116 protein-coding genes and 3 tRNA genes (2 of these 119 running past the window's edge) are annotated in these 115,343 nt (G+C 44.9%); 38 read left to right on the top strand and 81 right to left on the bottom strand.

Annotated features, from left to right (window positions below):
• From gyrA to ssb, 3 genes are all read right to left on the bottom strand, one after another.
• A protein-coding gene (gene gyrA / locus F551_RS0106780; protein ID WP_018996740.1) for a DNA gyrase subunit A crosses the window boundary here: on the bottom strand, nucleotides 1-1,789 show its 5' portion. 1,142 nt of this gene lie to the left of the window's left edge; 1,789 of the gene's 2,931 nt are visible here — the first part of the coding sequence; the start codon lies at nucleotides 1,787-1,789; the stop codon falls past the left edge of the window.
• Between the two features lie 146 nt (nucleotides 1,790-1,935).
• Entirely contained in the window at nucleotides 1,936-2,829 is an 894-nt protein-coding gene (locus F551_RS16380; RefSeq protein ID WP_018996739.1) for a penicillin-binding transpeptidase domain-containing protein, read from the bottom strand.
• Nucleotides 2,830-2,861: 32 nt separating this feature from the next.
• A complete protein-coding gene (ssb, locus tag F551_RS0106770; protein WP_018996738.1) occupies nucleotides 2,862-3,335 on the bottom strand; it encodes a single-stranded DNA-binding protein in 474 nt (157 codons plus the stop codon).
• Nucleotides 3,336-3,656: 321 nt separating this feature from the next.
• Between ssb and uvrA the strand changes: the two genes are divergently transcribed.
• Nucleotides 3,657-6,722, top strand: a complete 3,066-nt coding sequence (uvrA, locus tag F551_RS0106765) for an excinuclease ABC subunit UvrA (protein ID WP_018996737.1) — start codon at nucleotides 3,657-3,659, stop codon at nucleotides 6,720-6,722.
• Nucleotides 6,723-6,758: 36 nt separating this feature from the next.
• Here the strand turns inward: uvrA and F551_RS0106760 are convergent, their stop codons facing one another.
• The 3 genes from F551_RS0106760 to F551_RS0106750 form a co-directional block, all read right to left on the bottom strand.
• Nucleotides 6,759-7,676: a hypothetical protein gene (locus F551_RS0106760; protein WP_018996736.1), complete on the bottom strand. Its 918-nt coding sequence runs from the start codon at nucleotides 7,674-7,676 to the stop codon at nucleotides 6,759-6,761.
• 59 nt (nucleotides 7,677-7,735) lie between these two features.
• Nucleotides 7,736-8,728, bottom strand: coding sequence for a DUF3667 domain-containing protein (locus F551_RS0106755; RefSeq protein ID WP_018996735.1), 993 nt, complete (start codon nucleotides 8,726-8,728; stop codon nucleotides 7,736-7,738).
• Between the two features lie 76 nt (nucleotides 8,729-8,804).
• Complete coding sequence (locus F551_RS0106750; protein WP_018996734.1) at nucleotides 8,805-10,013, bottom strand: energy transducer TonB; 1,209 nt, start codon at nucleotides 10,011-10,013, stop codon at nucleotides 8,805-8,807.
• Nucleotides 10,014-10,049: 36 nt separating this feature from the next.
• Between F551_RS0106750 and trmFO the strand changes: the two genes are divergently transcribed.
• The gene (trmFO, locus tag F551_RS0106745; RefSeq protein ID WP_018996733.1) at nucleotides 10,050-11,477 is read left to right on the top strand and encodes a methylenetetrahydrofolate--tRNA-(uracil(54)-C(5))-methyltransferase (FADH(2)-oxidizing) TrmFO; all 1,428 of its coding nucleotides are present in this window, start codon (nucleotides 10,050-10,052) and stop codon (nucleotides 11,475-11,477) included.
• Here trmFO and F551_RS0106740 read toward each other — a convergent pair.
• Both F551_RS0106740 and F551_RS17115 read right to left on the bottom strand, forming a co-directional pair.
• Nucleotides 11,474-12,058: a class I SAM-dependent methyltransferase gene (locus F551_RS0106740; protein WP_018996732.1), complete on the bottom strand. Its 585-nt coding sequence runs from the start codon at nucleotides 12,056-12,058 to the stop codon at nucleotides 11,474-11,476. The two genes, trmFO and F551_RS0106740, sit on opposite strands and share 4 nt — an antisense overlap.
• Entirely contained in the window at nucleotides 12,055-12,747 is a 693-nt protein-coding gene (locus F551_RS17115) for a squalene/phytoene synthase family protein (RefSeq protein WP_051089147.1), read from the bottom strand. Before F551_RS17115 ends, F551_RS0106740 begins: the two co-directional genes overlap by 4 nt.
• A gap of 65 nt (nucleotides 12,748-12,812) precedes the next feature.
• Between F551_RS17115 and F551_RS0106730 the strand changes: the two genes are divergently transcribed.
• On the top strand, nucleotides 12,813-13,403 hold the full coding sequence (locus F551_RS0106730; protein WP_018996730.1) for a superoxide dismutase: 591 nt from the start codon (nucleotides 12,813-12,815) through the stop codon (nucleotides 13,401-13,403).
• A gap of 129 nt (nucleotides 13,404-13,532) precedes the next feature.
• On the opposite strand, the gene F551_RS0106725 is transcribed toward F551_RS0106730, so the two are convergent.
• The 10 genes from F551_RS0106725 to serS form a co-directional block, all read right to left on the bottom strand.
• Nucleotides 13,533-15,572: a methyl-accepting chemotaxis protein gene (locus F551_RS0106725; protein WP_018996729.1), complete on the bottom strand. Its 2,040-nt coding sequence runs from the start codon at nucleotides 15,570-15,572 to the stop codon at nucleotides 13,533-13,535.
• 90 nt (nucleotides 15,573-15,662) lie between these two features.
• The gene (locus tag F551_RS0106720; protein ID WP_018996728.1) at nucleotides 15,663-15,986 is read right to left on the bottom strand and encodes an energy transducer TonB; all 324 of its coding nucleotides are present in this window, start codon (nucleotides 15,984-15,986) and stop codon (nucleotides 15,663-15,665) included.
• A gap of 443 nt (nucleotides 15,987-16,429) precedes the next feature.
• Nucleotides 16,430-17,413 carry a protein translocase subunit SecF gene (secF, locus tag F551_RS0106715; RefSeq protein WP_018996727.1) on the bottom strand — a complete coding sequence of 328 codons (984 nt, stop codon included), beginning with the start codon at nucleotides 17,411-17,413 and terminating at the stop codon, nucleotides 16,430-16,432.
• A gap of 12 nt (nucleotides 17,414-17,425) precedes the next feature.
• On the bottom strand, nucleotides 17,426-19,018 hold the full coding sequence (gene secD / locus F551_RS0106710; protein WP_018996726.1) for a protein translocase subunit SecD: 1,593 nt from the start codon (nucleotides 19,016-19,018) through the stop codon (nucleotides 17,426-17,428).
• A gap of 12 nt (nucleotides 19,019-19,030) precedes the next feature.
• Complete coding sequence (gene yajC / locus F551_RS0106705) at nucleotides 19,031-19,390, bottom strand: preprotein translocase subunit YajC (RefSeq protein ID WP_018996725.1); 360 nt, start codon at nucleotides 19,388-19,390, stop codon at nucleotides 19,031-19,033.
• 161 nt (nucleotides 19,391-19,551) lie between these two features.
• Complete coding sequence (locus F551_RS17110) at nucleotides 19,552-21,777, bottom strand: LysM peptidoglycan-binding domain-containing M23 family metallopeptidase (protein WP_018996724.1); 2,226 nt, start codon at nucleotides 21,775-21,777, stop codon at nucleotides 19,552-19,554.
• A gap of 43 nt (nucleotides 21,778-21,820) precedes the next feature.
• Entirely contained in the window at nucleotides 21,821-22,468 is a 648-nt protein-coding gene (locus F551_RS0106695; RefSeq protein WP_026296696.1) for a protein-L-isoaspartate(D-aspartate) O-methyltransferase, read from the bottom strand.
• 24 nt (nucleotides 22,469-22,492) lie between these two features.
• Nucleotides 22,493-23,260, bottom strand: a complete 768-nt coding sequence (surE, locus tag F551_RS0106690) for a 5'/3'-nucleotidase SurE (protein WP_018996722.1) — start codon at nucleotides 23,258-23,260, stop codon at nucleotides 22,493-22,495.
• Between the two features lie 31 nt (nucleotides 23,261-23,291).
• A complete protein-coding gene (locus F551_RS0106685) occupies nucleotides 23,292-23,624 on the bottom strand; it encodes a hypothetical protein (RefSeq protein ID WP_155825823.1) in 333 nt (110 codons plus the stop codon).
• A gap of 30 nt (nucleotides 23,625-23,654) precedes the next feature.
• A complete protein-coding gene (gene serS, locus F551_RS0106680; protein ID WP_026296695.1) occupies nucleotides 23,655-24,968 on the bottom strand; it encodes a serine--tRNA ligase in 1,314 nt (437 codons plus the stop codon).
• A 202-nt stretch (nucleotides 24,969-25,170) separates the two neighbouring features.
• On the opposite strand from serS, the gene F551_RS0106670 reads away from it, so the two are divergent.
• A complete protein-coding gene (locus F551_RS0106670; RefSeq protein WP_018996718.1) occupies nucleotides 25,171-25,647 on the top strand; it encodes a hypothetical protein in 477 nt (158 codons plus the stop codon).
• Between the two features lie 23 nt (nucleotides 25,648-25,670).
• Here F551_RS0106670 and tatC read toward each other — a convergent pair whose 3' ends face one another.
• The 8 genes from tatC to F551_RS0106630 form a co-directional block, all read right to left on the bottom strand.
• A complete protein-coding gene (gene tatC, locus F551_RS0106665) occupies nucleotides 25,671-26,480 on the bottom strand; it encodes a twin-arginine translocase subunit TatC (protein WP_018996717.1) in 810 nt (269 codons plus the stop codon).
• On the bottom strand, nucleotides 26,477-26,884 hold the full coding sequence (tatB, locus tag F551_RS16365) for a Sec-independent protein translocase protein TatB (RefSeq protein WP_018996716.1): 408 nt from the start codon (nucleotides 26,882-26,884) through the stop codon (nucleotides 26,477-26,479). The genes tatC and tatB overlap by 4 nt, the downstream gene beginning before the upstream one ends.
• 69 nt (nucleotides 26,885-26,953) lie before the next feature.
• The gene (locus F551_RS0106655; protein WP_018996715.1) at nucleotides 26,954-27,196 is read right to left on the bottom strand and encodes a Sec-independent protein translocase family protein; all 243 of its coding nucleotides are present in this window, start codon (nucleotides 27,194-27,196) and stop codon (nucleotides 26,954-26,956) included.
• A gap of 97 nt (nucleotides 27,197-27,293) precedes the next feature.
• Entirely contained in the window at nucleotides 27,294-28,163 is an 870-nt protein-coding gene (scpB, locus tag F551_RS0106650; protein ID WP_018996714.1) for an SMC-Scp complex subunit ScpB, read from the bottom strand.
• A gap of 2 nt (nucleotides 28,164-28,165) precedes the next feature.
• Nucleotides 28,166-28,996 (bottom strand): segregation and condensation protein A, encoded by an 831-nt coding sequence (locus tag F551_RS0106645; protein ID WP_018996713.1) that lies wholly within the window; start codon nucleotides 28,994-28,996, stop codon nucleotides 28,166-28,168.
• Nucleotides 28,996-30,072 (bottom strand): beta-N-acetylhexosaminidase, encoded by a 1,077-nt coding sequence (gene nagZ / locus F551_RS0106640; protein WP_018996712.1) that lies wholly within the window; start codon nucleotides 30,070-30,072, stop codon nucleotides 28,996-28,998. Before nagZ ends, F551_RS0106645 begins: the two co-directional genes overlap by 1 nt.
• Entirely contained in the window at nucleotides 30,069-30,989 is a 921-nt protein-coding gene (locus F551_RS0106635) for an SPOR domain-containing protein (protein ID WP_018996711.1), read from the bottom strand. The genes nagZ and F551_RS0106635 overlap by 4 nt, the downstream gene beginning before the upstream one ends.
• A 144-nt stretch (nucleotides 30,990-31,133) precedes the next feature.
• Nucleotides 31,134-32,324, bottom strand: coding sequence for a deoxyguanosinetriphosphate triphosphohydrolase (locus tag F551_RS0106630; protein WP_018996710.1), 1,191 nt, complete (start codon nucleotides 32,322-32,324; stop codon nucleotides 31,134-31,136).
• A gap of 120 nt (nucleotides 32,325-32,444) precedes the next feature.
• Here F551_RS0106630 and erpA point away from each other — a divergent pair, with 120 nt between their 5' ends.
• Nucleotides 32,445-32,774: an iron-sulfur cluster insertion protein ErpA gene (gene erpA, locus F551_RS0106625; RefSeq protein WP_018996709.1), complete on the top strand. Its 330-nt coding sequence runs from the start codon at nucleotides 32,445-32,447 to the stop codon at nucleotides 32,772-32,774.
• Nucleotides 32,775-32,803: 29 nt separating this feature from the next.
• On the opposite strand, the gene F551_RS0106620 is transcribed toward erpA, so the two are convergent.
• The 8 genes from F551_RS0106620 to F551_RS0106585 form a co-directional block, all read right to left on the bottom strand.
• The gene (locus F551_RS0106620) at nucleotides 32,804-33,427 is read right to left on the bottom strand and encodes a VTT domain-containing protein (protein ID WP_018996708.1); all 624 of its coding nucleotides are present in this window, start codon (nucleotides 33,425-33,427) and stop codon (nucleotides 32,804-32,806) included.
• Nucleotides 33,428-33,555: 128 nt separating this feature from the next.
• Nucleotides 33,556-34,182: a hypothetical protein gene (locus F551_RS0106615; RefSeq protein ID WP_018996707.1), complete on the bottom strand. Its 627-nt coding sequence runs from the start codon at nucleotides 34,180-34,182 to the stop codon at nucleotides 33,556-33,558.
• Nucleotides 34,183-34,374: 192 nt separating this feature from the next.
• Nucleotides 34,375-34,452, bottom strand: a tRNA-Pro gene (locus tag F551_RS0106610).
• 140 nt (nucleotides 34,453-34,592) lie between these two features.
• Nucleotides 34,593-35,174 (bottom strand): MerR family transcriptional regulator, encoded by a 582-nt coding sequence (locus F551_RS16360; RefSeq protein WP_018996706.1) that lies wholly within the window; start codon nucleotides 35,172-35,174, stop codon nucleotides 34,593-34,595.
• A 3-nt stretch (nucleotides 35,175-35,177) separates the two neighbouring features.
• Nucleotides 35,178-35,486: an integration host factor subunit alpha gene (locus F551_RS0106600; protein WP_026296693.1), complete on the bottom strand. Its 309-nt coding sequence runs from the start codon at nucleotides 35,484-35,486 to the stop codon at nucleotides 35,178-35,180.
• A 104-nt stretch (nucleotides 35,487-35,590) separates the two neighbouring features.
• Complete coding sequence (locus F551_RS0106595; protein WP_026296692.1) at nucleotides 35,591-36,577, bottom strand: beta-ketoacyl-ACP synthase III; 987 nt, start codon at nucleotides 36,575-36,577, stop codon at nucleotides 35,591-35,593.
• A 3-nt stretch (nucleotides 36,578-36,580) separates the two neighbouring features.
• Complete coding sequence (gene plsX, locus F551_RS0106590; RefSeq protein ID WP_018996703.1) at nucleotides 36,581-37,648, bottom strand: phosphate acyltransferase PlsX; 1,068 nt, start codon at nucleotides 37,646-37,648, stop codon at nucleotides 36,581-36,583.
• A 59-nt stretch (nucleotides 37,649-37,707) separates the two neighbouring features.
• Complete coding sequence (locus F551_RS0106585; RefSeq protein WP_018996702.1) at nucleotides 37,708-38,265, bottom strand: ubiquinol-cytochrome C chaperone family protein; 558 nt, start codon at nucleotides 38,263-38,265, stop codon at nucleotides 37,708-37,710.
• A 70-nt stretch (nucleotides 38,266-38,335) separates the two neighbouring features.
• Here F551_RS0106585 and F551_RS0106580 point away from each other — a divergent pair, with 70 nt between their 5' ends.
• Complete coding sequence (locus tag F551_RS0106580) at nucleotides 38,336-38,803, top strand: outer membrane protein assembly factor BamE (protein WP_018996701.1); 468 nt, start codon at nucleotides 38,336-38,338, stop codon at nucleotides 38,801-38,803.
• A gap of 49 nt (nucleotides 38,804-38,852) precedes the next feature.
• Here F551_RS0106580 and F551_RS0106575 read toward each other — a convergent pair whose 3' ends face one another.
• The 9 genes from F551_RS0106575 to glyA all read right to left on the bottom strand — a co-directional run bounded on the left by F551_RS0106575 (nucleotide 38,853) and on the right by glyA (nucleotide 45,687).
• Nucleotides 38,853-39,287 carry a hypothetical protein gene (locus F551_RS0106575; RefSeq protein WP_018996700.1) on the bottom strand — a complete coding sequence of 145 codons (435 nt, stop codon included), beginning with the start codon at nucleotides 39,285-39,287 and terminating at the stop codon, nucleotides 38,853-38,855.
• A 106-nt stretch (nucleotides 39,288-39,393) separates the two neighbouring features.
• Nucleotides 39,394-40,365: a thiamine-phosphate kinase gene (thiL, locus tag F551_RS0106570; protein ID WP_018996699.1), complete on the bottom strand. Its 972-nt coding sequence runs from the start codon at nucleotides 40,363-40,365 to the stop codon at nucleotides 39,394-39,396.
• Nucleotides 40,366-40,395: 30 nt separating this feature from the next.
• Nucleotides 40,396-40,884: a transcription antitermination factor NusB gene (gene nusB / locus F551_RS0106565; RefSeq protein ID WP_018996698.1), complete on the bottom strand. Its 489-nt coding sequence runs from the start codon at nucleotides 40,882-40,884 to the stop codon at nucleotides 40,396-40,398.
• Nucleotides 40,885-41,328 carry a 6,7-dimethyl-8-ribityllumazine synthase gene (gene ribH, locus F551_RS0106560; protein WP_018996697.1) on the bottom strand — a complete coding sequence of 148 codons (444 nt, stop codon included), beginning with the start codon at nucleotides 41,326-41,328 and terminating at the stop codon, nucleotides 40,885-40,887. It abuts the gene before it with no gap.
• Between the two features lie 3 nt (nucleotides 41,329-41,331).
• Nucleotides 41,332-42,456 (bottom strand): 3,4-dihydroxy-2-butanone-4-phosphate synthase, encoded by a 1,125-nt coding sequence (gene ribB, locus F551_RS0106555; RefSeq protein ID WP_018996696.1) that lies wholly within the window; start codon nucleotides 42,454-42,456, stop codon nucleotides 41,332-41,334.
• Between the two features lie 7 nt (nucleotides 42,457-42,463).
• Nucleotides 42,464-43,078 (bottom strand): riboflavin synthase, encoded by a 615-nt coding sequence (locus tag F551_RS0106550; RefSeq protein WP_018996695.1) that lies wholly within the window; start codon nucleotides 43,076-43,078, stop codon nucleotides 42,464-42,466.
• 91 nt (nucleotides 43,079-43,169) lie between these two features.
• Complete coding sequence (locus F551_RS0106545; RefSeq protein WP_018996694.1) at nucleotides 43,170-43,847, bottom strand: RibD family protein; 678 nt, start codon at nucleotides 43,845-43,847, stop codon at nucleotides 43,170-43,172.
• Entirely contained in the window at nucleotides 43,844-44,317 is a 474-nt protein-coding gene (gene nrdR / locus F551_RS0106540) for a transcriptional regulator NrdR (protein ID WP_018996693.1), read from the bottom strand. The genes F551_RS0106545 and nrdR overlap by 4 nt, the downstream gene beginning before the upstream one ends.
• Nucleotides 44,318-44,391: 74 nt before the next feature.
• Entirely contained in the window at nucleotides 44,392-45,687 is a 1,296-nt protein-coding gene (gene glyA / locus F551_RS0106535) for a serine hydroxymethyltransferase (protein WP_018996692.1), read from the bottom strand.
• A gap of 223 nt (nucleotides 45,688-45,910) precedes the next feature.
• On the opposite strand from glyA, the gene F551_RS0106530 reads away from it, so the two are divergent.
• On the top strand, nucleotides 45,911-46,339 hold the full coding sequence (locus F551_RS0106530) for a MucR family transcriptional regulator (protein ID WP_018996691.1): 429 nt from the start codon (nucleotides 45,911-45,913) through the stop codon (nucleotides 46,337-46,339).
• 51 nt (nucleotides 46,340-46,390) lie between these two features.
• Here F551_RS0106530 and F551_RS0106525 read toward each other — a convergent pair whose 3' ends face one another.
• The 5 genes from F551_RS0106525 to F551_RS0106505 all read right to left on the bottom strand — a co-directional run bounded on the left by F551_RS0106525 (nucleotide 46,391) and on the right by F551_RS0106505 (nucleotide 50,436).
• The gene (locus F551_RS0106525) at nucleotides 46,391-46,645 is read right to left on the bottom strand and encodes a DUF6898 family protein (RefSeq protein ID WP_018996690.1); all 255 of its coding nucleotides are present in this window, start codon (nucleotides 46,643-46,645) and stop codon (nucleotides 46,391-46,393) included.
• 30 nt (nucleotides 46,646-46,675) lie between these two features.
• Complete coding sequence (locus F551_RS0106520; RefSeq protein ID WP_018996689.1) at nucleotides 46,676-47,086, bottom strand: hypothetical protein; 411 nt, start codon at nucleotides 47,084-47,086, stop codon at nucleotides 46,676-46,678.
• Between the two features lie 63 nt (nucleotides 47,087-47,149).
• Nucleotides 47,150-48,370: a 5-aminolevulinate synthase gene (gene hemA / locus F551_RS0106515; protein WP_018996688.1), complete on the bottom strand. Its 1,221-nt coding sequence runs from the start codon at nucleotides 48,368-48,370 to the stop codon at nucleotides 47,150-47,152.
• A gap of 342 nt (nucleotides 48,371-48,712) precedes the next feature.
• Nucleotides 48,713-49,213 (bottom strand): MarR family winged helix-turn-helix transcriptional regulator, encoded by a 501-nt coding sequence (locus F551_RS0106510; RefSeq protein ID WP_233355220.1) that lies wholly within the window; start codon nucleotides 49,211-49,213, stop codon nucleotides 48,713-48,715.
• A 188-nt stretch (nucleotides 49,214-49,401) separates the two neighbouring features.
• Entirely contained in the window at nucleotides 49,402-50,436 is a 1,035-nt protein-coding gene (locus tag F551_RS0106505) for an enoyl-CoA hydratase/isomerase family protein (RefSeq protein ID WP_018996686.1), read from the bottom strand.
• Nucleotides 50,437-50,717: 281 nt separating this feature from the next.
• On the opposite strand from F551_RS0106505, the gene F551_RS0106500 reads away from it, so the two are divergent.
• The 9 genes from F551_RS0106500 to F551_RS0106460 all read left to right on the top strand — a co-directional run bounded on the left by F551_RS0106500 (nucleotide 50,718) and on the right by F551_RS0106460 (nucleotide 59,695).
• Nucleotides 50,718-51,281 (top strand): GNAT family N-acetyltransferase, encoded by a 564-nt coding sequence (locus F551_RS0106500; protein ID WP_018996685.1) that lies wholly within the window; start codon nucleotides 50,718-50,720, stop codon nucleotides 51,279-51,281.
• Between the two features lie 37 nt (nucleotides 51,282-51,318).
• A complete protein-coding gene (gene hemB / locus F551_RS0106495) occupies nucleotides 51,319-52,302 on the top strand; it encodes a porphobilinogen synthase (protein WP_018996684.1) in 984 nt (327 codons plus the stop codon).
• A 287-nt stretch (nucleotides 52,303-52,589) separates the two neighbouring features.
• Nucleotides 52,590-53,273, top strand: coding sequence for a glutathione S-transferase (locus tag F551_RS0106490; protein WP_018996683.1), 684 nt, complete (start codon nucleotides 52,590-52,592; stop codon nucleotides 53,271-53,273).
• 20 nt (nucleotides 53,274-53,293) lie between these two features.
• Nucleotides 53,294-54,433, top strand: coding sequence for a zinc-binding dehydrogenase (locus F551_RS0106485; protein ID WP_018996682.1), 1,140 nt, complete (start codon nucleotides 53,294-53,296; stop codon nucleotides 54,431-54,433).
• Nucleotides 54,434-54,639: 206 nt separating this feature from the next.
• Complete coding sequence (locus tag F551_RS0106480) at nucleotides 54,640-56,811, top strand: TonB-dependent receptor (RefSeq protein WP_018996681.1); 2,172 nt, start codon at nucleotides 54,640-54,642, stop codon at nucleotides 56,809-56,811.
• Between the two features lie 170 nt (nucleotides 56,812-56,981).
• A complete protein-coding gene (locus F551_RS0106475) occupies nucleotides 56,982-57,803 on the top strand; it encodes a DUF547 domain-containing protein (protein ID WP_018996680.1) in 822 nt (273 codons plus the stop codon).
• 103 nt (nucleotides 57,804-57,906) lie between these two features.
• Entirely contained in the window at nucleotides 57,907-58,473 is a 567-nt protein-coding gene (locus F551_RS16355) for an SRPBCC family protein (protein ID WP_018996679.1), read from the top strand.
• 8 nt (nucleotides 58,474-58,481) lie between these two features.
• Nucleotides 58,482-59,162: a TIGR04283 family arsenosugar biosynthesis glycosyltransferase gene (locus F551_RS0106465; RefSeq protein ID WP_033404695.1), complete on the top strand. Its 681-nt coding sequence runs from the start codon at nucleotides 58,482-58,484 to the stop codon at nucleotides 59,160-59,162.
• 146 nt (nucleotides 59,163-59,308) lie between these two features.
• Nucleotides 59,309-59,695 carry a MerC domain-containing protein gene (locus tag F551_RS0106460; protein WP_033404760.1) on the top strand — a complete coding sequence of 129 codons (387 nt, stop codon included), beginning with the start codon at nucleotides 59,309-59,311 and terminating at the stop codon, nucleotides 59,693-59,695.
• A gap of 7 nt (nucleotides 59,696-59,702) precedes the next feature.
• On the opposite strand, the gene F551_RS0106455 is transcribed toward F551_RS0106460, so the two are convergent.
• The 5 genes from F551_RS0106455 to F551_RS0106425 form a co-directional block, all read right to left on the bottom strand.
• Nucleotides 59,703-61,268 carry a SpoVR family protein gene (locus tag F551_RS0106455; RefSeq protein WP_018996676.1) on the bottom strand — a complete coding sequence of 522 codons (1,566 nt, stop codon included), beginning with the start codon at nucleotides 61,266-61,268 and terminating at the stop codon, nucleotides 59,703-59,705.
• Nucleotides 61,269-61,298: 30 nt separating this feature from the next.
• Nucleotides 61,299-62,603 carry a YeaH/YhbH family protein gene (locus tag F551_RS0106450; protein WP_018996675.1) on the bottom strand — a complete coding sequence of 435 codons (1,305 nt, stop codon included), beginning with the start codon at nucleotides 62,601-62,603 and terminating at the stop codon, nucleotides 61,299-61,301.
• Between the two features lie 6 nt (nucleotides 62,604-62,609).
• Complete coding sequence (locus tag F551_RS0106445; protein ID WP_018996674.1) at nucleotides 62,610-64,547, bottom strand: PrkA family serine protein kinase; 1,938 nt, start codon at nucleotides 64,545-64,547, stop codon at nucleotides 62,610-62,612.
• A gap of 450 nt (nucleotides 64,548-64,997) precedes the next feature.
• Nucleotides 64,998-65,687, bottom strand: coding sequence for a 6-phosphogluconolactonase (pgl, locus tag F551_RS16350; protein ID WP_018996671.1), 690 nt, complete (start codon nucleotides 65,685-65,687; stop codon nucleotides 64,998-65,000).
• A gap of 2 nt (nucleotides 65,688-65,689) precedes the next feature.
• The gene (locus F551_RS0106425) at nucleotides 65,690-66,568 is read right to left on the bottom strand and encodes an NAD(P)-dependent oxidoreductase (protein ID WP_018996670.1); all 879 of its coding nucleotides are present in this window, start codon (nucleotides 66,566-66,568) and stop codon (nucleotides 65,690-65,692) included.
• Nucleotides 66,569-66,769: 201 nt separating this feature from the next.
• Here F551_RS0106425 and F551_RS0106420 point away from each other — a divergent pair, with 201 nt between their 5' ends.
• The 7 genes from F551_RS0106420 (at nucleotide 66,770) to F551_RS0106390 (ending at nucleotide 74,345) form a co-directional block, all read left to right on the top strand.
• Nucleotides 66,770-67,681, top strand: coding sequence for a flagellar motor protein MotB (locus tag F551_RS0106420; RefSeq protein ID WP_018996669.1), 912 nt, complete (start codon nucleotides 66,770-66,772; stop codon nucleotides 67,679-67,681).
• Between the two features lie 89 nt (nucleotides 67,682-67,770).
• Nucleotides 67,771-69,627, top strand: coding sequence for an SLC13 family permease (locus F551_RS0106415; RefSeq protein WP_026296690.1), 1,857 nt, complete (start codon nucleotides 67,771-67,773; stop codon nucleotides 69,625-69,627).
• Nucleotides 69,628-69,636: 9 nt separating this feature from the next.
• Nucleotides 69,637-70,413 (top strand): arginyltransferase, encoded by a 777-nt coding sequence (locus F551_RS0106410; protein WP_018996667.1) that lies wholly within the window; start codon nucleotides 69,637-69,639, stop codon nucleotides 70,411-70,413.
• Between the two features lie 46 nt (nucleotides 70,414-70,459).
• Nucleotides 70,460-71,644, top strand: a complete 1,185-nt coding sequence (locus F551_RS0106405; protein WP_018996666.1) for a TRAP transporter substrate-binding protein — start codon at nucleotides 70,460-70,462, stop codon at nucleotides 71,642-71,644.
• A 21-nt stretch (nucleotides 71,645-71,665) separates the two neighbouring features.
• Nucleotides 71,666-72,322, top strand: coding sequence for a TRAP transporter small permease subunit (locus F551_RS0106400; protein WP_018996665.1), 657 nt, complete (start codon nucleotides 71,666-71,668; stop codon nucleotides 72,320-72,322).
• Nucleotides 72,322-73,923, top strand: a complete 1,602-nt coding sequence (locus F551_RS0106395) for a TRAP transporter large permease (RefSeq protein WP_018996664.1) — start codon at nucleotides 72,322-72,324, stop codon at nucleotides 73,921-73,923. Before F551_RS0106400 ends, F551_RS0106395 begins: the two co-directional genes overlap by 1 nt.
• 53 nt (nucleotides 73,924-73,976) lie before the next feature.
• Nucleotides 73,977-74,345, top strand: a complete 369-nt coding sequence (locus tag F551_RS0106390; RefSeq protein ID WP_018996663.1) for a thiol-disulfide oxidoreductase DCC family protein — start codon at nucleotides 73,977-73,979, stop codon at nucleotides 74,343-74,345.
• On the opposite strand, the gene F551_RS0106385 is transcribed toward F551_RS0106390, so the two are convergent.
• The 3 genes from F551_RS0106385 to parC form a co-directional block, all read right to left on the bottom strand.
• On the bottom strand, nucleotides 74,342-74,743 hold the full coding sequence (locus F551_RS0106385) for a DUF423 domain-containing protein (RefSeq protein WP_018996662.1): 402 nt from the start codon (nucleotides 74,741-74,743) through the stop codon (nucleotides 74,342-74,344). The genes F551_RS0106390 and F551_RS0106385 overlap by 4 nt on opposite strands.
• Before the next feature lie 5 nt (nucleotides 74,744-74,748).
• Nucleotides 74,749-75,312, bottom strand: a complete 564-nt coding sequence (locus F551_RS0106380) for a LemA family protein (RefSeq protein ID WP_018996661.1) — start codon at nucleotides 75,310-75,312, stop codon at nucleotides 74,749-74,751.
• Between the two features lie 76 nt (nucleotides 75,313-75,388).
• Nucleotides 75,389-77,644 carry a DNA topoisomerase IV subunit A gene (gene parC, locus F551_RS0106375; protein ID WP_018996660.1) on the bottom strand — a complete coding sequence of 752 codons (2,256 nt, stop codon included), beginning with the start codon at nucleotides 77,642-77,644 and terminating at the stop codon, nucleotides 75,389-75,391.
• 222 nt (nucleotides 77,645-77,866) lie between these two features.
• Here parC and F551_RS0106370 point away from each other — a divergent pair, with 222 nt between their 5' ends.
• Nucleotides 77,867-79,117 carry a hypothetical protein gene (locus tag F551_RS0106370; protein WP_018996659.1) on the top strand — a complete coding sequence of 417 codons (1,251 nt, stop codon included), beginning with the start codon at nucleotides 77,867-77,869 and terminating at the stop codon, nucleotides 79,115-79,117.
• Between the two features lie 47 nt (nucleotides 79,118-79,164).
• Here F551_RS0106370 and recO read toward each other — a convergent pair whose 3' ends face one another.
• The 3 genes from recO to F551_RS0106355 all read right to left on the bottom strand — a co-directional run bounded on the left by recO (nucleotide 79,165) and on the right by F551_RS0106355 (nucleotide 81,335).
• Nucleotides 79,165-80,043, bottom strand: coding sequence for a DNA repair protein RecO (gene recO, locus F551_RS16345; RefSeq protein WP_018996658.1), 879 nt, complete (start codon nucleotides 80,041-80,043; stop codon nucleotides 79,165-79,167).
• 70 nt (nucleotides 80,044-80,113) lie between these two features.
• Nucleotides 80,114-80,836: a CPBP family intramembrane glutamic endopeptidase gene (locus F551_RS17105; RefSeq protein ID WP_018996657.1), complete on the bottom strand. Its 723-nt coding sequence runs from the start codon at nucleotides 80,834-80,836 to the stop codon at nucleotides 80,114-80,116.
• 31 nt (nucleotides 80,837-80,867) lie between these two features.
• Nucleotides 80,868-81,335, bottom strand: a complete 468-nt coding sequence (locus F551_RS0106355; RefSeq protein ID WP_018996656.1) for a MarR family winged helix-turn-helix transcriptional regulator — start codon at nucleotides 81,333-81,335, stop codon at nucleotides 80,868-80,870.
• Between the two features lie 232 nt (nucleotides 81,336-81,567).
• Between F551_RS0106355 and F551_RS0106350 the strand changes: the two genes are divergently transcribed.
• From F551_RS0106350 to metC, 3 genes are read left to right on the top strand one after another with little or no spacing between them, the layout of a single operon-like run.
• Nucleotides 81,568-82,566, top strand: coding sequence for a cysteine synthase A (locus F551_RS0106350; RefSeq protein WP_018996655.1), 999 nt, complete (start codon nucleotides 81,568-81,570; stop codon nucleotides 82,564-82,566).
• Between the two features lie 24 nt (nucleotides 82,567-82,590).
• Nucleotides 82,591-83,469, top strand: coding sequence for a sulfurtransferase (locus F551_RS0106345; protein WP_018996654.1), 879 nt, complete (start codon nucleotides 82,591-82,593; stop codon nucleotides 83,467-83,469).
• A gap of 6 nt (nucleotides 83,470-83,475) precedes the next feature.
• Nucleotides 83,476-84,645: a cystathionine beta-lyase gene (gene metC / locus F551_RS0106340; RefSeq protein WP_018996653.1), complete on the top strand. Its 1,170-nt coding sequence runs from the start codon at nucleotides 83,476-83,478 to the stop codon at nucleotides 84,643-84,645.
• A 17-nt stretch (nucleotides 84,646-84,662) separates the two neighbouring features.
• Here the strand turns inward: metC and F551_RS0106335 are convergent, their stop codons facing one another.
• Both F551_RS0106335 and F551_RS0106330 read right to left on the bottom strand, forming a co-directional pair.
• The gene (locus F551_RS0106335) at nucleotides 84,663-85,619 is read right to left on the bottom strand and encodes a LysR family transcriptional regulator (RefSeq protein WP_018996652.1); all 957 of its coding nucleotides are present in this window, start codon (nucleotides 85,617-85,619) and stop codon (nucleotides 84,663-84,665) included.
• A 126-nt stretch (nucleotides 85,620-85,745) separates the two neighbouring features.
• Nucleotides 85,746-86,630 (bottom strand): metallophosphoesterase family protein, encoded by an 885-nt coding sequence (locus F551_RS0106330; protein WP_018996651.1) that lies wholly within the window; start codon nucleotides 86,628-86,630, stop codon nucleotides 85,746-85,748.
• A 444-nt stretch (nucleotides 86,631-87,074) separates the two neighbouring features.
• On the opposite strand from F551_RS0106330, the gene F551_RS0106325 reads away from it, so the two are divergent.
• From F551_RS0106325 to F551_RS0106310, 4 genes are all read left to right on the top strand, one after another.
• Nucleotides 87,075-89,435, top strand: a complete 2,361-nt coding sequence (locus tag F551_RS0106325; RefSeq protein WP_018996650.1) for an AsmA family protein — start codon at nucleotides 87,075-87,077, stop codon at nucleotides 89,433-89,435.
• 50 nt (nucleotides 89,436-89,485) lie between these two features.
• Nucleotides 89,486-90,265 carry an exodeoxyribonuclease III gene (gene xth, locus F551_RS0106320; protein WP_026296688.1) on the top strand — a complete coding sequence of 260 codons (780 nt, stop codon included), beginning with the start codon at nucleotides 89,486-89,488 and terminating at the stop codon, nucleotides 90,263-90,265.
• Nucleotides 90,262-90,651 (top strand): DUF983 domain-containing protein, encoded by a 390-nt coding sequence (locus F551_RS0106315; protein WP_018996648.1) that lies wholly within the window; start codon nucleotides 90,262-90,264, stop codon nucleotides 90,649-90,651. Before xth ends, F551_RS0106315 begins: the two co-directional genes overlap by 4 nt.
• Before the next feature lie 110 nt (nucleotides 90,652-90,761).
• Nucleotides 90,762-91,610, top strand: a complete 849-nt coding sequence (locus F551_RS0106310) for a hypothetical protein (RefSeq protein ID WP_018996647.1) — start codon at nucleotides 90,762-90,764, stop codon at nucleotides 91,608-91,610.
• 66 nt (nucleotides 91,611-91,676) lie between these two features.
• On the opposite strand, the gene F551_RS0106305 is transcribed toward F551_RS0106310, so the two are convergent.
• The 7 genes from F551_RS0106305 to F551_RS0106270 all read right to left on the bottom strand — a co-directional run bounded on the left by F551_RS0106305 (nucleotide 91,677) and on the right by F551_RS0106270 (nucleotide 100,492).
• Nucleotides 91,677-92,084 (bottom strand): hypothetical protein, encoded by a 408-nt coding sequence (locus F551_RS0106305; protein ID WP_018996646.1) that lies wholly within the window; start codon nucleotides 92,082-92,084, stop codon nucleotides 91,677-91,679.
• A 173-nt stretch (nucleotides 92,085-92,257) separates the two neighbouring features.
• On the bottom strand, nucleotides 92,258-93,289 hold the full coding sequence (locus tag F551_RS16335) for a DUF3137 domain-containing protein (protein ID WP_018996645.1): 1,032 nt from the start codon (nucleotides 93,287-93,289) through the stop codon (nucleotides 92,258-92,260).
• Nucleotides 93,290-93,351: 62 nt separating this feature from the next.
• Nucleotides 93,352-94,404 (bottom strand): isoaspartyl peptidase/L-asparaginase family protein, encoded by a 1,053-nt coding sequence (locus tag F551_RS0106290; RefSeq protein ID WP_018996644.1) that lies wholly within the window; start codon nucleotides 94,402-94,404, stop codon nucleotides 93,352-93,354.
• Between the two features lie 10 nt (nucleotides 94,405-94,414).
• Complete coding sequence (locus F551_RS0106285) at nucleotides 94,415-97,447, bottom strand: valine--tRNA ligase (RefSeq protein ID WP_018996643.1); 3,033 nt, start codon at nucleotides 97,445-97,447, stop codon at nucleotides 94,415-94,417.
• Between the two features lie 97 nt (nucleotides 97,448-97,544).
• Nucleotides 97,545-98,213: a DUF2497 domain-containing protein gene (locus F551_RS0106280; RefSeq protein ID WP_018996642.1), complete on the bottom strand. Its 669-nt coding sequence runs from the start codon at nucleotides 98,211-98,213 to the stop codon at nucleotides 97,545-97,547.
• 135 nt (nucleotides 98,214-98,348) lie between these two features.
• Nucleotides 98,349-99,722 (bottom strand): TolC family outer membrane protein, encoded by a 1,374-nt coding sequence (locus tag F551_RS0106275; RefSeq protein WP_155825821.1) that lies wholly within the window; start codon nucleotides 99,720-99,722, stop codon nucleotides 98,349-98,351.
• A gap of 119 nt (nucleotides 99,723-99,841) precedes the next feature.
• Nucleotides 99,842-100,492 (bottom strand): protein-L-isoaspartate O-methyltransferase family protein, encoded by a 651-nt coding sequence (locus tag F551_RS0106270; protein WP_018996640.1) that lies wholly within the window; start codon nucleotides 100,490-100,492, stop codon nucleotides 99,842-99,844.
• Nucleotides 100,493-100,780: 288 nt separating this feature from the next.
• Here F551_RS0106270 and F551_RS0106265 point away from each other — a divergent pair.
• From F551_RS0106265 to F551_RS0106250, 3 genes are all read left to right on the top strand, one after another.
• Nucleotides 100,781-100,854, top strand: a tRNA-Cys gene (locus tag F551_RS0106265).
• A 345-nt stretch (nucleotides 100,855-101,199) separates the two neighbouring features.
• Nucleotides 101,200-101,275: transfer RNA gene (locus tag F551_RS0106255), tRNA-Asn, on the top strand.
• Between the two features lie 300 nt (nucleotides 101,276-101,575).
• Nucleotides 101,576-102,853, top strand: a complete 1,278-nt coding sequence (locus F551_RS0106250) for a dipeptidase (RefSeq protein ID WP_155825819.1) — start codon at nucleotides 101,576-101,578, stop codon at nucleotides 102,851-102,853.
• Between the two features lie 61 nt (nucleotides 102,854-102,914).
• Here the strand turns inward: F551_RS0106250 and F551_RS0106245 are convergent, their stop codons facing one another.
• Nucleotides 102,915-104,471 carry an HAL/PAL/TAL family ammonia-lyase gene (locus F551_RS0106245; protein WP_018996637.1) on the bottom strand — a complete coding sequence of 519 codons (1,557 nt, stop codon included), beginning with the start codon at nucleotides 104,469-104,471 and terminating at the stop codon, nucleotides 102,915-102,917.
• Between the two features lie 263 nt (nucleotides 104,472-104,734).
• On the opposite strand from F551_RS0106245, the gene F551_RS16330 reads away from it, so the two are divergent.
• A complete protein-coding gene (locus F551_RS16330) occupies nucleotides 104,735-105,148 on the top strand; it encodes a rhodanese-like domain-containing protein (protein WP_018996636.1) in 414 nt (137 codons plus the stop codon).
• Here the strand turns inward: F551_RS16330 and F551_RS0106235 are convergent, their stop codons facing one another.
• From F551_RS0106235 to F551_RS0106210, 6 genes are read right to left on the bottom strand one after another with little or no spacing between them, the layout of a single operon-like run.
• A complete protein-coding gene (locus tag F551_RS0106235; protein WP_018996635.1) occupies nucleotides 105,149-106,816 on the bottom strand; it encodes an AMP-binding protein in 1,668 nt (555 codons plus the stop codon).
• Between the two features lie 11 nt (nucleotides 106,817-106,827).
• A complete protein-coding gene (locus F551_RS0106230; RefSeq protein WP_018996634.1) occupies nucleotides 106,828-107,385 on the bottom strand; it encodes a COG4648 family protein in 558 nt (185 codons plus the stop codon).
• A gap of 5 nt (nucleotides 107,386-107,390) precedes the next feature.
• Nucleotides 107,391-107,636 (bottom strand): acyl carrier protein, encoded by a 246-nt coding sequence (locus tag F551_RS0106225; RefSeq protein WP_018996633.1) that lies wholly within the window; start codon nucleotides 107,634-107,636, stop codon nucleotides 107,391-107,393.
• 10 nt (nucleotides 107,637-107,646) lie between these two features.
• Nucleotides 107,647-107,904: a phosphopantetheine-binding protein gene (locus F551_RS0106220; protein ID WP_018996632.1), complete on the bottom strand. Its 258-nt coding sequence runs from the start codon at nucleotides 107,902-107,904 to the stop codon at nucleotides 107,647-107,649.
• Nucleotides 107,901-108,704, bottom strand: coding sequence for a lysophospholipid acyltransferase family protein (locus F551_RS0106215; protein ID WP_018996631.1), 804 nt, complete (start codon nucleotides 108,702-108,704; stop codon nucleotides 107,901-107,903). Before F551_RS0106215 ends, F551_RS0106220 begins: the two co-directional genes overlap by 4 nt.
• Nucleotides 108,692-109,357, bottom strand: a complete 666-nt coding sequence (locus F551_RS0106210; protein WP_233355219.1) for a beta-ketoacyl synthase chain length factor — start codon at nucleotides 109,355-109,357, stop codon at nucleotides 108,692-108,694. The genes F551_RS0106215 and F551_RS0106210 overlap by 13 nt, the downstream gene beginning before the upstream one ends.
• A gap of 34 nt (nucleotides 109,358-109,391) precedes the next feature.
• Between F551_RS0106210 and F551_RS0106205 the strand changes: the two genes are divergently transcribed.
• Nucleotides 109,392-110,012, top strand: a complete 621-nt coding sequence (locus F551_RS0106205; RefSeq protein ID WP_018996629.1) for a 4'-phosphopantetheinyl transferase family protein — start codon at nucleotides 109,392-109,394, stop codon at nucleotides 110,010-110,012.
• On the opposite strand, the gene F551_RS0106200 is transcribed toward F551_RS0106205, so the two are convergent.
• On the bottom strand, nucleotides 110,005-110,772 hold the full coding sequence (locus tag F551_RS0106200) for a glycosyltransferase family 2 protein (protein ID WP_018996628.1): 768 nt from the start codon (nucleotides 110,770-110,772) through the stop codon (nucleotides 110,005-110,007). The two genes, F551_RS0106205 and F551_RS0106200, sit on opposite strands and share 8 nt — an antisense overlap.
• Nucleotides 110,773-110,905: 133 nt before the next feature.
• Between F551_RS0106200 and F551_RS0106195 the strand changes: the two genes are divergently transcribed.
• Together F551_RS0106195 and F551_RS0106190 are read left to right on the top strand one after the other, a co-directional pair.
• On the top strand, nucleotides 110,906-111,355 hold the full coding sequence (locus F551_RS0106195; RefSeq protein ID WP_018996627.1) for a hypothetical protein: 450 nt from the start codon (nucleotides 110,906-110,908) through the stop codon (nucleotides 111,353-111,355).
• Between the two features lie 133 nt (nucleotides 111,356-111,488).
• Complete coding sequence (locus F551_RS0106190) at nucleotides 111,489-111,917, top strand: hypothetical protein (protein ID WP_018996626.1); 429 nt, start codon at nucleotides 111,489-111,491, stop codon at nucleotides 111,915-111,917.
• 60 nt (nucleotides 111,918-111,977) lie between these two features.
• On the opposite strand, the gene F551_RS0106185 is transcribed toward F551_RS0106190, so the two are convergent.
• The 5 genes in view from F551_RS0106185 to F551_RS0106165 are tightly spaced (at most 31 nt apart) and all read right to left on the bottom strand, a layout consistent with a single transcriptional unit that may run on beyond the window.
• The gene (locus F551_RS0106185; protein ID WP_018996625.1) at nucleotides 111,978-112,871 is read right to left on the bottom strand and encodes a MipA/OmpV family protein; all 894 of its coding nucleotides are present in this window, start codon (nucleotides 112,869-112,871) and stop codon (nucleotides 111,978-111,980) included.
• A gap of 31 nt (nucleotides 112,872-112,902) precedes the next feature.
• A complete protein-coding gene (locus tag F551_RS0106180; protein ID WP_018996624.1) occupies nucleotides 112,903-114,129 on the bottom strand; it encodes a beta-ketoacyl-ACP synthase in 1,227 nt (408 codons plus the stop codon).
• On the bottom strand, nucleotides 114,129-114,872 hold the full coding sequence (gene fabG, locus F551_RS0106175) for a 3-oxoacyl-ACP reductase FabG (protein WP_018996623.1): 744 nt from the start codon (nucleotides 114,870-114,872) through the stop codon (nucleotides 114,129-114,131). Before fabG ends, F551_RS0106180 begins: the two co-directional genes overlap by 1 nt.
• Nucleotides 114,869-115,336, bottom strand: coding sequence for an ApeP family dehydratase (locus F551_RS0106170; protein ID WP_018996622.1), 468 nt, complete (start codon nucleotides 115,334-115,336; stop codon nucleotides 114,869-114,871). The genes fabG and F551_RS0106170 overlap by 4 nt, the downstream gene beginning before the upstream one ends.
• Nucleotides 115,333-115,343: the final stretch of a beta-ketoacyl-ACP synthase gene (locus F551_RS0106165; protein WP_018996621.1), read on the bottom strand. Its footprint extends 1,156 nt past the window's final position; the window shows 11 of its 1,167 coding nt (coding positions 1,157-1,167); its start codon lies beyond the right edge, outside the window — the gene reads right to left on this strand; the stop codon is at nucleotides 115,333-115,335. Before F551_RS0106165 ends, F551_RS0106170 begins: the two co-directional genes overlap by 4 nt.

Here is a 115,343-nt window from a genome sequence, read left to right as displayed (position 1 = left end):
CATCTTTAGTGCCCATTCCCGAACGGCCACGTCCACCACGATGCTGTGTGCGATAAGTCGATAAAGCCGTACGCTTAGCATATCCACCATGCGTAAACATGACGACCATGTCTTCTTTTTCGATGAATGCTTCATCATCCATATCCAACTCAGCATCAATGAACTGAGAACGACGAGGTACAGCAAACTCTTCACGCACAACGCGTAGTTCATCTTTGATAATGTCCATGACGCGAGGACGTGAAGACAAGATATCCAGATAATCTGCAATCCGTTCAGCTAGACCTTTAGCTTCATCACCAATCTCATCGCGTCCTAGAGCTGTAAGTCGTTGCAGGCGAAGCTCAAGTATACCGCGCGCCTGTTCCTCAGACAGCTTAATCTCTCCGGCTTCATTTGCTTGTGTCCGACGGTCGGCAATCAAATTGATCAAAGGAAGCATATCCATCGCAGGCCACGCTTTTTCCATCAATTGTGCACGTGCAGTCGCAGGATCGGGAGAATGACGGATAATTCTGATGACTTCATCAATATTGGCAACTGCGAGCGCCAAACCAACCAAATTGTGAGCACGAGTCCGAGCTTTGTTCAATTCAAATTTAGTCCGCCGAGCAACAACTTCTTCACGGAATATAATAAATGCTTGCAGAATGGCTTTAAGAGATAGCAATTCTGGACGCCCGCTATTAAGCGCCAACATGTTCATACCAAAAGAAGTTTGGAGTTGCGTATAACGGAACAATTGATTGAGAACGACTTCCGGAGAGGCATCGCGTTTAACTTCTACGACAACACGCACGCCATCACGGTCACTTTCATCGCGCATATCCGCAATGCCTTCGATGCGTTTATCACGCACCAGCTCCGCGATTTTCTCAATCATGGATGCTTTGTTTACCTGATAAGGAATTTCAGTAAATACAAGAGCTTCACGACCATTCTTTAATTCTTCAATTGAACTTTTTGCCCGCATAATCACGGAACCGCGTCCGGTCATCAAACCAGAACGTGAACCAGAACGTCCAATGATCAGCGCACCAGTCGGGAAATCAGGCCCAGGCACTATCTCGAGTAGTGCTTCATCATCAATATTTGGCTCATCAATCATAGCCAAAGTTGCATCAATAACCTCACCCAAATTGTGAGGCGGGATGTTGGTGGCCATGCCAACAGCGATACCACCACCACCATTTACAAGGAGGTTTGGAAAACGTGCGGGCAGAACTTGAGGCTCACTCTCAGTGCCATCATAGTTTTCTTGAAAATTGACTGTGTCTTTATCAATGTCTGTCAGGAGGTGATTAGCAACTTTTTCAAGTTTCACCTCTGTATAACGCATAGCCGCCGCAGGGTCGCCATCCATGGACCCAAAGTTTCCTTGTCCATCAAGCAATGGAAGACGCATTGAAAAGTCTTGCGCCATGCGTACCAAAGCATCGTAAACGGATTGGTCACCATGAGGGTGATACTTACCAATCACGTCACCAACGACACGTGCAGATTTGCGGTATTGTTTGTCTGATGTATAGCCATTCTCATTCATCGAGAACAAAATACGGCGGTGAACCGGCTTCAAACCGTCCCTTACATCCGGCAAAGCACGTGAAACAATCACGCTCATCGCATAGTCCAGATAAGACTTTTTCATCTCATCTGAAATGTTTATAGGCGAAACGCCTTCCTCATTCGGATCGAAACGAACAGGCAGCTGAGGTTCGTCTGGGCCACCAGCTTCCGCACTACCAGTTTCTGGGTTTTCGTTCTCTGGATTTTCGTTTTCGTCAGACACGCGTAATACCTACCTATTCGAACGAGCGCAAACATTGCCCTCAATATTTATAGATTCGGTTTTTAGTTTACGATGTTTTGCACCATTACAGCAAACGCGGAACGCCTATATTCTTCGTTTTAAGCGGGTATTTACAGCTGTTTTGACTAATTTACATCACTTGGCAGTGCACCAGCACGTTTTAACGCTGTACGAACAATTGATTTGCGCTTGCGAAGGTCCGCATTCGGATTATGCATATCCATATTGAAAGCGAAAATAAATCTTTCAATCTTGTCGTTGTTTGTCTTTTCAACCCAACCAACATACCACCCAATATCTGCTGAATCAGATAAGTTAGCTCCCCATCCTGTCTTACCAAACAAAGTCCAGCTGCTGCCAACTTCATTCTCTAGCATCCCTTTTGGAATGCCAGTTTCTTCCAACATGACTTTCTTGGACAATTGGTAGGCGCTCTCTTTTACAGGTAATTCTTCTTCGACAAGGTCTATTAGAAAATCTATCTGTTCCCGCGCAGAAATAGCCAGCGGTCCCTCAAGCCAATATTTGCTTTGTTGAGCCTCATCACCAATTTCAGCGTTGCCGTAATTGAAAGCCTGTAAATAGGAAACCAACTCATCGCGAGGGGCTTCACCTATGACTTTTTGAAAGATCCACACGGTAGAATTCTGAAAAGCTGCTGCAAAGCTTTGGTTTTTATTCCAGTTTTTGGAAAAGCGCTTCACACCATCCCACTGAAAAACCTGTTCTGGACCAGTGACCCATCCCGCGTCGATTGCAATGAGCGTATGAGGAATTTTAGATGTTGATGCAGGTATAAATCTTTTCTCTATTCGATCACCGCCGGCCTGCCATTCTTGCCGATCTTCCAAACGTACAATTAATAGAGCAGCATCTTCTATTTCCGCATCTTGAACCAGACCGGAAACATCAATTGGTTTCTTGTTGTGAATTTGCTCAAACTGATCTGTTTTACAAGACGATGTAAAAAGAAACGCGAGCACACAAAAACTCCAGAGAGAGAAACTTGTTGTTTGCATCAATCTTCCCCCTCTGGATGTATTCCTGATTTCTAGAATGGAATCTCGTCATTCAAGTCGGCGGAAAAGTCTTCACGTGGGCCGTCCATTTGACGTGGCTCACCGCCAAACCCGCCGCCGTCTTCGCTAACTCCACGACCGCCGCTTGGACCATCACGCCCATCAAGCATTGTTAGTGTGGAGCCAAAGTTACGCAGAACTACCTCAGTAGTGTATTTTTCCTGCCCTGTATTGTCCGTCCACTTACGTGTTTCCAATTGGCCTTCAATATAAACTTTCGAACCTTTTTTAATGTAGCGTTCGACTATCTTCACAAGACCTTCTGAAAAAACAGCCACACGGTGCCATTCAGTTTTTTCTTTACGTTCGCCAGTATTGCGATCTTTCCAGCTCTCGGATGTCGCAACCGTAAAACTTGCAACAGATCCCCCATTCGGGAATTGACGGATTTCCGGGTCACGTCCCAAATTCCCAACGAGGATAACTTTATTTACTGATCCGGCCATGTAATCGACTTTCTAAACAGTTATGTGATTCAATCGGCAGACGGTATACGTCTTAAAAACAATCTTCCAACACTCTATCATGGCTTGGAACGATTTGTTAACAACATTTTTGATTAATGTTCACTTATTGTTCTTGTCATTGCCGCGCTAATTGTAAAGTCACCCAAATTACTGCTGACAGTTTCTTGTCAATCTCATCCGCAAATAGTTGTCCCAACCCGAAAAGTTAAAAATCAAGAGTTTCCCTTTTCGTTCTCATCATCTATGTCTGATTGAGTTGCAAAGACGCAAACAAATAATGACAGCAGCAGAGATCCATTTATGTCTACTGAATTGAAGTCCATCCGCGTACGCGGTGCTAAAGAACACAATCTCAAAAATGTAGACATCGACATTCCTCGCAACGAATTGGTTGTAATGACTGGTCTATCGGGTTCGGGAAAATCTTCTCTGGCCTTTGATACCATATATGCTGAAGGCCAACGTCGCTATGTCGAGAGCTTATCTGCCTATGCACGTCAATTCCTTGAACTCATGCAGAAGCCCGACGTTGAATCAATCGAGGGCCTATCACCCGCAATTTCCATTGAGCAAAAAACAACATCAAGGAATCCTCGCTCCACCGTAGCGACGGTAACAGAAATATACGACTATATGCGTCTATTATGGGCCCGCGTTGGTATTCCCTACTCTCCTGCCACTGGCCTTCCTATTCAAAGCCAAACCGTTACCCAAATGGTGGACAGAACACTAGCTTTAGAAGAAGGCACACGGCTTTACCTTTTGGCCCCCATCGTACGTGGTCGGAAAGGAGAATACAGAAAAGAGTTCGCCGACCTTCTAAAACGCGGTTTTGCACGGGTTAAAGTTGACGGTGAATTTTATGATCTAGAAGAACCACCAACACTCGATAAAAAGTTCAAACACGATATCGATGTTGTTGTTGACCGCATTGTTGTTCGCGAAAACATGAAACAACGTTTAGCAGAAAGCTTTGAAACAGCGTTAGAATTAGCTGAAGGCCTTGCAGTCGCTGAGTTTGCCAAAGCCGAAGAAGGCGAAGACACACCTCGCCGCATTATTTATTCGTCTAAATTTTCATGCCCAGAATCTGGCTTCACTCTTCCTGAAGTCGAACCAAGACTATTCTCATTCAACAACCCTTTTGGAGCTTGTCCGTCTTGTGATGGTCTTGGTGAACAATTAAAAATGTCACCGGATCTAATTGTTCCAGATCATGAAAAAACATTGGATGAAGGTGCAATTGCGCCTTGGGCAAAATCTTCGTCCCCTTATCAAACTCAGACGCTGAGCGCGATCGCCCAAAAATATAAATTCAAACTCGATGCCCCATGGAAAAAACTCTCAAAAAAGATCCAAGATGTCATTCTATATGGAACTGGCACCGACGAAGTTGACTTTGTCTATGATGACGGAACACGCCGTTATGAAGTGACCAAAACTTTTGAAGGCGTCATTCCAAACCTAGAACGCCGATGGCGCGAAACAGATTCAACTTGGGTTCGTGAAGATATCGCAAAGTATCAAGGGTCTGCTCCTTGTCGCGCATGTGATGGGTATCGCCTGAAACCTGAAGCACTTTGTGTTAAGATCGGCGATGAACACATCGGTCACATTACACAACTATCTATCAAAGATGCTAAAGTTTGGTTTGATGAGGTGGAAAGCAAACTTAGTCAGCAACAGATAGAGATTGCTTCTCGCATTTTAAAAGAAATTCGTGATCGCTTAAAATTCCTAAATGATGTCGGACTTGATTATTTAGGTCTATCACGTTCATCCGGAACTCTTTCAGGTGGAGAGAGCCAACGCATACGTCTCGCTAGCCAAATAGGTTCGGGTCTTACTGGAGTTCTCTATGTACTTGATGAACCATCAATCGGCCTTCATCAGCGTGATAATGAACGCCTACTAGATACACTCCGCCACCTTCGAGATTTGGGAAATTCTGTGCTTGTTGTGGAGCATGATGAAGATGCTATTCTGACCGCTGACTTTGTCGTCGACATGGGACCACGCGCAGGTGTGCATGGCGGTGAAGTGGTTGCTTCAGGAACGCCTGAAGATATTCAGGCCAATGAAAACAGTTTGACTGGTAAATACCTCAACGGTGAAGAAGAAATCGCCATTCCAGATCGTCGCCGCTGGGGAACAAGAACCAAGAAAGTTTCTCTAAAAGGTGCAACAGGAAATAATCTAAAAAAGGTGGATGTTGATATTCCGCTAGGGACTTTCACATGTGTGTCGGGAGTATCTGGTGGAGGAAAATCCACTTTGATAATCGAAACATTATACAAAGCTCTCGCACGGAAACTACAAAATACGTCAGCTGCTCCCGCTCCTTTTGATAAACTCGAGGGTATTGAACATCTCGACAAAATTATAGACATCGACCAATCACCAATTGGACGCACACCTCGCTCCAATCCCGCCACTTATACAGGTGCATTCGGGCCGATCCGCGATTGGTTTACAGGCTTACCTGAAGCAAAAGCACGCGGATACAAAGCAGGCCGTTTCTCGTTCAATGTAAAAGGTGGACGCTGTGAAGCATGTCAGGGTGATGGGGTCATTAAAATTGAGATGCACTTCCTTCCTGATGTTTATGTGACGTGTGAAGAATGTGACGGAAAGCGCTATAATCGCGAAACACTGGAAATTCTCTACAAAGGCAAGTCCATAGCTGACGTTTTGGACATGACCGTCGAAGAGGCCAAAGACTTCTTTGCAGCTGTGCCAAGTATTCGAAACAAGATGGAAACACTTTATCGGGTCGGACTTGGTTATGTAAAAGTTGGCCAGCAAGCAAACACGTTATCAGGTGGTGAAGCACAGCGTGTTAAGCTCGCAAAGGAACTCTCTCGCCGTGCGACAGGCCGAACTATGTATATCCTTGATGAACCAACAACGGGATTACACTTTGACGATGTAAAAAAACTGCTAGAGGTACTTCAAGAACTAGTCGATAATGGCAATACGGTTGTCGTCATTGAACATAATCTTGATGTCATCAAAACAGCCGACTGGGTTATAGACCTAGGCCCCAATGGAGGTGATGGCGGCGGGCAAATTGTTGCCGAAGGCACGCCAGAAGACATCATTAAAATTGAAGCGTCTCATACCGGGCATTTCTTGAAAGAAACCCTAGAAAGACAAGCTGAACGCAGTGCGCGTCAAAAAGAAAAGTTGAAAACTCTAGCTCGAGCGGAAATCTCAAAATCAGAGGTGAAAGATCATGAAGCCGCGGACAAGCCGATACGTAAACCGCGCGCTCCCGCTAAGACTAAAGCTCAATTAGCAGCAAAAACTGCCAAATCAAAAGCGACAAAAAAGACGACGCGCAAAAAGAAAGCCCCAGCCAAATAAGCTGGGGCTACCGGATAAATTGATCAGATAAAGTGACTAAGATTCATTAGCTTTTTCGCGCATTTTTTCCAATTCTTCATCGGATGGACGCAAGCCTTTGTATAAATAAGCCATCAAAGCGATGCTAGCGATCGAGATGATTGCATTTACGAACCCCTCAATAGTCGAAACTATGAATAGCTGTTGAAGTGAAGCATTTACACGAGCATCACTTTCCGCACTGCCGAGTATTACAATATCTGAAACAGCTATGATTATTCCACCAATAATCGCCAATGGTAGAACGGTCAGTAATATAGCGCCAATAATTCTCCAAAAGTTTCCTTTTGCAAAACTCCAAGTCTGGAAAACCATCATTCGTTCTTCAGACACCGTCGCAGCCGTCACGAATGCCAAACGAACACCAACAAACATCATCGCAGCTACAAGGATTAATCCAAGAACAATTAGAAACGGACCATTGCCAGTCCCCAATGCTTCAGAGAATTGCTGTAAAAACAATTCAGGATTTGTTTGAGCTAATTCTGGGTCAAGACCGCTGCTGGCGACAAGTATCGAAGCAGCAAGAACAAACAGAATGAATAAGAAACCAAAGCCAATGAAAAACACTAACAATAATGAAAGCGTCACACCTAGTACTCGGATCTCATCAATTCCAAACCCGATACCAATTGGCGGCGTAAACTCACCCCTGATCACGTGTCTATAAATTCCAACACTGACAATAATACTGGTCAAAAGAAAAATACAAAACACCCCAAATGCAATGAGTCCTGAGTTCACCCCATTGGCTGCATCAACAGCAGTACGAACGGTCTGCATCTGATACCAACCTGATGCCAATGCGAGTATCGCGCATGCGGGAAGCCATTTCTGCCAATGCTCTCCCAAATAGGAGAAAGCAACTTTTACACTCTCCATGATGGGTACTTTGCCCGCAGGAATATCAGCCATTTTAAAACCTCATAAACGATTGAACTATTGTCTAACCATATCCATCTCGTGGCGACAACTTATGCAGCTATTGTAACTGTCGCGACTGTGATCATCGCAAGGAATAAGACAACAAGAAAACTCCCACCCCACAAAATCAATGATCGTAAAAATGACAACACTCTTCCACCGTCAAACACGACACGTAATGATTTGTACATGTAGAAAAATGGGTAAAGCATCAAAACCCAAACATACCAACCTGCAACAGAAGATGGCAGAATAAATGTCGTCGTCCATAGCAAAAACAACATTGTAAGATAATGCAATGAAAGCACAACATGATCATAAACATAAACGTTGCGTTTAAATGGAAATAGAACGGCAAGTCCAATTACTAAAAACGGTAGTAATAAAAAGGCGATACGCGGTGCCCAACTCTGTACCAATAGCCAAAAACGTTGTGGTTCCTTGAGAAGCATATCACCGTTTTCTTGAATACGCTTCGAAAGCTCTTCGCGCCCTTCACCAAGATTGATTTGTCCGATCGTTCGTTCTTCGAGCGCATTCTCTTTGGCTTGCTGACACATCTCTTCGATTTTTGCTAATGCATCAGGATCATTTTGCGCGGCTTCACGCCCTTTTTCACATGCTTCCTGTGCACTCGGCGTTGCCCCAAACAATGTTTCTACATCGTCTCCAGAAGGTCCAAATAAGAAAAAGGTGGAAAAGAAAATCAAACTAGCGATCAGGTACAATCTGAATGGAGGTACTTGTGATGCTCGTTTGCCATCTATGTATTGGCGCGTGACGTGCCCGGGCCTAAACAATAATTGAGGTAGCGTTTTCCATAGTCGACCGTCCAAGGATAATAAATCAGTGAACCCTTCTCTTACTAAGCTCCAAATTGGCCTGTGAAAATCGTCCGCTAGTTGACCACATGCGTGACAATACGGACCGGTCAATTCTGTTCCGCAATTTTGACAATGCTCAAACGCTGGTTTCGACTTCTTTCCTGCTCGAAAAGATCTAGCTAGCCCCCAGAGACCACCCGCCTCTACTTCATCGCTCATCGAACACCCCTAAGATTCTAATGGGTCTAGAATTTCACTGGATGTACAAAAACGTCAATCTCAAATTTCCTCTTTATCAATTCAACACGAATTGAAATGGTAAAATCATGTCTGTTGTAGCCATTGTACATTTAGACAAATCTTGACCTTTTTCTGGCTTCCAATACCACTTTTTCATATTAGCCAATGCCTTATCGTCAAACGTCAATTGAGATGGAAATACTGCCAACAATTCTGTGTCGATTAGCTTTCCTTTTTCGTCCAACTCAACTCGAAACATTGATGACCCAACAAAAACTTTAAAACCTTTTCGTGCTGCCTTTGGGTATCTCATTTTTGGTTTTTGAAGCAACTTTCCTTTGCAAAAAGGAAGTGTGCTTTTGTCTGATTCCAGATCAACATTCGCATCATCAGGAAGATGCTCATGACTGCTATTGGTGGATCTGTAACGCGGGACCCGCTCACCAGAAGATTTCCAATAAGCCTCCATAGTCATCATTAACACATCACCTTGAGCCCTCAGTTTAATTTGTCGATCATGACCATCATCAAAAATATGTGGATCATTTGTCCGGTGTGGCTTTAGATTTGATTCACTATATTTTAGATATTTTTCTTCAGCCTGAGCAATGTCATAAAATGCGTTTTTATTCTGATAATTCGCAAAATGAATATAATTGGCCACAATTTTTGCGGAGTACCAACGGTCTATAAATTCGTCCCCCTGCTTCTCCCAAATTAGGGCGATAGATTGATACGAGTCATGGGCGATTTGGGCTTGCCCTTGTTTAGTTGCTTGCAATGCGAGAAGATCAGCTACTTTCAACTCAATCATAGGATATTGAGAATTAGAACTTTTAACATGGGCGACTAATTTATTTATTACCTCTTTGGGTATTTTTTGCTTGTCAGAAACTTTAAATGCAACATACTCATCCAACAGAGTAAGCAAGCTTTCATTTTGAAAAACAAGCCCCCCGTCAGCGCGACTTTGAAACAAATCTGAAATTATTAAATTCATGAATTCAAAATCGGACGCATTCAACGCAGTATTCAAGAATTCTAAAGCTTGAATTTCTGAGGAAGAATGGGATTTGTCCCACCTCTTCCAAATCGCTCGAGCCGCGACCATCGCTTCTGAGTAATTCTTTTCCTGGATCGCCTTTACATAATGGGACGCATAATCTTCAGCTCTTGCCTCCTCTACCAAAAACATAAAAAACATCAACAAGGCAAAAAAAGCTACCACAAATCTATTACCTGTGGTTCTTACACAAATCTCCATTGTGCCCCCCAAAAAAACTCGGAACTTATCGAACTGATGACACAACTAGAACGTGATGATCAAAAAAAATCAAGCCCTGATCCCATCCACATTATTGGCGGAGGCATGGCTGGTAGTGAGGCTGCTTGGCAGGCAGCTAATCTTGGAGTTCCTGTTGTTCTGCATGAAATGCGTCCAGTCAGAAAAACAGAAGCCCACCAAACAGATGGATTTGCGGAACTAGTTTGTTCTAACTCATTTAGATCTGATGACTATGAGAATAACGCTGTTGGTTTGCTTCACGAAGAAATGCGCCGCGCAAATGGATTAATCATTTCCACGGCACATGACCATCAGGTACCAGCCGGTTCCGCTTTGGCTGTTGACCGCGATGCATTTTCTCAAGATGTCACGGCAAAGCTCGAAGCACATCCGCTCATCACTATCGAACGTGAAGAAGTTCCGGGTATTCCACCTGAAGAATGGGACAATGTCATCATTGCAACAGGGCCCCTCACATCTCCCTCTATGGGAGAAGCGATCAAGGAACTGACAGGCGAAGACGAATTGTCATTCTTCGATGCCATTGCGCCTATCGTTTACTATGACAGCATCGACATGAGCAAAGCATGGCGCCAGTCTCGCTATGATAAACCCGGCCCCTCAGGCGAAACAGATGCATATGTCAATTGCCCTATGAGTGAAGAGCAATACCTTGCATTCCTAAAGGCAATGAATGAAGCACCCAAAACTCAATTCAAAGAATGGGAAAAAGACACCCCATATTTTGAAGGCTGTCTGCCGGTTGAAGTCATGGCTTCTCGCGGTCCAGATACTTTGCGCTACGGCCCCCTCAAACCCGTAGGCTTAACGAACGCTCACCAGCCGGATGTCAAAGCCCATGCTATCGTACAATTAAGACAAGACAATAAACTCGGCACGCTCTGGAATATCGTGGGATTTCAAACAAAAATGACCTATGGCGCGCAAAAAGAAGTCTTGCGCATGATACCTGGTCTTGAAAACGCCGAGTTTGCGCGATTAGGCGGTATTCATCGCAATACTTTCATTAACAGCCCCAAAGTATTGAACGACAAGCTTCAACTCAAATCACAGCCACGCATCCGATTTGCTGGCCAAGTTTCGGGTGTTGAAGGTTATGTCGAAAGTGCCGCAATGGGATTGCTGGCTGGTCGCTTTGCAGCTTTTGAGCGCTTAGGCCATGAAGTGCCGCCTCCACCAGAAACAACCGCATTAGGCTCACTTATCTCTCACGTAACAGGCGGCCACCTTGAAGGCAAAGCCACTTTCCAACCAATGAACGTCAATTTCGGACTATTCCCTGAGATCACTGAATTTGAAAAAGTTGACCCAAAAACAGGCAAACGTTATCGCGGAAAAGAAAAAGGACGCGCCAAAAAACGAGCAATGTCAGTTCGGGCACTTAAGGATATTGATGGTTGGTTAGACCTACAACAGCACTAGATAACATCAACAACATAAACCGCTTGCAGAAAATACCCCGCAACGCGGTAAATGGTTTTGTATTTTAGAACTAATCCCAAACGATCAAAAGTCGCACACCATTCTTCATCTGACCGATTGGTGTGCGGATGTCCGATAAATTCTAGGTTGGTTATGCTATCTGCGACTTTAGTCAACTCACGCTGAATTGGACCGTTATAGACATCCTCAACAATGATGAGGCATTTTGAAACACGCTTAGCCTCAATCAATATATCATCCGGCTTGGGGGTATGGTGAAGCATTGTCAGCAACAAACTCACATTAAACTGCCTATCTTCAAAAGGCATTTTTTCACCATCATATAATCTAGGCGCTAATTCTTGTGCAAAACTCGAATCTGAAACATCGATACCCTCGATTGAATATCCAGCATCTCTAAAAACTGACAATACACTGCCCGGCCCAGAACCTATTTCTAGAATGGTATCAGTTTTAGATATCCAATCCTTTGTCCAATTTAGTTTTCTGCTCGCATCTAACCTCCAAGCATTGAAGATCAATTTCCCAAGCAGAGGCGTCCTCCATAAAAGGCGGCTCACACCAGAGCTCCGATACGACCTGAACACACCGCTTTAAAGATGAGCCAACGTTTCTTTATCCCACTTAAACGAGTTGATTTCACATAAGCAGGGACAAGCGAAACATGATTTACAACACCTCCAAACTCGATTGGAATGATTTTGAAATCCCGTCTCGCAAGGTCATATAATAACGTAGTGTTTTCGGCATTTAGCCGGCTAGCAATGTATGCCCGGCCACAATTTTCGACGATTTTCAAATGTTCATCGTTTTTCAAACGAACAATTTTAAACGCCGTAGCGGACACCTGAGCCCCCGCCTCAATGCGAGATTTATGGTCAGATACCCCCTTTTCCAACACGTCGTCATAAGCTTCAAAAAGATCAAGAAAATCACTTAGAAGATGCTCTAGAGAGCCCAGCTCTTCCTTCAACGCTAGCGCCAAGTCGTGTGACCGAACTGTTTGACCGGAATAAACCTGCTCAACAACTTCGCGCCACCACTGAACACGAATATGCCCCAGCATTGGTTCAGACATTGTCAAAGTTCGATCCAATTCGTGAACGAGACAATAAAAAGCAACCAGACGTGATCGAATTGGCTTGGGCGAATACCTAGTAGCCAACCACCGATCTTCATCCACAGTTTTTAACTTTAAATCCAGCTCTTTTGCTGTTGCGCGTATTTGGGGGCTAGTAGTTTGGCTCATGAAATCATATATGGTCAGATAGTGAAATTAATCTAGATTCCATAATTAAATAAAGAGGCTCTCCAATGGCTTTTGAATTACCAGCGCTTCCTTACGCAACTGACGCTCTTGAACCACACATGTCAGCGAACACTTTTAGCTTTCACCACGCAAAGCACCACAATGCTTACGTAGTGAACCTGAACAAAATGATCGAAGGTACAGACTTTGAAAGCAAGTCTCTAGAAGACATCATCAAATCTTCTGATGGCGGTGTATTCAACAACGCTGCTCAAGTTTGGAACCACACATTCTTCTGGCACTCAATGAAACCACAAGGCGGCGGCGAACCTACAGGTGCTATCGCTGACAAAATCAATGAAGACTTCGGTTCATACGCAGCATTCAAAGAAGCTTTTGCAACTGCTGGCGCAACTCAATTTGGTTCTGGTTGGGCTTGGTTGGTTCTTGCAAACGGTAAACTTGAAGTTCGCAAGACACCAAATGCTGAAACACCACTAACTGAAGATGGCGTTACACCACTTCTAACAATGGATGTTTGGGAACACGCTTATTACCTAGACTTCCAAAACGCTCGCCCTGCTTACATCGAAACGTTCTTAAACGAATTGGTGAACTGGGACTTCGTGAACCAAAACCTTTCTGACGCTAGCTAAGTCTATACAAAACATCGATTTATGACACCAAAAGCCGCTTCATTTGAGAGCGGCTTTTTTTTAATGGCATTTGACACAAAAAAAGCCCACCAATTGGCGGGCTTAATCTTTTTGATTTATAACTATGGATTATGCAGAGCGAACTTTCTGCAAAAAGTCCACAACTGATGTTTGCAATTGATCGGCCTCTCCAGCCAACCCAGTTGAAGCACTTTCAACCTGTTGAGCACACTGCCCTGTTTCGGATGTTGTAGCGCTTAGTGATTGCACTGAGTCATTTACAGATTGCGCGCCACTCGCGGCTTCTTGTGCGGAGCGAGAGATTTCCATGATTGCCGCGCGTTGCTGATCCATCGCAGATGCAATCGATGAAGAAATTGTATCTATATCGCTAATTAGCGTCGAAATCTTATTCATCACCGACACAGCACCACCTGAAGCAGCCTGGATGCTTGAGATCTGGCTGGCAATTTGCTCAGTTGCTTTACTTGTTTGACTTGATAGTTGTTTAACTTCGTTTGCCACAACAGCGAAACCTTTACCTGCTTCACCAGCACGCGCAGCTTCAATTGTAGCGTTTAGAGCAAGTAGGTTAGTTTGACCCGCTATATTGTTAATGAGGTCAACTACTTCACCAATAGCCTCTGCTTCGCGATCTAGGCCTTTCACGCTTTCACTAGAAACCTGCATTTCATCCACTGCTTCTTTAGCGATGGAAGTTGAGTGAACAATTTGGTTTGCGATTTCAGAAATAGACGCTGACATTTCTTCAGCCGCACTAGCCACCGTATTTACATTGTTAGATGCCTGATCCGCAGCACCGGCAGCAGAGCCAGTTTCATTCGTAGCGTTTTCTGCTGAACCGCGCATTACTGACGCAGTATTTTGTAATTCAGAAGTAGCACGAGACATAATCTCGAACGTGTCCTTCATCTTACCATCGAAGTCTTCAATGAAGCTATCGATCTGTTGCGTACGTCTCTCACGCTCTGCAGCTTCTCTCTGTGCGCTTTCTTCAAGACGAATTCTCTCGAGACCATTTTCTTCAAATACGCGCAATGTTTGAGACATTTGGCCAATTTCATCTTTTCCATCGACACCTTCCATGTCAACATCAAAGTCACCATCAGCCATGCGAGCCATAGCATTGTTCAGTTTTGTAAGACGCTTTGAAATTCTACGTTCAACATAGAAATATCCAACTAAACCTGCTCCTAACAATGATGCTAAAGTCATCAAAATCAATAATGTAGAAGCTGTTGTGTTTGTACCAAGCGCTGATTTAGCAGTTGACTCTGCATCTGCACGAATAGACTGCGCCAATGCAATAGTAGCAGCCTCAAGAGTTTCAGCAGCTGCATTTGCTTGACCAGCGATTGATTGTGCTTCTAGCTCAGCTTTTAGCACACTACTCTTCATGGAAGCTATTGTGTTGTCGCCGTCAGCATACTCAACAAGACTACTTGATGCGTTTTTCAAATCCGCACTGGCAACATCGCCTAAGATCGCAACATTTACCGTAATCTCATCTACTTGATCGAAAAGTTTATCTTCGACAGCTGCTATGTTTCCAACTTCAGTAGAAAGCTCAATTTCGCCGAACAATGAGTTCATTGTGTTAGCAGAAAGACTAATTCTCAGAAGAGTTTCAATATCACCCTCATCAGCTTCATCAAGCTGAGCTTCTACAGCATTAACAACCGCGCTTCTAATGTTGCGCATATCGGCCATAGCGGAGTGCAATCTGTTTTCAACGGAAATTCTGTCTGATACCACGCTGTTTAGTGAATTTACAGCATTTTGCATTTCATCAACCGCAGACCCGACTTGAGATAAACTCCCTACATCGTCTGCAGCTTTTAATTCAGCAATATTTTTGTCGATATCGGCAAGAAAGTTTACGAGCTCGCCCATCGAAGCGGTGCGGTCAGTTTCGTTTGAAACCCCTGCAAACCCTTTTGTTGCGGTTTTAAGTACTGATGAGGAAGCGCCCATTCCATCGGCAGCTTTCATCAGAGGAAGTTTTTCGTTTACAACATCTTTTAAACCATCACTTGATGTATCTAGAGCCGAAATTGAAATACCCGACGCGCCAGCTATGGTAAAGCCTGCGGCTGCGAATGCTGCTGGTAGTCGTACTCTAATCAAGTTGTGATTTAACTTAGACATATTTTCCTCGCCCCACAAAAAAATTATGGTTAATTTTTATCCCCCAAAAAAACGGACTACTTTGGCAGTCCGTTTTGATTCGCTTATATCTTAAAGCTGAAAGTTAATCGTAACGTTAACGCCGGCATCTGGTGAGCCAGGCTCAAACTTCCACTTGCTTAACGCTTTGATTGCAGCTTTGTCGAAAACGCCAGGCATTGTTGCATCAGTCACTGTGACATTCTCAACTTTACCTGCATCATTCACATCAAATTGTAGAGATACAGCACCTTCAAGTTCGCGACGCTCAGCTCCACGTGGATATTCAGGAGCAACTTGTTTAACAACTTTTGCTTCTGCCAATGCCGGAGCAGTCGTTCCAAAGACTGTTGCTACTGAAAGCACAGCAGCCGACAATGCTAATTTCATCTTCATGGTATCACCCTTAAAACATATCAGTGGTACGGATTATCAAGTGCCCACAACAGAATATTCCGGCCACATTTCCGCTTTCACAGCGTGATACTGCCTCAGCAGGTGCAAATGTTAGGTTAATTTAACCATCAAAATTAGTAAGAATGCTAAGCACAATTGGACAATTTGAATTTTGAGTCGGTGCTATTTGTTGCAAACATCTGAACAATAAAGCTTTTTTTCTCCTTAAAAAATTTTGAAAAAAATATATCCTTACATTCTCAACAAAATAGTAATCACTCATCGCCTCAACTTAAAGGCGATATATCTGCTTTTACAACATTATTAATTAACACCCTTAGCACCTTCTATTAACGAACAAGATATAAAAAGAGCGCCCAATCATATAATCGGGCGCTCTCGTTAAGAATTAGAGATTGAGTTTTAAAACGGTACTATTCTACCTATACTTGGGCCCCTTGAGGATCTGGCTCGGCCTCGCCCCCAGCAATCGTGCTACGGCGCATCCCTGTGTGCAGCAGAATTGCCGATGCAATAAAGATCGATGAGTAAGTTCCTATAACGACACCCCAAATCATTGCGAAAGAGAAACCTCTAAGAACCTCCCCTCCCAGCAAGAAGATTGATATCAACGCCAGTAAAGTTGTACCAGAAGTTAGCAATGTTCTAGAAAGCGTTCTATTTACTGACATGTCTATCACATCAATTTGCGACATTTTCTTGTATCGACGCAATTCTTCACGCACACGGTCATATACTACAACAGTATCGTTCATTGAATAACCAACAATTGTGAGAAGTGCTGCAATTGTTGAAAGATTGAACTCAAACTGAGTCACCGCAAACATTCCGATAGTCAAAATAACATCATGAACGAGGGCCAAAACGGCACCTACTGAGAACTGCCACTGGAAACGGAACCAGATATAAACAAGCATCAAGCTCAAAGCGACGACAAGCGCCATAATACCGTCTTGCATCAACTCGCCAGAGACTTTTGGTCCAACAGCCTCTTTACGGCGTTCTTCAATGTCACCAAATTCGGACTTCAGCGCAGTTAAGATCCCGGCAGCAGTTGCTTGCACAGCCGCTTCAACTTCGTCCCCCGTCGCTTCAGGAGCTTTAGTTTTGATCAAAGCTATCGTTGTATCTGTTTCTTCAGCAACGAGATTGTCCTTGATCTCTGTCACTTCGACACCAGCAAGATCCAGAGAAGATAATGCGCTACGGATTTCACCGATATCTACTTTTGTTGGTGTTTCAACTTCAACAACGACACCACCGACAAAATCGATCCCGAAATTGAGGCCACGCGTAACTACCATTGCAATAGAACCGACAATCAAAATCAATGACAGAGCAAATGCTGCCATTCTGAATTTCATAAATTTGAATTTTGGTTCCGTAGGAAGGTATTTAAGTAACATAATCCATCCCTCCTATACTGGCAGCTTTTTAGGGCGCAAAGTACGCACCCAATCAGACATAAACATCCGCGTTAAAACAAATGCCGTGAACACAGATGTGAAAATACCAATCCCAAGTGTTACAGCAAACCCTTTAACCGGCCCTGATCCTAACCAAAACAACACAGCCGCAGCGATCAATGTTGTCAGGTTTGCATCGAGAATAGTTGACCCAGCTTGTTTATAACCGATCTCGATCGAATTGATTGGCGATCTACCATTTCGATTTTCTTCTCGGATTCTTTCAAATACAAGAACGTTAGCATCCACAGCCATACCGATAGTTAGAATAATCCCTGCAATCCCCGGAAGAGTTAGCGTGGCTCCCAGACCGGAAAGCGCTCCGACCAACAGCATAATGTTGGCAGCAAGCGATACGACTGCAAAGACGCCCCATAAGCCATATGCAAGAATCATAAACACCGCGACCAAAGCCAGACCAATGGCAGATGCCATAGTTCCTGCACGGATGGAGTCTTCACCCAAGCCAGCTCCAACCACACGTTGTTCCACCACCTGTAGCTTAGCCGGCAACTCACCTGCTCTCAAAACGATTGCAATTGCGTTTGCTTCCTGAATAGTGAACTGGCCTGTGATGCGGCCAGAACCACTCAAGATCGGCGTTCTAACATTTGCTGCCGAGACAACTTTACCATCCAAAACAATAGCAAACCGATTTCCAACATTTTCTGTTGTAAATTCACCAAATGCTTTTGCACCACGTGAATTCAGAGTAAAATTAATTTGTGGGCTATTGTTTTCATCAAACCCTTGAGAAGCAGATGTAAAATCAGATCCAGTCAAAATAGGGTCTTCAAAAACAACATATTCCTCTGGTGTATAGGCATCCAAGCGTTTTACTTTACCTAGACGAGGCTCATCAACGCGATATTGAGTTGCATCAGCTGCATCATCCACCAAATTCACAGTCATTACACCTGCGCGCTGAATCAATTCGATCAGCTCTGTTGGATCATCTAATCCGGGCACTTCGAGTACAATTCTGTTGGAACCTTGACGCTGAATATTTGGATCAGTCGTTCCTGAACCATCCACACGACGACGAACAACTTCAATTGAGTCTTCCAGCGCCTCAACTTCAAGTTCTTCAAGACGCGCATTAGAAAACTTTACAGTCATCACACCGTTCTGTTCACTAATGTCCAAACTTTGCGCACCACCAATACCACCGACTGGAGAAGAAAGTTCCCGCACCCGACGTTTAGCTTCATCAACCTGACTTGGCTCTACAACACGAAAACGAACCCCACCGTCGATAACTTCTCGACCTCGGAATTTCACATTGTTCGGTTTTTTGATGAGCGACCGTTGAATATCGCGCGAAAGCTCTAGCAACTTATTTTGTTGCAATTCCTCTGGATCAACCTCCAGCAAGAGATAGGAACCACCTTTAAGGTCGAGCCCTAATTTTACGGTCTCAGACGGCACGAAACCCGGCAAACCTGCGCGCTGACCTGCATTTAACAGGTTCGGCAAGCATAACCACGCTCCGAGCATCACAACGCCCAGTACGAGCAGACGTTTCCACAGTGGAAATTGCAACATAATTAAATGACTCTAGCTTTTTGAAGTATCGTTGGCCGGTTGTGGTGTGTTCTTGCCACGAACATCTGCAATCATGCCACGCAGTACGCGAAGCTTTACACCCTCGCCCGCATCCATAACGACTTCAGTGTCCTCTACGCGCGTAACTTTACCGATCAATCCACCTGTCGTGATAATTGTATCACCTTTCACAACGGCATTGATCATTGCCTGGTGTTCTTTTTGCTTCTTCTGTTGTGGGCGGATCATGAAAAAGTACATGACCGCAAAAATCCCGATAAAGGGAAGAATCTGAATTAGAAATGATGGTTGAGCTGCAGCTCCTGGTGCAGCTGCTCCAGCAGCTTGAAAAATTAGTGGTGCGATACTCATAAACGCCTCTTAAATTATCCCTCTTCTGCTCTCTTATGAAAGCAGTTGCGAGCTAGCGAGCAATCTAAGGCTCAACTAACAACGCATTCCAGCCGCGGACTATATCGATAGGCCCACGTAATGCAATGTGTGCACGCACTTTGGATATTCAAGATTTGCAATTAAATTGGCTGTTTTCCAGTTAAATGCCCGGTTGGATCAATTGGAGACTTCCCTTTGCGCAATTGAAAGTGCAATTGAGGGCTATCTACAGAGCCAGTCTCACCGACTCGTGCAATTTCCTGTCCTTGAAGAATCGCCTGTCCTTCTTCTACTAAAAGCTCTTTGGCATGGGCATATGCACTCACCCAACCTCCACCATGATTGATCAAGATCAAATGACCAAAACCGGGAAGTTCACTTCCTGCATACACAACATAACCATCCGATATCGCTTTGATGGGCGCTCCAGAACGCGCAGCAATGTTGAGCCCATCACTCTTTTTTCCGTCTGGTAACAGTCCAAATTTTCGAATTAAGTTGCCTTGCAAAGGCCACACAAACCCTTTTGCCTTTCCGGGCAAATCTACATTTTTGACAATTTTTGTTGCCTTAGTTGGTGCCGCCTCATCAAAACGCCCAAGGCTTGTATTTCGCTTTGCAAGCTTGGCAGCATCAACAGCCAACTCAGTTGGCACCTTATTCACCGCCACCATTTGAGATGATGGAGACGCTACAGTTGCTACATGCCCAACCATTGGAGCTGCAATCCCAGTTGATTTTGCGAATGCAATTTCTTGAGCCTTTGCGGATGCAATGGCAGTTGCCTCAGACGCCATGACATCTCTTGCCAAACTCGGAAGTAAAATCTCATTCCCAGGATATATTGTCCAAGGCTTTGGCAACGCATTCATGTTTGCCAACGAACGCGTGTCGACATTATACCGCCGCGAGATTGCATATAAGGTCTCACCAGCTTCAACGACATGAATATTTGGAGGCGGCAACTGAATAAAACTACCTACTTCTAGCGCAAAAGGAGGCTGTAGATTGTTTGTTTCAACCAATGCCCGCAGCGCAACGCGATACCGTTCAGACAAGCTAAACAATGTGTCACCGGGAAGCACTTGCACACCATACCCCATAGGCGCTTGTTTAATGAGCGGTTGCTGGGCAATTGAAATCGGCTGTTGCGTGAGTGGACGTTGAGCCGCTGCTCTGTGTTCGATGCCAGCTTGATTGGTTATTGCTTGCCTAAACTGTTGCGGGGGCTGATTTTGCGGACGTTGAGACGGTTGAAACTCTGGTTGTGCATTTTCATAGTCCAAACTTTTATAACCCGCGTGCTCTCGCATGGACATAAGGTCTTCATTAGAAAAGTCGGTCCTTTGCGAACTTCTGTCTTTTTTGCCTTTTAGAGCTGAGAAACCTTTCCCCAAGAGAGAACCTGCAACTCCAATTGCTGTACCAGCAGCCGCAGGAGCCGCCGAATTCATTGTTTGTACCGTCGCAGCAGTCGCGCTGATTTGAGCCGCACTCTTCACAACTGAACCTGTATTTGACGCAGCTTGTGACGCGTATTTTGTAAGATCAGAATTAGACGCAACCTTTGAAACTGCGTTACCAAACTCCACAGGAACTGAGCCAGGAATATTCGTTGCGGGTATCGTGGCAGCTGGAACATTCATCGCCGGGATATTTGTGGATGGCATATTCATAGCCATTTCAGGGGTCGACATTGGAGGGATATTCCCCCCCTGATATCCCATTTGTGGAACATTTATTTGTGTCTGAGGTATTTGCACCTGCGGCGTTTGGAAATTAGGTGTCTGCCCGGCAGGATACTGGTTTATCGCTGCTTGAATATTCTGAGACGGAGCTTCATACAAAGTTTGCGGTACCGTTTTAGGAACACCCTGCCCGTATGGCGGTGACGCATACCCATTGCGAGATTGAGCGACACCTTGCTGAAATACTTGCGGGTTTTGTTGTGACGCCACAGATTGCGCCTGACCAGACATTTGCTGTTGGGCTTGTTGTGTCGCCTGTTGTTGAGCTTGATAGCTTGTTCTTTGCTGAACCTGCTGCTGTGTTTGCTGCTGCGCCTGCTTTGAAGCTCTCTCAGCTGCTTGTCGCTTTAATTCGGTCTGCTCGCGTGTTTTCGCAACTTTCTCGTAATACTCAACATTGGGTTTTTCCAATGGGCTTCCCTGCGATACAGGCGCGTATTCATTGGGTGTTGGCACCCTATATTGTGAATGCTGGGCAGCAGAACGAAATTCAACAGGGGCAGTTTCGCGGCCAGATTGAGCATGAGCTGGCGCACATAAAAACCCAGACATCGCACCAAATGATACGACACTTACAGTTAATACTGATCTTATTGAAATCAGTTTTGAATCACTCATTCTTTAACTGTCGGATACTCAAAAACACCCGACCTCCTGCAAATTAAAGCTCTCTTGCAGTGCCAATAATGAGGGGTAAAAACTTAGAAGGCCCTAACGAAGTTAGTTTTTCGACCTGATTTTCTACTCTTTTATACACATTTATGTGTTGTGAACCGTCTTTTTCTACTGGGGCGATCAATATTCCGTCAGGTTTTAATTGTTGAGCCAAAGTATAGGGAGGACGCGAAATAGAACCTGTGAGAATGATACGGTCAAATGGAGCTCGTTCTTGAAGACCCAATAATCCATCACCGTGGAACAATCTAACATTATCCAGTTCAAGCGAAAGCAAGGTTTCAGCTGCTTTCTCATGCAAGGTCCGAAAACGCTCTATTGTGTATACGCGTTTCGCTAACAGAGACAAAACAGCAGCTTGATAACCAACACCAGTTCCAACTTCTAAAACTGAGTGATCTTCCTTCACATCAAGAGCCTGAAGCATTCGTCCAACGACGACCGGCAAAGATAATTCTTGTCCACAAGCAATTGGCACCTGCAGGTTATCATAAGCCATGTCGCGATAATCAGGCGGGACAAAAACCGCGCGCGGGGTTTTCTCCACCGCACTCATAACGCGATTGTCCATCACGCCCGCTTGCCGCAGCTGCAAGACTAGCCGCGCAGCTCTATAAGGATCTACTATACTCAACGGTCAAAGACCTTTTTAAAACTCTTATAAATCGCCAAAAGACTCGGCGAGAATATCACGATACGCATAATGCGTTAAATCAACGTGCAGCGGCGATATACTAATCTTGTCTTCGTAGATACAACGAAGATCAGTTCCAGCAGGTGGATCTGATTTTGGACCACCGTGAGACAACCAATAATAATCGCGTTTACGGGGATCTGTGCGCTTTTCAGAATTGATAATAGGGAAATCACGCATGCCTTGCGAAGTGATCTCTACGCCCTGAACATCTTCTATTTCACAGTCAGGAAAATTGACGTTCATAACAACGTCTTCTGGCCAGCCAGTTTCCAACAAACGCTTTAGAACTTTAGGTCCAAAATGACGTGCTGTATCCCACGCTACCCCCTGCCCTTTGCGAAAGCCTTTTGTCTGAGAAAAAGCAATGCCCGGCACACCAAGTATCATCCCTTGAATACATGCTCCAACAGTACCCGATTGAGATGTGTCTTCCCCAACATTTTGACCTGCATTTACACCAGACAAAATAAGATCGGGCTTCTTGTCTCCTAGGATGTGTTCAATACCAAGCACAACACAGTCCGTTGGCGTGCCTTCGATACGGAAACGTTTTTCCGCGCGTTGATCAACGCGCACCGCTTCAGACACTGTGATAGCTCGCCCCTGTCCGGATTGCTCTTGTAAAGGAGCTACCATCCACACATCGTCAGAGATAGAACGCGCAATTTCCTCCATGACCTTAAGGCCTGGAGCGTCCATTCCATCATCATTAGTGACGAGTACGCGCATTTCTTTTCCTTTGCATATTACTTACAATCAATCACAGATTATATAGTTCAAAATTTTTTACTGAACTTGGCCAACTTTGATCACCATAAGTATATCCTTCGATTGCTCGCGGAATACCCTTATCAATAAATATTAGAAAACCTACCTCTATTCCAAAGTTCAAAGTTGCTCCAACTTTACCCCACACTGAACTCTGCCCGCCATACAACAAAGGAAAATTTTGAGGTGTTCTTATCTCTGTAAAAAAACCCACTCCAGTATAAGTTCGGTCGATCAATTCTAATTTAGACTCAGAAAAAGACAATCTGACCTCTTCAAACAAAAACTTTGAGAAAACATCTTTTTCAATTTTATTCAGCACCAAGTTAAACCTCTAACTGAACTATTTTAGCAATTATCCAATCACCTCAACGCCGCCCATGTATGACACAAGCGCGCTTGGCACTTTGATCGAGCCATCTTCTTGTTGATAGTTTTCAAGCACAGCAACAAGTGTACGCCCAACAGCTAAACCAGACCCGTTCAACGTGTGCACAAATTGTGTTTTAGGCTTTTTGTTTTCTTCTGTCGGCGCAGGTTTAAAGCGTGCATTCATGCGGCGCGCTTGGAAGTCACCACACGTTGAGCATGAAGAGATTTCACGATATGTATCTTGTGATGGCAACCATACTTCAATGTCGAAGGTACGCTTAGCACCAAACCCAATATCTCCAGTACACAGTTTCACCACGCGATAAGGCAATTCCAGTTTTTGTAAAATGGCCTCTGCACATTGTGTCATGCGCTCTAGCTCAGCTTCACTGTCCTCTGGCTTAGTGATCGATACCATTTCAACTTTTGTAAATTGGTGCAGACGGATCATTCCTTTAGTATCACGTCCTGCTGATCCTGCTTCAGACCTGAAACAAGGCGTTGCCGCTGTCATGCGGATAGGTAATTGATCTTCAGATAATATCTGCTCGCGCACCAAGTTCGTGACTGGCACTTCTGCTGTTGGAATTGTGTAATAATCATTTGTTGTTTTGAAGAGATCTTCCTCAAACTTAGGAAGCTGACCGGTACCTTGAAGTGCATCCCCGCGCACCAAAAATGGCGGCGATACTTCTTGATAGTCATGCTCTTCAGTTTGCACATCCAGCATGAATTGCGTCAAAGCACGCTCAAGTTTGGCCATTTTCCCACGTAGTGCCACAAAACGTGCACCTGAAATCTTAGCGGCTGTTTCAAAGTCCATCAGGGCAAAGCCCTTCTCGTCTTTTAGTTTTTCACCCAGATCAGCGTGCTCTTGGGCAGCAAATGCCAATTTAGTCGGCTCACCCCAGCCACGCACTTCTTCATTGTCATCTTCATCTTCACCATCTGGAACATCATCATGAACAATATTTGGAAGACCAAGCAGGATGTCGTCTAATTTGGTACGAATTCCTGCTTCTTTCTCGCCAATTTTTTCCATCGTTGCTTTTGCATCAGCAACTGCGGTCATTAAGCGCTTGGCTTCATCTTCATCGCCTGTTGCTTTAGCTTTACCGATCAGTTTTGAAGATTTGTTGCGAACTTGCTCGGCTTCTTGAATTTCATGCACCGCCGCACGTAATTGCTCGTCTAATTCCAAAATTTCGGACACAACATCACCCAATCCCGACTTACGGCGGTTCCATCCATTACGGAAAGCTTCTGGGTTTTCGCGAAGTGCGCGGATATCGTGCATTTTTACAGCTCCTGAAATCAGGTAATTGGTCATAGTTATTCAGTGAAATTGGCAATAGCACTGTTTGAAGAAAATAACAGCCATATTGGCAATTTGCTTCACATAACATTTGCCACACATCATGTTCACTTGAAATTGTGTAGGCGTTATCGCCCCTTTTGAGCTATCCTTGCCCCACAATAGTAAAGCAAGGGGATGAAGAATGCTGTACATCAAAAAATATGGCCACTGGGTCATCTCAATTTTCATCGCGATCATCTTTCTTGATTCGCTGAGATTTAAATTTACCAACGCCCCCGAAACTCAAACAATATTTGGCAAACTAGATGCTTGGGCAGAGACACTCGGCGCTGGAGGCGTTTTCTCTCAAACAGGGTTGTTCAGCCAATATGTGATTGGTGGCGCAGAACTGGTTGCATCGCTTCTCATTCTAACAGGTCTTTTCCTTGGCTATAAAACCTTGCAAGGTCTTGGCGCACTCATCGGTGTGGCCATCATGACCGGTGCGATTAGTTTTCACCTCTTCACGCCATTAGGTATTGACCCGAACAATGATGGCGGCGGCCTTTTTTATGCTGCGTGTGTTGTTTGGATAGGCTCTATCGTGCTGGCAATTCTAAGACGCAATGAATTGCTCAAGTTGGGTTGTAATCTCGTAAACTCACTTCTCAGCAAATAAAAGAGCTTCAATGAATGAGCGCCCTAAACGTTGAGGCGCTCTTCTTCATCTTCTTTCGTTTCACGCTTACGCTCTACAAGCGATGCAGCGAGAATTCCCAATTCGTAGAGAAGATAAACAGGCAAAGCCAAAGCTGTTTGCGAGAATGGATCTGGAGGCGTCATCAACATTGCAACGGCAAAAATCACCACGACAGCGTATTTACGTCCACCCCGCAATTGCTTGGCAGAGACCACACCAGCACGAGCCAACAATGACATTACCACCGGTGTCTGAAAAGCGATTCCAAATGCTGTAATCAAGGAGAGAGACAAGTCTACATACGGCTTGGCTTTAGGCAGAAACGTTACACCATCAAATTCCTGCATAAACGCAAAACGCATTACAAACGGCAGGATAACGAAATAAACGAGCGCTGCACCAAGCACAAACAAGAAAGGTGTGATTGTGATATATGGCACCATTGCTTGACGTTCGGATTGATACAACCCCGGCGCAATAAACCCATATACCTGCCAAGCAACAAATGGAAATGCGACCGCGAGTCCTGCAAGCAGTGACAATCTCAATTTAATAAACAAGATCTCGAAAGCATCTGTGAAGATCACACCATCAATGGCATTTGAAGCGCCAAATTCTGCCTTGGCCCGATCGAAAGGAAGCATGAGATAATCAAACATGTATTGTGAAAAAACAAACGCAACCACAGCACACACACCAACTGCAATGAGCACTTTCACCAATCTGGATCGTAATTCGATCAAATGATCCATCATAGGTGCACGGCTGGCTTCAACATCCTCATGCCCTGCAGGCAGCATCTCTTGGCTCATGATGCAGCCTCATCTTTTTTCGGCACTTTAGAATCTAATTTTGTTTTTTCGACTTCTAGCTTTTCTTCAGCCTCAGAATTGGACTTTTCAAAATCAGCCTTCATCTGGCTTGAAACTTCTTTGGCATCTTTCGCGATATCTGCTTCGGTCGATGCTAAGTCAGATTGCAATTCGTCCAGACCACTCTCTTTTTTAAGAGCTTCGACCTCTTTTTTTAACTCTTCAAGCTCTGCTTGACGCCCTAATTCATCAAAACTCTGCCGGAACTCAAATGCCATCATACGCATTTTCCCTGTGATACGCCCAAACTTACGCATCATTAACGGCAGGTCTTTTGGTCCCAGCACGACGAGCGCAAGAATGCCTAACACCAGTATTTCAATGAATCCGATCTGAGGGATCATGTACCCGAGTACTCCAGCGGCAGGATTTCAAAACAAACCCTGAATGGCTTTCATCAAGCCAAAGCCTTACTAAACTTCAGTTTTATCTTTGTTTGGTGTGATGTTGATTGTGTCACCATCATCAATAGATTTAGGTTCTGCAGACTTCGTTTCGTCTGGCTCATCACCTTCTTTCAAGCCCTTACGAAAGCTTGTGACACCTTTTGCCAAATCGCCCATAATTGCAGAAATTTTGCCGCGCCCACCAAAGAACAGAAGAGCCAAAACTAGCACGATCAACAATTGCAAAGGGTGAATTCCACCAAAACCCATAACGATTTACTCTCCTGCTATATTTAGCATTTTCCAGTGTTCAGCTGGCAATCTAGTTTAAATGATCACGCTTCGCAAATATAAACGCAAGATATTCTTACTCTTCCTGATTAAAATCAGTGTGAAATTCTGAAGGATCCGACAAATCATCATCAATCGCATCGATAATCTCTAATAAATCATCGTCTGCTTCTGAATCAGAGGGTCTTGGCATATCAAAATCATCAGGGATATTTGCTGATAACAATCCAGCCGCTTTCATCTCATCCCGACCCGGCAATGAATCCAGATTATCTATTCCAAAATGTTCTAAAAAGGCATTGGTAGTTCCATACACAACAGGCCTTCCTGGAGTTTTACGACGTCCCCTTAGCTTGATCCAATCCATCTCCAACAATACATCAAGCGTTCCCTTGGACACAGCAACACCGCGCACATCCTCAATTTCTGCACGCGTGCAAGGTTGGCAATAAGCTATGATAGACAGCGTCTCCATCGCAGCTTTCGAAAGCTTTTTTTCCTCTTCGCGTGTTTCTTCAAAAAGGAATGCCAAATCTGGCGCGGTTTGAAACCGCCACCCCCCTGCAATTTCCATTAATTGAATACCGCGATCTGAGTATGTCTTCTGCAATTGCATCAAAATGTTCGCCACATCCGCTCCCGGTGGCAACATTTCAACAAGTTCACCAGCTTCAATTGGTTTAGTGGTTGCAAACAAAATGGCCTCTGCGCGACGCAAAGCATCAATTTCTATTTCAGCAGAGTCTTTTGGTGTTACATCCTCAGGCTCTTCATCCATGAGTTTATGAATGTCATTTCCCAAAATTGCGTGAGCCACTTCCATTGGCACTTCATCGCCTTCAGCATCTGAGGTTGGCTCGAGACTATCTCTTGCTTTACGTTTTTCTTTGCGCGAAAGCTCCGCAACGACTTTGCGGATCGCTTCAGGATCTGAATTATCACTCATATCTATTCCGCAGCCCGACGTGTTTCGCGGCTAGTATTTGCTCGCCTCACATAAACATCAGATAGCGCAGCGTCCTGCCTCAAATCAACCGCACGATCGCGGGTTAATTCTAAAGCTGCTGCAAAATAGCTAGCAGTGACCGATTTCCTAGGAGTTTCATCGGGTTCATCTTTGGGAGGTTCAAACCCTTGAATAGCCGCCCAATCATCAAGTTTGGGAGCGATTTTTTTCAATGATTTTCTGGCACTCTCTAAAGCGAGAACGGGTTGGCGTCTTACCACATGTGATCTGATTTTTGATTTACGAGACTGAATATTCCCAAAGGCTTTCATCAAATCATAAATCGAGGCTTTGTAAGTTGTTTTTTTGTTGATCTGAATTTGCTCGGTCATCCCTCGCAAAAAAACATCTCGCCCAGTTATATCAAGATGGCTCATTTCATCCGAAGCATTCCGCATGGCTTCAAGACGAGCTAGTCGAAATGCTAAACGTCTTGCCATCCCCTCAGCCTCGGGCTCAACATCCTCATTATTATCAAGTTTGGGCAATAATAGTTTGGATTTTAGATAAGCAAGCCATGACGCCATCAAAAGATAATCAGCTGCCAAATCAATGCGATTTGTTTTAGCCTCCAAAATGAAGTCTAAAAACTGCTCTGCCAATTGTAAGATAGAAACTTGAAGCAGATCTACTTTCTGTTTCCTAGCAAGCTCCAGTAACATATGTAATGGGCCTTCAAAGCCATGAATATCAACAAAGAATAACTCATCAGCCCCAGCCTCTTCAGCCTTAAGCGACATATCTCGCAAAGACTGATCCTGCGTATTTCGCATTACACAGAGACTCGACTGGTAGGATCTCGTCCAATTTCATCTGCGCCCACTTTTGCCAACAATTCCTCAAACCTGAAACGTCCAGCTTCTATATCAAAGGGTTTGCGATGAAGTGTTGCATCCTCGGCAAATTTTGCGCGTTCTGCTGCACGCCCCGAAAGACGCGGACTTGCCCCCGCGACTTGACGCATTTCAGAAAGGATAATCTCTGGGTCTTTTTGAAACCCAGAACAGTTCAGCGCAATGTCACATCCAGCTTCAAAAGAAGCTCGAGCTCGACTTTCAAGCGTTCCACCCAAAGCCTTCATTCCCAGATCATCGCCCATCAACAATCCATCAAAACCAATTCGATTGCGGATCACATCACGAATGATCTTGCGAGACACCGTCGCAGCATTTTCTGCATCATAGGCTTGATATGCAATATGTGCTGTCATCGCCATTGGCGCATCACTCAACGCAGAAAACGGAGAAAAGTCTTGTTCCAATTCTTGTGCACTTGCATCAACAACTGGAAGAGCTTCATGACTATCTTGCTTGGCGCGCCCATGTCCGGGAATGTGTTTAATGACACTCGCCACACCACCATCCATTAATCCTTTAATAGCCGCAGCCCCTAACGCTGACACCTGCCTAGCTGTATCGCCAAATGCTCTATCCCCCACAATGTCATGTGCACCGGGATGCGAAAGGTCCAAATTAGGCGCGCAATCAGCATAGATTCCCAAAGGCTGCAATTCAGCCGCCATCAACCGATGTCCTAACCAAGCAGCCTCCTCACCAAGTTCTGGAGATTTTTTATATAGGTCGGAGTAAACCTTTGCAGCTGGAAAGTCAGGCCATTCAGGGGGCCTCAAACGTCGCACGCGTCCACCTTCTTGGTCTACAAAGATCAAACATGGCCGACCGAGTGCAGACCAAATTGAGTCAACTAAAGCGCGCACTTGATTTTTAGTTTTGATGGAACGGCCCATCAGAATAATACCCCAGGGATTATTCTGCGCTAGGAAAACCGCCTCTTCATCTCGAAGTTCAGGTCCTGATACACTAAGAATGCAAGCTTTTGGTGCGTTCATTTTTTCTCTGCAACGATACAATCTCCCCCGCTCGCTTTGTACGCTTTACAGAAAACATTCGCATCTGCGCGCGAATCAAAGCTGCCGGCTTGAATACGATGCCACACGCCCTTGGGCCCTAGGTCAACGGTTTGCACGTGTCTCTTTGCATTTTGGAACAGATTTGGTGCCTTTTTCCCTGCATTTTTCCAAACAGAGTCGACTGCATCTGTCGTTTTTACGGCAGCAAGCTGTACAACAAACCGTCCAGCGCTGGAAAATTTAGGTGTATTTTCACTAGATTTAGGCGTGACAGAGCGTGGCTTAGGCTTCTGGATTGGCGTCACATTTAACTCAGCAGATTGCACCGGTGGTTTCTTAATCACAGGGCGAGGTTTAATTTCTTGAGTAACAACCGACGAGCTGGCAGGCTTTGCTCCAGGCCGTAAATCAACTGGTTTACCATTTTCACCCAGTTTCCGATTTTGAACCTGGCGTTTCACTGCGGGTTGAACTGATTTAGACGCCAATCCTCCAGATTGATTGGCTTCAATTGCCACTTTCTCAAGAACAGGAACAGGCTCTTCACGTACATTGATGTCGGTTGCTTCAAATTCAGTTCGGGATGTACCTCCCACTTGATCTAGCACGCGAATATTTGTGTTTTCATCTGCGCGCCCACCAGGATCTACCGGTCGTACCTTGAAAGCCCCTTCCGAAGCAATTTGCGGAAGTGCCGAGCTATCGGAATGACGCACTCCTTGCTTATAAGCATTCCAAACCACGACACCAAACACAGCTATGACACCCAACGCCATGGCGAGCACTAGAGGACCGCGATTGTTGTCATCGGGTATCTCATATCCACCATTTTCATCTGGCAATACAGCGTATGCCATCTGTTTTTTTTCGGCCTGATTGGTTTTACGATCTGTCATTTCATTTGCCTAAAAGCACAGAATTGAGCTTAAATTCACTTACATTCCGTCCACATACTAAGTTTTCCACGGTTAATTTAAGTGGATTTGGTTTATGCAGCCTAAACTGATTGATAAAAATTTAAGTAAATTTATTTTTGATTCTTAGATCATGGAATCAAGATTAAACAATCGGCGATGCTCTTCAATAGCGTAATTGTCAGTCATCCCTGCTATGTAATCACACACAATGCGCGCACGTCTCTCACCAGATGTTTGCTCCGCATCCTGACGCCAAGGTGGCGGTAATGTGTTAGGTTCATTGTTAAACAACTCAAACAATTCATGTAGAATTCGGCGAGCTTGTGATCGCATGCGATTGACTTTAAAATGCTTATACATACGTTCATATAAAAATGCCCGAAGCACTTTTTGTTTGTCGTTCAACCGTTTTGAAAACGCGACAACAGGCTCATCAAGACCTCTAATATCTTCTGGACTTTGTGGATTATGCTTCTTTAATCGACGACGCGTTTCTTTGACTAAGTCATCAATCCAAATCCCAATCAATCGACGCACGGCCTCCGCAACAATTAATTTAGGTTCCAAAAACGCATATTCTTTACGGACTGCTTTAAAAACATCTCCAACCAAAGGAACTTCGCAGATTTCTTCAACAGTGAATAATCCTGCCGCAATCCCATCATCGATATCATGATTATTATAGGCGATATCATCTGCTAAAGCGGCAACTTGAGCCTCAGGCCCTGCAAAAGTATGTAATTCCAAATTTTCTAATTGAGGATAATCGCGAAATGCTTGTGGAAGTGAATCTATAGATTGACCATCCGTCAGAAGTGGCCCGTTATGCTTTACCAGCCCTTCTAAAGTTTCCCAGCTCAGGTTTAATCCATCAAAATGTGGGTATCGTTTTTCCAAACGTGTCACAACTCTCAGTGTTTGGGCATTGTGATCAAATCCATTAAATTCTTCCATGCATTCATCAAGCTCGTCTTCACCAGCATGACCAAACGGCGGATGTCCCATATCATGCGACAACGCTAATGCCTCCGCCAGATCCTCATCTAAACCAAGTGTACGCGCTACTGATCTAGCAATCTGAGCCACTTCCAGTGAATGTGTGAGTCTAGTCCGGTAAAAATCACCTTCATGCGCGACAAATACCTGCGTTTTCTGTTTCAATCTTCTGAACGCTGATGAATGTATGATTCTATCTCTATCGCGCTGAAAACACGTCCGCGTCGCTGACGGTCCCTCTTCATATGCTCGACCACGAGTTTTAAGTGGATCTGTGGCATAAATTGCACGAGGTGGCGGGATAAATGTTTCAACCATCAAAGATGAATCCAAAAAAGCTTTTAATTTCGGCGCGCTATTACTACATTATGCCTTATAGGACCAATTATAATCTTAGATTAATATTGGCACATCTTTTAAACGAGTATGGTTACGAATATGCAAGACAAAGTCGTCATCACTGAATCAGCAGCTGACCGCATCAAAATTATCCTTGAAGACCAAGGCAATGCATCCATGTTGCGCATTGGTGTACTTGGCGGTGGTTGTTCAGGTTTTTCATACACGTTCGACTTTGCCAATGACACAAATGAAGACGATCTTGTGTTCGAACGAGATGGAGCCAAGGTCGTTGTAGATGAAACAAGCCTGCCTTTTCTTGAGGGTTGCGAGATTGATTTTGTCAACGAATTGATCGGTTCATCTTTTAAAATCAACAATCCAAATGCTACCGCGTCTTGTGGATGCGGGACAAGCTTTTCTGTTTAAGGTTGCATGCAAAACTAGTTATATGAGCATTAATTTGTCGTTTTGCTAACCTGCTCATCCTCATGGACGTGTCCAATTTCCTCTTCCAATGGCGAAGTGGGACGCAATTTTATACGTAAGTACTGCCCACCAACAACCAAGACGACCAAGCCTAATGCAATGAACGGCAAATACTTGTGAGCTTGCTCACCAAACACTTCGCCAAAGACGTAAAACAAAGCAAAAGCCAGAAGAATATAGACCAAGCCGGAGAACACGACAAAGAACGAAAACTTGTCAAACGGCGCTTTGAAAAAGCCTGAAGCGACATAAAACGGTATGCGTGTACCAGGCACAAATCTTACAACCATCAAGCTTTTTGCCAAATGGTTCACAACATTATCTCTTGCTTTTTTTACACTCGGCTTATCGGCGTATTTCTTAGCCCATTTGTGTTCTAACGCTGCGCGGCCCGCCCAATACTTCCACAAATCACTAAGTGAGAGGCCGAGAAGAATTGCGACACCTAGGAGTATAGGCTCACCAAGCCCTGCAACAGCTGCCGCTGCAGAGCCCAATACTGCCGCATCTTCCTGAATAAACGGAAGAATTACAAAGCAGGCGTATATGCCCCAAGGGTATACTTCAAAAAAAGAGAGTAAGGACTCTAACATCGTGCCACCCGTAAACAATGCCCAAAGCAATTGGCACTTCTGGACAGTGTTCGCAAGTAATTTCACCTTGAATGCGTCAATAAATCATATCTTTTGATTGACCTTAAATTCTCTTTCGAATTTATAGATTACCCCAAAGCTGGAGAAAAAGTTATAAGAACGGTGTCGGTAAATACATATGGATTTCCTGCCTGCATGCTTGAATTCTCAATAACCGATTTATAACTTCTGCGGTCTGCATGATGCTCGGAAGCATGTAGAAACACAAAAAAACCAAATTGATATTCATCCGATGCACACCCATTTTCTCCCAAGGTTTGCCCAGCAGTTGAATACCTCATTTGCGCTCCATCGATTACGTAGTTATCCCCACTGACTTTGCCCTCAGTGTTAGGCGCAAAGGTTAGATCAAACGAAGGTCCTATTTCATACGTCACAAAATCATCTAATTCGGCGTTTTGCAGCGTCGGAAAAATACCATTTGCAGCATTTTGGGTCTCAAACCTCATGTCGAATTCTTCGGTACTTACTTTTAAACAGGCAGAAGGCGTCGCATCCATCCCTGCAGCCCCTTCGACTGTATAAAAATCCCCCCCATCATAGTGGAACATGACATCAGAAAACTTGCTCACAGAAATTGTTTCAGGTTCAGTTTGTACAGTTAATCCAACTGAAATTGATTGCACACTTTCTTGCGCGAAAGATTCTCCAACCAAGGCCAACAAAGCTACACCAGACAAAATACCGAATTTCATTTCTTTTTCTCTCAACTTGCTCAGCAATCTGAAAAGATAATTAAGCTCGTTCGGTGACGTCTTCATCATTCAAACTAGGTATGCACGCGAGTAAAAGAACAAAGCGATGCACAATAATTGAAACTTTAGGAGAAATAGGAGTCCGGCAAAGATGAGAAACATACATTCCTCAGTAACCCTGCATGCTGAAAATGGTCGGAACGGCAGGATTTGAACCTGCGACCCCTCGCCCCCCAGGCGAGTGCGCTAACCGGGCTGCGCCACGCTCCGACAAATCAAGTCAGCTCTTATAAGCTAGCCCTTGGAGACTTGCAATCAAAACTCGTCTAATTTTCGATACTTCACACATAAAAAAGCTCTGCATTCCAATACGAAAATACAGAGCCATTCTTTAAATTCAGATCCGCGCTTTAGGATACCTTACGAACTTCATCCAATCGTGATTTTAAACCTGTAAGGTCTTGCAACAAACGATCCAAACGCTCTCTTGGCACATCTGCTTCACCATCGGTTTCTGCTACCGCCTTGAAAGCACCACCTTCAACAGCGTTTCTAACTACATCTTGTAGGTCACGAACAGATTTTCCAGCAGCAACAACAGGCATTGTCATTCTCTCTTCATTTAGCAACTCAGCAACCGGCGTTGTTTCCAAATACCGTTGAGCACCTTTGATCGTCATTCCACGCTCATGAAGTAGAATCTGAATTGCCCGAACCGTCAACATATCTTCCGGGCGATAAAAACGCCTACCATCGGGTCTTTTCATTGGTGATATCTGCGAAAACTTTGTTTCCCAAAAGCGCAACACGTGCGTTTTAAGACCCAACTCCTTCGCTGCCTCACCTATTGTACGAAAAGCTTCTGCTGATTTACGTTTTAGCGCACGAGCTTTTGAGACTTTTCTGCTCTCATCACGGCTAGAAACAACATCTGAAGTTTGATTTATCTCAGCCAAATCATCATGGATGATCTTCGCAGCGATTGAACTCATTCTTTATTCCTTTGAAGCGAGCGCGGATTCCACACGACGACGCATCAAAGGAGATGGTTTAAACGTGACAACGCGGCGCGCGGTTATAGGGGCTTCTTTTCCTGTTTTAGGATTACGCCCGACCCGCGCATTTTTGCGCCGAACTACAAAATTTCCGAAACGTGCTAGCTTTACAGAGTTATCAGAGACCAGTTCTTCACAAACCATCTCAAGGACTCTCTCTAGATAATCACTAGAGTCTTGCCTGGTGAGGCCTACTTCCTGCACCAATGCATCAACGATATCTGCTCGAGTAATTGTCTTTTCAGTCACGCCAGCCGCTCCAAGTTTATGATTCAACATAACCCGAGATGCTGACTTTGTTAAGTGTGTTTACATCAAATAATGAACGATTACATCTATTTACCATTCATTAATTAAAGTCGAAACAGCGCAGCACCCCAAGATAACCCGCCACCAATCGCCTCGATTAGTACCGAATCACCCTTTTTCAGTTTGCCAGATTTGTTCAGCTCATTTAGCGCGAGAGGAACAGATGCGGCAGAAGTATTTCCGTGGGTAGCTACTGTAGATACGATTCGATTTTCTTCAACACCTAGATTTCTTGCAACGGCGGAAAGAATTCGTTGGTTTGCCTGATGAGGAACAATCCAATCAATAGCTCCCAACTCTAACCCAGCTTCACCTGCTACCACTCGCACTGATTCAGAAATCTTATTTACAGCGTGTTTAAACACTTGATTTCCAACCATGCGTAAATGGCCGACTGTTTGAGTTGAAGATGGCCCACCATCAACGTGTAACAGATCAACATAGCGCCCATCAGTGCGAAGGTGAGCACCTAACACTCCGCTTTCACCTGCCTGCTCTGCGTCTTGTCGTTCTAGAACCACGGCTCCTCCGCCATCACCGAACAGCACACACGTGCCGCGGTCTGACCAATCTATAATACGAGAAAAAGTTTCCGCACCGATCACCAGCGCGCGCTTAAACTGCCCACGCGCTAGGTAATTATCAGCTGTCGCCATAGCAAACACAAATCCAGAGCAAACAGCTTGGATATCAAACGCAGCCCCTTGTTGAATGCCTAATTTAGCTTGAATGATTGCAGCTGTCGCCGGAAATGTTTTATCCGGTGTAGCTGTAGCACATACGATTAGATCAATATCATCTGCAGAGACGCCAGCATCTTCCATCGCTTTTAATGCTGCTTTTACCCCCATATCAGAGGTCAACTCACCATCAGCCGCAATATGTCTTGATTTGATCCCAGTACGTTCAGTGATCCATTTATCATCGGTATCGACCATTTTCGACAAATCTTCATTCGTCAAAACCCGTTCTGGAAGATATCCCCCAATACCCGTGACTACGGAGCGAAACTCTGTTTGATTGGTACTCAATTTTTACTCAGCCGCCTCAGTATCAGTCTGATTTTTCTTCTCGTTTTCTTCCACAACTTCTTTAAGCTGAGCAAGACGTGGCTCTATGAATTCAGCAAAGTGGCAGCTTCCCATATCAGCCGCAACGCGAATTGCCTTTTCATAACCGTATGCGTCGATACCGCCGTGACTTTTAACGACAATACCTTTCAGACCAAGGAAAACTGCCCCATTTGATTCCCTAGGGTCAATTTTACTCTTTAGACGCTTTAATGCAGGTGCCGCAAGGGCAGCCCCTATCATTCCCATTAAATTCGATTTGAAAGCGTCCCTCATAAACTCGGCTATAAGCTTCACCGCACCTTCTGCAGTTTTTAAAGCAACGTTTCCAGTAAACCCATCTGTTACTACAACATCGGCTTTTCCAAAGGAAATATCATTCCCCTCAACAAAACCGGTGTAATTGATAGTCACTTTGGGGTCATTGAGAAGTGAGGCCGCGTAACGCAGAGCATCATTCCCCTTCATATCTTCAGACCCGATGTTAAGTAGACCAACACTTGGGTTTTCTTTATGATGCACGGCTTTCGCAAATGCCTCACCCATGATCGCAAACTCGGCGAGTTGCTCTCCATCGGCAGTAATATCTGCTCCTAAATCCAGCACAGCACTCATACCGTTTTTAGTCGGCCAACTCGCACACAAAGCTGGACGATGGATACCTTCCATAGTTCGCAATATTAGCTTGGCCATAGCCATCAATGCGCCTGTATTTCCAGCAGAAACAACAGCAGATGCTTCTCCTTTTTTTACAGCTTCGATAGCGCCCCACATCGAGGTGCCCTTGCCCTGCCGCACAGCTTGAGCAGGTTTTGCATCCATGGACACACTTTTTTCGGTGTGACGAACTTCAGAGTTGTTTTTTGCAAATTGTGTTGCATCCAAAAGCGGCTTTAGAATCGCCTCATCACCAAATACAAGAAAACGCACATCCTGATTTGATTTTGCAAACAGATCCAGTCCCGCGACGACCATTTGCGCGCCGTCATCGCCGCCCATGCCATCAATGGAAATGACTTGAGTTTCAGTCATTAAATTTGCCCATACTTAACTATTGTTTCCTGCCCTATTAACACGTCTAACTAAGTTAGCTAGTGCTTGGGTGCCCAAAGTGAAACTTCTTCTGAGGATGCCCATTGAATTTTGCCACTCAACAGATCTTCCTCTGATTGCCTTGTAAAATTAGACACGGCCTCTTTTGCATATTTCGCCAATACAGCAGAAAACTCTTCATTGAGCTCCATATTGCGCACAATTGCATCTTTCAACGCATCTTCCTCATCGGAGGCAAGCGCATCGTCATAAGCTTTAGCGCGCCCATAAAAGGATTCACCTATCACACGGACTTTCTTTCCAACTTTAAGATCTCCTGTGCCGATCTCACGCAGAGCATCATCAAAGCCAGAAAACAATTCATTGAATGTATCCTGAGCAAGGTCGTTTCCGGCATCTCCACACTCTCTTAGCCGACGAAATAACAAAGCTGCATGAATGGACACAATCTCAAACCGTCCGGCAAAAGAGTCGCCAACTTTACCATCTCCAAAGAAAGCTGGCTGAAGCGATTGCTCCATTATTGAAATGTGAAGCCCCTCTGGAATGGCTTTTAATGCTTTTTTTCCCAGAAAAATACTTTTCAGCAGTCCCATTTGCTATACTCCGCTTGCCAAACAACACCTCAACCCGTTACCACAGTATCGACGAGTTGGAGTTCCTCATATGGTGAAGTTTAAGATTTTAACAGCCTGCGCAGCAATTCTTGCGTTAAATGCCTGTCAGGCTTCTCGCAATTTTCATGGCTATCTGCCTGATCAGGTTTTACCTGCAGACATCGAACCATCAGTTGATACGCGCTCAACTGTTATTGCGCGTTTAGGGTCGCCGTCAACAACAAGTGTCTTTGATGATAGCCTTTGGGTTTATATGTCAGCCACGCGTGAGCAGTTGACTTACCACCGTCCGAAGGTCGTCAGACGCAATATTGTGGCAATTCAATTTGATGAAGAAGATCAAGTTACCGATGTACTCACATACGATATGGATGCGGGTGAAGTCATAAACTATGTATCTCGGGAAACGCCTACACGTGGTCGCGAGCTGGGCATTCTTGAGCAATTGTTTGGAACAATAGGAGCAGGTCTACCATCTGGCCTAGGTGACGATGAACGCAACGGACCAGGTTCGTAAGAGAACGTACAAAATTAAAGTCTAAATAATCTGATAAATGACTACAATGCTAGCCAAGCTCTTGGCTAGCAACTTGAAGAAATGTGATTGAAGTGAAAGCTTTTTCACCCAATTCTTTGTTCACTGAATCAACAAATAGTTTTTCAGCTTTTTCTTCATCGATGCGTGAGTAATTGCCTTTTAAGTGCACACTCTTCCGGTGTGCCGCCCGAAGAACAACATCGCGCACAATGTGTGCCTTCTCACGGTAATCCCAAACACCTTTGCCATCGGCAACCAACATACGTGCATTTACATAGAGATAGTTGATAATTTCACGATCTTTATCAAACACGGGGAAGACCATCGCATTGAGTTCAACAGAACGATTGATCTCTTTTTCTTCTTTCTTGTTTGCATCGCCAGCTGCATATGCAGATTGCCCGCTAGCTGAAACGGCAAGCCCAAGGGCACAAATTGCAAGAAATTTTGAAAAGCCGCGCATTAAAGTCTCCTGATAGCTCTCCATAGGCTAAACAAGAGAAGTTTAAACTCCGTTATTGGAATGAGTTATTTTGAAGGCAGTTTAATTTCCAACTATTGATGATCAATCACAGATGAGACCAGCCGGTTTTTGCGGGCTTCACTCGCTGCCCATCACTCATCTGTACAAAAACACCCTGCCCAGCTTCAATATGCCCGATACAGGCAAGAGCTATTCCTGCCCCCTTCGCTGCATTCAATATCTCAATTCTTTTTTCAGGAGATGCAGTGAATAGACATTGATAATCATCACCGCCTGTATAGAGGTCAAGCTTGCTGAATTTTCCCAATTTCAAACACGCCTGCGCGGCTTCACTAAGTGGCACATCATCGCCATTCACTACAGCAGACACGTTGGACGTTTCTGTAATATTGCCAAGGTCAGCAAGCAAACCATCAGATATATCTGCACTGCCCATCGCATATAGAGAAATAATTCTCGCAATCTCGCCATCAGGCAGTTCAGGCACCCGATACTTCCAAGCCAACAGCGCTTTATCTTCTTCGCAAACATCTTCCAAAGAAGATTTAGCCGCCCTCAGCCCAAGCGCGCCATCGCCTATTGTGCCCGTCACCCATATTTCATCACCAATTTGAGCGCCCGACCTAAGAATTGGACCTCGTTCAGAACAATGACCTAAAAGGGTCAATCCCACAGTCATCGGCCCCGGAGTTGATGTTGTATCTCCGCCCAATAACGAAATATCCCAAAGTCTAAGATCAGCTTTCAAGCCATCCGCGAACTGCTGAACCTGTGATGTCTTTCGTTCTTTGTTCCAACTAAGTGTTAAAACGGCCGACCAAGGTACTCCGCCTTTAGCCAGAACATCAGAGACGTTTACCCGTACCAATTTTTGAGCAACAGATTCGAGTGGGTCATCCGGTAAAAAATGGACACCCTCCACAAGAGTGTCCGTCGTAATGATCAATTTTCGGCCTTCTGGAGGCTCTACAGACGCAACATCATCTTTCAACGCATAAGCATTTGGCGACGTCACAAGCGGTGCGAAACAAGATTTGATAACATCAAACTCATTCATAATACCGCCTCCTGATCAAATGGATTTCAACTACTCACTTCCACGCACGTCTTCACGTACATTTTCCAGCAATCCATTAATAAAACGTGGTTCAGCATCGTCAAAAAATGCGTGGGCAATCCCAACATATTCATCCAGAATAATTTGAGCTGGCAAATCATCACGTTTCATCAATTCGAAAACACCAGCTCGCAATATAGCGCGCGATGTTGCATCAAGACGTTCAATCTTCCAGCCATCAGCCAAACGTTTTACGATTGCAGTATTGATATCATCCAACGCGCCAATAACGCCCTCGACGGTATCGCGAAAGATTTCCGGATCGGCAGCTTCGATTGGCTGACCTTCATCATCAAGACCGATTCCGTCTTCACAATAATCATCAATCACAGAGCGCCCAGAGCGTCCTGTTTGTTCAATCTGATACAACGCCTGCACAGCAGCTAGTCTTGCCCCTGAACGGCTAACTTTACGAAGTTTTCTTGCAGCGTCTTTATCCAAGGCTGGTTTACTCGTCATCTACACATCCACATCAGAGAAGTGACGCGATAAATTCACCATTGCGGTTACTGCATCGACAATCTCTTGACCTTTATTTTTTTGTTTTCGGTCGGCCCGCACCCAAGCTTGATCCTGGTTCTCTACAGTCAGAATTCCAAAACCAATTGGCGTGCCTTGGAGCGAAATATCCATCATTGCACGCGCGCTTTCTCCACATACGTAATCATAATGAGATGTTTCGCCACGCACGACACACCCTAGCCCGACATAGCCATCAAATTCGGCCGCTTCCATTGCCATTCGAATGGCGGCCGGGATTTCGAAAGCTCCCGGCACTTCAATCGTTTCGTAGGTTGCACCTGCACGATCCAATGCTTCTTCAACACCGGCTTCCAACTCAAGCACAATTTTCTCGTAATAACGTGAAGTCACGATCAAGATGTGTGGGGAAATATCGCTCATAATCTATTCGTCTCCAGAAAACGCACGCCATCCCTCTACCGACAGACCGTATCCGTCAAGTCCAGGAAGTGAAGAAGGTTCATGGTTGCTCATCACGATCATACGGCGAACACCGAGATCTTTTAGAATCTGAGCCCCTATCCCATATTCACGCAATGGAGCGGATGGGTCAGGTTTCCCATCATCGACACCGCCTAATTGCGTCGCTAGGTCGGCCTTGGAGCCCATGCGCACAAAAACAGCAACACCATTTTCGTCAGACTCACTTAAAGTTTTTATCGCTTTTTGTACGGCGTCTTCACGCCCACCAGCTTGTCCTAGTACATCGGTTAGGAAGTCAACGCGGTGAACACGTACGAGCGTCTGCTCATCTCCAGAAATACGCCCTTTCACAAGAGCAACATGTTCTGTGTCATCGATTGTGTTCTTAAAGACGATCAAGCGAAATTCGCCGCCATGAGCGGATTTAAAATCAGATTCTATGCGGCGTTCAAGGAAACGGTCTTCACGGCGACGATACGCAATCAAATCTGCGATAGTACCAACCTTCAGGCCGTGCAATTGAGCGAAGGAAACAAGTTCTGGCAATCGAGCCATCGAACCATCATCATTCATAATTTCACAAATCACACCAGCTGGATAAAGTCCTGCCAAACGCGAAATATCGACCGCAGCTTCAGTGTGCCCTGCACGTACAAGAACACCACCATCTCTAGCAACTAGTGGAAATACGTGTCCTGGAGATACAATATCATCCGGACCTTTAGTCGGATCAATCGCAACTGCAACAGTGTGAGAACGATCGTGCGCTGAAATACCAGTCGTTACACCTTCTTTTGCTTCGATCGAAACTGTAAAGGCCGTCTGCATGCTCTCACGGTTTTCACGCGCCATCATATCTAGATCCAGACCACGTGCACGATCTCTGTTCATCGCCAAACAAATCAACCCACGACCATATTTGGCCATGAAATTCACCTGATCCGGTGTCGCAAACTGCGCAGGAATAATTAAATCCCCCTCATTCTCGCGGTCTTCTGCATCCACAAGAATATACATTTTGCCATTACGAGCATCTTCAATGATTTCTTCAATCGGGGAGATTGCTGTTGAAAAATCTTCAGCCATTTAATTCTTATTCCTTACCAAGCATACGCGCGACGTACCGTGCGAGCATATCTGCTTCCAGATTCACTTTGCGACCGGGTGACATCTCACCAATTGTAGTAACTTCCCAAGTGTGAGGGATAACCGCAACTTCGAACCAGTCTATACCATTTTCTTCGCCGACGGCAGCCACCGTTAGGGAAACCCCATCAATTGCGATCGAACCTTTTTCTGCAACATATTTAGACAACGTCTTTGGTAAAGCGAACCGGATGCGTCTTGAGCCACCTTCAGGGGTGACAGAGATAACCTCACCAACGCCATCAACATGACCAAAAACAAAATGTCCACCAAGCTTATCGCCTAAAGCCAAGCTTTGCTCGAGGTTAACTTTCGTGCCCCCGATCCAACTGCCTAATACAGTCTTGTCTAATGTTTCTTGCACCGCTTCAACATCAAACCAACAACCATCTGCATTCTGATCAAATGCCACGACTGTTAGGCATACGCCTGAATGCATGATGGAAGCACCCATCTCAATGTCACTCACATCATATGAGCTTTCAACACGAAAACGACGCACGCCATTTTCATCTTTAACATCTTCAATACGGCCTAGATCAGTGACGAGCCCTGTAAACATTCCGATGCTTTCTTTGAAACTAAAAAATATGCCTTACAAAGGCTTCTACATTCATTTAGGTGCAGTGCAATAGTTTGTCCAATTGCTAGGCCTAAAGTTTTTTAGAAAAGCTTTCCCAAACATCTTTTCCGCAAACCTCTAATCGGGTTCTTTCCCAGTCAGCGACCTCATTCAATTGCTCTATTCCAAGAGATGCAAGACAGGGTATTCCATCACCTCCAATAATCATGGGTGCGCGAAACCATTCAACTTTGTCGACATGTCCACCCTTCAAGAATGATGCAGCCAACTTGCCTCCACCTTCCAGAAAAATCGAAGAAATCCCCTCTTCAGCACATCGCGTCAGCAGAGCACGAATAGACACACCTCCACCTGGCGCAATAGCCAGGCTCCAAACATCGACACTTTTTGCAACAAAAGGAAGCTCATCGTCTTCTTCAACATGAAGGCCTGAGACTAAAATCGTTCGATATTGTTTTGCTGTCTCGACAATCTTATGAGTCAGAGGCGTTCGCAGACTGCTATCAACAACCATACGCGTTGGCTGCACCTTTGGTTCAGGGTCAATTCGGGCAGTCAACATGGGGTCATCGGCTAATGCAGTGCCTGAGCCGACAAGCACGACATCATGCTCCGCACGCAATTGATGCACTATTTGGCGTGCTTCAGTTCCCGTGATCCATTGGCTCTCACCTGTAGACGTCGCAATACGTCCATCAAGTGAAGTTGCTAATTTTAGCGTAACTTTTGGAAAGTCTACTTCACTCATTCTTTATCCGCATCACCAAGTTTTGCAGTGTGCTTTTCAATGAAACGGGCAAAATCTGATGGATTTTTAAAATCACGATAAACAGATGCGTAACGCACATATCCAACAGGATCCAAAGCAGATAGAGCTTCCATCACAAGCTCACCAACTTCAACCGAAGTCACCTCTTCCTCGGTTGAACTTTCAAGACGCCTAACGATACCAGAAATCATCTGATCAATTTGTTCTTCGTCTACCGGACGTTTTTGAAGTGCAATCTTAATCGATCGAGCTAATTTTTCACGATCAAAAAGAGCTTTTTTTCCATCTCTTTTGGAGACCATTAAGTCTCGCAATTGAACGCGCTCAAACGTCGTAAATCGTCCACCGCAAGTCTGGCATGCGCGACGACGACGAACTGCCGTATCCTCTTCAGCAGATCGACTATCACGTACAACTGTATCGCTCGACTGACAAAAAGGACAACGCATGCCTGCAACTCCTATTCTTATGCCGCTTCAATGATCCCACTGAAACGGCCAAACTACTATTTTCGGTCTTAAGCTTATTTACCTGCGATTGGACCGTCATAAATTGGGAAACGCGCCGTCATTTCGATAACTTCACCTTTCACTCTTTCCTCAATAGCGCTTGAGTCTTCTCCAGATGCAACAGCATCTACAATTTCTACAATCCAACGACCTACCTGCGTGAACTCTTCAACCCCGAATCCGCGTGAAGTTGCAGCCGGTGACCCAACACGTATTCCAGATGTTACCATTGGAGGCGCTGGATCAAAAGGTACACCGTTTTTGTTACAAGTAATGAAAGCACGCTCCAGCGCTTCCTCAGTATCTTTTCCGGTTACGCCTTTGGGACGAAGATCTACAAGAACCACGTGAGTATCGGTGCCCCCGGAGACGATGTCCAACCCACCTTCTTTTAATGCTGATGCCATCGCTTGTGCGTTATCGATGACTTGCTTGGCATACACCTTAAAGTCAGGAGACAATGCTTCACCGAATGCAACAGCTTTACCTGCGATTGCGTGCATCAATGGACCACCCTGAATACCTGGGAAGATAGCAGAGTTAACTTTCTTTGCTATGTCAGCGTTATTTGTGAGGATCATTCCACCACGAGGACCACGCAATGTTTTGTGTGTTGTCGTTGTGGCTACATCTGCAAATTCAAGTGGGTTTGGGTGCTCACCTGCAGCAACAAGCCCAGCAAAGTGCGCCATATCCACCATGAAAAAGGCGCCAACTTTATCTGCAATTTCACGAAATTTAGCAAAATCAATTTGGCGCGGATAAGCAGATCCACCAGCAATAATCAATTGCGGTTTGTGCTCAAGAGCTAATTTTTCAACTTCTTCAAAATCAATTAAGTGGTTGTCTTCACGTACACCATATTGAACCGCGTTAAACCATTTTCCAGATTGGTTTGGTTTCGCGCCGTGAGTTAAGTGACCACCTGCGGCAAGGCTCATCCCCAAAATCGTGTCACCCGGCTTGATCAAAGCTTGAAACACACCTTGGTTTGCTTGCGAACCTGATGATGGCTGTACGTTTGCAAATTCACAATTGAACAATTTCTTGGCGCGGTCACGTGCAAAATTTTCTGTGACGTCGACAAATTCACAACCACCGTAATAACGACGGCCCGGATACCCTTCTGCGTATTTATTTGTCAGAACAGTACCCTGCGCTTCTAAAACAGCGCGAGATGTGATGTTCTCAGAAGCAATCAATTCAATCTGTTGAGATTGACGCCCAAATTCATCCTGAATGGATGCAAATACTTCAGGATCAGACTCTTTAATTGATTTTGTGAACAAGCCTTTTGCAGACGATGTCATATGATTCTCCAAACTCGCATGATTTCTTTTCAGACCACGTAAGGCTTCATACTGAAATTGGCAAGATTTCAAGCAAAACTATGCAGAATTGCTCATTACAGAAAATAAATTTCATTTACTTCGAAGTAATGGGTTATATTCTAAACTAATACTTGAATTTTATTAACTTATTTGGCAGTGAACTTTTAAAATGCTTATAAAAGCGCGTATATTGGTAGAATAAATGACAGACGAAATAGAAAATAAAGTCCTATCTCAAAACGAAATCATGCGAATGACGTCAACAATCGTATCTTCATTCGTTTCGAACAATCCAGTTCCTACTGATAACTTGCCTGATGTAATCAAGTCAGTTCATGCGACAGTTTCAAATCTAGCCAGTCCAGTTGAGACAAAAGCAGATGAGCGCCCAAAACCTGCAGTTCCAATAAGCAAGTCTGTAACTGAAGAGTACATTATTTGTCTTGAAGATGGCAAAAAGCTAAAAATGTTGAAGCGTTACTTACGCTCACGCTACGATATGTCACCTGACGACTACCGCAGACGTTGGGGGCTTTCTGCAGATTATCCTATGGTTGCTCCTAGCTACACAGCAAGAAGATCGGAATTTGCAAAGAAAATAGGCCTGGGAAAAGGTGGCCGTAAAGGCTAAATTTCTTCAATTAAAAAAGCCAACCTTCGGGTTGGCTTTTTTGTATGCGAACTAGATAACAATTCCTCGTCGAGAATCTCGGCTTTTTTTACCAGCATTCTTTTCATCACTGCTTGACGCTGTACCGCTTAATTTTCGCCGAACATAGGCAAGCTTGCGGCGCGCAATCAAAGTGATTTCTGCTTCGGGAGTGTTTACAGGTGCGATAAACGATACTTCCAATCCGTCCCCCGCATCCACAGCGCGCACTTCCATCGCCTTTCCTACTTGATTAAACTCAAGATACATTTGTGAAGAACCAGACATTCTCTACAATCACCTAATCTAAGACAAAACCTAATCCGCTGCTTCCATCGCACGCTGCTCGTCAATCCACTTTGAATCTATATCAATTTTCTTTGCAATTTTGTGCTGCCCATCGATCAATCGCCAAAATGGGCTGACCTCGGAGGCTAACATCCCCTCTTTGAGACCTTCTATCGCTGCGTCGGCCACCATTCGTACAAATATAGCTGTTGAAAGTGGGCAAGTCGCATCACACTCTTCTTTTACAGCCATTTCAGCTTTCATATCATCGATAGATTTTGTGTGTCCGTATGGAATATTCTTGATGTAATCATCAACAATTTGAGGTGTCAGAACGACTAGGCTTTCACCCGGCTGCATTCCCCATACAGCCTTTTCCATGACGACCTTCTTTTTCTCTTTCTTGACAGCTAATTTTTCGCGCGCACTTTTCTTAGCCATAAAGCCACCTCAAAATAGAAGACTCATCTATTTTGAGGATACAGGAAGACGTAAATTCTTCAACTAAGCGACGCGTTCGAGTCCAAGTTGCGCCCAAATTGCCAATAACGCGGACACCAATTCATCCATCATTTCTTCCGTGTGGTTTGGAGAAGGTGTGAAGCGTAGGCGTTCCGTTCCCTTTGGAACCGTAGGATAATTAATTGGCTGAACATAAATTCCAAAATCATGAAGTAGAGTGTCAGACAACGCCTTACAACGCTCTGGGTCTGCAACAAGCAATGGAACGATGTGAGTTTCAGATTCCATCAGAGGCAACTTTGCGTCTCTGAACTTCTGTTTCAACATTGCAGCAGCTTCTTGATGGCGTCGACGCAATTCACGTCCCTCGTCCGAGCGAAGCTTGCGAATAGAAGTTAGAGCACCGGCAGCAAGAACCGGACAAGTAGACGTTGTAAAGATAAATCCAGGAGCCATTGAACGGATTGCATCGATCACAGCCGAACGACCAGTGATATAGCCGCCCATGACCCCAAAACCTTTGGCCAATGTACCTTCAATAATATCAATACGATCAGCCAGACCATCTCTTTGCGTGACGCCGGCTCCCTCTTCACCATACAACCCAACAGCGTGCACTTCATCAATGTAAGTCAACGCTTCAAATTCGTCTGCCAGATCGCAAATCTCTTCGATTGGCGCAACATCACCATCCATCGAATAAACACTCTCAAAGGCAATTAGCTTTGGCACATCCTCAGGATCATTTTCCATAAGGGCCCGCAAGTGCTCGACATCATTGTGCCTAAATACACGACGAGCACAATTTGAACGACGAATGCCTTCAATCATTGAGGCGTGGTTCAACGCATCAGAATATATAATTACATCAGGTAAAATTTTGGCGATTGTTGAAAGCGTTGCTTCGTTTGAAACATAACCAGATGTGAATAAGAGAGCTCCTTCTTTACCGTGAAGGTCGGCTAACTCTTTTTCTAGATCCACGTGATAGCGTGTTGTTCCAGAAATGTTTCTAGTTCCACCGGACCCAGCACCAAACGTATCAATCGCTTCATGCATACCATCCAGTACATCTGAATCTTGCCCCATTCCCAAATAATCGTTTGAACACCAGACAATTACATCTTGTTCACGGCCGTCTTCATAGCGAGCCGACGCGCGTGGAAACTCACCGCGATGCCGTTTTAGATCAATAAAAACGCGATAACGTCCCTCTGATCTAATGGAACTCAAAGCTTCCTCAAACGCGTGTAGATGTCTCATATTCTCTGCGCTCCTAGTTTGGTGCAGCATACCCGGGACGCACTTTCATCCGACTCAAGACTAAACCAGGTGCGTTTCTAATGTTATGACTAATTCTTTTTTTCCAAAAAGAAAACTGCATAAACGTCGCACTAGGTCTTTAAAGTTCATACTAGACAAGCACGGATCTCCCAATTTTGCCTAATCAGTACTCGAATATAGGACAAAAATTCCGCAATAAAACTCGAAACAAGAAAAAAGGCGCAATACCCTCACAGTATTGCGCCTTTTTTGCAGGTGCCCCTCAAAATCAGTTCGGGGAAACTGATTAAACGCCCGCTTAAACTTGAATGCCTCTATAAATTAGAGACGGTAGCGAATTTGGTCAGACCAGAAACGCTCAAGACGAGAAATTGTCTTGTTCATGTGCTGCAAATCATCATTACGTACAGACGCTGTTGGCTCTAGAGCCTGCGCTTGACGGTCAAACAATTGTGCAACTTTGCTCCGCACGTCCAAACCGCTCTCAGTCAACTTAAGTAAGACTGTACGACGGTCATCATCCGAACGTGTTTGCACAAGGTAACCACCTTCTTGCAACTTCTTCACATTGTACGACATTGACGTACCAGCAAACGCTCCACGAGCACGAAGAGTGCTAGCAGGTGTTTCTGATTCACCAATTTCATAAAGAAGAAGAGCTTGAACACCTGTAAGGTAACGCTCACCAGAACGTTCAAGATTGTCTTTTACAACATCGTGCAAACGACGGTGCGCTTGCTCGAGTAGAGACAAAGAACTTAGAAAAGAATATTCAATAGTATCGTCCACATCCATTTTAGATGCGTTAGCTTCAATCATCATCACCATCACCACTATACATTTTGTTTTTATTGGCTGATGACGAAACTACCCAAATGATTCTAACAAAATGCTAATGCTAAATAACGAATCGCAACTTTCTAGCAATTTTTGTCAATTTTTTTCTGAGAAAATCGCAGAATATTTTATATAAACCTGCGATTTCTTAGAAACCATAATGTGTTTATCCCCTAAACAAAGCTCAACTCACCCTCTTCTAGTGGGCTAAACATTTTCTCCAAATCAGCTTCATCTATTTCTTCCAATGATGCAGGAGACCATTTGGGTTTATTGTCTTTATCAATGACAACAGCACGAACACCTTCAGCAAAATCTGCGCGGCGCACAGAGCGATTAGCTAATCGAAACTCCATAGCCATAACATCTCTGAAGCTCTCTAGCTTTCCGCCTTCATTCAATTGGCGCAGAGTAACTTTCATTGAAAACGGGCATTTGCTCTTCATAATAGACAATTGCTTTAGTGCCCATTCGCTGCAGTCTTCCTCCAGCGCTGAGAATATTTCCTCCACGCTTGTCTTATCGAAGCACTTATTGATGGTATTTAGATGCTTTTTAAAGGATCCATACTCATCCCACTCCATAGCTTCCAATAAATCTAGTTCGCCACCCATGACAGACTCTTTGATGGCTGCCAGCACACTTTCTTCCACATAATGAGTCGCAATTCCAGCGGCAGCTACGTCAGCCCCTTTCAGTCTAGCACCCGTCAATCCAAGCCATTCTCCAAGTCCAGCCCCCAAACGTGGTAGGAACCATCCTCCGCCGACATCTGGAAATAATCCAATTCCAGTCTCTGGCATTGCAAACACAGTATTTTCAGTCGCAATTGTGTGGCTGCCATGCGCGCTCAAGCCAACACCGCCGCCCATTGTTATTCCGTCGATAAAGGACACAACTGGTTTGGGGAATTCAAATAGCTGAACATTCATACGGTATTCTGTTTCGAAGAATTTCCTAACTTCGACACCGTCTCCCCGCCCTGATACGGCCATTGGTTTAATATCGCCCCCAGCACAAAACCCTCTCGTACCCTCAGCATGATCGATAACTACGAGCTTGATGTCAGAATTATCTTTCCATTCCGCCAGCGTCGCAGAAATCTCAGCACACATGGCAGTGTTCAGTGCATGAAGTGCCTTGGGGCGGTTAAGTGTAATATGTCCAACGACGCCAGATTGACGTGTCACTACTTCTGAATTGCTCATTTTATCTCACTGTATTTTGATTAGAGCTAACCCTAATCGTCCCGTTTTATATTTTCACGGGTTCTATATTCCCCCTTCAAAAGAAACAAGACAGCAGGATCAGATGCCCCCAACGAAACAACATCACTGCACCGAGCCTTATTTCCTACTCATTCCCGAATTATAGATTTGAACTCTTGTTTAATTTGCCGCCAGACCGACGTGTGTAAAATAAACCAGCTAAACGACCAAAAGCAGTCATATTTATATCTTGATAAGAAATTTAAAGCTTACATTCTCTCATGAGTAATCTTGCCTATAAATACGAGACAATATTTCGACTGCGCCCTGCCAGATCGGATGAAGTTGAGACGCTTCAACTTATTGATATTAAATCTTGCGAAATTTTTCGCGATACTGGTCTGATTGATTTGGGGCCTACTTCTGCTCAATTACAACCTATTCCCGAAGAGAAACTGCGCCAGGGTTTAGGCGATGGGTTATTATGGATCTCTGCAGATGAGAGAGATAATCCTATCGGTTTCGCTTTGTGTTCTCACAAGCAAGAATGCCTGTATTTGGATCAAGTCTCGGTGCTACCTGAACATGGACAGCGCGGTTTAGGACGCCAACTTGTATTCGAGGCGATTTCAGCGGCACGTGACCATGATTACAAACACATAACACTTTCAACATTCCGCGATGTGCCTTGGAATGGAAAATTTTATAGAAGCATGGGATTTAAAGAAATTCCACGCAGACGCCTTGCCGCATGGCAATTGGAACTAGAACAGTTACAAAAAAGCACAATGGACGTTTCAAAACGTTGCTTCATGCAAAAGTCTGTGAAACGACTGTTTTTCTAAATCTTGTATCAAAGACCACATTAAAGAGAGTATCATCATGGCCTTTCCTGCAAACCGTCCACGCAGAACTCGCCAAGCAGACTGGGTGCGCCGATTAACACGTGAAACACGGCCTACAGCTGACGATCTAATCTGGTCAATTATCGTTCATGATGGAGAACAACCTCGCATCCCCGTCCAAGCGATGCCAGGTGTGGATCGGTTGAACATCGAGGAAGCTGTTAAAACAGCAAAAACAGCGCTGGATCTTGGAATCCCCGCCATAGCGATGTTCCCCAACATAGATCCATCAAAAAAAGACGAAACGGGCACCGAAGCTCTCAACCCTAACGGTCTCGTGCCTGAAGCCATTCGCGCTATGAAAGCAGCCGCTCCGGAAGTTGGCATCATATGCGATGTTGCGTTAGATCCATTCACCTCTCATGGCCATGACGGTCTTATCGATAACGATGGATATGTTCTCAATGATGAGACGACGGAGTTGCTGGTCAAGCAAGCTCTTGTTCAAGCACAAGCCGGAGCAGATGTCGTCGCACCTTCCGATATGATGGATGGACGTATTGGCGCAATTCGTTCTGGCCTAGAACACGCCGGATATACGAATACGCTTATCCTTTCTTATGCTGCGAAATATGTATCTGCCTTTTATGGCCCCTACCGCGAAGCAGTTGGGTCCGCTACTGCTCTTAAAGGTGACAAAAAGACTTACCAAATGGATTTTGGAAACTCAGAAGAAGCAATTCGAGAAACTGCACTAGACATCGAAGAAGGTGCCGACATGGTGATGGTCAAACCAGGCCTACCTTATTTGGATATTGTTCAACGAATTTCTAACGAGCTAAAAGTCCCTACTTTTGTTTTTCACGTTTCTGGCGAATACGCTGCAATCCAAGCATCAGCTGAACGTGGATGGATAGACGAAGAGCTCGCGATTGTTGAAATCACATCTGCTTTCAAACGCGCTGGAGCCTCTGGAATAGTCACTTACAACGCAGATAAGCTCGCAAAATTGCTCAGATAATGCCGTTCCAAACAATTATTTTGTACGTTTGTTCAAATTTTTTGTAGCAAAATTGAACCATTTTTTGATATCGCACAGCACTGAAAACAGAATGTAATTATTCTTTTTAATTACAGTCGCTTAGAAAGGTTACTCCTAAAAAAACGAGGTGTATTTATAATCATTTTCACTTCATTTTGCGTATTAAAACGCGCCCAAACTCACCTAAGGTAACGCTAAAATACGCTTGCAGCATCACGTCATCGTGCATAATTTTGAATCAACAAACAAAATAATGAGGGCTGCCTGTGTTTACTATTCATCACCTAAACAACTCGCGATCGCAACGTGTATTGTGGTTGTTAGAAGAATTAGGTTTTGCTTATCAAATCAAATCCTACCAGCGTGACCCAGTCACAATGTTAGCTCCACAAGAGCTTAAAAATGTTCACCCATTGGGAAAATCACCCGTCCTCGAACATGAAGGCAAAGTTATCGCTGAAACTGGGGCAATCTTTGACTACATTCTCAACATCTATGGCAACGGGCCTCTAAACCCAGACTTTTCCACTAATGAAGGTTTGGCCATGAACCATTGGATTCATTATGCAGAAGGCTCTGCAATGCCCCCGCTTTTGATGAAACTAGTTTTTGATCGCCTTCCCGAAAAAGCCGGCGGCCTTATCCGTCCGATCGTTCGCAAAGTCCGTGATAAAGCAATCCAGACTTTCATTGGTCCACAAATCGCCAGCCACGTAAAATATTGGTCGGATGCACTTTCCAAAAATGAATGGTTTGCGGGATCAGAATTTACAGCTGCCGACATAATGATGAGTTTTCCATTGGAAGCACTCACGATGCGATCTCCAGACACCATTCCCCCTGTCATCCAAGACTTCGTGAAGAAAATACACGCCCGCCCTGCTTATCAAGCTGCATTGAAAAAAGGCGGTGAATACGCCTACGCCAAACTACAAGAAAAAGAACAATAACTTATTTTAGGGAGCCAACCATGTCATTGCCTGCAAATTATCTTCAAATGCGCTCAACAGTTTCATCCGAAGGTCAACTTCGTATGGAATTGGTTGAAAAACAAATGCCAACACCAACTGAAAATCAAGTTGTTGTCCGCATTGAAGCAACGCCAATCAACCCTTCTGATCTAGCGGTAATGCTTGGTCTATCTGACTCATCACAAGCTACAACATCAGGTGATGGGTCAAAGGCAGTCCTTAGTGCTCCGATCGCACCGCAAATCATGCCAGCTCTAAAAGCCCGCTACGACCAAGCTCTCCCAATCGGAAATGAAGGCGCGGGTGTTGTTGTGGCAGCCGGATCTGGCGAATACGCTCAAAGCCTACTTGGCAAGACGGTGGCTGCGATGGGCGGCGGAATGTACGCTCAATACCAAGTTGTAGATGCAATGAATTGTCTTCCGCTTCTTGAAGGCAATACTGCCAAAGAAGGTGCATCTAGTTTTGTGAACCCTCTTACAGCGCTTTGTATGATTGAAACAATGCGCATGGACGGCCACACAGCTCTTGTGCACACAGCCGCTGCATCGAATTTAGGACAAATGCTAAACCGAATTTGTCAAGCTGATGGTGTGGACCTCGTCAATGTCGTTCGTAAAGATGAGCAAGAGAAAGTGCTGCGTGATATGGGCGCAAAATATGTTGTTAACAGCAGCAAAGAAACATTCATGAAGGATCTTATTAATGCGATCCACGAAACCGGTGCTACTCTAGCTTTTGACGCAACAGGTGGCGGACACTTGGCATCTAATATCCTGTCAGCAATGGAAGCAGCGGCCGCACGTACACCTGGCGCTTACAGCATTTACGGTTCCGTCAAACACAAACAAGTATATCTGTATGGTGGCCTAGACACAGCTCCGACGACACTATCACGCGGCTATGGTATGGCTTGGGGTGTTGGAGGCTGGCTATTGCCAAACTTCCTTGCAAAAGCTGGCATGGAAGTCGCTGTAAGATTGCGGACACGTGTCGCTAAAGAACTAACAACGACTTTTGCAAGCAACTACACAGAAGAACTCTCTCTAACAGATATGTTGGATGCAGATACTGTTCGTCGTTATGACGCCAAGAAAACTGGTGAGAAATTCTTAGTTTGCCCTCAAATGCCGATCTAATTGAGACTCAACATACTTTTAACTGGGGCCGTTGCATCAATTGCAACGGCCTTTTGTTTTCATGCCATTAGGTAGTGTGATAAAATGACAACATAATTGAGAGTAATTCTCATTCAAAGCAAAGTGTGTCACTTTTACAGTTGATTTTCATTCTCAACTGAAGCTATTGCGTTCTTAATAATTATTCGCAATTAGGTCAGAGTATAATGAAAAAAGCCGCCCTCTACGCAAGTGCAGCCCTAGCAGCCAGCGCAATCTCAACTGGCGTCAGCCACGCAGACGATGTAGCTCCACTGAAACAAGAAACTACAGTTGTTACGAGCCAATACTTGTATGCTGACCAAGTTAACTCCCTAAAAGCCCCCACCCCAATTATCGACGTGCCACAAAGCCTATCAATCGTTGATGCTGAACAGATTAACCTACGTGGTTTCAACAGTGTAGAAGACATCATTAATTACACACCTGGGGTAAATTCATCTCAAGGTGAAGGCCACCGTGACGCTGTTGTTTTCCGCGGCGTTCGCTCCACGGCTGATTTCTATCTCGATGGTGTGCGTGATGATGTTCAGTACTACCGCCCACTTTACAATCTAGAACAAGTTGAAATCCTGCGTGGTCCCAACGCGTTACTATTTGGCCGTGGCGGAACAGGTGGTGTCCTTAATCGTGTAACTAAAAAAGCCAAAGTTGGCGAAGAATTCACAGGATACAAAGCCGGCATTGATTCATTTGGTGGATATGAAGGCTCAATCGACAGCAATTTCATTATCAATGATCAAGCAGCATTCCGCGTAAACGCTTATTATGAGCACCTTAAAAACGACCGCGACTTCTTTGATGGTGACAATTTCGGCATAAACCCAACGGCGCGCATTAATATTGGCGACAGCACGGTTTGGGACTTATCGGCGGAATACCTAAACCATGAACGTTTCATCGACCGTGGTATTCCAACAGGCGCTGATGGTGAGCCGATTGAACGCCTAAAAGACATCGTTTTCGGTGACCCTGAACTAAACACAACTACACTGGACGCTTACATTTTGCGTACCAGCCTACAACACACATTCTCTGATAATCTCAAAGGTAACTTCACGGTTTCCTACGGTGATTATGATAAGCTTTACCGCAATTTCTATGCGGCCAACTACACAGCAAGTGATGACGATTTTGGTGGCGCAGAAACAGTTGATCTAGATGGTTACGTAGACACTACCCAACGCACAAATTTTGTGGTTGCAGGTAACCTTGTAAGCGAATTTACAACAGGAAGCATCGGACACACTATCATTGGTGGTGTTGAATACATTCAATCTGAAAACAACAACGATAGATATAACCCTGTTTTCGACACCACTGGAAATGACCGTGAAACATTCTTCATCGCTGCCCCTTTAAACTTCAGCAATGGTGTCGGCGTGAATGCCTCCAATGAAGCAACTTCTATGGCATTCACAAACCTGAACGACAAAACTGAGGCTGATGTTGAAGTATTCTCCCTCTACATCCAAGACCAGATTGAGATCAATCAATACATTGATGTTGTTCTGGGCGCACGTTTTGACAGTTTCGACTTCTCAGCTGATGAAGTTAACAAAAGTCTATACAACGACACAAATGGTACCACCGTCGAAACCACGCCAAGAAGCCGTAAAGATGAAGAATTCTCTCCTCGAGCAGGTATTGTTGTAAAGCCAATCGAAAATCTCTCTCTTTACGCCAGCTATAGCGAAAGCTTCTTACCTCGTTCAGGTGGACAATTTGCGAACATTAGCGATCTTTCTGCAACTCTTGATCCTGATTACTTCGAACAGGCCGAAATTGGTGTTAAATGGGATTTCATTGAAGGCATTAGCTTTACTGCTGCATACTTCCAAAATGAACAAACGCGCGCAGACAGAGACGACATTAACAGTGAACAACTTGAAATTAGAGGTCTTGAAGTTGAAGGTGTAGAACTTCAAATTCAGGGGAACATCACAGAACAATTCTTCATTACAGCTGGCTACAGCTATCTTGAAGGAGAAACCGACCAAGGACGCGAAATTCCTCGTGAATTACCTGAAAACACATTCTCTGTTTGGGGTGCCTACGACATCAACGAGAAATTCGGTCTTGGTCTAGGTGCTACATATCAGGATGAATCTTTTATCTCTGACTTAGATATTGGAACTGACGCCTCTGGTCACCCAACTTTGCCAGCGTACACTCGTGTGGATGCAATGGCTTATTACGACATCTCAGAACAGTTCCGTCTTCAGTTAAACATCGAAAACCTGACTGATGAAACATACTTCCCGAACGCACACAGCACGCACCAAGCTACTGTTGGCGCACCGCTAAATGCACGCTTCACAATTAGTGGACGCTTCTAAACTCCAAACTAGGTTTAGGAAACGCAAATAGAAAAAGGCCGCAACATGTCATGTGTTGCGGCCTTTGTATTTTTTACTCTTTTATTCGCTCACCCATTTGTGAATTGTGTGTGTACCCGCTCTATTGCACCTTTGATGACAACGAAATTCTCAAGTACCAAAGGTTTTCTATGAAGGCTCTCATCTCAACACTTACTTTATTGCTCACCCTGATGACCGCCCCTTTTGCCGCAAATGCGCAAAGCAAGCTAAGCGACTTCAATTCATATGATGACGCCAGCTCTCAAATCATTGACCAATCCCTTTGGGCAGACTTTTTGGAAAAATTCACAACAGTAACAGAAGACAATCAAGTTCAATTTGATTACGCAGCGGTGACCACTGAAGCACATGCTTTATTGAAGTCTTACATCAAATCTTTGGAAATGATTGACCCCACAACACTCAACAAAGAAGAAGCCTTTGTCTATTGGGTAAACATGTACAATGCCGTTACAGTAGATGAAATCCTGAACAAATATCCAGTCAGTTCAATTCTCAAAATACGATCGGGTCTCCTACCCGGCCCATGGAAGAAAAAGCTTATTACAGTAAATGGCACAAAGCTTTCTTTGGACAATGTAGAACATGGCATTCTTCGTAAATTCTGGAACGAACCACGTGTTCACTATGCCGTAAATTGCGCATCAATCGGGTGCCCAAACCTTTCAACCACGCCCTTTATTGTGGAAGGATTGGACGAAAAGCTAACGCAAGCAGCAATCAGTTATGTGAACCACCCTCGCGGTGTTACCTTCGCCAAAAATAGGCTCCAAGTTTCATCTATCTATAAATGGTTTAAAGAAGATTTTGGGACTACAGATGAAAATGTCATTGCGCATATTCAACAATACGCATCACCCGCTCTCAAAGAAAAATTGGCCAACATTTCCACTATCCATAAATACAAATACAGTTGGAAGTTAAACTCGCCCAACACTAATTCCGAGTGATGTACATTGATACAAGAAGGCAAAAAAAGTGCTTAGAAGGCTATTCTCGATAACAATATTAGTTTGGCTATTAGTCCCCTTTCAAACAATAGCCGAACCGGTATTGTCTGACGAGGATATCGCTACTCTGGAGAGTGGCGATGTCTTCGTTGAGAGCCAATCCAAAAAATCCAAAGACGGCATCAATTCTGGCAGCGTGAAAGCAGCCATTGATATCAATGCCCCTCCTGAAGTCGTTTGGAAAATTATGGTGGATTGCGCCAACGCGCCCAATATCGTTCCCAAACTCAAAAAATGTGAAGTGTTGGAATCTTCAACCAACGAAAATGGCCAAGTCATTTCCGATACGCGACTTCACGTTTTTTCCCTAAGTCGCCTCTGGCCAAAAACAAAAAACGAATTTTCATCAGATTATATCTACCCACAAAGTATTGTATTCAAACGCGTTGGGGGAGATTTAAAAGTCATGGAGGGTCGTTGGATTTTCATAGGAATAGACGAAGGTAGAAAGACACGCCTTTTTTATGAGTCCAAACTAGCCACCAACATTCCAGTCCCACGCTTTATGATCAATCGCGCTTTGTTTAAGGACACGCCCAAAATATTGAAAAACGTCAGAAAAGCCTCTGAGCAAGCGGCCGCTATTCAATCGATTAGTCTCACCGAGTAGGCGAATTCATGACACATCCCCCCACAATTAGTGTCATTATCCCCCTCCTCAATAACATCAAATCTGTTTTGCCTTTGGTTGAACAACTTTCAGAACTGAATTTTCATCAAATAATTATCGCGGATGGGGGAAGCACAGACGGCGGTATAGAGGCGCTCCTTACTGACAGTAGAGTAGAATTTCTAAATAGCCCTCGAGGCCGCGGCATTCAGATATGCGGAGGCACCGCAATAGCCACGGGAGACATTTTCTGGATCCTTCATGCAGATTCCGTAATTACTGAAAATGTAAAACAGCAAATAATCACCACAATGAAAAACCCGAAAGTTTCCCTTGGTTGCTTTCATCTAAAGTTCTCTACTGATCACCCTATTTTGAAGTTGTATGAATTTTTTAGCCGGTTTGATTGTCAGCTCACAACATTTGGTGATCAGGGATATTTCTTTAGACAACGCGACTATCAGAAAATAGGCGGATGCTCTCAAGAGCCACTTTTTGAAGATGTTGATTTGCGTCGAAAACTGAAAAAGCTGGGTATTGTGCAAAAATCGAATACCTGCATCACGACATCTGCAGAAAGATTTATGTCAAAGGGGCTCATAAAGACGCAGTTGCTGAATGTTGTATTTCTCACTGCATATTCAATTGGTGTATCCCCGAAATATCTCGCCAAAATATATTATTCTTAAACGTTATCCCCTGCTTTGATGCATTAATACGCAACTAGCTTATTGATATTTCGCTTCGTTACACTATTACAATATGGAAGATTGATGTTGAGCTCTTTCTCAGATCTCTAATCTCATACAATTCAAGACCCTTATTGGAGAGCAAATTGAAAGTACAGACAACTCCCCCCGCTTCAGGCTGGGCAGACATCACTGCTGTTGCTTTGTCATTTTTGTGCCTAGCTCACTGTTTGCTTCTTCCCTTTCTAGTGTCTGCGCTTCCACTTCTTGGACCGTTTTCAGAGAATGAGATGGTGCACAAATTATTGGTGCTCATTGCGATCCCAGTCTCTGCATCTGTATTCTTCACATCTCAGAATGCAAAACGACTGACGCCTGCTATTGTCGCTCTCATACTAACCGGTGGCACCCTGCTTATTTTGGGAGCGTTTGTTGAAATGTTTGAAGCCTACGAAACAAACCTCACGATTAGTGGTGTAATCTTGCTTTCTGCAGCTCACATTAGTCGTATGGTAGCCCGTCACAAAGCTTAACCTCTATCTAAGCATCTTCTGGATCCAACACGTATTTTTCAACAACTTTGCCGTTTGGATCCACTTCCCGAAGAGCAACGGGATAGCCCCATAAATTGCATAGATGGCGCATAACCCGCCACGTGTCGTCTGCATCCAACAACACGCCTTCAGAAATATAGTGCGTGAGGTTTAAGCAACGGTCTCCCGCGAGGTCCACATCCGATACCTGAATATTTGGATCCGCTCGTGACACATCATAATCTCGAGAAAGCGCACGGCGTACCTTTAGGTAACCTCGTTCGTCATGGATAGCAGCAACTTCAATTTCATCTTCCTCGCTATCATCCACGATATGGAACAAGCCGAGCTTACGGATCAAATGCGGTGAAAGATACTGCAGTACAAAACTCTCATCTCGAAAGTTTGCCCAAATATCCTTTAGCACTTCCATATGATTGCCGCGCCCCGCAATGTCAGGAAACCATTCTAAATCTTCATGAGTTGGTTCATTGCATATGCGTTCTATATCCTCACACATTGCAAAACCCAATGCATAAGGATTGATGCCGCTAAAGCGCTGATCATCAAACTCTGGCTGCATAACGACACCGGAATGAGAATGAAGAAATTCCAAGTAACTTCCGTCTGAAATTTGCCCTTTTTCATGCAAACGCGTCATGATCCGGTGATGCGTGTATGTGGCACATCCCTCATTCATCATTTTGGTCTGTCGTTGCGGATAAAAATACTGTGCAATTAATCGCACAATCCGCAATATTTCTCGCTTCCAAGGCTCAAGGCGTGGTGCTGTTTTTTCCAAAAAATAGAGAATATTTTCCTCGGGCAATCCAAGTATTTCGCGTTGACGCGCTAATATAGCCTCATCTTCAGTAACTTGTTTTTTCTCTTTATCAGGAACCGTTCTCCACAAATCATTGAACAATGCTTCTCCATGCTCGCGGCGCAATCGTTCTCTGTCTGCCTCCTCGGCTAAACTAGCCTGACGTTTCTTGGGATAGCGATGAATACCATGAGACTGAAGCGCATGGGCTGAGTCGAGTACTTTCTCTACTTCATCCGGCCCATATTTATCTTCACACTTCGCGATAAATGATTTCGCAAAAGCGAGATAATCGATAATCCCGCTGGCATCTGTCCATTGCTTGAAGACGTAATTATTTCGGAAGAAATGCGAATGCCCAAAGGCGGCATGCGCAATCACAAGTGTCTGCATAGTTGCAGAGTTTTCTTCCATTATGTAACAAACACATGGATCTGAATTGATTACAATCTCATAGGCTAGCCCCTGATACCCTTTGCGATACATGGCTTCATTGTAGGCAAATTGTTTTCCGAAGCTCCAGTGATTGTAAAACAACGGCATTCCGGTCGAAGCATATGCATCAAGCATCTGCTCGGATGTAATCACTTCGATTTGACTGGGGTACGGTTCCAGTTTCATCTCACCAATCGCAATTTCATCAATCGCATTGTAGACTTTATCAATCAACGCGGCATCCCAGTCGGCCTCTTCAAACAAGAGATTGTTTTGGGATGTTTCGTCGGTTTTTACTTTTTCCTGTGCGGTCATGTGATCTCACACTTTCTTCAAATAAATTAATTAGGCAGACGCAGCCTCGCTCGCGGTTTCGCGTTTTTTGAACAAGTCTGCAAAGACAGGGAAAATCTCGCGGCGATGTTTTACTTTTCGCATGGCGACATCACCGCCGGATGCAACAAGGTGATGATAAGCACGCCATAACCCGGTCTCTTCATCACCGGACATTCGGAATCGTTGCTGCTCGTCATTTCCAACTTCAAGATAAGCGTAATATTGACAGAGCGGCAGGATCACATCTTGAAGCATGCTCACAGTTTTAAGGTTATCTGACGGCAGATTATCTCCATCTGATGCTTGAGCAGCATATATATTCCACTGGTCGGCAGGAAAACGATCTCTCACAACCTCCAACATTTCCTCAAGTGCGGTCGACACAATCGTTCCGCCGCTTTCACGGCTATAGAAGAATGTTTGCTCGTCGACTTCTTTAGCCTCATGCGTATGCCGGATGAACACCACCTCCACGCGTGAATAGCGTGTCTGAAGGAACAAATAGAGCAAGCTATAAAATCGCTTTGCCAAATCTTTCATATGTTTGTCCATAGACCCTGAAACATCCATCAGACAAAACATAACTGCCCGCGCAACAGGCTGTGGCACACCTTCGAAACGGCGATACTTCACATCAATTGGATCAATAAACGGAATGAACTTCTTTCGCCGTTTCAGAGTATCAATCTTATCCTGCGCTGTTTTAATTTTGGCAGAAGGTGCGTCATCAACTTTAAGCTTGGCGAGGGCTTTTTCAGCTATTTCAATTTCACCCTCACGCGGGCGTTTTAGCGCGATCCGCCGAGACATGGAATTTCTCATAGTTCGGCCGATAGCAATTGATGTGGGCGGTCCAGACGATTGAAAGCCTGCACGTTCAGGAATAACATCCTCAACACCCATGACTTGACGTTTTGCAAGATCAGGTAACTCTAAGTCTTCAAGGAAAAGTTCCATAAACTCTTCACTGGAGAGGTTAAATGTAAAGTCATCCTGTCCCTCGCCACCGTCAGAAGCTTTACTTCCACCACCTTCGCCATCCTCAGGGCGCTCAATGCGATCTCCTTCCAGATACTCCTTGTTACCGGGAAGGACACGTTCACGGCGACCACCAAAACGGCCTTTACGTAATGACGGTTCGTGAACACCGTCTGCGGGGATAACAACATCCCCGCCCTTGCCCGTGTCTTTGATTGAACGCCCGGAGGCTGCCTCTTTCACCGCTTTTTTAACCAGTTTTTTAGACCGCTTTAAAAATCGCTGTCGGTTAGTAAGGCTTTTACCTCCTTCGCGTCGTCGGTCGATAATATGCATGTATCATCACCCCGCTTGTCTCACGCGCATATACCACTCAACGAGGCGTCTTACCTGCCTGTCGGTATAACCACGCTCTACCATGCGCTGAACAAACTCATTGTGCTTCTTCTCGCTGTCGGAGTCCTTTTTAGAACCAAATGAGATAACCGGCAGCAATTCTTCCACTTGAGCAAACATACGGCGCTCAATTACTTCTCGGATTTTCTCATAGGATGTCCAACTTGGGTTCTCACCCTTATTGTTGGCACGTGTCCGTAAAGTGAATTTCACCACTTCGTTTCTGAAGTCTTTTGGGTTTGCTATGCCAGCTGGTTTTTCAATTTTCGAAAGCTCTTGGTTCAAAGACTCGCGGTTTAATAGCTGACCAGTATCTGGATCTTTAAAGTCCTGATCTTCAATCCAAGCGTCAGCATAATCAACATATCGGTCAAACAGGTTTTGCCCGTAATCATGGTAACTTTCCAAATATGCTTTCTGGATTTCATGGCCGATAAACTCCGCATAACGCGGTGCCAATTCACCTTTTATGTAGCCGAGATACGCGTTTTCGACCTCCTCAGGGAATTGCTCACGCTTAATTGCTTGCTCCATCACATACATGAGATGCACGGGGTCAGCCGCAACTTCCTCTGTATCATGATTGAACGTTGCCGAGAGCGCTTTGAAAGCAAAACGTGTGGAGATTCCATTCATCCCCTCATCGACACCTGCTACGTCCTTATACTCTTGCATTGTGCGTGCTTTGGGGTCGACATCTTTTAGGCTGTCACCATCGTAAACGCGCATCTTCGCATAAGGTGTAGAGTTTTCATGCTCTTTCAGACGAGAAAGCACTGAACATTGCGCCAACATTTCCAATGTGCCTGGTGCACAAGGCGCTTCTGAAAGCTCCGATGATCCAACGAGTTTTTCGTAGATTTTCACTTCCTCTTCAACACGCAAACAATATGGAACTTTGATCACATAAATACGGTCGATAAACGCTTCATTGGTTTTGTTGTTCTTAAAGGATTTCCACTCACTTTCATTGGAGTGGGCCATGATAATTCCCGTGTAAGGAATTGCACCGATATTCTCAGAGCCAACATAGTTTCCTTCTTGTGTCGCTGTCAGCAATGGGTGCAACATCTTGATCGGAGCTTTAAACATCTCCACAAATTCAAGTACACCTTGATTAGCGCGGTTTAGACCACCAGAATAAGAATATGCATCCGGATCATCTTGAGAATGGAATTCAAGCTGGCGAATATCCACCTTCCCAACGAGTGAGGACACATCCTGATTGTTTTCATCGCCGGGCTCGGTTTTAGCAATAGCTGTCTGCCGCAAACGAGAAGGCATTAACTTGGCGACTTTGAACTTGGTGATATCACCACCAAATTCATCTAGTCTTTTAAGTGCCCATGGGCTCATTAACCCCGTCAGACGACGTTTTGGGATATTGAACTCAGAGGAGAGTTGCTCACCATAAATTTCAGGATCAAACAGTCCCAATGGACTTTCAAAAATCGGTGATAAATCGTCACCTGCCTTGAGTACATAGACCGGCTGCTCTTCCATGAGTGACTTCACGCGTTCTGCGAGGGAAGACTTACCGCCACCTACTGGGCCTAATAGATAAAGTATTTGTTTGCGTTCTTCTAAACCTTGCGCACCTTGGCGAAAAAACGCCACGATACGTTCTATTGTTTCTTCCATGCCGAAAAATTCTTTAAAGGCTGGATAAACGCGGATTGTTCTATTCATAAAGATTCGACCCAAACGCGGGTCTTTGGAAGTATCCACCATTTCCGGTTCACCAATGGCGGCCAGCAATCTTTCGTGTGGTCCTGCATACATTAGTGAGTCGCTTTTGCAGCCCTCCAGATAATCCTGAAGGCTCATCACTGTTTCGCGACGGGCTTCAAAGGCGCGTGTATAAGAGTCAAAGAGTTCGCTCATTCTAGTCGCTCCGTCCTAAAGTTAGAGAAATTAATTTTGAAATTGGGTTGAATTGTAACGAGACCGTCGCCCTCCAAGGCGGGTAGTGTTTCGACTAGGCACAAAGGCCCAGAAGTTCCAACCTGAAGCATTCTAGGCATGACACCTCCTGTTCAGACAAAACTCGTTACAGGTGAATCATGCCCTGCATTTCCAAATACGCAAAGAGAAAAAATGCATATGTTACAAGGATGTGATAATTATTTCAGTGATTGTGAATTCAATTTAGACGAGAAACAGCGCCCTGACTTTGAAGTCGGTTTTTCAGGCAAAACTTGCCACCAAACGCTCAAACAGCATGAGAGCATTTTCTTAATTATGGAATAATTTAATGCAGTTTTAGTGCCAAATTTGCGGCAAATGCGTGATATATGACACGCATTTGCACAGCTTTTGATCGCTATAGGTCAATCAAGCATATAAAATGATGAGACGATCACCGGCAGCCTTTTCCACAAGACGAACAGGATAATCAGTACTCTTGTCTTCGAAGACTTTTAACTTGTCTTCACCTGTAATCATCAAGATTACATTCTTAGCATTCGCCACAGCTTTATAAGTTAGAGTCATACGTTCCAATTCATCACCCGTCACCTCAGATCGGTTCGCCATAACCGCGGCAATTAGTTTGTCATTAGATGGATCAGTCGCTTCTATCAGCCCGTCAGCTTCTGGAAACCAAGATAAAGAATGTCCATCAGGCCCCATCCCCAAAATCACAACATCTAGTGGCAATTTTATTTCAGCAAACTCAGCGGCCCGTTGCTCCACTGCCTCAGCAGCAGACTTGCCCTCAACAAACATCGGATAAAACTTGGCTGCTGCGCCATTGTTTTTCAACAGAGTATTGTTGAGGAGTTTTTGGTTTGAACGGTCATGGTCGGGAGATACCCAACGGTCATCGACTAAGCCAACTTTAATTTTTGACCAATCAAGGTCAGTCGCAGATAACTGCTCATAAAGTGGTCCAGGCGTCGAACCACCCGAACACATCAAGCTGGCAGCGCCATTTTGCGCAAGCCCAACATCCAGCACTTCAAACACGATCTCATATGCGCGTTCAACTAAATCAGCCTTGTTCCCAAAACGTTCAAACTTCATAATCAGCCCTTTTTGATATCGCTATCAGTGTTAAGGCGAGTCAATAAACTAGAGGTGTCCCAACGTCCACCACCCTTTTTCTGAACATCTGCATAGAATTGATCAATCATGGCCGTTACAGGCAGACTAGCCCCAGATTGGCGCGCGGCATCAAGCGCAATGCGTAGGTCTTTTCTGAGCCAATCAACGGCAAAACCAAACTCATATTCGCCTTCCACCATGGTTTTACCACGGTTTTCCATCTGCCATGATTGAGCAGATCCGCCAGAGACGGCTTTGAGAACCTGATCTGTATCCAAATCATGCTTCATGGCAAAATGAAGCCCCTCGGACAGTCCTTGCAAGACACCAGCAATACAAATCTGATTGACAGACTTCGCTAATTGCCCCGTTCCAATTTCTCCAATGCGCGTAATAGTGGCTGCATAGGCCTCCATTACCGGAACTGCTTTTTCAAACACATCCTGATCCGCGCCAGCCATGACGGTCAATTTTCCATTCACTGCACCAGCTTCACCTCCTGAAACCGGTCCATCAATAAAATGAGCTGCATTTGACGAACATTTCTTGGCAATTCGTTTCGCGAGATCAGCTGATGTTGTGGTGTGATCGATAACAATCATCCCAGGCTTCAGGCCAGCTTCTATTTGTTCAAAAACGGCATCCACATCAGGGTCATCGCCTAAGCACATCATTATGAAATCGGCATCTGCTATAGCTTCAAGTGGTGATCCGCAGGCAATGCCATTGTATTTGTTCGCCCATGCTTCAGCTTTTACGTGTGTTCTATTCCAAACTTTTACGGAATGTCCTTTTGTGGCCAGCCAACCTGCCATAGGACCGCCCATTACTCCCAAACCAAGAAATGCACAATTAGCCATCACAAAATCTCCTCAACCGAAGTAAATCTAACTATCCAGCAAATGAATAGCAGTATTTTCTGCTACAGCCAGAGTCTTTCGTCACAATAGAAATACTATCCATTTTTTTGTTTGATTGGCTAATTCGTGCACTCCCCCTTAACCATCAGCAACTAATTTCATTCAAATATTCGAATTTTGACTAGTTGAGATTGTATACGCATGTCGAATGAACAACCTGTCGTCATTAAAAAGGTCAAAAAAGTCGTTGGTGGTGGTCACCACGGTGGAGCATGGAAAGTTGCTTACGCTGACTTCGTGACCGCTATGATGGCTTTCTTCCTTCTAATGTGGTTGATCAACACAACATCTCCGGATCAGAAGCGCGGTATTGCAGACTATTTTGCGCCTGCAAGTGTTTCCAAGTCCAAACAAGGTTCTGACGGAATGCTTGGCGGTACAAGCTTCCAAGACGATGGTGCTCGCTCCGGCGGTACAAACCGCCCTATGCCTGAAAGCAAGCAGACAGCTTCAAAACGCAGGACATCGACGAAAAACCCCGGAAGCACAAAAGACGAAAAAGCCAAAAGCAAAGAAGTTTCCAAAAGCGCACTGAGCAAAGCTATTGCAATGCGCGAACAGGCCCAATTTGAACGCGCTGAACAATCTCTAAGACAAGCCATGCAAGATATGCCAGACCTTGCAGCTCTCTCTAAACACGTGGTTATTGACCAAACCCCTGAAGGTTTGCGCATCCAAATAGTCGATCAAGAAGGCCGCGCAATGTTTGCGGCTGCATCAAATAAACCTCTTCCGCGTGCCGAAAAAATACTCTCTGCAGTTTCAAAAGTTGTAATGCAGCTTCCTAACCGCATCTCGATTTCGGGTCATACTGGTGACCTGCCTACAGGTATTGAGAATTATTCAAACTGGGAGTTATCGTCTGACCGTGCAAACGCCGCTCGTCAAATCCTTCAAAATTCAGGACTTGATGCAGAACGGGTTTTCCAAGTGTCAGGTAAGGCGGGATCAGAACCACTTTACCCTGATGACCCAGATTTACCGGGGAACAGACGAATTTCGATTGTTCTTCTAAGAGAATCCCCTGTGCTTCCTAGTGACCATTCATTATAAGCGTTAGAAAATCTGACTAGACATTCAATTTACGGGGGTTTTAGTGTCTTTGTAAGCAAACAGCCTGCTCAAAAGCCACTGGACGAAATATGCTCTTAACTCAAATAACATCTGCTCTAACGATGTGGATCAGTCTAGGGGTCGTGGTCCTAGCAATCATTCTGTATATGTATGAGCGCATTTCGATGGAGCTGGTTTCAGTTGGCATCGTGACCGGATTGCTATTGATTTTCGCTCTTCCATTTGCTGTGGGTGCAAATGGGGAACCAATTCCTCCAGAAACAATATTAAGTGGATTTGGTAATGCGGCTCTCGTTACAATCATGGCCCTGCTCGTCATAGGACAAGGCATGTTCCAAACCGGAGCGCTTGATGGCCCCTCGCAGAGATTGCTGAAATCCTATGAAGTTGCTCCCCGAATGACACTCGTTGCGGCTTTTTTTGCAGTCTTCGTAACCTCTGCCTTCGTCAACAATACGCCAGTTGTAGTGATGTTTCTCCCTATCATGACAGCAATTGCGACACGCACTGGCGCAGCGCCATCTAAACTATTGATTCCACTTAGTTTTGTATCAGTTTTGGCAGGGATGACTACTCTTATAGGTTCATCCACTAACCTTCTGGCTGCTGAAACACTACTGCGTATAGAAGGTCGCGAATTAGGCTTTTTTGAATTATCACCAATTGGCCTCATGCTCGCAGCAGTAGGTCTTACCTACATCGCCATATTCGCGCCTATCCTTTTGCCCAACAGAGAAGCCGAAGGTGAAGCTGCAGCGAAAGGCACAGGAAAGCAGTTCATCGCGCAAATTGAGGTGACACCAGATCACCCTATGGAAGGTAAACAATCAGTCGCTGGCATGTTCCCAGACCTTCCCAATATGACAGTAAGAATGGTTCAACGCGGAAATGAGACTGTCCTCCCGCCATTTGAAGATCTCACTCTTCGCCCGGGTGATCTCATCATCGTTGCGGCTACTCGTAAATCACTGACAGAGGTTCTGTCTCGCCGCCCCAAACTATTGCGTTCAATTTGGCGCTCTGGCTTCGAAAATTACGATGAAGCGTCAGGCAATCCTCCTCCACTTTCCCTTTCGGAAGCAGTGGTTTCGCCCGGTTCGAGGTTAATTGCACGCACTATCGACCAAATGGGATATGCCAGCCGCAATGACGCTGTTGTTATGGGAGTGCAACGCCGATCGAGAATGATCAGAGCACGCTTGGGTGAAATTCGACTAGAATCGGGTGATACACTCTTATTATGCGGAACGCGGCAAGCCTTTGATGAGATGCGAACAGACCGCGACCTTCTTTTATTGGACTGGTCACGAACAGATCTGCCTGATGTCACCAAAGCTATTTATGCCAGACTAATTGCTCTATCAGTTGTCATCATGGCAGCCACAGGAATTCTAAATATTCTGCACGCTTCCTTGTTGGGCGCGGTCGCCATGATTGGATTTGGCTGTCTTAACATTCGTCAAGCGGCGCGCGCATTGGATTTACGCATATTTTTATTAATCGCCGCCGCACTTGCAATGGGAGCTTCTCTTGAAGCGACAGGCGCTGCTGATTTTGTTGCGCAGAAAGCGGTCGACATAGCTGCACCTTATGGTCCGCTTGCCATCATATCGATTCTATTCATCACAGTTGCACTGGTCACCAACCTGTTATCTAATTCCGCAACTGCGATTATTTTCACCCCAATAGCCATTGCTACAGCACATCAACTCAATATAGATCCAACACCATTTGTGTTAACTGTGATCTACGCATCCAATTGTGCATTTGCGACGCCAATCGCCTATCAGACGAATTTGCTCGTTATGGGACCGGGACATTATCGTTTTGGAGACTATGTCAAGTTCGGAACGCCATTAGTTTTGCTAATTTGGGTGATATTTACACTCATTGCGGGCTGGCAATTTGACTTAGGCACGGCATAATAGTGCTGAATGAAAGAAAATAAAAACACATTCTCAATTCCACCTGAAGTGGCGCGAAGTGTGAGGTTTCATATAACGACCTCACAACCATGCCCCTATCTTCCCGACCGGAAAGAAAGAAAAGTCTTCGCAAATCTATCAACTCACAATGCGGTTGAATTGAATGATGTGCTAACCAGAGTTGGTTTTAGACGATCCCAGACAATTGCATATTCACCAGCTTGTATTTCTTGTCAGGAATGCAAATCAGTCCGAATAGATGTGAAAAACTTCAAATGGACTCAACGGTGGAGACGTGTGCTTAAAAAGAATAGCGATTTAACGAGAACTCCCTGCCCCAAAACTGCTAGCAATGAACAATTCAGATTGTTGAAAAAATATCTTGATAGCAGACATGATAATGGCGGCATGAATGATATGACGATGCGAGACTATATAAATATGGTCGATGCAAGCCCGGTTCGTTCTGTCGTATTTGAATATAGACAGCCAAAACAATTTTCATCCGATGAAGGAATACTCACATCAACCGCCTTAACTGATGTGCTCAAAGATGGGCTTTCCATGGTCTATTCCTTCTTTTCACCCAATGAAACAACACGCGGTCTTGGCACTTATATGGTTCTAGACCACATTAGACTGGCCGAAGAATTAGGTCTTCCATACGTTTATCTTGGATATTGGGTCAAAGGCTCAGACAAGATGGGATATAAAGCGAATTTCAGACCGCTAGAGGTTTGTGAAGGAGATGATTGGCGTCCCCTTCTTGACGAAGACAATTCCTAACCAGTATTCACGTTAAGACATATAAAAATATACGGGGAGAAGCGGCGTGACAGAATCATCAAACACTCCGAAAAAGAAAAACGGAATAAATAAAGAGACAGCTTTGGATTCAACACGGCGCGGCTTATTAGGCGGTGTTGGTTTTGGATTAGCCGCAACCGCCCTCGCAGCATGTGGTGGTGGCAATGATGCGACTGCTGCTGATGATAAACAATCTCCCAAAGTGGTCCGTAAAAAGCGTAAGCTCACAATGGTCACAACTTGGCCCAAAGGACTGCCCGGCCTCTACACTGCTGCTGAGAGAATCGCGGCGCGTGTCAAAGAGCTGACAGATGGCGAAATAGAAATCAAAGTCTATGGAGCTGGTGAACTCTCCCCAGCACTTCAAGCATTTGACGATGTGGCATCTGGCGCAGCTGATATGTATCACGGTGCGGAATATTATTGGCAATCCAAATCACCAGCATTCAACTTTTTTACGGCTGTACCCATGGGAATGACAGCCAGTGAAATTATGGGTTGGATCGATTTCGGTGGTGGCCAAGAATTATGGGAAGAATTATCCGGCCAATACGGAGTCATCGCATTCCAAGGCGCAAATACAGGCCAACAAATGGGCGGCTGGTTTCGCAAAGAAGTCAACTCATTAGACGATTTTAAAGGCCTCAAAATGCGTATTCCTGGCCTTGGTGGTCAAATCGTACGCGAGCTGGGTGGAGCGGCAGAAACCATCGCCGGAGGTGAAATTTATCAAGCGCTACAAACAGGTCAGATAGATGCGACTGAATGGGTGGGCCCATGGAATGACCTTGCGCTAGGTTTCTATCAACAGGCTGAGTATTATTATGGCCCAGGATTCCACGAACCTGGTTCTTCACTTGCCTGCGGCATGAATAGAGGTGTCTGGGATAGCTTAACTCCAAGCCAGCAACGTGCCATCCGTGCAGCTTGCAACGAAGCAAACCATTTATCATTAGGTGAGTTTACCTATCAAAACTCTATTAGTTTAAGAACGCTAGTGGATGAGCACAATGTGAAGCTGCGCACATTCTCGCCAGAAATTCTCTCACGCATCAGCGAAATCTCTAAAAATGTTCGCGCACAGGCAGGAAGCGGTGGTGCCCTAGAAAAGAAGATCTATGAGAGTTTTGAAAATGCGCTTGCGGCAAACTCTCTTTGGGGAAGTGTCGCCGACGGCCCATTCCTGAATTCACGTTCAAAAGGGAATTGAGCAATCGCTCGGTAAATCAAATTGTCTGATATCGCATTACTCATCGGAAAAGGCCTGCATTATGTAGGCCTTATTCTATCCCCTCTATTGTTCATTCCTTTGTTATTGTTGTTCTTTCCAAAGTTTAGCAACAAATTCAAACCAATGGCGGACGCAATAGATGGCTTGAGTAAAGCGCTTTTAAATATTGCCGGTTGGGCTGGCTTTCTCATGGCAGCAGGCATGCTTACAGCTGTTTTAATGCGCTATGTATTTGGTCAAAGCTTTGGATGGCTCAAAGACATCTGGATATACGCTTTCGCGACATGCTTCCTTTTAGCATCGGCTGGAGCGCTCAAATCTGGCGGACATGTCCGTGTAGATATCTTTTATTCCAATTTCTCTGATCAGAAACGTGCAATAGTCAATCTTATCGGTACATATCTGATGCTATTCCCACTCATGATACTGATACTCGATGCCTATGAACCTACACTGGCACGCGCATGGGGTGCCTTATCAGGGCGTATGGAGCTCTCCTCTGAACCTGATGGATTGCCCCTGCTCTTCCTCTTTAAGACATTGGTTCCCGTCTTTGCTGTCACCATGATTTTGCAAGGTTGGTCGAATGCGTTGAGAGCAGTCGGCGTCATAAAAAACTTGCCCGATTTGAAGGTAGAAAGTGGAGATCAAAACTGATGGGTGATTATCTCCACATTTTTATGTTCGTTGCGGCATTTGCTGCCTTGCTCACGGGTTATCATGTCGCTCTTACTCTAGGCGGCATTGCACTTGTATTTGCGGCCCTTGGTGTAGCTTTCGATGTTTTTGAACCTCGTGCCCTCATATTCTGGCCAAGTCGAATTCTCGGCAATATGAGCAATCAGGTTTTAGCTGCAGTCCCACTCTTTGTAATCATGGGCGTAGTCCTTGAAAAATCTAGAGTCGCGGAAGACCTTCTCAATGCTACAGGACGTATGCTTGCAGGCGTCAAAGGTGGGTTGGGATATTCCGTTGTGCTTGTGGGAGCTCTTCTCGCTGCTTCTACAGGTATTGTAGGCGCAACAGTTGTCACCATGACGTTAATAGCCCTGCCAAGCATGCTCCAACAAGGTTATGACAAACGCATTGCAACAGGAACGATTGCTGCATCAGGCACACTTGGACAAATCATCCCTCCTTCCATTGTTTTGATTGTATTGGCTGACACTATATCCAATGCAAATGCGCAGGCGCGCCAAACAATGGGACAACCTCCATCACCTGTGAGTGCTGGAGACCTTTTCTCTGGTGCAATATTACCCGGCTTATTGCTTGTCGGGTTATACCTCGCCTATTTAGCTTTAATGGCTTTCATCAAGCCAAACTCTATGCCTGCACGTTCTAAAACTGCAGACGCAGATCTGGGAATAGAGACACCTAGCCCAGCGCGCACTGCTTTTGCGTTTATTGCCCCGATGACACTCATAATAGCTGTACTTGGGTCAATTCTTGGTGGCTTTACCTCTCCGACAGAAGCCGCTGCTGTTGGAGCTATTGGAGCTATCCTTCTCGCCGGTATCCGTATGCGAATGGATGAGAGTAATCCCGGTTGGTTGATGAAGATAAGCCTTGCAGGCGCGGGTTCGCTCATCCTACTCATTCTGACCGTTTGGGGGATCAAGCTGGGCATAGTCGGCAATCTTCCACAAGATGCTCCACCTAGTGACTTCTTTACTCAATCAGCATTTGGCAAGATTTACGCTTCATCTATTTGCGGCCTCATCGTGGCTGGAATAGTTGCTTCCCTATTCACGCTGAGCAATCAAAAGAAATTACAAATATCTTTGAACGGCGCTGCTGAAGTTACCTCAATGGTATTTCTCATCCTCATCTGTGCAGGCCTGTTTTCTATCGTCTTTAGAGGTTTAGGCGGAGATGAATTTATCGAACACATGCTCGTCAATATTCCTGGCGGGATGTGGGGTGCACTTATTGTCACCATGATCGTCATGTTCTTCATGGGGTTCTTTCTCGACTTCCTAGAAATCACATTCATCATTGTACCTCTTGTTGCACCTCCCCTAATCATGCTGGGAGCAGACCCGATATGGCTGGCGATCTTGATGGCGATAAATCTGCAGACAAGTTTTCTGACACCACCATTTGGCTTCGCACTGTTTTACCTAAAAGGTGCAGCACCGCCCGAAATCGAAACACCTGACATTTGGCATGGAGCAATTCCTTTCATCGGATTGCAAATGATTGCCCTACTCGCAGTGATGTTCATTCCTCAACTGGTAACTACTTTAATCAGTTAAATGTCGCAGGCCACTTAAATGGTTTCTTACGCATATTATGCTAACCTAAGGGTATGGCTGAAGATACACACACACTCACCGTTTGGTATGATGGGCAAAGCCCTTTATGCGTCAAAGAGATCGCACTAATGCGCCGTTTGGATAAACGAGATGCAATCAACTTTGTTGATGCGTCTGACGATGATGCTTCACTACCTTTGGACAGGGAAATCATTCTAGCTCGTTTTCATGTGACCGAAAATGCAGAAACTCTGTCTGGTGCACGCGCCATAGCGACTATGTGGCGCGCTATTCCGTTGCTACGCCCTTTCGGAAAAGCAGCACAGAACGGAGCTTTAGAGGCTATCCTTGAGGACCTCTATCGCGCTTTTCTAAAAGTGCGTCCAAAGATTGATAACTTCATGAGAGGTTATGGCGGTTAATCTTCGTCTTCTCGTTTGCCTAATTGAGAAACGAATACCAACGCCCAACCAATCATAAAACACAAACCACCAAGAGGTGTAATTGGCCCAATCCAATTAGGGGTAGGCAGGATATCTCGACATGCCAATAAATAAAGCGATCCGCTGAAAAGAATTATTCCCACTAAAAAGAAATAACCTGCACGCTCGAGCCATATTTGCCCATGCACCTGCATCATCAAAAATCCGGTGATGAACAAAGCGACCGCATGATAAAACTGGTAACGCACGCCTGTTTCAAATGTCGCGAGTTGCCCCTCGTCTAGCACAGCCTTCAATCCATGCGCACCAAACGCTCCAAGCATAATCGCAAGGAGCGCAAAGAGAGCACCGAGTTTGAAACAGTTACGCTCGCTCATGTAGCCTAAAACTTCACCTCAGGAACCACTGAAAGATCTTCGCGTTGCTCTTCTCCGAGGTCGAAAAATTCGCGCTGAGTAAAGCCCCAACCGCCTGCTAACATAACCGCTGGAAACTGCTCAATCGCAGTGTTAAAATCGCCAACCGCTGTGTTATAGAAACGGCGAGCTGCAGCAATCTTGTCTTCAATTTGAGAAAGCTCATTCTGCAATTGCAAGAAATTCGTGTTGGCTTTTAAGTCTGGATACGCTTCAGACAAGGCAAACAATTTTCCAAGGGCACCCGTTAGTAAGCCTTCTGCTGCCCCAGCTTCTGCAGGACCATTTGCTGACATTGCTGAATTACGCGCTGAAATAACTTGATCCAGTGTTTCTTGCTCGTGTGAGGCATAGCCCTTCACGGTATCAACTAGATTAGGCACAAGATTTTGACGAAGCTTTAGCTGAACATCAATTCCTGAAAAGGATTCATTACATTGCTGACGCTTGGCCACTAGACCGTTGTATAGCGCAATTAAATAGACAATGATCAGCGCGATTACGCCAAGAACTACATATAATGGTGTCATCGTGTTTCCCCTCAGAAATAAACACTTATACCTTTAAGGAAAACACTAAACACAATTTGCATTCTCTGCAAAAGGTCTAGCTGAACTTTCCAGTACGGTTAAAACCTTTCGGTGCCAATTTACCCGCCGCAGCGCGCTTACCAACCCACTCTTTCCAATCATTCATGGAGATATTACGGCCGCCGCTATCCTGCCAGAAGAAACCATCTTCAGAATCAAATGTAGCGATATCCATCAATTGCTCATTCTGAACGCCGGTTTGCTTGTAATTCTGTAGCTTCACACCTTTACCACGCGCCATTTCTGGCAATTCAGATAATGGGAAGAATAGGATTTTCTTGTTGTCGCCAATGACTGCCACCATGTCACCTTCTACGCGTGGACAGAATGCAAACGTTGCCCCGGACGGCGGGTTTTGCACGACTTTACCGCCGCGTTTTTGCGAGATGAGTTCTTCCTCATCAACAACAAATCCATATCCCGCTGTTGATGCGACAACGCGCTGACGCCCTTTTTGCGGGGTAATCATAGCGATGATGGTTTCATCCTCTGGCAAATCAGCTGACAAACGGATTGGCTCACCGTGTCCACGTCCGCTAGGCAATTTGTCCGCAGCGAACGTGAAAGCTTTGCCCCCCGAAGCCAGCAGCACGACTTTGTCAGTCGTCTGACACTCCAATGTATACCCTAATTCATCGCCATCTTTAAATTTGAGTTTTTCAAGAGACTGATTGTGTCCCTTAAGCGCGCGTATCCACCCCATCTTGGAAAGAATAACTGTGATTGGTTCTTTCGGGATCAATGCTTCCAGCGCTGCGTCTGCATCAATTTCAACTGCAGTTCCGAAGAGACTACGTCGACGCCCAAGATCGGATTCAGGGTCAAACACTTCACGCGCGATTTTGAGCTGACGCTTCACCTCTGTCCATTGGCGCGCTTCCGACCCAAGAAGTTGAACTAGCTTATCGCGCTCAGCGGACAGTTTGTCGTGCTCGCCCTGAATTTCCATTTCTTCCAGCTTACGCAATGCACGCAAACGCATATTCAGGATGGCGTCCGTCTGGATTTCAGAAAGACCAAACGTCTTCATCAACTCTGCTTTTGGATTATCCTCAAACCGGATAATGCGGATCACTTCATCAATGTTGAGATAGGCTTTGAGCAAACCATCAAGGATGTGCAAGCGCGCTTCAATCTTGTCCAAGCGGTGCTGTGCACGGCGGACAATCACTTCCTGACGGTGATTAAGGTATGCTTTCAATACCTGCTTAAGCCCCATAACGCGCGGCACATTATGATCGAGCACATTCATGTTGAGAGAAAAGCGGTTCTCAAGGTCAGAAAGCTTATAAAGGCTCGCCATCAAGACTTCCGGATCAACCAGCTTGTTGCGCGGCACGAGAACAACACGAATGTCTTCTGCGCTTTCATCCATCACATCTGATAGCAATGGCGCTTTCTTCGTTTCGATCAGTTCGGCAAGACGCTCAATCAACTTGGACTTTTGCACCTGATAAGGAATTTCCGTCACGACGATCTGCCAAGAACCGCGGCCAACTTCTTCCTTTTCCCACTTACAACGCATGCGGAAACCACCGCGCCCTGTTTCATAGGCTTTTAGGATGCTGTCCTTGTCTTCAACAATCTCACCACCCGTTGGGAAATCCGGCCCTGGCATGATTTGCAAAAGATCTTCAGTCGTTGCGCTTTTGTGTTCGATCAGATGGATACACGCATCAATACATTCAGCCGCATTGTGTGGCGGAATGCTTGTGGCCATCCCCACAGCGATACCGGAAGATCCATTGGCCAGTAGATTTGGGAAACCCGCCGCCAACACAACTGGTTCTTCATCGCCGCCATCATATGTCTCTTTAAAATCGACCGCGTTTTCGTCTAGCCCTTCAAGCAAGAGCATAGCCGCAGGTGTCAGGCGCGATTCCGTGTAACGCATGGCGGCTGCTGTATCGCCATCGACATTCCCGAAATTCCCCTGCCCATCAACAAGCGGAAAGCGCACGTTGAAATCCTGCGCCAAACGCACAAGCGCGTCATAAATCGCACCGTCACCATGCGGGTGATATTTACCGATCACATCCCCAACTACACGGGCAGACTTTTTAAACGCCAGTTCAGGGTTTAAGCGCAGCAAGCGCATGGCGTACATCAAACGGCGGTGAACCGGCTTGAGGCCATCGCGCACATCAGGCAGCGCACGCGAGGTGATCGTCGACAAAGCATAAGCCAGATAACGCTTGGATAGCGCTTCAGACATCGGCTCTTCGAAAATGCCGGCTCTTTCATCTTCTGTCTTGAATTCGTCGTCGCTCATATCACTCTTTACACATCTGGTCTTTTTGATTCTTAACCATAATGTGTAGGACGAAACCTTTTATACGCCAAGTGTGGTTAATGAGAGAAGATGTGAGTTTCTAGTACGAACGAAAATTCGATAAATTGATGTTATCCATAGTTTCCCTCTTTCGTTTCTTCCAATTGCTCATACCATAAATCACTTATTGCCTCTATGAAGATTTGAAGAAGTGTACGTCTCATGAAGCCCAACTATCTATTGTCAGCGGTCATCCTAATAACACTAGTTTTTACAAGTGGATGCACAACAAGCGCCGATACCCCTCCCAATAAAGTAATAGGTGACCTAAAATTTCAGACCGCCCCTGCTTTAGCTGATTCAATTACACTCGGTGGCAAAGGTGGAAAGATAATCAAAGTGACCAACCTTCAGCCTTCCGGAAAAGGAAGCCTGAAGGAAGCACTTGAACAGAGCTTTCCTCGTACAATTGTTTTTGACGTTAGTGGAGTGATTGACCTTCAAGGTAAATCTCTAAAAATAAACGACCCCTTTGTGACTATCGATGGAGCTAGCTCTCCTTCACCCGGTATTACTATAATAGGTGGTGGTATACGTCTCCAAAGTCACGACATACGAATTGAACATCTAAAAATTCGGCCTGGAGACCTAGGTGAAGCACCAAATAGCGGTCGCAGTATTGATGCTATCGCCACATACCCCGCCTACAACTTGGTCATCGATCATTGTTCACTCAGTTGGGGGACTGATGAAAACATTTCAGCATCTGGGAAAAGGTTTTCTGGCGAAACCCCAAAAGAATGGCAAGAAAACACATCTCATAACATTATGTTTTCAAATAATATTATTTCTGAAGGGCTGTTAAACTCAACTCATTCTAAAGGTAGTCATTCCCGCGGTATGCTCATTCACGACAATGTTCGGGATGTCTATATTTTCCGAAATTTGTTTACATCCAACAACAAACGAAATCCTGTTTTCAAGGGTGGAACAAAAGGCTCAGTCATCAACAATTTTGTTTATAATCCAGGATATTGGGGTGTTCACTACGCACTCAAAGCCAAAGAGTGGGCGGACAATGAATACATTATGGGCGAAATTGATCTGATCGGAAATGTTATGAAATATGGACCGTCTACGAGACAAGAACTGTCTTTGTTCAGTTTAGGCGGTGAAGGAGATTTGTCGATCTATGAAAATGATAATTTAATCGACACTTCCAGTGCTCCGCCACCTCTCCTATCAAAATACAAAGATAAAACCATTGCAGATTTCAGGTATTCCAAATCCAATCACCAGCCATTGGACGGCTTAAAAATTGTAAAAAGCAAAGACCTGTTTTTATCACTTCAAAAAAACGTGGGTGCTCGCCCTTGGGATAGAGACTTGATCGACATCCGTATTTTGAAAGAAGCATCATCTCGAACCGGATCCATTATTGATAGTCAAACAGAGGTTGGCGGTTATCCCTGAGCGCTTGTGCTACTCTCAACTAGCTCAATCTTTGACAAATCTTTTGCCTACTTCCGATTCATAGGCTGACGCACTTTTCGGCTGACGCGTTTGTGCTCGGGCACATCTGGTTTTGCACCCATATAGGTTGGACGTTCACCGCTATGTTGCTGCATTGGCGCTGTGCCAGTGTCGGGCCTTTTGGGCATGATCAAACGTTCGGCTTTTTCCAAACGCTCAAGCATAAGATAACGCGCTTCGGGCGCATCGCGGTTTAGGTCGGCAAACAATCGATGTACAAGGAAATGCCCTGTTAGACGAAACCCTGCACCGATATCATATGGCGAAGGCGGTGCTTTGCTGTCAGTGAGAAATGCAGGCAATGGCAGCAATTTATCGAGATATTGCTCGGCCTCTGATCCACGCACAGCGCGCCCTGTTTTGGGGCTGACATGAGTAAGCCCATCATTACCGCCTGAGAGCGCGCAGGTTTCAAGGTCCAGCCCATATCCCATTTGCTGGAGAAACCCGATTTCCCATTTAATGAAAATCGCTGGCCAGACATCTGGTTCACCCATTACATCCAGCAGGGTTTCGGTTGCTTCAAACAAGCCCTGCTTCGCCTCGCCCTCTGGCAAGCCATCGCGCATTATGGAGGTGACGGCTGATAATCCAGCTAGTGCAAGTGGGTCTGTCATGAAACGGGCTGCACGCTGATTGGTGGCATCAGCTACAGAGAAATGCCCTAGCGCTGCCTCAGACTTGGCTTTCCATTGCACTTCAATCGTGTTGCCTGCTTCGATCAGCGGGCGTTTTTTCTGGGAGATTCCGCCATAGACCATTGCCCGTGTATGCCCACGGCTAGGTGTGAATATATCAAGGATCACATCTGTTTCACCAAATGTGCGTGCACCCAATGATATCGCAATGTCGGTCCATTCTGCCATGCTATAGCGTTAACGCGCGATCACGCTTTGGGGAAGACAAAACGTGATCTATTTTTTGAGTTATTGGATTTTACCCTGCCGGCATAGTGCCCAAATATAGCATTGTCATACCCAGTGTATTTGTCATGCCATGTGCAATTATCAACGGCCATAAACGCCGGCCAAACATTAAATACATAATGCCCATTAGCAGACCTAAGATCCCTGTCGCCGCAAAACCAAGCCACCCTTGATAATACATGTGTTGTTGCCCAAAAATGGCTGCTTGCGCGATAACAGCAATAGTCACTCCTACATATTTGAAAGGAATAATTGCTTCAATTCGATTGATCAAAACGCCCCGAAACAAGATTTCTTCTGTGAAACCGCCGATAATCCACCCAATGCTCAACCAAAGAATAAATGCAGGCAAGTTACCTGTAATATGATCAAAACGCGCGGCATATTTTTCATTCTCAGCTGTGTAGTTATTTACATCAACGAGGCTTGCAGAAATGCTCGAAATGAGTGTTGAAGCCACAATACTAACTATGATCGCAATTACTGTGTAGAGAACAAACTTCCATTTTTTATCTCCCCACCTTAGTCCTATATCGCGGAGTGAAGTTCCGTTGCTTCTCAACAACGCTACCCCGACTATCAAAGCTAAAATTAGTGAAATAGGCCCAGCATAGGTCCAAAGAGTTTCATGCCTTAAGAGGATCTCTTTGACAGTGATGAGCACCGCTAAAACGGCAATCAGATCTCGTATGGCAGTGAGAGGTCTCACTCCACTTTGTGGATTGGTCTGCATTTTTTATATCCTGTCTAGGTGACTTCTAGTTCTACAGCATTCTGTCTTTAAGCGTGTTTCTCTGCATGCATCGCTCGGCCTCAATTATCTTTTCGCTCAAATTGCAACCAATTTCCGTTTCAAGTTGAGAGAAGATTTGTTGAACTTCCTGCATAAATTTGCCTAACTCTTCAGCCTCTTCTTGGCCGATTGGTGTCAGCATAATTAGACGACTTCGCTTGTCGTTCTTGTTGGGAACCCGTTTCGCCAAATTCAACTTTTCTAACTCTTTAATTCTTTGAGCAGTCAATTGATGGCTTGAGCCAACAGCATTGGATATATCCGTTACGGATGCCCCATTCTGCGCATGTAAGTATAGAACGGTAGAAACAGATAGAGGCGGTGTCTTCCATCCTTTTTCTCGCATAATTTCTTCGCCCTGTTTGGCCAAAGTATCAGCAAACCTCGTTGCATAATATGCAACAAACCCTGCCCCCCAATTTTGTAAGAAAAAATCCAATATCGACCTCCGAAATTATTTTCGCAAATAATTGCGCAATTTATTGCGCATGTCAATCCAAATTCAAATTGTCTTGCAAATCCAATCGAAGTTGATGATTAGGTCAGCTATATTTGCAGTTCACACAAACTCTATCATTAGAGCGATTGATTGGATGGACTACTCATCCTAAATTACAGACAACAGACTCACTTAGCCCTTGGGGCCAAACCGATAATCAGAAAGCTCTCCCATGCAATTCCACGAAAATGCCGTCGATGCCATTGGTAACACACCACTCATCAAGCTTCGCAAAGCATCGGAGCTAACTGGATGTACTATTCTTGGTAAGGCTGAATTTCTAAACCCGGGTCAGTCTGTAAAAGATCGCGCAGCTTTAGCAATCATTCGTGCTGCGGAAGCCGATGGATCTTTGCAACCAGGTGGAACAATCGTTGAAGGCACTGCAGGAAATACAGGTATCGGTTTAACAGTTGTCGCTAATGCATTGGGATATAAAACAAAAATCGTTATGCCGCGCACACAAAGCCAAGAGAAGAAAGACGCTATTCGTCTGCTGGGTGCCGAGCTTGTTGAGGTGGATGCAGTTCCATACAAAAACCCGAATAACTATATTCACTATTCGCGTCGTCTAGCTGAAGAAATGGCCGAAAGCGCTCCTAACGGCGTGATCTGGGCCAACCAGTTTGATAATGTTGCAAACCGTCAAGCGCACATAGACACAACTGGTCCCGAAATCTGGCAACAAACAGGAGGCCAAGTAGATGGCTTTATTTGTGCTGCTGGTTCAGGCGGTACTATTGCGGGTGTGACGATTGCACTTAAAGAACGCAATAAAGACATTCAATGTGCGCTCGCTGATCCAGGCGGAGCCGCGCTGTATGGATATTACAAAAATGGCGAACTAAAATCGGAAGGCACATCCATCACAGAGGGAATCGGTCAAGGACGCATCACTGCCAACCTTGAAGGCTTGGAATTGGATGATGCATTCAGAATTACTGACGACACAGCATTGGAAATTCTTTTTGACCTTACTGTAAACGAAGGCATGTGCCTTGGTGGCTCGGCAGGCATAAACATAGCTGGCGCGATAGAGTTAGCGAAAAGTATAGGCCCCGGAAAAACGATCGTGACAATGCTGTGTGATTACGGAAACCGCTACCAATCCAAAATGTACAATCCAGAATTCCTAAAGGAAAAAGGTTTACCCACACCACCTTGGATGTAAAAACGACACAAAAGGATATACCAAATGAGCGATATTGAATTTGCTTCTCCACTTGTGTCTGCACAATGGCTAAAAAAGAATTGGGGCCGCAAAGGCCTCAAGATTATTGACGCCACTTACACACTGCCATTTCTAAACCCAGAAAAATCAGGGCAAGAAATCTTCGAAGAGCAGCACATTCCGGAAGCCTTGTTTTTTCCCTTGGATGAAATTGCAGATCTGAGCAATGACCTCCCCCACATGCTACCAACTGAAATTCAGTTCAGTGCAGAGTTATCGGCTCTTGGTGTGTCTAACGATGATGCCATCATCGTGTATGATCAAAACAACTGGATCGCATCCGCACGTGTTTGGTGGACACTACGTGCCATGGGCCATTCAAACGTCGCTGTGCTAAACGGAGGATACGCTGCTTGGCTAGATGTCAATGGTGGTTTTGAAAAAGGCCCAGCCGAAAAAACAAACACTGGAATTTTCAAAGCTGAACTAGATACGAGTCTAGTCGCTAATGTTGATAACATGCGCGCGTATGTAAGTGGGCAAGATAAGCAAATTATTGATGCGCGCAATAACGCCCGTTTCATGGGTGAAGCTGCAGAGCCTCGTGCGGGATTAAAATCCGGGCACATGCCAGGCTCCTATAATCTTCCTCACTCTGCGTTCGTTCGCGAAGATGGATACTTTCAGGATTCAGAGACTATCATAGATACACTCACTGAAATTGGCGTCGATCTAAATCAACCTATCGTCACAACCTGCGGGTCAGGTATAACCGCATCAGTTCTTGCGCTTGGGTTGGCCGTGATTGGCCGCGAAGAAGTCGCTGTATATGATGGCTCTTGGTCTGAATGGGGCGGAGCTGACAACTGTCCTGTACACACAAAAGATGATCTGGAAAGCTAAGCAGCTATGAGCAGCAATAAAACCGTTGGCCTCTCGACTCGCATGATCCATTCTGGACGTAACCCTTCCAATCAATTGGGTGCGGTCAATCCTCCAATCCATCGTGCGTCAACCATAGTATTAAACCGTGCAGAAGACTTGTATAAAGACGGTGTCCGTACATACGGCATTGGTGGAATGCAGGTTCATGACGAACTAAAAAACGCTTTATGCGCACTAGAAGATGCAAACCATTGCCTCATAACTGAATCTGGATTGCTCGCTTGTACATTGCCGATATTCGCCCTTGTTGGCGCAGGTGAGCACATATTGTTGCCAGACAATGTTTACAGCCCCACACGTCGATATTGCGACCGCTCGCTTAAACGAGCTGGTGGAAGTGTTAGCTATTACGATCCGACTATTGGTGAGGGTATTGCTGATCTCATTCAAGACAATACCCGATTGATCATGATTGAAAGCCCCGGCTCTCTGACATTCGAACTTCCTGATATTCGCGCAATCGTTGCTGCCGCCAAGGCGCGTGGTGTCGCAACTGCGCTCGATAATTGCTGGGGATCAGGTGTGTATTTGAGGCCTTTAGACCTAGGTGTCGATATTTCAATTCTGGCAACGACTAAATACGCCGGTGGTCACTCAGACACATTATCTGGTGCCCTTCTCTTAAATGATGCCAATCTAGCAAACAAACTCGCTGAAGCATCCGCTGACTTGGGATTATGCACTTCACCAGAAGATGCCAGCATTGTGTTGCGCGGACTTCGTACAATGACAACGCGATTGAAGGTTCATGAAAAAGCTGGCTTAGAAATAGCAGAATGGCTGCAAACACGTCCAGAAGTATCACAGGTTCTTCATCCAGCCCTTCCTGACAATCCGTATCATAAATTGTGGAAGCGTGACTTTACTGGGTCAGCGGGACTATTCACTTTTGAACTTAAACCAAGCTCAAAACAAGATGTTTTGAACTTTCTGAATTCATTTGAATTATTTGGACTTGGTTTCTCATATGGTGGGTATGAGAGTCTGGTTATGAATTGCGACCCTCAACTTGTTTATAGAGACAAGAATAATCTCAAATTTGATGGCCCATTAATACGCCTCAGCATAGGTTTGGAAGATGTAGAGGATTTAAAAGCAGATCTTGAAAAAGCATTTGCAACTCTACCTCAATAGAGTTGCAAACTGGCGCTCTATCTTGCTGATGGAATAGCGCAAACTTCGTCTTTGGTGGGGGGAACGTATACAGGACTGTTTTTACACACGTCACTCAAGACATTTCGTAACCACATTGCTCCTGGATCTGAATTTAATCTGCGGCTCCAATACAAACGCAAGTTAAAATGAGGGAACTCCACGGGTGGTTGCACTGCCACCAAACCACCACGTTGAACATGACGATAAGCCAAACGAGACGGCGATAATGCCACCATATCGGTGTCTCGCACCGTTTCAGCGATCGATGTATGGTGTGATGAAGTTAACGCAACGCGACGACGCAATCCATTTTCAGCCAGCAAATCATCAATCCGCGTATGACTGTCTCCTCGTGTTGAAAACACAATATGATCTAATTCAGAATAGGCTTCCAATGTCATTTCCTGACACATATTTGGATGCCCTTCACGCATGATCAAAACAAATTTTTCTTCCAACATTGGCGAGAAATTGATGCGCTTTGGTGGCTCTGCTCCACTAAAAAATAGAAAATCAAGATCACCTGAATCAAGGGAATCATAAGTTTCACCAATTTTCACGGGTGAAATGCGTAAATCCACACGCGGTGCTTTTTCACGCAAAGTTTCCATAAGTGGTGGCAAAACGACGTGATCATAATAATCCATCGCACCGATGCGAAATGTCCGCTCCGAAACTCTTGGATCAAAGCTGTCATGAGATGCTAACGTTCGCTCAACGTGACGCAGCGCTTCTCGCACATCAATCGCGATTTCAGAACATCTTTCAGTTGGGTCCACGCCTGATGGTGTGCGAATGAACAATTCATCCCCGAATGTTTCGCGCAATCTGGAAAGCGCATTGGACACCGCAGGCTGCGTGACATTCAAACGACGAGCTGCACGTGTTACATTTCGTTCCCGCCACAAGGCATCGAATGTATTGAGAAGGTTCAGATCAAACTTCTTATCCATGGTTCGCTCCCACGCCAAATTTCTCCGATTCAAATCGGACCCCATTCGTGTGAGTTTGGATCAATTCAGTTTCATTATCAATATAAATGATATCTAGGAAAGACTATTTTTCTGCATCACTGTAGATTAAGTTGTGATGAAATCGACCTGATCTTCAAATAGGCGCACTGCTGTCAGTTTACTTGACATATACGCCCCCGTGTCGACGCTAATACGTCTAAAGTCACGGTGAGGTTCATTGATTGGTGTGTGCCCGTGAACGACAACTTTTTCAAATGCATCTTTGTGATAGAGAAAATCATCCCTAATCCACATAAGATCTTTTTCTGATTGCTCTTCCAAGCTACGCCCAGGACGCAGTCCAGCATGTACGAACACGTAGTCGCCAAGCACGAGACAAACTTCCAAAGTCTCCAGAAAGCTTCGGTGGCTCAGAGGAATTTTCTCAACGAGGTCCAGACGTGCTTGTTCCCAACCATCAAAGTTATCGCGGCCACGCGGTGGCTGAACGTTGTAAGAAACAAGAGTTTCAATTCCACCGTATTGAGACCATCTTTGCCCTATTCCTGAATTCATCAAGAATTCTTGAAAAGTCTCTTCGTGATTACCTTTAAGAAAGCGAAGATCGAACTCTTTGTATTCATCACCAACAAGCAAATCGATGACCTGTCGGGACTGAAAACCACGGTCTATGTAATCACCGAGAAAAACTACAGCGTTTCGCGTTTCTGGGTCATTACTTTTCGCGACGTCTTCACGAATCTTTTCCATGAGTTTTTTGAGAAGGTCTGCGCGGCCATGGATATCACCAATCGCATAAACACGTGTGCCTTCAGGAACTCTTGATTCACGAAGAGGTACAAGCAACGCTTCTTCAGCGGTCATAGCTGATGGGTTTTGCTTAACGACTTTTTTCTCAGGAAACACTCTTCCCCACAACTGATAAAAACGCGCAACGAAATCTCGTCGGCGTTCTAAATACCAGTCGTTCAAATCGTCAAAATTAAACATCAACTTCCGTCTTACTTAACTCTAATGTGCCCGTAAAACTTGCCCCGAAGTATAACACTGAGCAAACTTTCACTTTTACAATGGCAAGAAACGCACCAACACCACTTTACAAATCAAATCGCAGCTTTGGATACGCAGCTTCTCAAGATTCAAATTACACGAAAACAACGCATAATTATGACCATTTCGGATCAATTCAATTGCCTCACCGAAAATAACTTGGTCCCTACCTAACGCAAACTGTTCAATATTCATTAAAAACAAAAGATGAAAATTGTTACGTCTCGGCTATTGGCTTGGATAACCTGATTAACTTTCAAGAGCTATTTTTTCTAATTTTTTATAGCTATCAAGAACTTCTGTTCTGGTTACAGTCATCAACATGCCATAGTTTTCTTCTAATAGTTAACTGATTCACCATTTTCATATTTGAGGGCTGATTTAATGATCCGCTTTATCCTGATTTTACTTACCATAATAGCGGTACTCATAGGTGGTGTTATAGCCGCGGTGCATTTCATCCCTTCATCTGTATACAAAGAAAAAATTGAAACTGCCGCCGAAACCGCATTGGGAAGAGACGTCATCATTAACGGTGATGTTAAAATCAGACTTTTCCCAAAAATAGCGGCATCGGCAGGACAAACAATAATCGCTAACCCAGAAGGCTTTGGAGATTCTGATTTTGCATCAATGTCGGAGCTAAGAGCTGCTGTCAAAATCCTCCCTCTCCTTTCCCAGAAAGTTGAAATTGACGAATTTATTCTGGTTGATCCCAAACTTTCTCTGGTGAAGCTTGAAAATGGCCAAAACAACTGGACATTTGCACCTGCTTCCAAGCCAAAACCTGAAACAGAATCTCCTGATACTCCTGATCAACCAGCAAATGTTGATGCAGGTTTGGGTGATGTTCGTTTGGTCAATGGCTATGTTTCTTTTGACGATCGTCAGGCGAAGCAGAAGCATGTTTTATCTGATCTAGATATTCTCGTAAAACTTCCTAAAATTAACGGCCCGCTCAAGATAGACGGTGACGGCATTATTGATGATCTGGCATTTGATCTCAACGCTGACATAGCCAACCTCCAAAAACTGTTGGGCGGCTTATCAACTGCTATCAAAGCAGACCTTAAGACTGACCTAGCTAGCACGGGCTTAGATGGAAATGTCGTTATGGGAGATGTCATTGGATTGGAATTGAAGGCAAATGCAGATGTTTCTGATCTGCAAGCTTTGGCCAATTTTATGAAAGTGGAACTACCCGGTGCTGCAGCACTTGGAAAAGCCAAATTGAGTGCTCAAATCGGCGGTCAAGTTGGCGCTCTTAAACTTAGTGACGTTGTATTTAGCCATGACAGCGATCTATTGAACATTGGTTTTAATGGAGCCGCCAATGTTGGAGATAAAATCGCGTTTCAAGGTGATCTCAATTTAGATGCCCCAAATCTTCGTGCTTTGGCACAAAGTGCTGATGTCGCTCTCCCGGCTGGTGATGTTTACAAGCACTTCAGTCTGACGGGCTCAACCAATGGTTCATTAGAAAGTGTCGCACTTACAAACGCAAAACTTGTTTTTGATGACATAAAAGGCGATGGAGACATGCGTCTTAGTCTTGCTGGCAGTAAACCGAAACTGACAGGAAACCTTTCAACAAACGTTCTGAATGTTACCAAATATGCAGCAGCCTCTGGTGCTGCAAATGAAAAACCGAAATCAAACAATGGCGGTTCTTGGGAGGACACAGCTCTCGATCTAAGCCCCCTAAAAGCGGTAGATGTAGATCTTCAAATTCAAGCTGAGGGATTAAAATTCCAGGGCATCGATATTGGAAAAACGAGTCTGAACACCACAATTATCGATGGCAGGCTCGTTGCTGATTTGACGGAAACATCCCTTTATGGCGGAAAAGGTTCAGCTAAGATTGTCGCAGACGCATCAAGCTCCACACCAAAAATTGAAATGCTTGCCAATCTAAACGCATTGAATGCTGCCCCCTTCCTTGGTGCGGTTGCCGGCTTTGATAAAGTCGAAGGTGTTGGCGGATTGAATATCTCACTGAATGGATCTGGTTCCACAATGGGCAATATCATGAGCTCACTGTCAGGTGGTGGTAAATTCAAATTCGATGACGGTGTGGTTAAGGGGATCAACACCGAAAAACTGATGAAATCGGCTACCGAATTTCTGAACACTGGAACCATTCCTTCAGCAATGTCGGCCGATGAGGAAACCAGCTTTAAGGAATTTGCAGCCAATTTCGCAATTCAAAAAGGTGTCGCTTCCACTAAAGATTTCAACTTTGAAGCAGCTGGCTTTAAAATCCCGGGGCGTGGTGAACTAGACCTTGGTAACCGCACCCTATCCCTGAGCATGTTCCCTGAATCTGATGATAAATCAGTCGGAATAAACGGTTTTGCCCCTCCCATCAAAATTGCTGGTGGATGGAACCAATTATCAGTTGGATTAGATCAAGAATGGTTGCAACAAAAACTTACTCAACAATTGCAGGATGAAGCTCAGGATCTAATCGCCAAAGAATTAGGATTGGGCGGTTCATCTGGTGATATTCTCGGCAGCGGTGAGGATGCTGATAAAGCGCGTCGCGACGTGCTAGGCAATGTCTTAGGTGATGCTCTTGGTATTAATAAAGACAAAGCCGAGGAAGCAGCTGAGGAAAGTTCTACAGATACGACTGAACAGGATAGCAAAACCAGTAATGAAGAAGCGCCTGAGGAAGAAGAAAAGTCACTTGAAGAGCAATTAGAGGATGAAGCCAAAAAGCAAATCCTCGACCTATTCAAATAGATTGAAATTCATGATCGACCGACTCACAAAGGGCTGATACTGCTTACTTCATGAAAATAGCGTCTTGGAATGTAAATTCGGTGAATGCACGCCTGCCAACTGTGCTTGAGGTATTGAAAACCCTCGAGTTGGACGTGGTTTGCTTTCAGGAAATCAAATGTATCGACGATAATTTCCCGCGTCTGGAAATCGAAGATATGGGTTATAACGTCGTCACACATGGCCAAAAAAGCTATAATGGCGTGGCGATACTATCCAAACATCCTATTGATGATGTTTTGGTTGGCCTACCCGGCGATGAGAGCGATGAACAGGCGCGCTATCTTGAAGCCCTCATCATGGCTGAAACACCCGTGCGCGTTGCGTCGATCTATCTTCCCAATGGCAACCCCTTCCCAGGCCCAAAGTTTGACTACAAGATCGCTTGGATGGAACGTCTAAACGCCCGTGCAAAAGAACTACTTGCTTATGAAGAGGCAGTTGTTTTAGCCGGGGACTATAATTGCATTCCACGTGATGAAGATTGCTATGATCCTGCTGCTTGGGTAGATGACGCCCTCGCCCAACCAGAAACGCGCGCAAAGTTCCGTGAGCTTCAGTGGATGGGCTATACAGAAGGCTTTGCTGCACGTGACAATCGCGGCCACCAATATACTTTCTGGGACTATCAGGCGGGTGCTTGGCAGAAAGATAATGGTATCCGCATCGACCACCTTCTTTGCAGCCCACAAGCCGCAGACAAACTAAAAACCATCTCCATTTATCGCGACGCAAGAGGCATGACAAAACCATCTGACCACGTCCCGATCGTAGGTGAGTTTGATCTTTGACCGCCTTGCCCGAACCCATTGATACGGCCCACAGCCCCAATACGGTCTGGCAATCAATAAAGCGCTGCATAAAAGGGAAATGTCCCAATTGCGGCAAGGGCAAATTATGGGCGCGATATATTAAACAAGTCGATCATTGCGAGCATTGCGGTGCGCACCTTGAATCTGTCCGCGCGGATGACGGGCCTGCATGGCTCACCATTCTGATTGTGGGACATATCTGGTCGCCATTGCTTGTGTTGGTCACCCGCTATGACATCCCTATGTGGTTTCTCTTTCCCACGCTATTGATAAGCGCGGCGCTATCTTGCCTAGCCGTCCTACCATTTTCCAAAGCCATATTCATCGGCGCAATCTGGAAAACGCAGAAGACTGAGGTTGAGTGATGGAGTGTGAAGTTATAAAATGACTAAACTCAGCTTTCCGAAATCTATTTGCAAAAATAGAGTGAAATTTTCAGGATCCACCAAACTGAAATCCAAGGAACACTGCTAAAATGAGAACAATTTCTCTATTGTTAGGATTGTATATTGTTATCTGTTTCAATGCCAATTGCCAAAGTGTTGAGCCCATTCAACCAAGTGGAATATCAGGAATTGTTGGAATAAATGAGTTCAAAAAAAACAAAGATAAACCTATTCCAACCTTCGCGAAAAATCGAGTTTCGATGGTTTGGGTGCCCTTTAGTGATCCCAAATATGAAAACATGGAAGGACATGAAGCAACAGCCACTTTAGTCCAAACGCAAAATGGGATTAAATTATTAACGGTTCTTCATTCGGTATATTCATCTAAATCACTTCACCGAATAGCAGACGAGATATACGTTAATTTTTTTGATGGAGATATACATAGAATTTCAGTCGAACACCTGCCAGAGAAACTAGAAAGTTTTGATAGCAGTCATGATTTTCTTTTCTTAAACTTACCCGAAAAAAAGTTCCAAGAAAGAGAAGGGATTCCCCTAAAAAGGGATTGCCATGGTCATCAAGGTGAATATTCAGCTGCAGGCATCATTAGAGAGAAAGATGATTATTTTCTCTCAAGTCATGATAATTTTATCATAGTAAATAGACCAGTGGACAATCTAAGTTATACTGACCTTGATCTAATTGGGGGAATGTCAGGTACACCAATTTTAGAAAAAATTACTGAAGGAAAAGCCGCTCTACATGCGATCGCTGTAGCAAAATCACCTCTACGAAATTGTAGTCCACTGAGTAAATATGTAATCACCAAGGCAAATCTTGATTGCGCAAATTTTGTCTTAAGGATTTGTGAAAAAGATTATGAATATCAGAAAGAACTTTTTTCAGTTCCTCTACATAGAGACGAACCAAAATAAAATGCAGAAAACCCCACTGGAAAGTACTCCAGTGGGGCATATAAACTCTTATTAGTGGCCTAGTTTCTAGCCTAAACACTTCTTGTTGAAAGCTTCGGTCTTTTCATTATAGACGCCAGCTTTTTCCATGAGGGATGTGTTTAGCTCGTCCAATTTCAGTTTGGCTGCTTCTGCGGCTGTGTTGTGCTCTTCTACACTTGTTTCATAGCCAGATTTTTCTTCTTTGGTCATTTTGATGATGCCAGTTTTCAAATTGGCAAGTTCGGCGCGAGCGGCAGCACGCTCATTATTGTGCACTTCAAAAGTTGCAACAGTTTCATCACGTTCAGCTTGAAGGCCAACTAACTCTTTACCCATAACGCCAAGCTCTTTTTGCATGCTCACACATGATCCAGCTTGAGCAGCACCAGCAAACGCCAGCGCGGAGACACCAACAACGATAAATTTGGATGCTTTGCGCATAATAGAAGTCATATATGTCTCCAATCTTGTCTAATAAATCACGTTTCAACTGACTAATGCTAATCAGCTGAATATGAAATGAAGCTAATGAGAGCTTGTGTCCAATTCTGGGCAAAAACGTGCTGAACCCAGAACATTAAATTCTTTTAAATTCAAGACATTTTTGTCTCTCGTCGAAGTCAGGCTTAATTTTCAGGCGAGGAGTATTCGTCGGGTGTACGCCCCGCTCTATCAGACACGCTATCGATAAGTTTGAATACGGCGACAAAATCCATCATCAATTCACGGATTCGGTCTGGATTATCTAGCGGTGTGAACATAGATCCTGCTTCAAACAGATCGCCACCTTCGACGCAGACAAACAACTCGCCACCAGAGAATGCACAGCGTAATTTCCCCCCGTGAAATACGCGCTCTAATTCAAGTAATCTTTCCATGAAGTCTGGTGTCAGCAGAAAACGAGACTCAATCTGATCATTTGAAAAGACTTCAAAAGCTTTTTCAAATTTTGGGTCTTCCAACCGAACACGCTCAAGATCTTTACCAGAAAGCTTGTTTCCAATCTTGGTGAAAACATTGAACACGCCCATATCACGGAAAACCTTAGTAACACCCCGAAATGGTTTGTGAAAATTTACAACCAAACATTGGCCTTTAAAGACGGTCACCCATTCTGTGCGTGTACGCCCTTTCCCATCAGATCTTGTACGGCGATCTTCTAAATGAGCCTCAAAAAATTCGAAATCTGTCGAGCCACGTTTTCCGATGAGTTGATCTTCAAAACTTTCTCTATCCCAGCTGGGTATGAGACCAAGGTTTCTAAATCGGCTCAAAACAAGCGGATATTCTGGTTCGGGATCATATTGTAGATCAAAACCATTCGCTGCCGTTTCGACTATGAGAAGCTTCGCTTCACGTCGAATATCGTTCAAGGCACGCTGCCCGAAGGTATGCATTCCAAATCCCAATATACCGCCGATAAACAGTGCAAAAGGTGTTTTAAAAACAAGAAATCCGAATATCGCTAAACCGCCACCAACTGCCACTGCAGCTGTTGTCCAGTTCTTTGCACTGTTGGCGGCTGCTATTCGGTCATCTTCTTTTGTGAGCAAGGTGGGAAGGATTTCATCACGATATACTTGTTTGAATTTATCAAACTCCGGCGGTAACGTTTGAAACGCTGCTTCAACATTTGAATCGTCAGAATTTTCAGTCATGAAACACCCTCGCTAACATGCTTCATTCTGCATAATTCACTCTTAGACACAATGAATTAAACTTACTTGGCTGGCTCACCATATATTCGCGTTTCTAATGTGCCATCAGCTGCGGCAACACCTCTAAACATTCCCGGTGTGTTAAATGCAAAAGCTGATTCACCCGTCTTAGAAATGACGATCACTCCACCATCGCCGCCTAGCTCAGCAACTTTATCCAACGCAACTTTTGCAGCAGCAGCGGGTGCCTCGTTCAAAAGCTCTATACGGGTACAGATGGTTTTCGCCACACCTGTACGGATGAAGTATTCCCCGTGACCAGTCGCAGACACACCGCATCCATTATTGTCTGCATACACGCCTGCCCCAACAATTGGGCTGTCTCCCACGCGTCCTGGCATTTTCGCCGTCATTCCGCCTGTAGATGTCGCGGCAGCAATATTGCCGCGCACATCAATGGCTACAGCGCCGACGGTTCCGCGTTTATCTGCTTTTTCAGCGCGCGTTTTCAAAACACGCTTCAAAGCTGCTTTGCGTTGATCTGTGGTGAAATACGAATTCTCAACACGCTCTGCACCGTGACCATGCGCAAATTCAGCCGCAGCATCCCCAGCAAACATGACATGTCTTGATTTTTCCATAACCGCTCTTGCAGCCACGACAGGGTTTTTCACAGTCTTAACGCCTGCCACCGCGCCAGCATTCGTGTCGCGACCATCCATAATGGATGCATCTAATTCATGCTCACCTGAAGCTGTTAACACAGCCCCTCGCCCAGCATTAAAAGCCGGATTATTTTCAAGAAGAATAACTGAAGCTTCAATCGCATCCAATGCTTCTCCGCCATTGGCAAGAATAGCTTGCCCCGCCAAAAGAGCCTCTTCCAAGCCTTTATGGTAAGCTATTTCTTTTTCAGCTGTCATTTGGCTGCGCTGGATCACACCAGCGCCACCATGAATGACTAAAGTCCATTCTTGTGCAGTTTTGCTTTCCATCGTTGTCGTTGGTTCAATCTTTTGAACCTCAACATTTCCTTGAGCAGATGAAGGTTGAGCGCAGGCAGCTAATAAAGATGCACATCCAACCAGCAATGTTTTTTGAAAATGCTGCAACATGAAAAGTTTCCTACTTAAAAATTGCCTCAAGAGTAGACTGCGCTTCGCGAAGTTTTTCTATCCCGAGTGTCAGCTCTTTCTTCGTCTCTTTTTTCTCAGCAACCACATGCTCAGGCGCACGGGAAACAAAGTTCTCATTGTTAAGCTGTTTATCGATGACTTCCATCTCTTTTTCTAGCTTACCAATTTCCTTGTTGAGGCGTTCTTGTTCTGACGCAAGATCAATCACTCCCGCAACTTCCAGCGCAAATGTTGCTTCTTCAACAACAATGGACACGGTGCCACTTGGGGTGCTTTTCGACACATTCAAATCTTCAAGACGCGCAAGACGTTCAATTATGCCTTTATAAGTCTTCACGCGCTCTTTTGTTTGTTCACTCGCATTGATCACAGTCACAGGCAATTTTGCACCGGCAGGAACATTCAAATCAGCACGACCAGAACGAATATCAGTGATGGTTTTAATGACCCAATCAATTTCTTCTTCCGCTTCTGGTGAAGCTGCTTGATCACCAAAATTAGGCCAAGACTGAGCGCACAACATGCTCTCTTTATCCAAGCGGAATTCAGCTTGGTCTTCCCACAGCGCTTCTGTGATGAAAGGCATAAATGGATGCAGGATGTGGATTATTTGATTCAATGTCCAAGCAGCAGTTTTTCGTGTCTCAGCTTTGACTGTCTCATCATCGCCATTGAGCAATGGTTTCATGAGTTCCAGATACCAATCACAGAACACGTTCCATGTGAATTTATAAATGGCAGACGCTGCATCATTAAAGCGGAATGCATCAATGCTCTTGGTAACCTCTGCAGCTGCTTTAGCCGTTTCAGACACGATCCATTTGTTCAAAGTATGCTCAACTGAGAATGGATCAAACTCATCCTGATCCCACAGCAAACACTCATTCATCTGACAGAAACGTGCGGCATTCCAGAGCTTGGTTCCAAAGTTTCTGTAGCCAACAATTCGGTCCATAGACAAGCGAATGTCACGTCCCTGCGCCGCTTGAGAGGCTAACGTAAAGCGCAGTGCATCCGTACCACACGCAGGAATTCCTTCAGGGAATTGCTTTTTCGTCGTGTTGGTGATCGCTTTTTCGGCTTTGGCGTCCTTCTTATCATCACCAGTACGTTTCATATCGCGGTGACGTTTTTCAATCAGTGTGTCCAGCCCACACCCTTCAATAATGTCGATCGGGTCAATCACATTACCAATGGATTTAGACATTTTGCGACCATCTTCATCCAGAACAAGTGCGTGGATATAAACATCCTTGAACGGCACATCATCCATGAATTTGAGGCCCTGCATCATCATGCGGGCAACCCAGAAGAAGATAATGTCAAACCCGGTTACCAATGTGGCTGTTGGGTAGAATTTGTCTAATTCAGGGGTCTTATCAGGCCAGCCCATCGTCGAAAATGGCCACAACGCTGATGAGAACCAAGTATCAAGTACATCTTCATCTTGTTTTAGTTCTACACCTGCACCTAGCTGTTCTTCGGCCTTCGAACGGGCTTCAGCTTCAGTTGCACCGACAAAAATTTCGCCTTCTGGCCCAAACCAAGCCGGGATTCGGTGTCCCCACCAAAGTTGGCGTGAAATACACCAAGGCTGAATGTCATCCATCCAGTTGTAATATGTTTTCGACCAGTTTTCAGGAATGAAGCGTGTTTGGCCTTCCTTCACAGCATCAACTGCAGGACCAGCAAGCTTGGCCGCATCAACATACCATTGGTCCGTCAGCATGGGCTCAATCACCACACCTGAACGATCGCCAAATGGTTGCATGATTTTTTTGTTTTCAACGTAAGGAACAGTTTCCTCAACCTCGGTCTTATTCCCGTCTTCATCCTTCACTGTTTTTGTAACAGTGGTCATGACAGCCAGACCTTCGTCTGTGATGGCCTGCACCACAGCTTTACGCGCATCATAACGGTCCAAGCCACGATATTCATCCGGCACGAGATTGATCTCCTCAATCTCTTTAGGATCAAACTCACCACTTTCCGCAATTTCCTTGGCACGCGCAGCCGCTTGCTCATATGGCAAACCATCAGAACGCATCGCAGCTGTTGGTGTCATCAAATTATAAAGCGGAATATTATTGCGTTGCGCGACCATATAGTCGTTCGGGTCATGCGCACCAGTGATCTTCACCGCACCTGATCCAAAGTCCGGATCTGGATATTCATCCGTAATGATCGGGATCAGGCGGCGATGTTCTTTCGGACCAACTGGAATTTCACACAATTTACCGACGATTGGCGCATAGCGCTCATCTTTGGTGTAAACCGCAACTGCACCGTCACCCAACATCGTTTCAGGACGCGTGGTGGCGATGGAAATGTAATCACGCTCTTCTTCTAGCGTGATGTTTCCATCTTCGTCTTTTTCAACGTAGGTGTAGGTTTCACCGCCGGCGAGTGGATATTTGAAGTGCCACATGTGGCCATTAACTTCTTCATTCTCCACTTCAAGATCGGATATCGCTGATTGGAATTTGGGATCCCAATTTACAAGACGCTTATCACGGTAAATCAGGCCTTCATTATAAAGATCCACAAAGACTTTCGTAACAGCTTTGGATAAACCTTCGTCAAGCGTGAAACGCTCGCGTGACCAATCACAGCTTGCGCCCAAGCGTTTGAGCTGGTTAGTGATCTGACCACCAGATTCTTCTTTCCATTCCCAAACTTTTTCAACGAAAGCATCACGCCCCATATCGGTGCGCTTAATCTGTTGAGCTGCTAGTTTACGTTCCACAACCATTTGCGTGGCAATACCTGCATGGTCTGTGCCCGGTTGCCAAAGAACATTCTTGCCCTTCATACGCTGATATCGACACAACACGTCCTGCAATGTGTTGTTTAGCGCGTGCCCCATGTGCAGCACACCAGTGACGTTTGGTGGCGGGATAACAATCGAATAGGCATCAGCAGCCCCTTCTGTATCCATTTTAGGTTTGAAGGCACCGGATTTTTCCCAGCGATCATAAATTTTCGATTCGGAGACACTGTGGTCGAAATGTGAGTCTAGCATGAGGCTTTAGATACAATATTTATCAGCCGCCGCAATGAAAAAAGCGCTCACTGCTCAGCAGAAAGCGCTAATTAGAATAGTTTAATTGACTAAGCGGCTATTTTGCCATGCGTGAAATACGTTGAAGCTCTTTTTTGACTTCTTGCTCAACCAATTGTGGAAGGTTTCCATCCAACCATTCTTTGAGCATCGGTTTCAGCATTTCACGGACCAAATCTTCAATAGTCGTGCCTTGTGATAGCATCATGCTACCCATAAGCTTGCCTAATTGACCGGCGGTCGCATCAGCTGTGGCAGCAGCAACTAAACCCTCTTCTTGAGGTACAGGTTGCGGCGCTGGAGCATGTGTTGACTCAGGGGCTACTGCGACAGGTTCCGGCTCAGGCTCAGGCTCTTCTTCCAATCCCCAAGCAGATAGATCTTCCTCAGGCTCTTCTGGTTCTTCTTCAACAGCATCAATGCCCCAATCATCCGCATCAACGACAACAACATCGTCTTCAGGCGTAATCTCTTCGGACATTTCTTCAGCCATCTCTTCCATGGCAGCGGCCATGTCGAGTTCTTCTTCCTCACCACCTTCAGGTTCAGTGAGGTCCAAATCTAATGGTTCATCATCAATCTGTTCGGCTTCAGACAGATCGAGCACATCGGCCCCTTCTGTATCAGCAGCCTCTGGTGCAGGCTCATCATCTTCAGAAATAATCTTGCGGATGGAAGCAAGAATTTCTTCCATGGTTGGTTCTGATGCTGCTTCTTCAGCTGACATAATGCGCCTCTAACACTGACAAATTACTTCCAAATGATGAAAGCACTGGAATCACCCATAATTTTAGGTGATATCTAGTTAACAAGGTCTTTCCAAAGAAAGATGTAATTGCAGTGTTTTTATTAAGGCTTAGACCTATAAAGAAACATTAACGCCCAGAGTTTCCGGTGTTAAAGCCCCCATAGCGGCCAATAATTGGTGGACAGCTATATAGTGGTCTCTATTTGCTTGAATCAAAGAAAGCTTTGCATCAAGCAATTCTTGTTCTTGATCAAGAAGATCTAATGTTGTGCGAAGCCCAACAGCGAGCTCTTGCTCAGCACCATCAAAAGCCACCTGTGCCGCTTCTACTTGCTGCTCTGATGCCTCAATGGCGCGGGATGCAGCTAGCGAGCTATGCCATGCGCGTGTCACTCGTGCGATTAAATCACGTTCTGTCGCACGGTGTTGCAAACGCAATTGGTCCCGTTCCAAAGAAGCAGCTCTAATTTGCGAAGAAATACGTCCACCTTGGTAAAGCGGTAAACGCAATTGCGCTACGACAGAAGCATTTTCATTTTCAAATGTTTTATCGTCATAGCTTTGGCTTAAACCCGCAGACCCAACTATAGAGATATCCGGACGTCTTTCGCCTTTCGCAGCGCGCACGCGATATTCAGAAGCTTTAATGCCTGCTTTTGATAATGCAATTTCAGGATTGTACTCGATTGCTGCATCGACAGCATCCTGCAAATCTGCAGGATATTTAGGTGTAAAAGATGATGTTTCCAATTGTGTTGGCCAGTGACCAATCAATTGCTGAAAGACAGCTCGATTGGCTTCTAACACAGCTTGCGACGAAGATAATTGCGCACGTGCACCAGCATATCTTGCCTCTGCTTGAGCAACATCTGTTTTTGTTACTTCACCAACTCGAAAGCGGTCCGTTGCTGCTTCTACCTGACGCGCAAGAACACTGACATTGTTTTTACGAATATCCACTTCGGATTCGCTTGCCAACACATCCATGTAATTAGTCACCACGTTGAGGATCATATCTTGCTCGGCAGCAAACAATCGGCTCTCAGCAGCTGTTACACCAGCCTTTGCTTCACCAATTGCAGCTTGTGTTCTGCCGCCATTCCAAAGGCTCTGGCGAACTTCCAAACCAAAGGTAGTCTGCGGTGCTTCTGTTGTGTTGGTTGGTCCAACTTGACCAAATGGTCCTGTATTAGATCGCGACAATGAATATCCAGCGGACGTACTAAGACTAACCTGCGGACGGTTTGCTGAACGTGCCTGTTTCAATTGTTCATCAGCAATCATTCTTGATTTACGCTGAGCTAGAATTGACGGGTTTTTCAAATAAGCGGAGTTTATTGCATCAGAGAGAGTTTCAAGGACTGCAACACTTTGCTGCTGCACAATTGGCTCTGCAGTGTCCAATGTAGATTCTACATCCTGCGCAAAGGACGTAAGTCCACTCATCACTGAAGATGCAACTAATACCGAAACTAATGTCTTACGCACCACAACCCTCTACTCTCATTGCTTCTACAGACGCTTATAGCGTTCTGAAATAGATCAATTCAAACGTGTCATAGCGCATATATGCAAACGGCGCGCCCCTACAAAGGAATATTTGTAAATTAAAAGACAAATTCTTTCTTTAATTCAAATCCGGGGAGCATTGGAGGAGCTGCATCAAATACATTACGACTTGCAAACACACTTCCCGATCGCGTGTAAATGCAAGCGTGGCTAGACTTACCATCACGAACAATGACTGCAAGTCGACCACCATCTTTCAACTGATCTTTCCATGCATCAGGAACAACTTCGACTGCTCCGTTTACAAAAACAACATCGAATGGTCCCTGAGAAGGTAATCCAGCTGCAATCTCTCCAACAACAACATCGGCGTTATCAATGTTGAGTTTATCCAATCGCGCTGATGCTGCTTCGGCTAAGGCTTCATCATTCTCAACTCCAACAACAGCAGCAGCCAGATGAGACAATATTGCCGCAGAATATCCACTACCCGACGCGATATCCAAAACTTCGTCTTCGGGTTGAATCTTTGCTTCTTCAACTAATTTCGCAAAATCCCGCGCGCGCCACATAAAACGCCCTTCCGAGGTCTCATGCTCATACTCTGCATATGCAAGTGAATGTCGCGACTTAGGTAAAAAGACCTCTCGCGGAGTGTTTTGCAGGGCTGCGTGAATACGTCGATCCGTGACATCATTTGGACGCACCTGAGAATCAATCATTGTTTCGCGAGTGACAGCATTATTCATATGAGTTTCCAATTCGAAACGAAGCTCGAAGATTCGATATTCATTCCCACTTTAATAATACAAACTTCATTCACTCAACTATTTAGGTTCACAATTTTAATTTCAGCAAATTTCCTTTGTTTTGCTCCGATTTATGTTTTTGTCATAATTATTGAATTTTAGCTCTTCCCTATTTGGAATAAGATGTTAGAACGTCGCCCTTCCTGTTTTATGTTTTGCGTACAGGATAAACATAGTCTTCGTTCCAGCAGTTATGCATTGCACAAAAGAACAAGACGTTTTCGGTTAGGCCGCGTGGCGGAGTGGTTACGCAGCGGATTGCAAATCCGTGTACTCCGGTTCGATTCCGGACGCGGCCTCCACGAAATCTCACACAACAACTTTAATTTTATTGGCAACTTTTCGACGATTTTCGTCAACAATCGATGTGTTAACGAAAAATTCCAATAAATGATAAAATTAAAACCAAATTTTAGTAAAATTACATTTTTTAACCACCCATTAACCAAAGTGGACGATATTGCCTATGTCTTCTCTGAAGACACCCACCATCACCCAACGCCTTGGCGGGAGCTTTCTCTAGCTCCCGTCTTTTTTTTGCGTGATTTTGTGGAAAACTCATTTTTTTTCAAAAGAAATGCATTTTCGGGCAATTTAGGGATTGCACAATTTTGATACGCTGGATATACCGCGTCCTCCGATGTTGTTCCGCGATAGCTCAGTTGGTAGAGCAATCGACTGTTAATCGATTGGTCGCAGGTTCGAGTCCTGCTCGCGGAGCCATCGAGACCTTTCCTCGCAAAAAAATGTATCGATCTCAAAAGGCATCTACTCAATAGAGTGGTTCCGGATTCCGTTTCAACTGACAGACAAAACCTCCCCTATTCAATTTAGTTATTGATCTGATGCTTCTCCATATAGATTTATCCTTAATTCCTGACATCAATCCGTGCAGTTGTGCCATTTCAACGGAGCACAATTTACATTTTCTATATTTTATCTTCTCTGGCTCTTGAAAAAAAACTCACTCGCACCTCAAATTGGAGAAAGATAAAGACAGATTCACCGTCGGGGATTAGTAACGTGAGCCACAAAACACACTGCAAGCTGAAATTTTCTTCCAAACTGATAACATCAGTGTGCGCGCTTACACTTCTGGGAGCATGCGCAAGTTTTGATGCAGATTTAGAATTCGACACCAAAAAATCGGCAGCCCGTCAGCTACATGACCAGTTCATCGTCATGGATACCCACCTAGATACGCCAGCTAACCTCGCTCAACCGGGATTCGATATCACTGAACGTCATGATCCCATTTTAGATTACTCCCAAGTGGACCTTCCCCGCATGATAGAGGGCGGGCTTGATGGAGGTTTTTGGGTGATATACACCCAACAACGTTCGCTTACGGATATCGGATACCAGACAGCGCGAGACCACGCGATTCAGCGCGCAATAGCAATCCAACGCATGCTTGCCGCGCATCCAGAGCACTTTGAAATGGCCACAAAAGCTTCAGATGCTCAGCGAATTAAAGATTCAGGCAAACGGATAGTCTATCAAAGTATTGAAAACTCATACCCACTAGGAGAAGACATTTCTCTGCTGCGTACATTCTATAATTTCGGCGTACGCATGATTGGCCCAGTTCATTTTGCCAACAATCAATTTGCTGATAGCGGCACAGACATTTCAGGCCCCAAATGGGGCGGCCTATCTCCTCTGGGTGAGGAATTGGTCAAAGAAGCAAACAGATTGGGAATGATCATCGATGCTTCTCACGCTCACGATCTTGCCTTTGACGATATGGTCGAACTATCAGCGACTCCAATTATCTTATCTCACTCAGGCACCAAAGCTCTTTATGATCACCCAAGAAATCTCGATGACGAACGCTTAAAGACTCTTGCAGCCACCGGCGGAGTCATTCAAATGAATGCCTTGGGCGCTTATTTGAAAGAACTTCGTCAATTCCCTGCCAGACAAAAAGCGTATGCTGAGCTCCGTAAAGAAAGTGAAGCGATTGGGTCCAACCCAACACCTGAACAATTTCAGATGCTACTGGATAAAAGACGTCAAATTGATGCTGAATTTCCTGCCGACATGGCTGACTTTGAAGATTTTATTGAGCAGCTTTTATATGCATTAAAACTTATTGGTCCCGACCATGTAGGTATTGGTGCTGATTGGGACGGCGGTGGCGGCGTTGTTGGAATGCGCGATATCGCAGCCTTCCCTTTGATAACTGAACGTCTACTCAAAGAAGGTTACAGCAAAGAAGATTTGGCTAAAATCTGGGGCGGTAACGTCATCAGATTGATGCAAGCTGCAGAAGATCACGCGGCATCGTTGAAAAACTAGACACACCAACAAGCGGGTTCGCTTCAAAGCATTTCGCTAAGCATTTGTTTTGAGTTCTAAATTAAAAAGAGACGCTCATTTCACCGGATAAAATCTGCTGTGTCATTTCAGCTAGCATTTTATCCATCGGCTGATCTTCAGAGATAAATGGCACGACCGCCCTTACCTTTGCAATTTGCCCAAGAACACGCAAACCAACCATAGCTTCTGTTAGTTCGCCAGATTTCATGCGCAATTCAATCGCCTGTGTCGCTGCCATCATATGGGCTGCCGTAACTTGTGCTGTTAGTTCATTTACGCGCAATGCATCACGCGCACCTATTGTGCCCATGCTGACTTTATCTTGGTTATGACACTCAGTAGATCTTGAGAAAACTGATGCAGGCATCGTCAATTTACAAGCTTCCGCCGTCCATGCAGACACCCCAATTTGAACAGCTTTAAATCCGTGATTAATTGGCGCGCGCTCACCTATTGCACCTGTTAGATTTGACGGAAGACCATTGGAATATCGCGTATCCACCAAAGTCGCCAACTGACGATCCATAAGATCAGCAAGGTTAGCGACTTGGGTTTTCAAAGTATCCGCAACCATACAGACATGCCCGCCATAGAAATGCCCTCCATGCAGGACATCACCAGTTTCAGGGTCAAACAACGGATTATCATTTGATGAATTGATTTCAGTATTCAATGTTGTTTCCAACATTGGCATTGCATCCTGCAACACCCCGATTACGTGGGGAGCGCAACGTGTGGAATATCTATCTTGCATACGCACTGCTTCATGGTTCGCTTGCATTGGTGCAAGGTCTTCACGAATATGCCGTGCGATTAGCATCTGCCCCTGGTGCGGTTTGGCATTAAACAAACGCTCATCAAAGTGACGCGTATTTCCTAAAATCGCCAATGAACACATTGACGTCAAACGCGTTGCGGCTGCAGCTAACCTCTTGGATTGCTCCAAAGCAATCCCAGCCAGAGCGGTCATCACTGACGTGCCGTTCATTATGGCAAGAGCTTCTTTGGGACGAAGTGTGATCTCCGTCAAACCTTCTTCAGCGAATGCTTCTCTCGCTAATTTTACTTGCCCATTGTGCAATACATCGCGCTCTCCTGCGAGCGATCCAGCGATATATGATAGCGGCGTCAAATCACCTGAAGCTCCAACAGAGCCTTCAGACGGAATAAGCGGTAGAATATCCAATTTCAGCATACTGGCGAGCAATTGCACCAAGTCCATGGAAACACCTGACCACCCACGAACTAACGTCACCAATCGCACTGCAAGCGTTGCGCGAGTTTCTTCTGGCGTCAAAAAACGCCCCATGCCGCAACCATGAAATCTTGATAAATGCAAAGGCAATTCAGCGACCAATTCTGGAGGGACAGCACGCACAACGCTATCGCCATATCCAGTTGTAACACCGTAAATTTTTCCTTCATTTTCAAGAAGGTTTGTTACATGTTTAGCCGAGTTGTTGATGACCTCCAGAACATCGCTATTGACCGACATTTGAGGCATGACACGCTGCGTGGCCAAACGGTCCAAGGTTACAGTATCAAGTTCATCTTCACCAAAAACGAATGTTGGAAAATCACCTGTATCAGCAGCCATTGCTTCGTCCTATACCCCACACTCAAAATGCCAATTCATGCTTGCAGCATTCTAAGGTTCAAAAATTCAATATACTGTCCATGCTTATGCATTTTGCGTAAATGCACTTAAACCGAACTCCACTATGTACTCTGGTGAAAGAATAAAGAACACCCCCATATTATTGAAAGTTTATACATCTCTTTTCATCAATATGCTTGATGTCTAACTAAACCCACACCATAATGATATATCATTTACTCATTTAAACAGCAGGATAAATAATGTTCAAACGCATCATCACTTTTCTCGTATCAGCTTTAACATTATCCTCGGTCTCGGTCATTGCGACCGCTGAAACCAAACTTCTTTCTGTCGAGGAAGCCCACTCTCAGGCAGCAGAAGGCAAAATCACGCTCGTCGACATCCGGACTCCAAATGAATGGCAGAGCACCGGCACTCCTGAACATGCAGTCATGCTTCAATACCAACGAGAAGATTTCATTGAAGAGATATTGAATAAGTCCAAAGCTAATCCGGACAAACCCATAGCACTCATATGTCGTTCTGGTGGCCGCTCAACGCGCGCAGCCAAAGCGCTAGAAGACGCTGGATTGAACAATCTATATAACGTCAAAGAAGGTGCTCAAGGTTGGCAGGCCAAGGAACTTCCTATGAGCACCTACGCCACTGACTAATTACCCTACTGTACCAGATGAAATTTTATCTTCGCCCCTAGAAAAGGCAAAAACTATCTTTTGAGTGTCGGGTTTGTATTCAATTTTGAGATCGACAACATCACCCGGCACCAACACTTTTTGAAACTTCATTCGGCTAACATTCATATTGGCAGGTTCGACAGACCAAATCTCTTCTGCTAACCGCACAGCCATGTGAGTTTGCGATAACCCAGGCAAAACTGGATTGTCTTTAAAATGTCCTTGAAACCAAGGAAGATCGTCTAAAATTTCAAATGTTAAGTGAGCACTGAACCGATCCGCGCTAACCTCGGCTGATTTCAGCACGTCGAGTATGCGAACGCATTCAAACAATTCCTTTAGATTACCTAGAACGCGTTTCGATTGAGAATTTACCGGTATGCTTGGCACAAATCGAATACGTTTTGGGAATTCCGCGGGCTCTAACATTTCAACAAAGTGCCTACGAAGATACCGGCTGAACTTAAATGACCTAAGCTTTCCTAATTCCGATTTTCCTTCGTCATTTAAGACGACCAAAGCACTTAGTCGTTCTCGTCCTTCCATAGACGTCATAAGTACCGCACATTCTTCAATCATCGGATGAGATAGAATGACCTCTTCCACACGAGGCAATGACACGCGTTTTCCCTCCACCTTCACAATCCGGTCCATCCGGCCCAACAATCGAAAACGCCCATCGGCTTGAAAATCAACGCGGTCCCCCATCTTCATGGAAGACTTATCCTCGATAAATGGAGACTGAACCAGAAGCTCGCCATCATTGCCAATAGAAAGTTCTGCGCCTTCAATTGGTGTCCAAGCTTCATCAGCCGTTTTTCTTTGACGCCACGCTACTCCCCCCGTTTCTGTGCTTCCGAAAATTTCAATCGGCTGCACACCAATCACGTCTCGCGTTTCGAACGAGGCTTCTGGAGAAAGTGGTCCTCCAGACGATAAAATAAATGCCGGCCTATTCTCCGCAACAGAAGAAGGCTCAGGTAATCGTGTCAAATGCGCAGGACTAGATACAACAAGTGTTTTATCAGTCACAGAATGCATTAGGGCTTCCCATGACAACGCCATCTCATCTTCACCGATGGCTCCACTCAAGATCGGCAAAGCAATTCTGAAAATCATGCCATAAACATGCTGATGAGAAACTGTTCCAGCAATATGATCGCAATTTCCAGCAAATGAATTTTGCCAAATGCGAGCCTCTGATTCGATCAATGATACAGGTTTGAAAATCTCTTTTGGTGTACCCGACGAACCAGATGTGAAGAATATTAAATTTGGATCTTGAGTTACATCACTATCAATATTTGCATCAGGCTGGATACCACTCCAGTCGGGTGAAATTGCCTCATCAACGGCGTCACTTATCAGATCCGAAGATTGCACTCCAACCATCTTTAAGTAATCAGCCCCGCACTGGGGTAATAGGACAATATTACAATTCTTGAGCGCTGAAGCTAGGTAGGCCGCACACCAAACCGCCGCCGATCTGGCATATACATAAGTCCTCAACTGTTCAGTTGAAATGTGCTCTTCCATCTGCGCTGCCATTGAACGGATATTTCCGGCGGTAATATCGCCATGCTTCGTTGACTGAAACAGTATTTGCTCAGCTTTAGCAGTGAGAAGTTTATCCAGAATACTGACCAATTTTTCGGCCTCTAACTTTCTTTGGGTTTCCAGATAAATTTCCTAAACACAAGTTCGCCAATGAACAATACTGCCATCAGCACATATGCGATTAGTCCATTATATATGGACCAAACCTCCATGCTTGCGTAGAAAACGGTCCACAATGCAATGACCAAATTAATCGCAATAAACGCACACCATACGACTGTGACTTTATATGTGTATCCACTCGCATGATCTGGTAATTCTGGTTCTGCTAATCTTGCGAAACGCTCGATCATTGAAGGCCCTCGAATAAGAGAGACCAAGAAAGCGACGAGCATCGCTCCCGCCATAAATACTGGATACAATCGCAGTGACAGTTCCTGATCGAAAATCGCCGTGACGCTAATTCCGGTGATTGCAGAAATACTTGCGAGGATGATAGAAAATGGTGCTGACTTTCCACCCAGCCATAAACGAAGCCCCAATGCCACGAGCAGCACGATTAGAACTATATAAATCGGCACATGGCGCAACATAGCCACAGCAATGAGCGGATAAAGAATCGTCAACCCGCCAAGCAGGATGCTGGCCAATCGCTTCATTCGAGCTACTTCTCTGTCAGCTCGATCACCAGAGCGACCAGATCATCGACAGTCACAACATTTTCAAATTGTTCCGGAGACACTTTTTGCCCGGTTGTTTCCTGCAACTGAACCATCATGTCTACAGCATCGATACTATCCAAACCTAGATCATCCATAAGCTTGGCATCTTGTTTGATGTCATCTTCAGGGATTTCAAATATCTCGATTAGGTTCTTGCGAATCTCTGCAAATGCTTCTTCTTTATTCATCTATCCCCTCCTATCGACGCGCTTCAATCAGCTCAGCTAAGAGACGGATATTTTGAAAATGTTTTTGGAGTTTTTCGTCTTTGGGCTCCAATTTAACACCATATTTTTTCTGAATTGCTACACCTAGCTCAAGCGCATCAATTGAATCCAACGCAACGCCGTCGTCTGAAAACAAATCGTCTTCCATACCGATTTCATCTTCAGTTAGATCTTCCAAGTTGAGTACATCAATAAGTAATGTCCGAATTTCTTTTTCAAGTTCAGTCATACTTGAAGTTCCTTTTCGATCTTTGTCTGAACGTCTAGCGCTAGCCTTCTTGCACCAATAACGGGACGCTCATTACCATACTCAGCGCCAGTATCAATCGTATCGTGGACACGAATCACCCAATGCGCTCTTTTTTCCGGGATTGAGTACCAAGGCTCACCCTTTCTTAGACTTGGCGGGTTCACCTCTATTGTTACAATCAATACGGGCGCTTTGCTTTTAAGAGCCACATAAGAAAAGCCGCGTTGATATTTCACCTTTTCACCAATTGGCGTTCTTGACCCTTCAGGAAAGATGCAAAGGTTAGCGCCTTCTTGCAATGCTTCAGCGCATGCTTCGATTAAAGCTTCAGGGACACCTGTGTTCGGAATGTAATTTGATGACCGGATTACACCGCCCATAAAGGGGTTTGTCGCGACACTTTCCTTCACGACCGCTCGCGTCCTACGTAAAAAGGCCATCATGAACACAACGTCTAGCAAACTAGGATGGTTTGCTACGATGACAGTTCCCCGAACTGATTTCAGCTTGTCAGCACCATGAATTTCATAAGAAACAGTTCCCATCACTCTCATAAATTCAATGAAAAGACGAAAAGCTAAATGCACTGATTTTTGAGATATTTTGGCTCGCTTTTCCGCGTTCCACACGACTAATCGCATCAGCGGAAAGTAGACTAGCGCAAGCAATAATCCACCGATTCCAAAAAAGGCAAACGATATTCCTGTTGTAACCAGCCTCAGAGTACGACCAGGCGTCCAAGGGGCCTTTATATATATTCTTGATTTTACATCTTCCATTGAAGATTTACCGCCCCCGCATTTATACCAATTAGCGAATCGATGGCCCCCTGCACGTCCAGCGATATTTGGTGAATATCTTGATCTAAAGTTTCTGGGGGATTGTCTAATAGCAAAGCAAATTGAACATCGACATCTACTTGTCCAAAATGGGCATACTCTTTGACCAATTGGCAATCAGAATAGATAAGCACCACTTGTTCTTGTCCATCAACCAAGCGCGCGTAACACTCGGTCAATCCTTCGTGCAATGATCGTTCACCTGCCGCAATAGCGGTATGTCCACCTTGGTTTTTTGTAAGTTGGCTTGCAACTCCCACCGCCGCATTATGTACTGACAATGAAAACGCCGTTGGCGAAAGCGTTTCTTCTTGATTTATCAAACGCAGTAATTCGAGCGTGTTAGTCATCGCTCCGTAGCGCGATGCAAGGACAATCGGAGTATTCCCTAAACCACCTTCTAAGTTTTCGTTTAGCCCCATCAAACACGATATGACGCCGCGTTCCAGATCAGAAAACCTACGGACAGCGCGCTTGGGAAGGTCACTTAATGGCTTTAGGTCACCATATTCTGTGACCTTTTCATTCTGTCTGGTAAGGCCAGAGAATGCTTTCATCCTTAGTTGTCCGATCATTTGTCCCATTTTATTCATTCATTCTCAGAAACAATTAAGCCAACTCTATCCCATGCCATTAAAGAACGAATTAGTTGGTACTGATATTAAATTTATTGCTATAGATAGCTTGCAATGCATGCAAGAATTAGAGGTCTATCAATTGGCGATATTTGTCGGATTATACGCTGCATCTCCAATAACGGATCGGTTCGCGCTAAAAAAGCAACGGGATTGGGCGGATATCGCGCAATCAAACGCAGAATCAAAAATCAACACGGATAAAGCAAGTCTTAGTCGTTCACACTGCAGAGGATTGTGTGGCGCTGCTGTGAGCGACAAAACTATTTTACTCGGATTCGATATTGAATACATGGATACGAGCCGTAGTTGGGCCGATATACTCTCCCGCTTTGTCGATGGGCAGGATTGCTCTATTTATCCGATTGAAAGCCTTTGTAGAGGTTGGACTTATTTAGAAGCCTATTACAAAGCTTTTGGCACCTATCCCAACACGCAAGATCTAGTCGAAACTCTTTGCGAAAACTCGGCTCAAGATGACAAACTGATCCCAACAAAAAGCGGTTGGAGATGGCACCAGCGCATTTACGATAACTTCTACGTGTCTATCGCCGGAAATGAGCCAATTGATTCAAAACCTATCATTCTACCAACCATTAATTCACTTAGCTAATCTTCGGGTATTTGTTGGTCAATAGCCGTCTCAGACTTCTGATAGGCACTCGAAAAGGCGCTTGTACAGCAAGCCGCGTATGCATCGCAGAAATGCGTACATTGTCCCAAAGCATTCTGAAATTAGAGACATTTTCAGCAGGATAAATTACCTTGGTTGGATGCTCCACGACTCTCAAACCTCGCCAGTTCAATTGAACAAGAATTTCGGTGTCAAAATCCATTCGCGCACCAATCAACTCTCGTGAAATGACATGGACTGCATCTTCCAATGGATAAATCCGAAAGCCGCACATTGAATCATTGATCTCAAGAGATAATGTCTCAACTCTTACCCAGAAGTGGGTGATCTCCCGTCCGATCTTTCGGCCTTTTGGAATTGTGTGATCATAAACCGGAATGGCGCAAATCACCGCCTTAGGATTTCGCCTACAAAGATCCATCATTTCGGGCAATTGCGATATATCATGCTGACCATCTGCATCGATCTGGATGGCGTGAGTCCAACCGCATTCCGCAGCTTGTTTAAAGCCTGCTTTGACGGCCACTCCTTTTCCACCATTTTCTGAAAGGCGAACAACCTGTACCCGCCTCATAGGGTCCGCCAATGCAGCAATTTGCTGAGCTTGTTCAGGCGCATTACCATCATCAATAATTATAACTGGGCAATCTCGCGCAACTAATTCATCAACAATCGACGGAAGTGCTTTCACATGACGGTAAGTTGGAATAATTGCTCCAATCAAAATTTCCGGTGTCATGACTGCTTAGATCCAATGTTTTGTGACTGAAATTTAAGTATCCGAATGCAATGGGATCGGCAAATTGCCCCTATCTTGTCAAGTTTGAAGTCTAATCAATTTTCAAACTGCTCATCAAAAATAAAGATAGACCATGAAAAACAAAATAAAATCAGCATTCACTCTAATGGTTTCAACATTTATTCTGTGGGGCATAAATGCACCCTCAGCATTTGCGAAGAGTGAAATTCAACTCCACTCGATCGATGAACTACTCGCAAGTGAAGCATTTCAGAGCCGATTGGGTGATTTTAAATTTTCTTTTGGCAATGAAATTCTAGGACAACCTGTCGGTATTGCAAATGTAAAACGCGCTACAAATGGAATTGGAAAAACAGATCAAGAAGCCTGTGAGTGGGCTATGATATCTGCGCTCTTGGTCCTTAAACAGGAAGCTCAAACCCGAAATGGCATTGCGGTAGAAGCAATTCAATCCACAGTAACAGGTACAGACTATATCTCAGCGACGCATTATCAATGCCGCACTGGACATACAAACTCACGTGTTCTGTTGAAGGGCACAATTACGGCTTTGAACGATTAAACCACCCCTCCGCCGTTTAGTAAACGAACATCACAAATACACTCTAACGTCTTTAACTTGACATTTTTTACTATTATAAAGCTAAGTAAATAATGCATATTAGGATCTACTCTTAGTAGTCGGGGATACAAAAATGTCGATCAAATCTATAGTTCTAGCCGCATCTGCAACTGCGCTTTTGATGAGCGCTCCAGCGGCTCAAGCCAAATCAAAGCCGCATGTTTTCTCTGTTGCTGAATTCATGGAAAAAGAAGAGAACAGAGAAGCTCTTGGCGGCTTCCCAATCGTGTGGGGCAAATCAGCTTCAGGTACTCAAATTGGTGACGTCTCCACAGGCGGACGCCCAGCAAACGGATTCCACAAGAAAATTCAAAGTTCTTGTGAGCGCGCTCTACTAAATTCATTGATTGCGATGAGAGACTTAGCTCAATCTAAAGGCGGAACTAAGATCACTGGTGTGCACTCTTCAATGGGTACTGATTTCAACCCAGCTACAGAATATGTGTGCTTTAAAAACAAATTCGTTGCCAAGACACCATTGAACGGCACAGCTTCTAAATAATTGAAGCTAAAAGATCAAAATGACAAAGCCCGAGCTCTCAAACAGTTCGGGCTTTTTTAATTACATGTCGTCGTTTTGCGCCGGACGCTTACTTTTAAATGCTTTCCAAACGAAAGATACACTCGCAGCATGTGTAAAGTCTTCACGCAGAAGCGGACTATCTTCATTAGCAGCGCCCGAAAATGAGCGACCTTGATATGTTAGAAATATTTGAAAATCTTCAGTCAGTTCTTTAGTCCAAGAAGCTCTAAATCCTGTTGAAACATAACCAGCTTCAGCTTCATATTCAGTTCGGTCCGTTGTCACAAATTGGGGATCAACTCCATACCAGTAGTCGTTTAGGCCCTCATCGCCAAATGTAGCGAATAATGTTGTAGACCAACCAGACCTGAGCTCTCCACCCTTCTTACGTTGAAACACAAGTTGTGGTTCAGCAATGTAACCAACATGATCTATTCCAGTAAAATCTGTGCTCGCGACCGCGCGAATAGGCGCTCTAAACTTCAAGCTGGATCGTCCATCAGCTGTCCACCCAGTATCCTTTAGATTCACAATCAACTGCGGTCCAATTTGAAGAAGGTAGTCTAGATCAGGCATGCCTTCTCGCGCACCGCCTTCCGTTGAATTTGCCGAATAGACTGCATCCAACGACAAATCTAACTCAAAACGTTTATTCTCCGCTGCTATAGCGCGGGCAACTCCATATTCTCCAAAACGGATTTTCTCGCCTCGATAAATAAGCAAAGGTGCCACAACACCATTAGCAGATTGGTCTGATGCTCCAGGATAGTCGGGGCCATACAATCCTGTTCCGCCAATACGAACTTCCCACAATGGCTCATCAGGTACGAACTCTGATTTGTCTGAAGCGTTTTGTGCGGATGCAGTTCCCAGACACAAAGCAGCTGCACTAATTGCTACACCAAACCGCAATGTCTTTGTTCCTATTGTCATAGCTCCACCCTTCACTAAAAACCAAGCAAGTCTATTCGTAGTTAGACACAACCAATGATGTGTTTATTCCACCAAAAGCAAAGTTGCTCGATGAAAAGGCATTTTTGGAAACCTTACGTGTATTCCCAATAACATAATCCAGATCTGCACATTTAGGGTCAACATTGGCAAGATTAGCAATCGGTGAGATCTGCCCTTCTTTAAGCTGTTCGATACCTAGCCAAGTTTCAATCGCACCACATGCGCCCAATGTATGTCCGAAATTTCCCTTCAGTGTGTGGAACGGCACTCTATCACCGAATACGGCATGAGTTGCATGACTTTCTTCCACGTCACCAGTTGCTGTTCCTGTGCCATGCCCAGATACAAAAGATAAATCACTCACCGAAAGACCCGATTGTTCCAGTGCTTGACGCATTACAACTTCTTGAGTTTTACGGTTTGGCTGAGAAATATGCTGTCCATCACAGTTAGTCGAGAAACCAACAATTTCGGCGATTGGCTTCGCACCACGCGCCAATGCATGTTCCAACTCTTCAAGAATTAGCACACTTGCCGCTTCCCCAATAACAAGACCATCGCGAGTTTCATCAAACGGTCTCACGGCATGTTGCGGGTCATCATTGCGAGTAGACGTGGCGTATAAGCGATCAAACACCATTGTCATAGTGGGACAGAACTCATCTGATCCACCTGCCATCATTAAATCTTGTGCTCCAGACAGGATTGCTTCGAAAGCATAACCAAGACCTTGCGCACCTGAGGTACATGCCGATGAAGTTGTGTACACCCGCCCTTGAAGGCCAAAATACACCCCCATATTAACAGGCGCAGTGTGGCTCATCATCCTGATATAACTTGTCGCATTTAAACCTTTGGCTTTGCCCGTCTCAAGAAACTCAACAAAATCCAACGTCGCAGGTGTGGACCCATATGATGATCCTGCAGCTACGCCCATGCGTCCGCTTTTCACAATTGGGTCGTCTGTCAGGCCTGCATGTTCTAAAGCTTCTCCACCCATTTTGACCATCATCACAGCCAAGCGTCCCATGGACCGACGCGCCTGCCTTGGATAGGCCTTTTCATGCACAAATCCATCAATTGGCCCACCCAAACGGGTCGACATGTCTGTGTATTCTTCCCACTCTGGCATATTACGAATACCAGCGGTTTGAGCATTCAGTTTCGGGCTTATTTCTTCAAAACTATTCCCTAGAGCAGTCATGCCTGCCATGCCAGTTACGACAACGCGACGCATTAAATCAGCCCTCCATTCACACCAATAACCTGACGTGTGATATAGGCAGCCTCTGGCTGGAACAAGAACGCCACAGTTGCAGCAACTTCATCAACATTTCCTGCACGTTTCATCGGGATAGCAGCCATGACTTCAGGCCGAATATCTTCTGTCATCGATGTTTCGATCAAACCAGGGGCCACGGCGTTCACAGTGATTTTACGGCTAGCGAGTTCAACTGCCAACGCTTTTGCTGCACCAATCAATCCTGCTTTTGCAGCGGAATAATTCACCTGACCTCTATTCCCCATGACACCTGATACAGATGCCATCACAACGATACGACCACCTTTTCGACCGCGCACCATCGGCATAGTCAGCGGATGCACAACATTATAGAAACCATCCAAAGTGGTGCGGACGACATCATCCCAATCCTGACCTTCTATCGCAGGGAAAGCGTTGTCACGGGTGATTCCTGCGTTCGATACAATCCCCCAATAAGGTCCATTGGATTCAACCTCTTGTTCTAAAACGGATTTGACTTGATCACGATCATTCACGTCAAAGCCGACGATATTCCCTTTACCGCCATTAGCTGTAATGTGAGCGAGGGTTTCAGTCGCCCCTTCTTCATCGCGTCCGTAGTGAACCGTAACGTGAAATCCCATTTGACCAAGACGAATAGCAACCCCTCGACCAATGCCTTTGGATGCTCCCGTTACCAAGACACGCTTATCTTTATTTAGGCTCGCCTGTGTCATGCCGCGCCGCCCCCTTGTTTTATAAACTCTTCTGGATTTTCAGGACTAAAAACATTGATTGCACCCGCAGCCAATTGCTCTCCCTGATTATCCTCAATCACACAATCAAAAGATTGCATCTCTCCCTCAGACAGCAAAGCTTTTGCTCGAACTGTCAATTCTTCCCCAACAACAAACCAATCGCGCGTAACTGTGTACTTTCTGCAACCAAGGAGAAAACCTATTTTGGTCCCCAATCCTTTTTGATTCCGGTTAAACCCATCCTGTACAGCAATCGTTTGCGCCATAATCTCAAACCCAACATAGGACGGTACACCGCGCCCTGCGACAAAGAATAGATTGTCTTTTGTTATCTTCGTCTTTGCGACTATTTCATCAGAATTGGACAACACAATTTCTTCGACCAACAACATTGGCGGGTCATGAGGTGCCAGTTCTTTAGGGTGTGGATAGGTCAGCATCATGCACCCG

The sequence above is a fragment of the Hirschia maritima DSM 19733 genome, assembly GCF_000378345.1.
GTDB classification, from domain to species: Bacteria; Pseudomonadota; Alphaproteobacteria; order Caulobacterales; family Hyphomonadaceae; genus Hirschia; species Hirschia maritima.
The sequence above is the reverse complement of the archived record's forward strand: the minus strand, read 5'-3'. Positions and strand labels throughout refer to the sequence as shown.

Bases quoted from the DNA above. Each gene is read 5' to 3' on its own strand.
- F551_RS16380 (WP_018996739.1), bottom strand. From the start codon at position 2,829: ATGCAAACAACAAGTTTCTCTCTCTGGAGTTTTTGTGTGCTCGCGTTT.
- ssb (WP_018996738.1), bottom strand. From the start codon at position 3,335: ATGGCCGGATCAGTAAATAAAGTTATCCTCGTTGGGAATTTGGGACGT.
- uvrA (WP_018996737.1), top strand. From the start codon at position 3,657: ATGTCTACTGAATTGAAGTCCATCCGCGTACGCGGTGCTAAAGAACAC.
- F551_RS0106760 (WP_018996736.1), bottom strand. From the start codon at position 7,676: ATGGCTGATATTCCTGCGGGCAAAGTACCCATCATGGAGAGTGTAAAA.
- F551_RS0106755 (WP_018996735.1), bottom strand. From the start codon at position 8,728: ATGAGCGATGAAGTAGAGGCGGGTGGTCTCTGGGGGCTAGCTAGATCT.
- F551_RS0106750 (WP_018996734.1), bottom strand. From the start codon at position 10,013: ATGGAGATTTGTGTAAGAACCACAGGTAATAGATTTGTGGTAGCTTTT.
- trmFO (WP_018996733.1), top strand. From the start codon at position 10,050: ATGACACAACTAGAACGTGATGATCAAAAAAAATCAAGCCCTGATCCC.
- F551_RS17115 (WP_051089147.1), bottom strand. From the start codon at position 12,747: ATGAGCCAAACTACTAGCCCCCAAATACGCGCAACAGCAAAAGAGCTG.
- F551_RS0106730 (WP_018996730.1), top strand. From the start codon at position 12,813: ATGGCTTTTGAATTACCAGCGCTTCCTTACGCAACTGACGCTCTTGAA.
- F551_RS0106725 (WP_018996729.1), bottom strand. From the start codon at position 15,572: ATGTCTAAGTTAAATCACAACTTGATTAGAGTACGACTACCAGCAGCA.
- F551_RS0106720 (WP_018996728.1), bottom strand. From the start codon at position 15,986: ATGAAGATGAAATTAGCATTGTCGGCTGCTGTGCTTTCAGTAGCAACA.
- secF (WP_018996727.1), bottom strand. From the start codon at position 17,413: ATGTTACTTAAATACCTTCCTACGGAACCAAAATTCAAATTTATGAAA.
- secD (WP_018996726.1), bottom strand. From the start codon at position 19,018: ATGTTGCAATTTCCACTGTGGAAACGTCTGCTCGTACTGGGCGTTGTG.
- yajC (WP_018996725.1), bottom strand. From the start codon at position 19,390: ATGAGTATCGCACCACTAATTTTTCAAGCTGCTGGAGCAGCTGCACCA.
- F551_RS17110 (WP_018996724.1), bottom strand. From the start codon at position 21,777: ATGAGTGATTCAAAACTGATTTCAATAAGATCAGTATTAACTGTAAGT.
- surE (WP_018996722.1), bottom strand. From the start codon at position 23,260: ATGCGCGTACTCGTCACTAATGATGATGGAATGGACGCTCCAGGCCTT.
- serS (WP_026296695.1), bottom strand. From the start codon at position 24,968: ATGCACGATATCCGCGCACTTCGCGAAAACCCAGAAGCTTTCCGTAAT.
- F551_RS0106670 (WP_018996718.1), top strand. From the start codon at position 25,171: ATGCTGTACATCAAAAAATATGGCCACTGGGTCATCTCAATTTTCATC.
- tatC (WP_018996717.1), bottom strand. From the start codon at position 26,480: ATGAGCCAAGAGATGCTGCCTGCAGGGCATGAGGATGTTGAAGCCAGC.
- tatB (WP_018996716.1), bottom strand. From the start codon at position 26,884: ATGATCCCTCAGATCGGATTCATTGAAATACTGGTGTTAGGCATTCTT.
- F551_RS0106655 (WP_018996715.1), bottom strand. From the start codon at position 27,196: ATGGGTTTTGGTGGAATTCACCCTTTGCAATTGTTGATCGTGCTAGTT.
- scpB (WP_018996714.1), bottom strand. From the start codon at position 28,163: ATGAGTGATAATTCAGATCCTGAAGCGATCCGCAAAGTCGTTGCGGAG.
- F551_RS0106645 (WP_018996713.1), bottom strand. From the start codon at position 28,996: ATGCGAAATACGCAGGATCAGTCTTTGCGAGATATGTCGCTTAAGGCT.
- nagZ (WP_018996712.1), bottom strand. From the start codon at position 30,072: ATGAACGCACCAAAAGCTTGCATTCTTAGTGTATCAGGACCTGAACTT.
- F551_RS0106635 (WP_018996711.1), bottom strand. From the start codon at position 30,989: ATGACAGATCGTAAAACCAATCAGGCCGAAAAAAAACAGATGGCATAC.
- F551_RS0106630 (WP_018996710.1), bottom strand. From the start codon at position 32,324: ATGGTTGAAACATTTATCCCGCCACCTCGTGCAATTTATGCCACAGAT.
- erpA (WP_018996709.1), top strand. From the start codon at position 32,445: ATGCAAGACAAAGTCGTCATCACTGAATCAGCAGCTGACCGCATCAAA.
- F551_RS0106620 (WP_018996708.1), bottom strand. From the start codon at position 33,427: ATGTTAGAGTCCTTACTCTCTTTTTTTGAAGTATACCCTTGGGGCATA.
- F551_RS0106615 (WP_018996707.1), bottom strand. From the start codon at position 34,182: ATGAAATTCGGTATTTTGTCTGGTGTAGCTTTGTTGGCCTTGGTTGGA.
- F551_RS16360 (WP_018996706.1), bottom strand. From the start codon at position 35,174: ATGAGTTCAATCGCTGCGAAGATCATCCATGATGATTTGGCTGAGATA.
- plsX (WP_018996703.1), bottom strand. From the start codon at position 37,648: ATGACTGAAACTCAAGTCATTTCCATTGATGGCATGGGCGGCGATGAC.
- F551_RS0106585 (WP_018996702.1), bottom strand. From the start codon at position 38,265: ATGGGACTGCTGAAAAGTATTTTTCTGGGAAAAAAAGCATTAAAAGCC.
- F551_RS0106580 (WP_018996701.1), top strand. From the start codon at position 38,336: ATGGTGAAGTTTAAGATTTTAACAGCCTGCGCAGCAATTCTTGCGTTA.
- F551_RS0106575 (WP_018996700.1), bottom strand. From the start codon at position 39,287: ATGCGCGGCTTTTCAAAATTTCTTGCAATTTGTGCCCTTGGGCTTGCC.
- thiL (WP_018996699.1), bottom strand. From the start codon at position 40,365: ATGAATGAGTTTGATGTTATCAAATCTTGTTTCGCACCGCTTGTGACG.
- nusB (WP_018996698.1), bottom strand. From the start codon at position 40,884: ATGACGAGTAAACCAGCCTTGGATAAAGACGCTGCAAGAAAACTTCGT.
- ribH (WP_018996697.1), bottom strand. From the start codon at position 41,328: ATGAGCGATATTTCCCCACACATCTTGATCGTGACTTCACGTTATTAC.
- ribB (WP_018996696.1), bottom strand. From the start codon at position 42,456: ATGGCTGAAGATTTTTCAACAGCAATCTCCCCGATTGAAGAAATCATT.
- F551_RS0106550 (WP_018996695.1), bottom strand. From the start codon at position 43,078: ATGTTTACAGGGCTCGTCACTGATCTAGGCCGTATTGAAGATGTTAAA.
- F551_RS0106545 (WP_018996694.1), bottom strand. From the start codon at position 43,847: ATGAGTGAAGTAGACTTTCCAAAAGTTACGCTAAAATTAGCAACTTCA.
- nrdR (WP_018996693.1), bottom strand. From the start codon at position 44,317: ATGCGTTGTCCTTTTTGTCAGTCGAGCGATACAGTTGTACGTGATAGT.
- glyA (WP_018996692.1), bottom strand. From the start codon at position 45,687: ATGACATCGTCTGCAAAAGGCTTGTTCACAAAATCAATTAAAGAGTCT.
- F551_RS0106530 (WP_018996691.1), top strand. From the start codon at position 45,911: ATGACAGACGAAATAGAAAATAAAGTCCTATCTCAAAACGAAATCATG.
- F551_RS0106525 (WP_018996690.1), bottom strand. From the start codon at position 46,645: ATGTCTGGTTCTTCACAAATGTATCTTGAGTTTAATCAAGTAGGAAAG.
- F551_RS0106520 (WP_018996689.1), bottom strand. From the start codon at position 47,086: ATGGCTAAGAAAAGTGCGCGCGAAAAATTAGCTGTCAAGAAAGAGAAA.
- hemA (WP_018996688.1), bottom strand. From the start codon at position 48,370: ATGAGACATCTACACGCGTTTGAGGAAGCTTTGAGTTCCATTAGATCA.
- F551_RS0106510 (WP_233355220.1), bottom strand. From the start codon at position 49,213: ATGATGATTGAAGCTAACGCATCTAAAATGGATGTGGACGATACTATT.
- F551_RS0106505 (WP_018996686.1), bottom strand. From the start codon at position 50,436: ATGAGCAATTCAGAAGTAGTGACACGTCAATCTGGCGTCGTTGGACAT.
- F551_RS0106500 (WP_018996685.1), top strand. From the start codon at position 50,718: ATGAGTAATCTTGCCTATAAATACGAGACAATATTTCGACTGCGCCCT.
- hemB (WP_018996684.1), top strand. From the start codon at position 51,319: ATGGCCTTTCCTGCAAACCGTCCACGCAGAACTCGCCAAGCAGACTGG.
- F551_RS0106485 (WP_018996682.1), top strand. From the start codon at position 53,294: ATGTCATTGCCTGCAAATTATCTTCAAATGCGCTCAACAGTTTCATCC.
- F551_RS0106480 (WP_018996681.1), top strand. From the start codon at position 54,640: ATGAAAAAAGCCGCCCTCTACGCAAGTGCAGCCCTAGCAGCCAGCGCA.
- F551_RS0106475 (WP_018996680.1), top strand. From the start codon at position 56,982: ATGAAGGCTCTCATCTCAACACTTACTTTATTGCTCACCCTGATGACC.
- F551_RS0106465 (WP_033404695.1), top strand. From the start codon at position 58,482: ATGACACATCCCCCCACAATTAGTGTCATTATCCCCCTCCTCAATAAC.
- F551_RS0106455 (WP_018996676.1), bottom strand. From the start codon at position 61,268: ATGACCGCACAGGAAAAAGTAAAAACCGACGAAACATCCCAAAACAAT.
- F551_RS0106450 (WP_018996675.1), bottom strand. From the start codon at position 62,603: ATGCATATTATCGACCGACGACGCGAAGGAGGTAAAAGCCTTACTAAC.
- F551_RS0106445 (WP_018996674.1), bottom strand. From the start codon at position 64,547: ATGAGCGAACTCTTTGACTCTTATACACGCGCCTTTGAAGCCCGTCGC.
- pgl (WP_018996671.1), bottom strand. From the start codon at position 65,687: ATGAAGTTTGAACGTTTTGGGAACAAGGCTGATTTAGTTGAACGCGCA.
- F551_RS0106425 (WP_018996670.1), bottom strand. From the start codon at position 66,568: ATGGCTAATTGTGCATTTCTTGGTTTGGGAGTAATGGGCGGTCCTATG.
- F551_RS0106420 (WP_018996669.1), top strand. From the start codon at position 66,770: ATGTCGAATGAACAACCTGTCGTCATTAAAAAGGTCAAAAAAGTCGTT.
- F551_RS0106415 (WP_026296690.1), top strand. From the start codon at position 67,771: ATGCTCTTAACTCAAATAACATCTGCTCTAACGATGTGGATCAGTCTA.
- F551_RS0106410 (WP_018996667.1), top strand. From the start codon at position 69,637: ATGAAAGAAAATAAAAACACATTCTCAATTCCACCTGAAGTGGCGCGA.
- F551_RS0106395 (WP_018996664.1), top strand. From the start codon at position 72,322: ATGGGTGATTATCTCCACATTTTTATGTTCGTTGCGGCATTTGCTGCC.
- F551_RS0106390 (WP_018996663.1), top strand. From the start codon at position 73,977: ATGGCTGAAGATACACACACACTCACCGTTTGGTATGATGGGCAAAGC.
- F551_RS0106385 (WP_018996662.1), bottom strand. From the start codon at position 74,743: ATGAGCGAGCGTAACTGTTTCAAACTCGGTGCTCTCTTTGCGCTCCTT.
- F551_RS0106380 (WP_018996661.1), bottom strand. From the start codon at position 75,312: ATGACACCATTATATGTAGTTCTTGGCGTAATCGCGCTGATCATTGTC.
- parC (WP_018996660.1), bottom strand. From the start codon at position 77,644: ATGAGCGACGACGAATTCAAGACAGAAGATGAAAGAGCCGGCATTTTC.
- F551_RS0106370 (WP_018996659.1), top strand. From the start codon at position 77,867: ATGAAGCCCAACTATCTATTGTCAGCGGTCATCCTAATAACACTAGTT.
- recO (WP_018996658.1), bottom strand. From the start codon at position 80,043: ATGGCAGAATGGACCGACATTGCGATATCATTGGGTGCACGCACATTT.
- F551_RS17105 (WP_018996657.1), bottom strand. From the start codon at position 80,836: ATGCAGACCAATCCACAAAGTGGAGTGAGACCTCTCACTGCCATACGA.
- F551_RS0106350 (WP_018996655.1), top strand. From the start codon at position 81,568: ATGCAATTCCACGAAAATGCCGTCGATGCCATTGGTAACACACCACTC.
- F551_RS0106345 (WP_018996654.1), top strand. From the start codon at position 82,591: ATGAGCGATATTGAATTTGCTTCTCCACTTGTGTCTGCACAATGGCTA.
- metC (WP_018996653.1), top strand. From the start codon at position 83,476: ATGAGCAGCAATAAAACCGTTGGCCTCTCGACTCGCATGATCCATTCT.
- F551_RS0106335 (WP_018996652.1), bottom strand. From the start codon at position 85,619: ATGGATAAGAAGTTTGATCTGAACCTTCTCAATACATTCGATGCCTTG.
- F551_RS0106330 (WP_018996651.1), bottom strand. From the start codon at position 86,630: ATGTTTAATTTTGACGATTTGAACGACTGGTATTTAGAACGCCGACGA.
- F551_RS0106325 (WP_018996650.1), top strand. From the start codon at position 87,075: ATGATCCGCTTTATCCTGATTTTACTTACCATAATAGCGGTACTCATA.
- xth (WP_026296688.1), top strand. From the start codon at position 89,486: ATGAAAATAGCGTCTTGGAATGTAAATTCGGTGAATGCACGCCTGCCA.
- F551_RS0106310 (WP_018996647.1), top strand. From the start codon at position 90,762: ATGAGAACAATTTCTCTATTGTTAGGATTGTATATTGTTATCTGTTTC.
- F551_RS0106305 (WP_018996646.1), bottom strand. From the start codon at position 92,084: ATGACTTCTATTATGCGCAAAGCATCCAAATTTATCGTTGTTGGTGTC.
- F551_RS16335 (WP_018996645.1), bottom strand. From the start codon at position 93,289: ATGACTGAAAATTCTGACGATTCAAATGTTGAAGCAGCGTTTCAAACG.
- F551_RS0106290 (WP_018996644.1), bottom strand. From the start codon at position 94,404: ATGTTGCAGCATTTTCAAAAAACATTGCTGGTTGGATGTGCATCTTTA.
- F551_RS0106285 (WP_018996643.1), bottom strand. From the start codon at position 97,447: ATGCTAGACTCACATTTCGACCACAGTGTCTCCGAATCGAAAATTTAT.
- F551_RS0106280 (WP_018996642.1), bottom strand. From the start codon at position 98,213: ATGTCAGCTGAAGAAGCAGCATCAGAACCAACCATGGAAGAAATTCTT.
- F551_RS0106270 (WP_018996640.1), bottom strand. From the start codon at position 100,492: ATGAATAATGCTGTCACTCGCGAAACAATGATTGATTCTCAGGTGCGT.
- F551_RS0106245 (WP_018996637.1), bottom strand. From the start codon at position 104,471: ATGGCTGCTGATACAGGTGATTTTCCAACATTCGTTTTTGGTGAAGAT.
- F551_RS16330 (WP_018996636.1), top strand. From the start codon at position 104,735: ATGTTCAAACGCATCATCACTTTTCTCGTATCAGCTTTAACATTATCC.
- F551_RS0106230 (WP_018996634.1), bottom strand. From the start codon at position 107,385: ATGAAGCGATTGGCCAGCATCCTGCTTGGCGGGTTGACGATTCTTTAT.
- F551_RS0106225 (WP_018996633.1), bottom strand. From the start codon at position 107,636: ATGAATAAAGAAGAAGCATTTGCAGAGATTCGCAAGAACCTAATCGAG.
- F551_RS0106220 (WP_018996632.1), bottom strand. From the start codon at position 107,904: ATGACTGAACTTGAAAAAGAAATTCGGACATTACTTATTGATGTACTC.
- F551_RS0106215 (WP_018996631.1), bottom strand. From the start codon at position 108,704: ATGGAAGATGTAAAATCAAGAATATATATAAAGGCCCCTTGGACGCCT.
- F551_RS0106210 (WP_233355219.1), bottom strand. From the start codon at position 109,357: ATGAATAAAATGGGACAAATGATCGGACAACTAAGGATGAAAGCATTC.
- F551_RS0106205 (WP_018996629.1), top strand. From the start codon at position 109,392: ATGCCATTAAAGAACGAATTAGTTGGTACTGATATTAAATTTATTGCT.
- F551_RS0106200 (WP_018996628.1), bottom strand. From the start codon at position 110,772: ATGACACCGGAAATTTTGATTGGAGCAATTATTCCAACTTACCGTCAT.
- F551_RS0106195 (WP_018996627.1), top strand. From the start codon at position 110,906: ATGAAAAACAAAATAAAATCAGCATTCACTCTAATGGTTTCAACATTT.
- F551_RS0106190 (WP_018996626.1), top strand. From the start codon at position 111,489: ATGTCGATCAAATCTATAGTTCTAGCCGCATCTGCAACTGCGCTTTTG.
- F551_RS0106185 (WP_018996625.1), bottom strand. From the start codon at position 112,871: ATGACAATAGGAACAAAGACATTGCGGTTTGGTGTAGCAATTAGTGCA.
- F551_RS0106180 (WP_018996624.1), bottom strand. From the start codon at position 114,129: ATGCGTCGCGTTGTCGTAACTGGCATGGCAGGCATGACTGCTCTAGGG.
- fabG (WP_018996623.1), bottom strand. From the start codon at position 114,872: ATGACACAGGCGAGCCTAAATAAAGATAAGCGTGTCTTGGTAACGGGA.
- F551_RS0106170 (WP_018996622.1), bottom strand. From the start codon at position 115,336: ATGATGCTGACCTATCCACACCCTAAAGAACTGGCACCTCATGACCCG.